At 62.7% G+C, this 99,145-nt stretch carries 101 protein-coding genes and 1 pseudogene; 61 read left to right on the top strand and 41 right to left on the bottom strand.

Annotated features, from left to right (window positions below; translation table 11 throughout):
* A partial coding sequence (locus NKH90_RS22570; RefSeq protein WP_352820955.1) for a helix-turn-helix domain-containing protein occupies positions 1–568 on the bottom strand: 568 nt, incomplete at its 3' end.
* A gap of 256 nt (positions 569–824) precedes the next feature.
* Here NKH90_RS22570 and NKH90_RS22565 point away from each other — a divergent pair.
* From NKH90_RS22565 to NKH90_RS22555, 3 genes are all read left to right on the top strand, one after another.
* Positions 825–1,067, top strand: coding sequence for a GIY-YIG nuclease family protein (locus NKH90_RS22565; RefSeq protein WP_352770761.1), 243 nt, complete (start codon positions 825–827; stop codon positions 1,065–1,067).
* Positions 1,068–1,202: 135 nt separating this feature from the next.
* Complete coding sequence (locus NKH90_RS22560) at positions 1,203–2,375, top strand: porin (RefSeq protein ID WP_352820952.1); 1,173 nt, start codon at positions 1,203–1,205, stop codon at positions 2,373–2,375.
* Positions 2,376–2,613: 238 nt separating this feature from the next.
* Positions 2,614–3,672 (top strand): tyrosine-type recombinase/integrase, encoded by a 1,059-nt coding sequence (locus tag NKH90_RS22555; protein WP_352775891.1) that lies wholly within the window; start codon positions 2,614–2,616, stop codon positions 3,670–3,672.
* 185 nt (positions 3,673–3,857) lie between these two features.
* On the opposite strand, the gene NKH90_RS22550 is transcribed toward NKH90_RS22555, so the two are convergent.
* The 3 genes from NKH90_RS22550 to NKH90_RS22540 all read right to left on the bottom strand — a co-directional run bounded on the left by NKH90_RS22550 (position 3,858) and on the right by NKH90_RS22540 (position 8,252).
* Entirely contained in the window at positions 3,858–4,787 is a 930-nt protein-coding gene (locus NKH90_RS22550; protein WP_352820950.1) for an IS110 family RNA-guided transposase, read from the bottom strand.
* 248 nt (positions 4,788–5,035) lie between these two features.
* Positions 5,036–5,986, bottom strand: a complete 951-nt coding sequence (locus NKH90_RS22545) for an alpha/beta fold hydrolase (RefSeq protein ID WP_352771006.1) — start codon at positions 5,984–5,986, stop codon at positions 5,036–5,038.
* 226 nt (positions 5,987–6,212) lie between these two features.
* Positions 6,213–8,252, bottom strand: coding sequence for a lytic transglycosylase domain-containing protein (locus tag NKH90_RS22540; protein ID WP_352820967.1), 2,040 nt, complete (start codon positions 8,250–8,252; stop codon positions 6,213–6,215).
* A gap of 326 nt (positions 8,253–8,578) precedes the next feature.
* Between NKH90_RS22540 and dapA the strand changes: the two genes are divergently transcribed.
* From dapA to NKH90_RS22520, 4 genes are all read left to right on the top strand, one after another.
* The gene (gene dapA, locus NKH90_RS22535; protein WP_352540767.1) at positions 8,579–9,460 is read left to right on the top strand and encodes a 4-hydroxy-tetrahydrodipicolinate synthase; all 882 of its coding nucleotides are present in this window, start codon (positions 8,579–8,581) and stop codon (positions 9,458–9,460) included.
* 25 nt (positions 9,461–9,485) lie between these two features.
* The gene (gene smpB, locus NKH90_RS22530) at positions 9,486–9,965 is read left to right on the top strand and encodes an SsrA-binding protein SmpB (protein WP_023768487.1); all 480 of its coding nucleotides are present in this window, start codon (positions 9,486–9,488) and stop codon (positions 9,963–9,965) included.
* Between the two features lie 106 nt (positions 9,966–10,071).
* Positions 10,072–10,800, top strand: a complete 729-nt coding sequence (locus NKH90_RS22525; RefSeq protein WP_352820948.1) for a GH25 family lysozyme — start codon at positions 10,072–10,074, stop codon at positions 10,798–10,800.
* 107 nt (positions 10,801–10,907) lie between these two features.
* Entirely contained in the window at positions 10,908–11,429 is a 522-nt protein-coding gene (locus tag NKH90_RS22520; protein ID WP_352471043.1) for a hypothetical protein, read from the top strand.
* A 30-nt stretch (positions 11,430–11,459) separates the two neighbouring features.
* Here NKH90_RS22520 and NKH90_RS22515 read toward each other — a convergent pair whose 3' ends face one another.
* The gene (locus NKH90_RS22515; RefSeq protein WP_245274739.1) at positions 11,460–12,137 is read right to left on the bottom strand and encodes a uracil-DNA glycosylase; all 678 of its coding nucleotides are present in this window, start codon (positions 12,135–12,137) and stop codon (positions 11,460–11,462) included.
* The gene (locus NKH90_RS22510) at positions 12,134–12,715 is read right to left on the bottom strand and encodes a LabA-like NYN domain-containing protein (protein ID WP_023677774.1); all 582 of its coding nucleotides are present in this window, start codon (positions 12,713–12,715) and stop codon (positions 12,134–12,136) included. Before NKH90_RS22510 ends, NKH90_RS22515 begins: the two co-directional genes overlap by 4 nt.
* Positions 12,716–12,993: 278 nt before the next feature.
* Between NKH90_RS22510 and rpoZ the strand changes: the two genes are divergently transcribed.
* The 19 genes from rpoZ (at position 12,994) to NKH90_RS22415 (ending at position 31,582) form a co-directional block, all read left to right on the top strand.
* Complete coding sequence (gene rpoZ, locus NKH90_RS22505; RefSeq protein ID WP_023677773.1) at positions 12,994–13,395, top strand: DNA-directed RNA polymerase subunit omega; 402 nt, start codon at positions 12,994–12,996, stop codon at positions 13,393–13,395.
* Between the two features lie 111 nt (positions 13,396–13,506).
* Entirely contained in the window at positions 13,507–15,735 is a 2,229-nt protein-coding gene (locus tag NKH90_RS22500; protein WP_352501814.1) for a RelA/SpoT family protein, read from the top strand.
* 63 nt (positions 15,736–15,798) lie between these two features.
* Positions 15,799–16,377 carry an orotate phosphoribosyltransferase gene (pyrE, locus tag NKH90_RS22495; protein WP_352471045.1) on the top strand — a complete coding sequence of 193 codons (579 nt, stop codon included), beginning with the start codon at positions 15,799–15,801 and terminating at the stop codon, positions 16,375–16,377.
* Between the two features lie 42 nt (positions 16,378–16,419).
* Entirely contained in the window at positions 16,420–16,830 is a 411-nt protein-coding gene (locus NKH90_RS22490; RefSeq protein WP_352820945.1) for a VOC family protein, read from the top strand.
* Between the two features lie 229 nt (positions 16,831–17,059).
* Positions 17,060–17,641, top strand: a complete 582-nt coding sequence (locus tag NKH90_RS22485) for a DUF2062 domain-containing protein (RefSeq protein WP_023677769.1) — start codon at positions 17,060–17,062, stop codon at positions 17,639–17,641.
* Positions 17,638–18,051, top strand: coding sequence for a holo-ACP synthase (acpS, locus tag NKH90_RS22480; protein WP_352467214.1), 414 nt, complete (start codon positions 17,638–17,640; stop codon positions 18,049–18,051). The genes NKH90_RS22485 and acpS overlap by 4 nt, the downstream gene beginning before the upstream one ends.
* 77 nt (positions 18,052–18,128) lie before the next feature.
* Complete coding sequence (gene lepB / locus NKH90_RS22475; protein ID WP_352471047.1) at positions 18,129–18,878, top strand: signal peptidase I; 750 nt, start codon at positions 18,129–18,131, stop codon at positions 18,876–18,878.
* A 4-nt stretch (positions 18,879–18,882) separates the two neighbouring features.
* The gene (gene rnc, locus NKH90_RS22470) at positions 18,883–19,608 is read left to right on the top strand and encodes a ribonuclease III (protein ID WP_352501816.1); all 726 of its coding nucleotides are present in this window, start codon (positions 18,883–18,885) and stop codon (positions 19,606–19,608) included.
* Positions 19,605–20,531 (top strand): GTPase Era, encoded by a 927-nt coding sequence (era, locus tag NKH90_RS22465; RefSeq protein WP_352530336.1) that lies wholly within the window; start codon positions 19,605–19,607, stop codon positions 20,529–20,531. The genes rnc and era overlap by 4 nt, the downstream gene beginning before the upstream one ends.
* Before the next feature lie 367 nt (positions 20,532–20,898).
* Entirely contained in the window at positions 20,899–21,603 is a 705-nt protein-coding gene (locus NKH90_RS22460; protein ID WP_352820943.1) for an antitoxin Xre/MbcA/ParS-like domain-containing protein, read from the top strand.
* A 361-nt stretch (positions 21,604–21,964) separates the two neighbouring features.
* Complete coding sequence (locus tag NKH90_RS22455) at positions 21,965–23,053, top strand: porin (protein ID WP_352820941.1); 1,089 nt, start codon at positions 21,965–21,967, stop codon at positions 23,051–23,053.
* A 116-nt stretch (positions 23,054–23,169) separates the two neighbouring features.
* Positions 23,170–23,958 (top strand): DNA repair protein RecO, encoded by a 789-nt coding sequence (gene recO, locus NKH90_RS22450; protein ID WP_352471051.1) that lies wholly within the window; start codon positions 23,170–23,172, stop codon positions 23,956–23,958.
* A 151-nt stretch (positions 23,959–24,109) separates the two neighbouring features.
* Complete coding sequence (locus NKH90_RS22445) at positions 24,110–24,247, top strand: hotdog fold domain-containing protein (protein ID WP_352490907.1); 138 nt, start codon at positions 24,110–24,112, stop codon at positions 24,245–24,247.
* Between the two features lie 84 nt (positions 24,248–24,331).
* On the top strand, positions 24,332–27,049 hold the full coding sequence (locus NKH90_RS22440; protein ID WP_352820938.1) for a DUF2339 domain-containing protein: 2,718 nt from the start codon (positions 24,332–24,334) through the stop codon (positions 27,047–27,049).
* Positions 27,050–27,204: 155 nt separating this feature from the next.
* Positions 27,205–27,723 (top strand): sigma-70 family RNA polymerase sigma factor, encoded by a 519-nt coding sequence (locus tag NKH90_RS22435; RefSeq protein ID WP_352820935.1) that lies wholly within the window; start codon positions 27,205–27,207, stop codon positions 27,721–27,723.
* Positions 27,720–28,511, top strand: coding sequence for an anti-sigma factor family protein (locus NKH90_RS22430; RefSeq protein ID WP_352471054.1), 792 nt, complete (start codon positions 27,720–27,722; stop codon positions 28,509–28,511). The genes NKH90_RS22435 and NKH90_RS22430 overlap by 4 nt, the downstream gene beginning before the upstream one ends.
* A gap of 209 nt (positions 28,512–28,720) precedes the next feature.
* Positions 28,721–29,827: a peptidase C39 family protein gene (locus NKH90_RS22425; protein ID WP_352471055.1), complete on the top strand. Its 1,107-nt coding sequence runs from the start codon at positions 28,721–28,723 to the stop codon at positions 29,825–29,827.
* On the top strand, positions 29,824–31,287 hold the full coding sequence (locus NKH90_RS22420) for a RimK family ATP-grasp domain-containing protein (protein WP_352471056.1): 1,464 nt from the start codon (positions 29,824–29,826) through the stop codon (positions 31,285–31,287). Before NKH90_RS22425 ends, NKH90_RS22420 begins: the two co-directional genes overlap by 4 nt.
* A gap of 22 nt (positions 31,288–31,309) precedes the next feature.
* The gene (locus tag NKH90_RS22415; RefSeq protein WP_023719871.1) at positions 31,310–31,582 is read left to right on the top strand and encodes a DUF3303 domain-containing protein; all 273 of its coding nucleotides are present in this window, start codon (positions 31,310–31,312) and stop codon (positions 31,580–31,582) included.
* A 129-nt stretch (positions 31,583–31,711) separates the two neighbouring features.
* Here NKH90_RS22415 and NKH90_RS22410 read toward each other — a convergent pair whose 3' ends face one another.
* The 3 genes from NKH90_RS22410 to ygfZ form a co-directional block, all read right to left on the bottom strand.
* Positions 31,712–33,850 carry a putative bifunctional diguanylate cyclase/phosphodiesterase gene (locus NKH90_RS22410; protein ID WP_352820931.1) on the bottom strand — a complete coding sequence of 713 codons (2,139 nt, stop codon included), beginning with the start codon at positions 33,848–33,850 and terminating at the stop codon, positions 31,712–31,714.
* A 64-nt stretch (positions 33,851–33,914) separates the two neighbouring features.
* Positions 33,915–34,547 carry a YfbR-like 5'-deoxynucleotidase gene (locus NKH90_RS22405; protein ID WP_352820928.1) on the bottom strand — a complete coding sequence of 211 codons (633 nt, stop codon included), beginning with the start codon at positions 34,545–34,547 and terminating at the stop codon, positions 33,915–33,917.
* Positions 34,547–35,407, bottom strand: coding sequence for a CAF17-like 4Fe-4S cluster assembly/insertion protein YgfZ (gene ygfZ, locus NKH90_RS22400; RefSeq protein ID WP_352820925.1), 861 nt, complete (start codon positions 35,405–35,407; stop codon positions 34,547–34,549). The genes NKH90_RS22405 and ygfZ overlap by 1 nt, the downstream gene beginning before the upstream one ends.
* 83 nt (positions 35,408–35,490) lie before the next feature.
* Here ygfZ and NKH90_RS22395 point away from each other — a divergent pair, with 83 nt between their 5' ends.
* Positions 35,491–36,822, top strand: coding sequence for a dihydroorotase (locus tag NKH90_RS22395; protein WP_352820922.1), 1,332 nt, complete (start codon positions 35,491–35,493; stop codon positions 36,820–36,822).
* 32 nt (positions 36,823–36,854) lie between these two features.
* On the opposite strand, the gene NKH90_RS22390 is transcribed toward NKH90_RS22395, so the two are convergent.
* From NKH90_RS22390 to NKH90_RS22375, 4 genes are all read right to left on the bottom strand, one after another.
* Positions 36,855–37,658: a hypothetical protein gene (locus NKH90_RS22390; protein ID WP_352820920.1), complete on the bottom strand. Its 804-nt coding sequence runs from the start codon at positions 37,656–37,658 to the stop codon at positions 36,855–36,857.
* A gap of 80 nt (positions 37,659–37,738) precedes the next feature.
* Entirely contained in the window at positions 37,739–37,996 is a 258-nt protein-coding gene (locus NKH90_RS22385; RefSeq protein ID WP_023677749.1) for a hypothetical protein, read from the bottom strand.
* A gap of 372 nt (positions 37,997–38,368) precedes the next feature.
* Positions 38,369–38,746, bottom strand: coding sequence for a TIGR02301 family protein (locus NKH90_RS22380; RefSeq protein ID WP_023677748.1), 378 nt, complete (start codon positions 38,744–38,746; stop codon positions 38,369–38,371).
* 48 nt (positions 38,747–38,794) lie between these two features.
* Complete coding sequence (locus NKH90_RS22375; protein WP_352540784.1) at positions 38,795–39,220, bottom strand: NUDIX hydrolase; 426 nt, start codon at positions 39,218–39,220, stop codon at positions 38,795–38,797.
* Between the two features lie 123 nt (positions 39,221–39,343).
* Between NKH90_RS22375 and NKH90_RS22370 the strand changes: the two genes are divergently transcribed.
* Positions 39,344–40,108 carry an SOS response-associated peptidase gene (locus tag NKH90_RS22370; RefSeq protein ID WP_352820964.1) on the top strand — a complete coding sequence of 255 codons (765 nt, stop codon included), beginning with the start codon at positions 39,344–39,346 and terminating at the stop codon, positions 40,106–40,108.
* 57 nt (positions 40,109–40,165) lie between these two features.
* On the opposite strand, the gene NKH90_RS22365 is transcribed toward NKH90_RS22370, so the two are convergent.
* The gene (locus tag NKH90_RS22365; protein WP_023677745.1) at positions 40,166–40,315 is read right to left on the bottom strand and encodes a hypothetical protein; all 150 of its coding nucleotides are present in this window, start codon (positions 40,313–40,315) and stop codon (positions 40,166–40,168) included.
* A 413-nt stretch (positions 40,316–40,728) separates the two neighbouring features.
* Between NKH90_RS22365 and cysS the strand changes: the two genes are divergently transcribed.
* The 8 genes from cysS (at position 40,729) to rarD (ending at position 47,750) form a co-directional block, all read left to right on the top strand.
* Positions 40,729–42,198, top strand: a complete 1,470-nt coding sequence (gene cysS / locus NKH90_RS22360; RefSeq protein WP_352820918.1) for a cysteine--tRNA ligase — start codon at positions 40,729–40,731, stop codon at positions 42,196–42,198.
* Positions 42,195–42,581, top strand: a complete 387-nt coding sequence (locus NKH90_RS22355) for a VOC family protein (protein WP_352471065.1) — start codon at positions 42,195–42,197, stop codon at positions 42,579–42,581. The genes cysS and NKH90_RS22355 overlap by 4 nt, the downstream gene beginning before the upstream one ends.
* Positions 42,582–42,587: 6 nt before the next feature.
* Positions 42,588–43,079, top strand: coding sequence for a GFA family protein (locus NKH90_RS22350; protein WP_023677742.1), 492 nt, complete (start codon positions 42,588–42,590; stop codon positions 43,077–43,079).
* Positions 43,076–43,552, top strand: coding sequence for a GFA family protein (locus tag NKH90_RS22345; RefSeq protein ID WP_352448982.1), 477 nt, complete (start codon positions 43,076–43,078; stop codon positions 43,550–43,552). The genes NKH90_RS22350 and NKH90_RS22345 overlap by 4 nt, the downstream gene beginning before the upstream one ends.
* Positions 43,549–44,505 (top strand): prolyl aminopeptidase, encoded by a 957-nt coding sequence (pip, locus tag NKH90_RS22340; protein ID WP_352743304.1) that lies wholly within the window; start codon positions 43,549–43,551, stop codon positions 44,503–44,505. The genes NKH90_RS22345 and pip overlap by 4 nt, the downstream gene beginning before the upstream one ends.
* Complete coding sequence (gene cimA, locus NKH90_RS22335) at positions 44,502–46,124, top strand: citramalate synthase (protein WP_352743306.1); 1,623 nt, start codon at positions 44,502–44,504, stop codon at positions 46,122–46,124. The genes pip and cimA overlap by 4 nt, the downstream gene beginning before the upstream one ends.
* A 3-nt stretch (positions 46,125–46,127) precedes the next feature.
* Positions 46,128–46,667 carry a hypothetical protein gene (locus tag NKH90_RS22330; RefSeq protein WP_352471069.1) on the top strand — a complete coding sequence of 180 codons (540 nt, stop codon included), beginning with the start codon at positions 46,128–46,130 and terminating at the stop codon, positions 46,665–46,667.
* 150 nt (positions 46,668–46,817) lie between these two features.
* Entirely contained in the window at positions 46,818–47,750 is a 933-nt protein-coding gene (gene rarD, locus NKH90_RS22325; RefSeq protein WP_352820916.1) for an EamA family transporter RarD, read from the top strand.
* A 55-nt stretch (positions 47,751–47,805) separates the two neighbouring features.
* Here the strand turns inward: rarD and NKH90_RS22320 are convergent, their stop codons facing one another.
* Positions 47,806–48,096: a muconolactone Delta-isomerase family protein gene (locus NKH90_RS22320; protein WP_352448978.1), complete on the bottom strand. Its 291-nt coding sequence runs from the start codon at positions 48,094–48,096 to the stop codon at positions 47,806–47,808.
* Between the two features lie 100 nt (positions 48,097–48,196).
* Here NKH90_RS22320 and NKH90_RS22315 point away from each other — a divergent pair, with 100 nt between their 5' ends.
* On the top strand, positions 48,197–49,102 hold the full coding sequence (locus NKH90_RS22315) for a LysR family transcriptional regulator (protein WP_352820913.1): 906 nt from the start codon (positions 48,197–48,199) through the stop codon (positions 49,100–49,102).
* A gap of 73 nt (positions 49,103–49,175) precedes the next feature.
* Here the strand turns inward: NKH90_RS22315 and NKH90_RS22310 are convergent, their stop codons facing one another.
* The gene (locus tag NKH90_RS22310) at positions 49,176–49,787 is read right to left on the bottom strand and encodes an LOG family protein (RefSeq protein ID WP_352471073.1); all 612 of its coding nucleotides are present in this window, start codon (positions 49,785–49,787) and stop codon (positions 49,176–49,178) included.
* A 114-nt stretch (positions 49,788–49,901) separates the two neighbouring features.
* Here NKH90_RS22310 and NKH90_RS22305 point away from each other — a divergent pair, with 114 nt between their 5' ends.
* The 4 genes from NKH90_RS22305 to NKH90_RS22290 all read left to right on the top strand — a co-directional run bounded on the left by NKH90_RS22305 (position 49,902) and on the right by NKH90_RS22290 (position 54,181).
* Complete coding sequence (locus NKH90_RS22305; RefSeq protein ID WP_352820910.1) at positions 49,902–51,404, top strand: LysM peptidoglycan-binding domain-containing protein; 1,503 nt, start codon at positions 49,902–49,904, stop codon at positions 51,402–51,404.
* A 59-nt stretch (positions 51,405–51,463) separates the two neighbouring features.
* Entirely contained in the window at positions 51,464–51,838 is a 375-nt protein-coding gene (locus NKH90_RS22300; RefSeq protein WP_352471075.1) for an ArsR/SmtB family transcription factor, read from the top strand.
* Between the two features lie 19 nt (positions 51,839–51,857).
* A complete protein-coding gene (locus NKH90_RS22295) occupies positions 51,858–53,744 on the top strand; it encodes an ABCB family ABC transporter ATP-binding protein/permease (protein WP_352501837.1) in 1,887 nt (628 codons plus the stop codon).
* An 89-nt stretch (positions 53,745–53,833) separates the two neighbouring features.
* A complete protein-coding gene (locus NKH90_RS22290; protein WP_352820961.1) occupies positions 53,834–54,181 on the top strand; it encodes an antibiotic biosynthesis monooxygenase in 348 nt (115 codons plus the stop codon).
* 5 nt (positions 54,182–54,186) lie between these two features.
* On the opposite strand, the gene NKH90_RS22285 is transcribed toward NKH90_RS22290, so the two are convergent.
* Positions 54,187–55,053: an SMP-30/gluconolactonase/LRE family protein gene (locus NKH90_RS22285; protein WP_352820906.1), complete on the bottom strand. Its 867-nt coding sequence runs from the start codon at positions 55,051–55,053 to the stop codon at positions 54,187–54,189.
* Between the two features lie 263 nt (positions 55,054–55,316).
* On the opposite strand from NKH90_RS22285, the gene NKH90_RS22280 reads away from it, so the two are divergent.
* The 3 genes from NKH90_RS22280 (at position 55,317) to NKH90_RS22270 (ending at position 57,322) form a co-directional block, all read left to right on the top strand.
* Positions 55,317–56,015, top strand: a complete 699-nt coding sequence (locus NKH90_RS22280; protein WP_352471078.1) for a phosphatidylserine decarboxylase — start codon at positions 55,317–55,319, stop codon at positions 56,013–56,015.
* A gap of 3 nt (positions 56,016–56,018) precedes the next feature.
* Positions 56,019–56,834, top strand: coding sequence for a CDP-alcohol phosphatidyltransferase family protein (locus tag NKH90_RS22275; protein WP_023677728.1), 816 nt, complete (start codon positions 56,019–56,021; stop codon positions 56,832–56,834).
* A 224-nt stretch (positions 56,835–57,058) separates the two neighbouring features.
* A complete protein-coding gene (locus NKH90_RS22270; protein ID WP_352471079.1) occupies positions 57,059–57,322 on the top strand; it encodes a hypothetical protein in 264 nt (87 codons plus the stop codon).
* A gap of 121 nt (positions 57,323–57,443) precedes the next feature.
* Here the strand turns inward: NKH90_RS22270 and NKH90_RS22265 are convergent, their stop codons facing one another.
* Together NKH90_RS22265 and NKH90_RS22260 are read right to left on the bottom strand one after the other, a co-directional pair.
* Positions 57,444–59,666, bottom strand: a complete 2,223-nt coding sequence (locus NKH90_RS22265; protein ID WP_352820903.1) for an AMP-binding protein — start codon at positions 59,664–59,666, stop codon at positions 57,444–57,446.
* Between the two features lie 156 nt (positions 59,667–59,822).
* The gene (locus tag NKH90_RS22260; RefSeq protein ID WP_352540794.1) at positions 59,823–60,230 is read right to left on the bottom strand and encodes a tautomerase family protein; all 408 of its coding nucleotides are present in this window, start codon (positions 60,228–60,230) and stop codon (positions 59,823–59,825) included.
* A gap of 114 nt (positions 60,231–60,344) precedes the next feature.
* On the opposite strand from NKH90_RS22260, the gene NKH90_RS22255 reads away from it, so the two are divergent.
* Positions 60,345–61,199: a LysR substrate-binding domain-containing protein gene (locus NKH90_RS22255; RefSeq protein WP_352501842.1), complete on the top strand. Its 855-nt coding sequence runs from the start codon at positions 60,345–60,347 to the stop codon at positions 61,197–61,199.
* Between the two features lie 196 nt (positions 61,200–61,395).
* Here the strand turns inward: NKH90_RS22255 and NKH90_RS22250 are convergent, their stop codons facing one another.
* Positions 61,396–62,304 carry a DMT family transporter gene (locus NKH90_RS22250; RefSeq protein WP_502896494.1) on the bottom strand — a complete coding sequence of 303 codons (909 nt, stop codon included), beginning with the start codon at positions 62,302–62,304 and terminating at the stop codon, positions 61,396–61,398.
* A gap of 322 nt (positions 62,305–62,626) precedes the next feature.
* On the opposite strand from NKH90_RS22250, the gene NKH90_RS22245 reads away from it, so the two are divergent.
* Complete coding sequence (locus tag NKH90_RS22245) at positions 62,627–63,133, top strand: OsmC family protein (protein WP_352820899.1); 507 nt, start codon at positions 62,627–62,629, stop codon at positions 63,131–63,133.
* 34 nt (positions 63,134–63,167) lie between these two features.
* On the opposite strand, the gene NKH90_RS22240 is transcribed toward NKH90_RS22245, so the two are convergent.
* The 13 genes from NKH90_RS22240 to rpsF form a co-directional block, all read right to left on the bottom strand.
* The gene (locus NKH90_RS22240) at positions 63,168–63,389 is read right to left on the bottom strand and encodes a hypothetical protein (protein WP_254820234.1); all 222 of its coding nucleotides are present in this window, start codon (positions 63,387–63,389) and stop codon (positions 63,168–63,170) included.
* A 130-nt stretch (positions 63,390–63,519) separates the two neighbouring features.
* A complete protein-coding gene (locus tag NKH90_RS22235) occupies positions 63,520–64,149 on the bottom strand; it encodes a hypothetical protein (protein WP_352820897.1) in 630 nt (209 codons plus the stop codon).
* A gap of 80 nt (positions 64,150–64,229) precedes the next feature.
* Positions 64,230–64,970 (bottom strand): SDR family NAD(P)-dependent oxidoreductase, encoded by a 741-nt coding sequence (locus NKH90_RS22230; protein WP_352615846.1) that lies wholly within the window; start codon positions 64,968–64,970, stop codon positions 64,230–64,232.
* Between the two features lie 74 nt (positions 64,971–65,044).
* Positions 65,045–66,514 carry an amidophosphoribosyltransferase gene (gene purF, locus NKH90_RS22225; protein ID WP_352820894.1) on the bottom strand — a complete coding sequence of 490 codons (1,470 nt, stop codon included), beginning with the start codon at positions 66,512–66,514 and terminating at the stop codon, positions 65,045–65,047.
* Positions 66,515–66,639: 125 nt separating this feature from the next.
* Positions 66,640–67,311, bottom strand: a complete 672-nt coding sequence (locus NKH90_RS22220; RefSeq protein ID WP_023677716.1) for a CvpA family protein — start codon at positions 67,309–67,311, stop codon at positions 66,640–66,642.
* A 47-nt stretch (positions 67,312–67,358) separates the two neighbouring features.
* Positions 67,359–68,777 carry a DNA repair protein RadA gene (gene radA, locus NKH90_RS22215; RefSeq protein ID WP_352615843.1) on the bottom strand — a complete coding sequence of 473 codons (1,419 nt, stop codon included), beginning with the start codon at positions 68,775–68,777 and terminating at the stop codon, positions 67,359–67,361.
* Positions 68,778–69,005: 228 nt separating this feature from the next.
* Positions 69,006–70,496 (bottom strand): replicative DNA helicase, encoded by a 1,491-nt coding sequence (locus tag NKH90_RS22210; protein WP_023677714.1) that lies wholly within the window; start codon positions 70,494–70,496, stop codon positions 69,006–69,008.
* Between the two features lie 206 nt (positions 70,497–70,702).
* Positions 70,703–71,671 (bottom strand): small ribosomal subunit Rsm22 family protein, encoded by a 969-nt coding sequence (locus tag NKH90_RS22205; RefSeq protein WP_352542732.1) that lies wholly within the window; start codon positions 71,669–71,671, stop codon positions 70,703–70,705.
* A 3-nt stretch (positions 71,672–71,674) separates the two neighbouring features.
* Positions 71,675–71,998 (bottom strand): YnfA family protein, encoded by a 324-nt coding sequence (locus NKH90_RS22200; protein ID WP_352615836.1) that lies wholly within the window; start codon positions 71,996–71,998, stop codon positions 71,675–71,677.
* A gap of 83 nt (positions 71,999–72,081) precedes the next feature.
* Positions 72,082–73,371, bottom strand: coding sequence for a cyclopropane fatty acid synthase (locus NKH90_RS22195; protein WP_352471088.1), 1,290 nt, complete (start codon positions 73,369–73,371; stop codon positions 72,082–72,084).
* A gap of 153 nt (positions 73,372–73,524) precedes the next feature.
* Positions 73,525–74,109: a 50S ribosomal protein L9 gene (gene rplI / locus NKH90_RS22190; protein WP_254820243.1), complete on the bottom strand. Its 585-nt coding sequence runs from the start codon at positions 74,107–74,109 to the stop codon at positions 73,525–73,527.
* 211 nt (positions 74,110–74,320) lie between these two features.
* Entirely contained in the window at positions 74,321–74,569 is a 249-nt protein-coding gene (gene rpsR, locus NKH90_RS22185; protein ID WP_006203718.1) for a 30S ribosomal protein S18, read from the bottom strand.
* The gene (gene rpsF / locus NKH90_RS22180; protein ID WP_292663863.1) at positions 74,569–75,069 is read right to left on the bottom strand and encodes a 30S ribosomal protein S6; all 501 of its coding nucleotides are present in this window, start codon (positions 75,067–75,069) and stop codon (positions 74,569–74,571) included. The genes rpsR and rpsF overlap by 1 nt, the downstream gene beginning before the upstream one ends.
* Positions 75,070–75,523: 454 nt before the next feature.
* On the opposite strand from rpsF, the gene NKH90_RS22175 reads away from it, so the two are divergent.
* Positions 75,524–77,068: a pilus assembly protein TadG-related protein gene (locus tag NKH90_RS22175; RefSeq protein ID WP_352820890.1), complete on the top strand. Its 1,545-nt coding sequence runs from the start codon at positions 75,524–75,526 to the stop codon at positions 77,066–77,068.
* Positions 77,069–77,099: 31 nt separating this feature from the next.
* Here NKH90_RS22175 and NKH90_RS22170 read toward each other — a convergent pair whose 3' ends face one another.
* Positions 77,100–79,025 carry an LTA synthase family protein gene (locus tag NKH90_RS22170; RefSeq protein WP_352820888.1) on the bottom strand — a complete coding sequence of 642 codons (1,926 nt, stop codon included), beginning with the start codon at positions 79,023–79,025 and terminating at the stop codon, positions 77,100–77,102.
* 247 nt (positions 79,026–79,272) lie between these two features.
* Between NKH90_RS22170 and fabD the strand changes: the two genes are divergently transcribed.
* The 9 genes from fabD to gmk all read left to right on the top strand — a co-directional run bounded on the left by fabD (position 79,273) and on the right by gmk (position 86,326).
* Complete coding sequence (fabD, locus tag NKH90_RS22165; protein ID WP_352471091.1) at positions 79,273–80,250, top strand: ACP S-malonyltransferase; 978 nt, start codon at positions 79,273–79,275, stop codon at positions 80,248–80,250.
* A gap of 52 nt (positions 80,251–80,302) precedes the next feature.
* Entirely contained in the window at positions 80,303–80,524 is a 222-nt protein-coding gene (gene relB, locus NKH90_RS22160; protein ID WP_352467166.1) for a type II toxin-antitoxin system RelB family antitoxin, read from the top strand.
* Complete coding sequence (locus tag NKH90_RS22155; RefSeq protein WP_352471092.1) at positions 80,508–80,774, top strand: type II toxin-antitoxin system RelE family toxin; 267 nt, start codon at positions 80,508–80,510, stop codon at positions 80,772–80,774. The genes relB and NKH90_RS22155 overlap by 17 nt, the downstream gene beginning before the upstream one ends.
* Before the next feature lie 54 nt (positions 80,775–80,828).
* On the top strand, positions 80,829–81,566 hold the full coding sequence (fabG, locus tag NKH90_RS22150; protein ID WP_352471093.1) for a 3-oxoacyl-[acyl-carrier-protein] reductase: 738 nt from the start codon (positions 80,829–80,831) through the stop codon (positions 81,564–81,566).
* 187 nt (positions 81,567–81,753) lie between these two features.
* The gene (locus NKH90_RS22145; protein ID WP_006203723.1) at positions 81,754–81,990 is read left to right on the top strand and encodes an acyl carrier protein; all 237 of its coding nucleotides are present in this window, start codon (positions 81,754–81,756) and stop codon (positions 81,988–81,990) included.
* Positions 81,991–82,024: 34 nt separating this feature from the next.
* Entirely contained in the window at positions 82,025–83,287 is a 1,263-nt protein-coding gene (gene fabF / locus NKH90_RS22140; RefSeq protein ID WP_352818231.1) for a beta-ketoacyl-ACP synthase II, read from the top strand.
* 93 nt (positions 83,288–83,380) lie between these two features.
* Positions 83,381–84,607, top strand: a complete 1,227-nt coding sequence (gene mltG, locus NKH90_RS22135) for an endolytic transglycosylase MltG (RefSeq protein ID WP_352471094.1) — start codon at positions 83,381–83,383, stop codon at positions 84,605–84,607.
* A 138-nt stretch (positions 84,608–84,745) separates the two neighbouring features.
* Positions 84,746–85,636: a YicC/YloC family endoribonuclease gene (locus tag NKH90_RS22130; protein WP_352471095.1), complete on the top strand. Its 891-nt coding sequence runs from the start codon at positions 84,746–84,748 to the stop codon at positions 85,634–85,636.
* Positions 85,637–85,669: 33 nt separating this feature from the next.
* Complete coding sequence (gene gmk, locus NKH90_RS22125; RefSeq protein ID WP_023677701.1) at positions 85,670–86,326, top strand: guanylate kinase; 657 nt, start codon at positions 85,670–85,672, stop codon at positions 86,324–86,326.
* Here gmk and NKH90_RS22120 read toward each other — a convergent pair whose 3' ends face one another.
* The 7 genes from NKH90_RS22120 to lptF form a co-directional block, all read right to left on the bottom strand.
* The gene (locus NKH90_RS22120) at positions 86,327–86,620 is read right to left on the bottom strand and encodes a DUF1330 domain-containing protein (RefSeq protein ID WP_352820884.1); all 294 of its coding nucleotides are present in this window, start codon (positions 86,618–86,620) and stop codon (positions 86,327–86,329) included.
* Positions 86,621–86,694: 74 nt separating this feature from the next.
* Positions 86,695–87,528: a 16S rRNA (adenine(1518)-N(6)/adenine(1519)-N(6))-dimethyltransferase RsmA gene (rsmA, locus tag NKH90_RS22115; RefSeq protein ID WP_352820881.1), complete on the bottom strand. Its 834-nt coding sequence runs from the start codon at positions 87,526–87,528 to the stop codon at positions 86,695–86,697.
* Positions 87,529–87,595: 67 nt separating this feature from the next.
* Entirely contained in the window at positions 87,596–88,615 is a 1,020-nt protein-coding gene (gene pdxA, locus NKH90_RS22110) for a 4-hydroxythreonine-4-phosphate dehydrogenase PdxA (RefSeq protein WP_352820878.1), read from the bottom strand.
* 12 nt (positions 88,616–88,627) lie between these two features.
* A complete protein-coding gene (locus NKH90_RS22105) occupies positions 88,628–89,554 on the bottom strand; it encodes a peptidylprolyl isomerase (protein ID WP_352820876.1) in 927 nt (308 codons plus the stop codon).
* 117 nt (positions 89,555–89,671) lie between these two features.
* On the bottom strand, positions 89,672–92,089 hold the full coding sequence (locus NKH90_RS22100) for an LPS-assembly protein LptD (protein WP_352820873.1): 2,418 nt from the start codon (positions 92,087–92,089) through the stop codon (positions 89,672–89,674).
* On the bottom strand, positions 92,089–93,174 hold the full coding sequence (gene lptG, locus NKH90_RS22095) for an LPS export ABC transporter permease LptG (protein WP_023677695.1): 1,086 nt from the start codon (positions 93,172–93,174) through the stop codon (positions 92,089–92,091). The genes NKH90_RS22100 and lptG overlap by 1 nt, the downstream gene beginning before the upstream one ends.
* A complete protein-coding gene (lptF, locus tag NKH90_RS22090) occupies positions 93,171–94,373 on the bottom strand; it encodes an LPS export ABC transporter permease LptF (protein WP_352471099.1) in 1,203 nt (400 codons plus the stop codon). Before lptF ends, lptG begins: the two co-directional genes overlap by 4 nt.
* Positions 94,374–94,728: 355 nt before the next feature.
* Here lptF and NKH90_RS22085 point away from each other — a divergent pair, with 355 nt between their 5' ends.
* The 5 genes and pseudogenes from NKH90_RS22085 to NKH90_RS22065 all read left to right on the top strand — a co-directional run.
* The gene (locus tag NKH90_RS22085; protein ID WP_352820957.1) at positions 94,729–95,895 is read left to right on the top strand and encodes a flavin-containing monooxygenase; all 1,167 of its coding nucleotides are present in this window, start codon (positions 94,729–94,731) and stop codon (positions 95,893–95,895) included.
* A gap of 72 nt (positions 95,896–95,967) precedes the next feature.
* Positions 95,968–96,351 (top strand): VOC family protein, encoded by a 384-nt coding sequence (locus NKH90_RS22080; RefSeq protein ID WP_352820870.1) that lies wholly within the window; start codon positions 95,968–95,970, stop codon positions 96,349–96,351.
* Between the two features lie 49 nt (positions 96,352–96,400).
* Positions 96,401–97,897, top strand: a complete 1,497-nt coding sequence (locus tag NKH90_RS22075) for a leucyl aminopeptidase (protein WP_352621266.1) — start codon at positions 96,401–96,403, stop codon at positions 97,895–97,897.
* Positions 97,898–97,935: 38 nt separating this feature from the next.
* On the top strand, positions 97,936–98,385 hold the full coding sequence (locus NKH90_RS22070) for a DNA polymerase III subunit chi (RefSeq protein ID WP_023719810.1): 450 nt from the start codon (positions 97,936–97,938) through the stop codon (positions 98,383–98,385).
* A 91-nt stretch (positions 98,386–98,476) separates the two neighbouring features.
* A pseudogene (locus tag NKH90_RS22065) lies at positions 98,477–99,067 on the top strand (phosphotransferase); the annotation flags it as partial.
* Positions 99,068–99,145: the final 78 nt, after the last annotated feature.

The following is a 99,145-nucleotide window of genomic DNA, read 5'->3' as shown; positions in this document are numbered from 1 at the left end:
GCGTCTCCTTTGTCGATTCAAGCGCTTCGCAGGCGAGCACATAGCGCGAGATCTGGTCGGTGACCGTCAGGGGGTAACAGTAGCTGCCGTTGCCGAGCCTGAACTCCCCCTTGAAGTCGGTGCACCACAGATCGTTAGGGGCGGCGGCTTGCGACAATGGCGTGCCCACGGCCTTGCTCGCCCGGTTCCTCTTGCGGGCCTGGCTCACAAGGCCGTGACGGTCGAGCACGGCATGCACGGTGCTTTTGGCCGGGATACGCACATCACCGGCGAGCTTCCTGACCAGCAACTCCCTGATCTTGCGAGCGCCCCAAAGCGGCTTCTCACGCTTGGTCTCGACGATCAGCCGCTCGATCTGCTCGGGCAACTGGTTGGCGTACCTCACCGGCCGCCGCGAGCGGTCGCAAAGCGCCTCCAGCCCTTCCTCCCTATAGCGGTTGAAGATCTTGTAGCCAGTCTTGCGCGAAATCCCGAAATCCCGGCACACATCGCTCATGCCTTCTCCCTCGAGAAGGCGGGCAACGAAACGTAGACGTTCCTCCATCACCGAACACTCTCTCCACGGCATCAACACCTCCGGCCAAAAGCCAAAAGTGTTACCCATGTGTCCGGTACAAAACGTCACCTATGTCTCAGGCCGCGCATCGCGCAGCGCGCTTCGCAGGACAAGTCCAGCGAAACCCTCTCCGCACGAAGCAGGATGCCCTCCGAAGGCGTAGCGAAGGAGGACTGCAACCTCTTGGAACGGTTGCAAAATCAGATTGGCATATCCTTCCTGGCGAAGGAGGATGTACTCCGATGCCTTGGCGAGGGAGGGCCGGTTCGTGTGGTATGTGTACCTGCTGGAAAGCAAGACTGCGGAAGGCGAGCGCTGTATCGGTGTGACCTCGGACCTGAAGCGACGGATCGCCGAGCACAACGCCGGAAAATCCAGCCATACGTCCAAATTCCGGCCGTGGCGGATCGTGACCTGTATCGCCTTCTCGAACCAAGCCAAGGCGACTTCATTCGAGCGTTATCTCAAATCCGGTTCCGGGCATGCTTTTGCCAGCAAGCGCCTCTGGTGAACATCTGCGGCTGCTCACATGATCGTGCAAAAATCAACGATTGTCCGAAATAATGTCGCAATCTCAGCTACTTACTGCAGAAACACACGGCGCCAACTCCGCTCTTTTTGTTCGATTCTGACTGGAGGTCAGAAAATGAACATCAAGAGCCTGCTTCTCGGCTCCGCTGCGGCACTGATCGCAGTTTCCGGTGCGCGCGCCGCCGACGCCGTCGTCGTCGCCGAGCCGGAACCCGCTGAATACGTCAAGATCTGCGACGTCTACGGCGCTGGCTACTACTACATCCCCGGCACCGAAATCTGCCTGCGCATCGGCGGCTATGTCCGCTATGATATCTCTGTCGGTGAGCGGGGCTCATTTGACGGCGCTAGGTACACCGACTATTTGGACGGCGATACCAATGACGGCTATTACAAGCAGGCGCGCTTCACGTTGAGGACCTATACCGGCCAGGAAACCGAGATGGGCACCTTGAAGACCTACACCGAAACCCGCTTCAACTGGGGAACAGGTCATGCCCCGGCCGAATTCGGTCCCGGTTATTCTGACTTTGGCAGCAGAGGCGTTTCGCTGAACTTCGCCTGGATCCAGCTCGGTGGTCTCCGCGTCGGTAAGGACGAAACAGCCTTCAACACGTTCACCGGCTACGCCGGCAATGTCATCCAGGATACGATCGTTCCCTACGGCGGCTTCGACACCAATGTCGTCCAGTACTACTTCGATGCCGGCAACGGCTTCTCGGCGGTGGCTTCATTGGAAACCGGTTCGGGCTTTCTTGACGCCGGCGGCTCCGGTGCCGACTTCGGCAATGACTCGATCGACAGCTATGTTCCCTATGTCGTCGGCGGCCTGAAGTACACGCAGGGCTGGGGCTCCATCAGCGGTGTTGCTGCCTATGACAGCACCATGGAAGAATGGGCTGCCAAGGTTCGCCTCGACGTAACCCCGATGCAGAACCTGACGCTGTTCCTGATGGCCGGCTACGGCTCCGACGACAACGTTCCGCGCAATTACTACAAGCAGTGGGGCGGCAACTGGGCAGTCTGGGGTGGTGGCACCTACACCATCAACGAGAAGACCTCGTTCAACCTTCAGGCGTCGTATGACGAAGCCAAGGAAGCTGGCGTCGCGGCCAACATCGCCTATGACATCGTTCCTGGCTTCACGATCACCGCCGAAGTCGATTATGCTCATAATAGTCACAAGACGACCGGTGACTTCGGTGGCTATGAATACAATTGGACTAACCTCCCGTCGGACAAGAAAAACGCCGTCGGCGGTTTCCTCCGCTTCCAGCGCTCGTTCTAAGGGCTGGACTTAAGGCAAGTGAAATCCAGCCCGGGCGCTTTAACGCCCGGGCTGTTTTTGTTTTCGCGACTGGTAGCAAACAGAAGGAAAAGGGGGTTCGGTAGCTGAACAGGGTTGTGGAACGATGTCGTTGGGATCCGCCGCTGGTGGATGAAATCGGCCGCAACGCTTAAAACTCTTGAAAGGGCACCGTCAAGCAGGTAGGTCTAGGCCTATCCACTCGGGGGTGTGGCGAATAATGACGAACGATGCGATTCAAGAGGGAGGAACCTCTGATCATTTTTCGATGTTTTCTTCTCAAACTGCAAAAATAAAATACAGTTACAACAAGATACGAGAAGTAAAGTCGCACAGGATCGGAGAACTTTTTTCAGCATACCGGGACATACTTTGGGATGACGGGCGGCATAAATACAATGTCAGCTCTTTCATCGGCGAGATAGACGAGATCCTCCTTGGGGAGCGTTTCAGCGCCTTTGACCAAAGCACCCTCGACAATCTTATCGGCACCTTGCGCCAGCGCGGCAACAGCAACGCAACCATCAACCGGAAGATGGCTGCCCTCAGCAAACTGCTGCGCAAGGCTCACAAGATGGGAGATATCCACAGCCTGCCCGAGTTCCGCCGCCAGAAAGAGCGGGCGGGACGGATTCGTTTCCTCGAAAGGGACGAGGAGGCCCGGCTGTTCGCCGCCATCAAGAGCCGCAGCGAGGACGCTTATCGGCTTTCCGTCTTTCTCGTCGACACCGGTTGCCGCCTCGGCGAAGCGCTGGGCTTGATTTGGAACGATATCCAGGAGCACCGCGTCAGTTTCTGGATCACCAAATCCGGCCGCAGCCGTACCATCCCGATGACCGAGCGGGTAAAAGAGGTGATCAAGCTGCCGGCGATCGAGGGCCGCCGGCCCAAAGGCCCGTTCACCAAGCTCAGCCAGGCGCAGTTTCGCGCCATCTGGAACGATGCCAAGGCCGAAGTCGGGCTTGGCGCCGACGATCAGGTCGTGCCGCATATATTGCGCCATACTTGTGCCTCGCGTCTCGTCCAGGGCGGCATCGATATCAGGCGTGTGCAGATGTGGCTCGGCCACCAGACGCTGTCGATGACCATGCGCTACGCGCATCTGGCCACCAACGACCTCGATGGCTGCGTCACTGTGCTGGAGACGCCGCGGTGCAGTGCCGCGGACAGTGGCGGCGCAAGCGCTTTGTCTGCTCCACCTCCGGCAAGGGGAGGGCCAAAAGGCGAGCCGGCCGCAAGCAAGGCTCCAAAGCCAGCGAAGAGAAGCGCCAAATCCTGACGGATCTGACGTGAGATATCAGCCAGCCGCTCAGGGTTGCGCTGCCCCTCATTGCCCTGCCGGGCATTTCTCCCCGTATAGCGACGGGGAGAAAGGCGCCCTTGCGAAAGATTTCGCTAATCCCCAGCGTTGCAGACACCTCCCTTCTCCCCGTCGCTATACGGGGAGAGCGACTGTCTTGGCTGTCAAGTTTTTTGCCACGGTTTTTGATCCCGGACGATAGCGTTGAGAATGGTGAGAAGCTTGCGCATTGTGGCGACGACGGCGACGATCTTCGGCTTGCCGGCCTCGACCAGGCGGTCGCGGAAAGCCTTGAGCACGGGGTTGTGCCTGATGGCGACGAGGGCGGCCATGAAGAGGGCGGCGCGCACGTGGCTCCTGCCACCGCCAATGAAGCTCTTGCCACGCCATTTGCCGGACTGCCTCGTCCATGGCGCAAGGCCGGCCAGCGCGGCGATCTGGCAGCGGTCGAGGCTGCCCAGTTCCGGCATTTCGGCGATCAGGCTGCGGGCAACGACAGGACCGACACCCGGCACGGAGGAAAGCAGCTTTTCGTTGACCCGCCAGACTGGGGACTTGCGGATATGATCGTCCATGCCCGCATCGAGGCTTGCCAGCTCACGCCGAAGCGCGACGAGCAGCCGGTGGATGCTCTTTTGCGCCTGTTTCGCGATGACCGTGCGAGCACGGTTCTCCTCCGCCACGATCATCTGCACGATCTGACGCCGGCGGGCGACGAGCTCGGCCAGGGCCTCGGTTTCGGCGTCGCGCAATGGCCGCAATTGCGGCTTGGTCGCAGCGATGAAAGCGGCGATGACGGCGGCATCGATCGGGTCGGTCTTGGCCCGCTTGCCGAGTGCATTGGCATAGGCGCGCACCTGCGCCGGATTGACCACGACAATCGCCAGGCCGGCGCCTGCCAAGGCGGCGACCGCCAGTCTCTCGAAGCTGCCTGTCGACTCCAATCCGACAACGGCCGGCGAAAGGGCTGCCAGCCGCCGAACCAGATCCTCCACCCCGGCGTGGTCATTCTCCACCGAGAACGCCTCGCCCGACGGCAAAACATGCACGTCGAGCCGATCCTTGGAAACGTCGATGCCAACAATGATTTCCATCCTGTCCCATCCTTGCCTAATCGGGCTTCGCTTGCGGCCCAGGCGACTGTTCGGGTTCGATGGAACGGCGGACGAAGACCCTTGCTCTCCCACGGGCTCGATCACCCAAAGATGCTCCGGTCTCCCGTCCGCCACCGCACCTGCCTTCATAGCAGAGTCGGCAAGAAACAAGTTACAAAGGTGCCGGCAGGCGGATGAGGGGCAGCGCCGACATTGATAAAATTATTTCACCGCTAATTCCGGAACTGTCAACGGCCGTCGGAATGCTTTGACCGACGCAAACCTGCGCGTGAATTACTGAGATTTACTTCAAGCCGCCCCGTCCGCTCGGCCCGGTCAAGAAAACCAGCGATCCTGCCCGGCAGGATCCCGGACTCCAAAAACGGTGCATGCCCCTGGCCGTCGGCGGTGATCGTCTCGATATCGGTATGGCGCGTCCGCATCTGCTCGAGCGTTTCGGCGGACAGCAGCTTCGAATTGGCGCCGCGTACGACGAGCATCGGGATGGCCGCCAGCGCGTCGAACTGTGGCCACAGATCTGGCAGCGGCCGGCTGGGATCGAGCTCCGCCAGCGTCTCGACCAGGTTCGGATCGAAATCGGGCAGAAATCCCTCCTCGGTCTCGCGGTAGAGGGCTGATGCCATCCGCTCCCAATCCGCATCGGTCAGCGCCGCAAAATCCGCGCCATGGGTACTGCGCAGGCCGCGGACCACCTCTGCGTACGCCTTCGGCCTGGGCGCGGGATCGAGATAGAAGCGGATATGGGCGAGACCTTGCGACTCGATCACCGGGCCGATGTCGTTGAAGACGATGGCCTTCAGCACGGGCGGCCGCATCGCCCCGAGCACATGGATGATCAGTCCGCCGCGCGACGTCCCAATGAAGGCTGCCTCCTCGATGCTCAGCGCCGCCAACCCGGCAAGGATATCGCCCGCCTCGATGCCGATATTGTAATGGCCGATATCGGCATCGTAGGCAGACTGCCCGCGCCCGCGATAGTCGAAGGCGACGACGTTGCGCTTCGCCCGCGTCGACAGGAAAAGCGCCAATTCGTGAAAGTCACGGCAATTGCGGGTCAGGCCGGGCAGGCAAACGACTGGCCAGCGGCCGGAATTCGCTTCGCCGTAGATGCGGGCGTGCAGGGACAGCCCGTCCGGCGCGGCGTAGAAGAAATCGGAGAAGCCTTCGTCGTTTGGCATGTACACTCGATTCCGTGCTGCTGTCAGATCGTTGCGACTGCTACAGGCGAGGGCAGGGGCGGTCAAATTGGGGCTCCTTCTCTGCTTGTGGGAGAAGGTGGATCGGCGCGTTAGCGCCGAGACGATTGGGGGTGTTGGACGGAGCGTTGTCGGAACCAAGCTGGAGCACCCCTCATCCGACCGAGCTTCGCTCGGCCACCGTCTCCCACAAGGAGAGAAGGAAAGGCTAACCCCGGCCGTTCACCAGATCTCCGACAATATCGTACTTGCCGGAGATACGCATCTTGTAGACCTCGTAATTCTCCATCACGCGCTGAACGTAACTTCTTGTTTCCGTATAGGGAATCCGCTCGATCCAGTCGACGACTGCGTCGACGTCCTTGCCGCGCGGGTCGCCGTATTTCGTCACCCACTGGGCGGCGCGGGCGGGGCCGGCATTATAGCCGGCGAAGGTCAGCACGTAGGAGCCGTCGAAGCGGCCGAGCTGCTCGCCGAGAAAGGCGGCGCCGAGCGTTGCATTGTAGCCGGCATCAGTGGTCAGCCGCGCCTGCGAGAAAGTCATGCCGGCCTTCTTCGCCAATTGCTTGGCCGTGCCTGGCATCAGCTGCAGCAGTCCGCGTGCGCCGGCGCTGGAGACGGCGCCGATGTTGAACTCGCTTTCCTGGCGGGCAATCGCATAGGCCAGCGCCTTGCCCGAGCCGGAAATGTTGGCGGTGTCGGGAATGACGCCGAGCGGATGCGACAGCGCGCCGACATCGATGCCACGTGCGCCGGCGATCTTGCCGACCTTCAGCGCCATGAAATGGTTGCCTTGTCTTTCCGCCAGCGCCGCAAGCAGCGCAAGTTCGCCGGGGCTGTTCAGCTGCCCGGCAAGGTCGCGGTAGAGCGTCTCGGCATAGCGGTCATAGCCGGCTTCCTGCAGCCGCTTGATGGCGCTGACCGCCTCGCGGGTGGCAAAATTCCGGCGGTCGGCGGCACTTGGCTGCGGGTAGACGATGTTGAGGATCTGCCGGCCGACGCGCTCGCCGGCGAGCTGGCCGTAAAAGGTCGTGCCGTAGCTGGCGGCGCGGCTGAAATAATCCTTGGCACTGCCGGGCCCGCCGACTTCGGCGGCACGGCCGAGCCAGTAATAGGCGCGCGACAGCGACATCGGCCCTTGGGCGAGCTCCGCGATTTGCGCAAAATGCTTGGCGGCGGTGCTCGGGTCGTTGAGGCCGCGCAGCGCGTACCAGCCCGCATGGAATTCCGCCTCGGCAGCATTGGCGGGACTTTCGGCGGCATGCGCGGCGACTATTCTGTAGGCGGTCTTCATGTCGCCCTGGTCGACCAGCTCGCGCGACAGCACCCGGCGTTCGACCCACCAGGCGTCCGGATCGACCAGAGCGTCGCGGTCGCCCAGCGCCTTCAGCACCAGCGCGGCGGCATCGGAAAATTTCTGTTGCTTGCGCAGATATTCGGCTTCGGCAAACAGATAGCCGGCCGCCCGCTGCGCTGCCGGCACCGCCTTCAGCAGCTTGGCCGCGTTCTTGTCGCCTTTGGTGACTGCCGCCCAGGCATCGGCCAATTGCTGGGCGCCGGCGAGACCGGCGACGCGCAGCGCCGAAGCGACCCGATCGGCATAAAACATGCGCTCCATGCGGAAGCGATGGTCGGCGGCCGGGATCAGCGCGCCGAACTCGCGGATGACCGCCGCCTCGTCCCCGGCTTCGAGCTTTTCGGTGCGCCAGAATGGCGACAGCACCGAGTGCGCCGCCTTGGTATTGCCTAGCGCTACATAGGAGCGCGCAAGGATCACCACGCCCTCGAAGGTCAGCGGCTGGCTGCCGTCGAACGCCCGCACCACGACCTGTGGCGCGGGGTTCTCGCGATAGAGCGCGCGCTCGCTGTTCTTGCGCAAGGCGATCGTGCCCGGCCAGTTCGGCAGCATCTTCGCGGCATCGGCGATGTCGCCGCTCGGCACCTGGTCGCCGCCATAGAGCGCAATCGCCCAGGCAAGGATGTGCCGATCGAGCGATTTGGCCGGCAGCGCTTCGCGCACCTGGCGCGCGCGCTGAATGTCGTTTGCCGCAAGCGCATCGAGACCGCTCTTCAGCGCCGCGACGCTGGCGGATGGCGAAGGGGACTGCTGCAGTGCATCGTTCTGCGGCTCCGTCATCGGGATCGCCGACGTGACCTGCCCATCGACGCTGCCGCCGATCGCCGCGCCGGGGACCAGCACAACGATCGCGCCGAGAAGCGCGAAAAGATGAGGCCGCCTGGTCGGCATGGATTTGGTCATTTCCTATTCTTCGATGCTACCACTGGCACAGATGAACTGCAGCCTATTCGTCTGTGATGAAGGGCCCGTAAAGAAAACCTTATCGAGGTCGTTCGAATTGCAATTGCTGGCGCAATGCTTGCCGCGCAACAATGTCGAGACTATGGTGCGCCGCTTCGCTTTCGGCTAGAAGGCGCGCACGACAAACACCTACAGCGCCGCGGGTCTTCTCAGACGCGCAAAGGACGTTGTAGCAATTTAAATTTGGCGCATAACCTTTCCGAAATCGACTGCGATTTTCGGGGTCATGCGCTAGTCCCAAGGAGTTGGACGACATGCTAAGAGGCTCGCTGACCGCGCTCGTCACACCGTTCGAAAAGAGCGGCCGTTTCGACGAGAAAGCCTTTCGCGCGTTCATCACCTGGCAGATCGCCGAAGGCACGACGGGCGTGGTCCCGGTCGGCACCACCGGCGAGTCGCCGACGCTGTCGCATGACGAGCACCGCCAAGTCGTCAAGGTTTGCATCGAGGTCGCCAAGGGCCGGGTTCCGGTCGTCGCCGGCGCCGGCTCCAACAACACCGAAGAGGCGGTCGGCCTGGTCCAGTATGCCGAGAAGGCGGGCGCCGACGCGGCTCTTGTCGTCACGCCCTATTACAACAGACCGACACAGCGCGGCCTCTATGCGCATTTCGCCGCCGTCGCCAAGGCAACCAGTCTGCCGATCATCATCTACAACATTCCGCCGCGCTCGGTGGTCGACATGAGCCCCGAGACGATGGGCCAGTTGGTGCATGACTTCAAGAACATCGTCGGCGTCAAGGATGCCACCGGAAAGGTCGAGCGGGTTTCGGAGCAGCGCGCCACCTGTGGCAAGGATTTCATCCAGCTCTCCGGCGAAGACGCCTCGGCGCTCGGCTTCAACGCGCATGGCGGCGTCGGTTGCATCTCGGTGACGGCAAATGTCGCGCCCAGGCTTTGCGCTGAATTCCAGGAGGCAACGCTTTCCGGCGACAGCGCCAAGGCGCTCGACCTGCAGGACCGTCTGTTGCCGCTGCACAAGGCGATTTTCATGGAGCCCGGCGTTTCCGGCGCGAAATATGCGCTGTCGAAGCTGGGCAAGGTCGAGAACGTGCTGCGCTCGCCGCTAATGACGGTCGAGCCGTCGACCGCCGAGAAGATCGATGCGGCGATGAAGCACGCCGGCTTGATAAACTAGGGATGAGGCGCCACCTCTCCGCATCATGAATCAAGTCAGAAAAGCCGATCCCAACAACAAGACCGTTGCGGAAAACCGCAAGGCGCGGTTTTCCTATGAGGTGCTCGACACGATCGAGGCCGGCCTGGTGCTGACCGGTACGGAAGTGAAATCGCTGCGCCAGGGCCAGGCCAATATCCAGGACAGCTACGCCTCGGTCGAGGGCGGCGAGATCTGGCTGATCAACTCCTATTTGCCGGAGTATCTGCAGGCCAACCGCTTCAACCATGAGCCGCGCCGCCGCCGCAAACTGCTGCTCAACAAGCGCGAGATGGCCAAGCTGGCGCAAAGCGTCGACCGCGAAGGCATGACGCTGGTGCCGCTGAAGATCTACTTCAACGACCAAGGCCGTGCCAAGCTGCTGCTCGCCGTTGGCCGCGGCAAGAAGCTGCACGACAAGCGCGAGACCGAAAAGCAGCGCGACTGGTCGCGCGAGAAGGGCCGGCTGCTGAAGGAGCGAGGGTGAGGAGCGGTCCGCGAAGCGGAGGAAAAGCCAGCGATTTGGCTTTTCGAGCGACGAACGCCCGGAGCCATAGCGGCGGGCAGGGCGGACCAAAAGGGATAGGTCTCGTTTGAAAAACCGGATCGTCTTGTGGGGCGCGGCCGGTCTGCTCGTGGCGGGCCTCGTTTTGGCCGGCGGCTATACCTACTTCCAGACGTTTTCTCCGGACCGCCGCAAATATCCGGTCAGGGGCATCGACGTCTCCCATCATCAGCGGCAGATCGACTGGCGCCGTGTTGCCGCCGACGATGTCGCCTTCGCCGTGATCAAGGCGACGGAAGGCGGCGATCATGCCGACGATGCCTTCGCCGCCAATTTGCGCGCGGCCCGCGCCGCCGGTCTTGCCGTCGGTGCCTATCATTTCTTCACCTTCTGCAGACCGGGTGCGGATCAGGCACGCAACTTCATCTCGGTGGTGCCGCACGATCAGCCTTTGCTGCCGCCGGTGGTAGACATCGAGTTCGGCGGCAATTGCCCGCAGCGGCCAACTCCCGAACAGCTGAGCGCCGAACTCTCCGCCTTCCTCGGCCCGGTCGAGGCGGCGTTCGGCAAGACGGCGATCCTCTATGTGACCGACGAGGCGGCGCAAGCCTATGCCGGGCAGCTAGCCAGCCGCCCGCGCTGGCTGCGTTCGCTGGCGCTGCGGCCGGGCCATGACAACTGGATCTACTGGCAGTATCACAACCGGGGCCGCGTCGACGGCATCAGCGGCGACGTCGACCTGAATGTTCTCCAGGGCGGACCTGCGACGCTGGCCGCATTGTTTGCCGCAGCGCCTGAAGCGACAGCGTCGGATTGATGCTATTCCTGTCCACCAAAACACGCTCGATGGCACGAGGACAGAGCGACGAGGCGTTCCCCATCTGGCTATTCATATCGCAGGCGGCGCCGTGCTAAGTACATTTGATGCCGGAGCGCCCTTCATCAACCAATGACAGCAACGCCCCGCCTGCTGCGACGGACGGCGGCGACCCCCGCCTGGCATTTGTCTATGCGGAGGCGGTGCGTGGCCTCCAGCACCAGCAGGGCGTGGTTGAAAGTCTCAATACGCGCGCCGGCAATCTGATCTTCGCAACCGCGTTCGCGAGTTCTCTCCTCGGAGGCAGGGCGCTCCTGGATGGCGTGGGGCCCTGGGACTGGCTGGCGCTGATATTGCTTTTTCTTATCGGGCTGCTGGTCGCGATTATGGTGTGGCCGTATTATAACTATACGTTCCGTTTCGATCCAGAGAAGCTGCTCCAGGACTTCGTTGATCAGCACCCTCCCGCAACCCTGGACGGGATGCACCGAGCGCTTGCGCTGCGCATCAAATCCGACATGGCCAGCAATTGGCGGATCATCCAACGCCTGCGCGTCGCGCTGCAGCTTGCACTGTTTCTGTGGTTGCTGGATCTCCTGGCCTGGTTGTTCGCGATCGCCCGAATCTAGGGCTCGTGCCCTGGCGGGCGTCGTCCGACTCTATGTCTTCAGAAAAGCTTCTATCTGACTGAAGACGTTGACGAACATCGCTTCCGTCAACACGCCGGTATTGGTGTTGTAGCGCGAGCAATGATAGCTGGAAAACAGCGTGATGCCATTGGCCTGCTGCTGCCCACCATGCCGGAACGGATAGGCGGCAACGCGTTGGCCGAGCGCCCGCACGGTCGACTGGTGCGCGATCGAGCCAAGCGCCAGCACAGCGCGCAGATTTGGAAATCGCGCGATCGTCGGCACCAGGAACGTCCGGCAGGTCGCTATCTCGGCGCCAACCGGCTTGTTGTCCGGCGGCACGCAGCGCACCGCATTGGTAATCGCCGTACCGACAAGCTCCAGCCCGTCATCCGGTCGCGCTTTGAATTCGCCGCGCGCAAAGCCGTGCGCGATCAGCGTGTTGTAGAGCAGGTCGCCGGCAAAATCGCCGGTGAAGGGGCGCCCCGTCCGGTTCGCCCCGCGCAGTCCAGGCGCCAGCCCGACGATCAGCAGACGCACTGCGTCCTCGCCTTCCGGCGGCAAAAAGGTCGGCACCGGCGCGTTGAACCAGGACGGCTCGCGCCGCCGCCACTCGGCGATGAAGTCGTGCAACCGCGGGCAGAGCGGGCAATCGCGATCGGGTTCGGGGGAGACGACCAGGGGAGCGGTCAAGGCAACGACCGTCAATAGTCTTCCTCGTCGACTTCGGCCGGTTCGGGCCGGCGCACCGGCCGCTCCGACGGGTCGCGGCCGACTTCATTCTTGAGCGTCATCAAGTCGATGAAATGGTCGGCCTGGCGGCGCAGATCGTCGGAGATCATCGGCGGCTGCGAAGCCATGGTCGAGACGATCGACACCTTGCGCCCGCGCCGCTGCAGCGCCTCGACCAGCGTGCGGAAATCGCCGTCGCCCGAAAAGATGACATAATGGTCGACGACATCGGCAAGTTCGAGCGCATCGACGGTCAGCTCGATATCCATATTGCCCTTGATCTTGCGCCGGCCGGTCGAGTCGGTGAATTCCTTGGCCGGTTTGGTCACCACCTTGAAGCCGTTATAGTCGAGCCAGTCGATCAGCGGCCGTATCGAGGAGTATTCCTGATCCTCGACCAGCGCGGTGTAGTAATAAGCGCGCAGCAGATAGCCGCGTTTCTGGAAGCTCGCCAGAAGTTTGCGGTAATCGATGTCAAAGCCCAGCGCGCGCGAGGTGGCGTAGAGATTGGCACCGTCGATAAAGAGAGCGATTTTTTCACGAGGATCGAACATGGAAAATGTCCTTTTTCGAAATAAGCGGTCGTCTAAATGCGTGGCGACTATCGGCCGGTCTGATAATAGACCTGTTGGCCTTCATCGTTCGAGATAACGCCAGTTTTACGGCAATCCAAGGCACCATGCCGCACCGCAAGCAATTGTGATCGGCGCTGTGTCGCCGCAGGCGGCCCGCGTCAGAGCTGCGCACCGCCATAAAAGCTTGTATTTTGGCGGCGTTCGGGTTATGGACCGCGCCTGTTTTCCATCAAATCCAGGCATGAAAGGGGCAACTCATGGCCCGCGTAACCGTTGAAGATTGCATCGACAAGGTCGACAACCGCTTCGAGCTGGTGCTCCTGGCCGGCCACCGCGCCCGTCAGATCAGCCAGGGCGCGCAGATCACCGTACCGCGCGACAACGACAAGAATCCGGTCGTTGCGCTCCGCGAAATCGCCGAAGAGACGCTGTCGCCGGACGACCTCAAGGAAGATCTCATCCATTCGCTGCAGAAGCATGTCGAGGTCGACGAGCCGGAAGCCGATGGCGAGGCGATTGCCGACCAGACCGGCAGCGCCGTTGCGGCCACCGATGCCGACGACGCCGAGGACAACGTCACCTTCGATCGCATGACCGAAGAAGACCTGTTGGCCGGCATCGAAGGCCTGGTGCCGCCGGAAAAAAGCGACGATTATTGATCTTAGCGACAACTGCCGACACTTTCGCGTCGGCAGTTTCGTGGCTATCTATGACATGCGCCGTACGCCAGTGCGGCGCATGATTCATTTCAGCATTGCGAGATCCCGCCCATGATGCGTCAGTATGAGCTTGTCGAGCGCGTGCAGCGCTACAAGCCTGACGTCAACGAGGCGCTGCTCAACAAGGCCTATGTTTACGCCATGCAGAAGCATGGCCACCAGAAACGCGCCTCCGGCGACCCGTATTTCTCGCATCCGCTCGAAGTCGCCGCCATCCTCACCGAAATGCACATGGACGAGGCGACGATCGCCGTTGCCTTGCTGCACGACACGATCGAGGACACCACGGCGACCAGGGCCGAGATCGACGAATTGTTCGGCCCGGAAATGGGCAAGCTGGTCGAGGGCCTGACCAAGCTGAAGAAGCTCGACCTCGTCTCGAAGAAGGCCGAGCAGGCGGAGAACCTGCGCAAGCTGTTGCTGGCGATCTCGGAAGACGTGCGCGTGCTTCTGGTCAAGCTCGCCGACCGCCTGCACAATATGCGCACGCTCGACCATGTGCCGGAAGCCAAGCGCCTGCGCATCGCCGAAGAGACGATGGACATCTACGCGCCGCTGGCCGGCCGCATGGGCATGCAAGGCATGCGCGAGGAGCTGGAGGAGATTGCCTTCCGCTTCATCAATCCGGAAGCCTACCGCGCCGTCACCGCACGGCTGGCCGAAATCTTCGAGCGCAACAAGGGCGTGCTGTCGGAGATCGAGAAGGCGCTCTCCGCGCTGTTCGACAAATATTCGATCAAGGCCGAGGTCAAGAGCCGGCAGAAGAAGCCGTGGTCGGTGTTCCGCAAGATGGAAGCCAAGGCGTTGTCCTTCGAGCAGCTGTCCGACATCTTCGGCTTTCGCGTCGTCGTCGATACCGTCGAGGACTGCTACCGGGCGCTCGGCGCCATCCACACCACCTGGTCGATGGTGCCCGGCCGCTTCAAGGACTACATCTCCACGCCGAAGCAGAACGACTACCGCTCGATCCACACCACCATCGTCGGCCCGTCGCGCCAGCGCGTCGAATTGCAGATCCGCACCTATCAAATGAACAAGATCGCCGAATACGGCGTCGCCGCTCATTCGATCTATAAGGATACCGGTGGCAAGATGAATGGTGCCGCCCATGCGATCTCGAAGGAAACCAATGCCTATGCCTGGCTGCGGCGCACCATCGAGCAGCTTGCCGAAGGCGACAATCCCGAGGACTTCCTCGAAAACACCAAGCTGGAACTGTTTCAGGACCAGGTATTCTGCTTCACGCCGAAGGGCATGCTGATCGCGCTGCCGCGCGGCGCCACGCCGATCGACTTTGCCTATGCCGTCCACACCGACGTCGGCGACACTTGCGTCGGCGCCAAGGTCAATGGCCGCATCATGCCGCTGATGACGGAGCTGAAGAACGGCGACGAGGTCGAGATCATCCGCTCGAAGGCGCAGGTCCCGCCGGCGGCGTGGGAATCGGTCGTCGTCACCGGCAAGGCACGCTCGGCCATCCGCCGCGCCACCAAGAACGCCATTCGCAAGCAATATTCGGGTCTCGGTATCCGCATTCTGGAGCGCGCCTTCGAACGGTCCGGCAAGACCTTCACCAAGGAAAGCCTGAAGCCGGTGCTGCACCGGCTGGCGCGCAAGGACATCGAGGATGTGCTGGCCGCGGTCGGCCGAGGCGAAGTTGCCTCCACCGATGTCATGAAGGCGGTGTTTCCCGACTACAAGGACGAGCGTGTCACGCTGGTCGCGCCCAAGCAGCGCGAGGAGGGCTGGTCGAAGATCCGCAACGCCGCCGGCATGCTGTTCCAGATTCCGGGCCGCGCCGCACGCAAGGACAAGAACCAGCCGCGCGACGACGCGGTGCCGATCCGCGGTGTGCGCGGCGATCTGCCGGTGCGCTTCGCGCCGGAAGGGGCGGTGCCTGGCGATCGCATCGTCGGCATCGTGCAGCCAGGAACCGGTATCACCATCTATCCGATCCAGTCGCCGGCGCTGCAGGCCTTTGACGACCAGCCCGAGCGCTGGATCGACGTGCGCTGGGACATTGACGAGCGCACCAAGGAGCGGTTCCCGGCGCGCGTCTCGGTCACCGCCATCAACGCGCCGGGTTCGCTGGCTGATATTGCACAGGTCGTCGCATCCAACGACGCCAATATCCACACTTTGTCGATGGTGCGCACCGCGCCCGATTTCACCGAAATGCTCATCGATCTCGAAGTGTGGGACCTCAAGCACTTGAACCGGCTGCTGTCGCAGCTAAAGGACAATTCGAGCGTCAGTGACGCAAGGCGCGTGAATGGGTGAATAGTGAATAGAAGAGGGTGCTCTCACTACCATTCACCATTCACCATGGACATGGAGTGAACGATGAACACCGATGAAGTGCTGGGTATTTTTCGCGAGGCCGGCGCCGTGCTCGAAGGGCATTTCATCCTGACGTCGGGCCTGCGCAGCCCGGTCTTTCTGCAGAAAGCGCGTGTTTTCATGCATGCCGACAAGACCGAGCGCTTGTGCAAGGCGCTCGCCGAAAAGATCCGCACTGACGTGCCCGGCAGGATCGACTACGTCGTCGGCCCGGCGATCGGCGGGCTGATCCCGGCCTATGAGACCTCGCGCCATCTTGGTGCGCCGGCGATCTGGGTCGAGCGGGAAGGGGGTGAATTCAGGCTGCGCCGCTTCGAGATCGCCAAGGGATCGCGCGTCGTCATTGTCGAGGACATCGTCACCACCGGCCTGTCGATCCGCGAGACCATCGACTGTCTGCGCGCACTTGGCGCCGATGTCGTTGCCGCTGCGTGCATCATCGACCGCTCGGCCGGCAAGACCGATGTCGGCGTGCCGCTGATCGCGCTCGCCGAATATGAAGTTCCGGCCTATCCGGCCGACAGGCTGCCGCCCGAGCTCGCCGCCATACCGGCGATCAAGCCGGGCAGCCGCAATATCTAATGCATGTCGCCCAAAAGTGTGCGGCGGTTTTGGGACAACGACATGCATAAAAACAAGTCAAGAGACGCTGCCGTGGTTGCTGGCATCGATCATTTCGTGCTGACAGTTCGTTCGGTGGACGATACCTGCGCCTTCTATCAGCGCGTGCTTGGCTTCGAGCGCCTCGACGAGCCGGATCGACCAACGGCGCTGCTGTTTGGAATGCAGAAGATCAATGTGCATCAGGTCGGGCGTACCTTCGAGCCGAAGGCCAAGGCGCCGACGCCGGGCTCCGGAGATTTCTGCTTGATTGCTGCCCGGCCGCTCGCCGAGATATGTGCCAACCTCGCCGCCAATGGTGTGGTGATAGAGATCGGCCCGGTCGAGCGTGTCGGCGCTCGGGGCGCGATGATGTCGGTCTATTTCCGCGATCCGGACGGCAACCTCGTCGAGGTCAGCGAATATCGATCCTAAGTGACGCTCCTTAAATTCGCCGCGATCATGCCCTGTTCAGAACGGCGATACCCAAGGCTGGCGCGACCGGCCACCGAGCGGATGCCCTCGGCCTCGTTGTTCTTCGGCCAGCGCATCGCTATATCAACGTCGTAGTTGCTTTTCGGCGACCGCAGAGCGCAGCATAGGCTGTCGCGCCTGGCTGGAAGGCCGGCGTGAAGCCATCGACGGAACTAGGAACAGGAACAGAGTGCTTTTTCGACGGCGCAAGCCTGATGGTTTTTTCGAGCGGGTGCGTACTTATTTGTGGCCGCGCCGCTCGTTCTCGCGCTCGCTGCGGTATTTCTCCAAACGCATCCTGCGGCTTAGGGCCACGCCGCATGCCGTGGCCGCCGGTGTTGCGGCGGGCGTATTCGCGTCGTTTTTCCCGCTTGGCTTTCACTTCATCATTGCTGCCATCCTGTGCTGGCTGATCGCCGGCAATCTGGTCGCGGCAGCACTCGGCACGGTCTTCGGCAACCCCCTGACCTTTCCACTGCTATGGGCCGCCTCCTGGGAGGTCGGCAAGCTGATCCTGCATGAACACCTGCCGGCGCATGGCCCGCCCGCGCATCTCGGCGACATGCTGCATAATCTTTCCTTTGCGCAATTGTGGGGACCGGTGCTGAAGCCGATGACGATCGGCGCAATACCGCTCGGCCTGGTTTTCGGCCTGCTGTTTTACGGCATCACCCGCTGGGGCATGGTCACTTTCCACGAGCAGCGCCGCAAGCGGCTGGCCGAAAGAGCGGCAAAGGCTGGAAAAACCGGGCCGGAAGTTCCTGCCGAATGATTATCGGTATTGGCAGCGACCTCATCGACATCAGACGCATCGAGAAGTCGCTGGAACGCCATGGCCAACGCTTCATCCAGCGCATCTACACCGAGATCGAACAGGCGCGGTCCGAAAACCGCGCGGCGCGTGCGGCCTCCTACGCCAAGCGTTTCGCTGCCAAGGAAGCTTGCGCCAAGGCATTGGGCACCGGTATGGCGCAGGGTGTGTTCTGGCGCGACATGGGGGTCGTCAACCTGGCCAGCGGCAAGCCGACCATGGCGCTGACCAATGGGGCGGCAGCGCGGCTGGACGAAATTCTGCCTGAAGGGCACCGCGCGGTGATCCACCTCACCATCACCGATGATTTTCCGCTCGCTCAAGCCTTTGTGATCATTGAAGCGTTGCCGGTCGAAGAAGCGCCACATTGATTGCATCTGACCACCGGCATGACGTTGCCCAGCGCGCGCCGAGACTCTATACCATCCAACGCACAATCGAGGACGACATGAGCGTGGCTGAAAAAACCCAGAAGAAATCCGGCGGACTTGGCGAAACCGTCAGCGTCATAGTCCAGGCCCTGCTGCTTGCGCTGGTCATCCGCACGCTCCTGTTCCAGCCGTTCTCGATCCCGTCCGGGTCGATGCGGCCGACTTTGCTCGAAGGCGACTATCTCTTCGTCACCAAGTGGTCCTACGGCTTCTCCCGCTATTCACTGCCGTTCGGGCCGAACATCTTTTCGGGCCGCATCTGGGGCTCAGAGCCGAAGCGCGGCGACGTGGTGGTGTTCAAGTTTCCGCCGGATCCTTCTGTCGATTATATCAAGCGCGTCGTCGGCCTGCCGGGCGACAAGATCCAGGTCAAGGATGGCCAGCTCTTCATCAATGACGTGGGCGTGCCGCGCGTCAAGGTCGGGCAGATCGACAACCGCGACATCACCGAGGAGAACGGGCCGGTCGATGTCTATCGCGAGACGCTGCCGAACGGCGTCAGCTACGACACGCTCGACCTGACGCAGGCTTCGATCGGCGACAATACCAAGGAGTTCAAGGTGCCGCCCGGTCACTATTTCATGATGGGCGACAATCGCGACAACTCGTCGGACAGCCGCTTCACCGTCGGCTTCGTGCCGGACGAGAATTTGGTCGGCCGCGCCAACCTCATTTTCTTCTCGATCGGCGGCAGCGCCAGCCCGCTCGAAATCTGGAAATGGCCGTCGCTGATGCGCGCCTCGCGCCTGTTCCATTTCGTCAATTAGGGCCATGGCGGCGACGAAACGGCTGACCGCCGATGCGCTCGCCGAGGCGCTCAGGGAGCGCACCGGCCACAGTTTTGGCGACCATCAGCGCCTGCAGCGGGCGCTGACCCATGCCAGCGCTCGCGGCAGTCACGCCGGCATCGACTACGAACGTTTCGAATTCCTGGGCGACCGCGTTCTCGGCCTTGTCGTTGCCGATATGCTGCTGGCGGCATTTCCCGACGCCGCCGAGGGTGAGCTGTCGCTGAGATTGAACGCTCTGGTCAACGCTGAAGCCTTGGCGGAAATTGCCGAGGAGATCGGCCTGCCGGAACTTATTCGCGCCGGTTCGGACGTACGCGGCCTCGACGGGCGCAAGCGCGTCAATCTGCGCGCCGATGCATTGGAATCGCTGATCGCCGTGCTCTATCTCGACGGAGGGTTGGAAGCGGCCCGTGCCTTCATCCACAAATACTGGCAGCCGCGCTCGCAAGCCATTGACGCCGCCCGTCGCGATGCGAAAACCGAACTCCAGGAATGGGCGCATCAGGCGGCAGGCGCAGTGCCGGTTTACATAATCGACAGCCGCGAGGGACCGGACCACGATCCGCTGTTCACCGTCAGTGTCAAGGTTGGCGCCTATCCGCCGGCGACCGGCAGCGGGCGCTCCAAGCGCGAGGCGGAGCAGGCTGCAGCCGCGGCACTTCTGCAGCGGGAAGGCGTCTGGCTCGATCAAGGGAGTGCCGCATGACCGCCACCGAAGCTCCGGCAACAGAAGCTCCCGCTACCCGCTCCGGCTTCGTCGCGCTGATCGGCGCGCCCAATGCGGGGAAATCGACGCTGGTCAACCAATTGGTCGGCGCCAAGGTGTCGATCGTGACGCACAAGGTGCAGACCACGCGCGCTATCGTGCGCGGCATTGCCACCCACAACAACGCGCAGATCGTCTTCGTCGACACGCCGGGCATATTCAAGCCGAAGCGCCGGCTGGACACGGCGATGGTGACGACCGCGTGGGGCGGCGCCAAGGACGCCGATATCGTGCTGCTCTTGATCGACGCCGAGCGCGGCATCCGGGGCGATGCCGACGCCATCCTCGAGCGGCTGAAGGATGTTCGGCAGCCGATGGTGTTGATCCTCAACAAGGTCGATCGGGTCAAGCACGAGACGCTGCTGGCATTGTCGGCTGCAGCCAACGAAAGGGTGCCGTTCAAGCGCACCTTCATGGTTTCGGCGCTGACTGGGTCCGGCTGCAAGGACCTGCTCGACTATCTCGCCGAGACCCTGCCGGCCGGACCCTGGTACTACCCGGAAGACCAGATCTCCGACCTGCCGATGCGCCAGCTCGCCGCCGAGATCACCCGCGAAAAGCTCTATCTCAGGCTGCATCAGGAACTGCCCTATTCCTCCCATGTCGAGACCGAGAAATGGGAAGAGAAGAAGGACGGCTCGGTGCGCATCGACCAGACCATCTATGTCGAGCGCGACAGCCAGAAGAAAATCGTGCTCGGCCATAAGGGCGAGACGATCCGCGCCATCGGTCAGGCCGCGCGAATGGAAATCGCAGGCATACTCGAGCAGAAGGTGCACCTCTTCCTGTTCGTCAAGGTGCGCGAGAACTGGGGCGACGATCCTGAGCGCTACCGCGAAATGGGGCTCGAATTTCCGCACTGAGCCTGTTTGGGCGATCCACCGAGCGGCCTGTTGGCCGCCTCAGGATTTTGAGAGGTCGCCGGGGTGCCCGATCGGTCGACTTGCGTATTGAACAGCCGCCGAATCATTCCGGAAGCCATGCGTCGACCACGTCGGTCGAGCCGTTTCTTATTGGCACCGGCGCGGCCCGAAATCCTGAGCGGGTTCTGAGAAATTTCCGATATTTCATGCAGAACCGGCCAGTTAGACCGGTTGGAGCACCTGCCGACACTGCGATCGTGCGTGGTTCCCGTTCGTCGTCTCTCCGTCACACACTCTGCCTATAGGCTGTGCGAAAGACCCGCTTCCGAGCAAACCGGAACCGGCGGGCAAACAGCCAGATCAGGACATGACCGGGACTTGGAATCGCATCGACCGCATCCGTCAGACCGAGTTTGCAGACGCCGTCGCTGTTGAGATCGAGCGCGTGCTGGCGCGGCAAGGCAACGTGACGAACAGCGATGCGGTCGTTGCAGCGGGCAGGGTCGCCGGCGCCGTTGCCGCCGCCGTCGCTTTGCTTGCGCCGACCGACATCAGTGCGATCGACACCATGCAGGAAAGATTACCCGGCATGGCGTCGCGTTTCGTGCGGATATTGGCAGCCGAAGCTGCGGAACGCCGTGCCAGGAGGCCTCTGTCGACGGCGCACGACGGCCAAGGGGCAGACATCCAACGCCTGGCCGGAACGGGCGACCTCGACTCGATGCGGGTCGAGGACTGGGCCGGTCGGGTCGCCGGGCCGACGTTCCTGCAGCACAATCTCGGCATATCGCGCTCGACTCTGCATCGCTGGCAGCGCAGCGGCACGGTCGTTGCGTTGCGCACCGGTGGCCGCAAACATGTATTTCCCCTGGCCCAGTTCATCGACGGCAGGCCGGCGCCGGGTATCAAGGAAGTGCTATCCGCGATGCCCGATCCACGGCATGCCTGGTCGTGGCTGATCGGCCCCGCGCCCGGCCTCGCCGGACGTATTCCCATTGAAATGCTCAAACGGGATCTGGTGGCGGAAGTCGTTCTTGCCGCACAGAACGCAGCGATGGCGAAGTCGACTTGATCTCGCTGCCAGCGTTAGAAGTCTATTCTAAAAAAAACACGCACAAGGAATGTATGTCGGATTCCGATCGGTTTGCCGGCTAATTGCATAAGTATATTTTTGTACAATTGTGACAGTGTCTCGTTTGTGCCGGGGACAAATGTGAAGAACATATGAAGTGATATTTGTGCAACATGGATTTATTCTGTTATGCAAACATTGATTATTTTTGGAATCGTCATTGAGACTGGAATGCGGATGAGTATGTTCGCCGCCTGAAGAGGGGGTGCGGTGCGCGCCTTTTTCCACGTGGGTGAGGCGTTCAGCCGTTCAACCCATGAATCCAAAAGCCATTTTTAACTTTGACTGGAGAGGTCAGAAAATGAATATCAAGAGCCTTCTTCTCGGCTCAGCCGCGGCATTCGTCGCGGTCTCCGGTGCGCGCGCCGCCGACGCTGTTGTCGTCGCCGAGCCGGAACCCGCCGAATACGTCAAGATTTGCGACGTCTACGGCGCCGGCTACTTCTACATTCCCGGCACCGAGACCTGCCTGCGCATCGGCGGCTATGTCCGCTATGACGCCAGCTTCGGCGACGCCGGCCGCGTTTTCGATGGCGCGACGACACACGACCTTATGGACGGTGACGAGCAGCAGACCTGGAACAAGAATGCCCGCTTCAATTTGAAGACGTGGACCGGCCAGGAAACCGAGCTCGGCACGTTGAAGACCTATACCGAGACGCGTTTCAACTTCGGCAATACCAAACGCACCGTGAGCGGTGTTGATTTCAGCGTGCAGGACAACAAGGCGGTTACCCTGAACTTCGCCTGGATTCAGCTTGGAGGTTTCCGCGTCGGTAAGGATGAGACTGTCTATGATTCGTTCATCGGCTACGCCGGCAACGTCGTCCAGGACACTGTCATTCCTTACGGCACCAAGGACACCAACCTGATCAGTTACTATTTCGACGGCGGTAATGGCTTTACGGCAGTCGCCTCGGTCGAAACGGGCTCCGGCGCTGACCAGTCGATCGACAGCTACGTTCCGTTTGTCGTCGGCGGCGTGAAATACAAGGGTGACTGGGGTGCGATCACCGCGGTCGGCGCCTATAACAGCACGTCGGAAGAATGGGCCGGCAAAGCTCGCCTCGACGTCAAGCCGATTACTGACCTGACCCTGTTCGTGATGGCGGGCTACGGCAGCGACGACAACGTCGCGAAGAACTTCTACAAGCGGTGGACTGGCAACTTTGCCGTCTGGGGCGGCGGCAGCTATGCCGTCAACAAGAAGACCTCTTTGAACGCCCAGGTCTCCTATACCGACGACCAAGACTTCGCCGTTGCAGCCAACGTCGCCTACACCATCGTTCCTGGTTACACGATCACCGCCGAAGTCGATTATTACGACAATTTCGATGCCGACGATGCCGACGCAATCGGCGGCATCTTCCGCTTCCAGCGCTCGTTCTGATCAAACGACGATCTCGCAAAAAACGGCCCGTAGCGTATCGCTACGGGCCGTTTTGGTTTGGCGGCGGATAGTCGCTCATCTTGATTTCGCCATTCAACCGGTGACAAGCTCTCGTCATGGAATGGCACGACGAGGGAATCATTCTCGGCACCCGCAAGCATGGCGAAACCAGCGCCATTCTCGAGGTAATGACGCGCGCGCATGGCCGCCATCTCGGCCTCGTGCGCGGCGGCCGTTCGCGCAAGCAGCAGCCGGTCTTGCAGCCCGGCAATCGCGTCGACCTGTTGTGGCGGGCGCGGCTCGACGAGCATCTCGGCACCTTCCAGGTCGAGGCTATCGAGATGAACGCCGCCCGGCTGATGGACAGCGCCGTTGCCGTCTACGGCTTGCAGACGATGGCCGCGCATTTGCGTCTTTTGCCCGAGCGTGACGCCCATGGCGGCCTTTACGAGACGCTTGCGGTGATGATCGCTCATCTCGACGATGCCGATGCCGCCGGCGAGTTGGTGGCCCGCTTCGAGCTGCTGGTACTCGACGAACTCGGTTTCGGCCTCGATCTCAGCCAGTGTGCGGCGACCGGCACCAGGCAGGACCTTGCCTATGTCTCGCCGAAATCCGGCCGCGCCGTGTCGCGGGCGGCGGGCGCGCCGTGGCGCGACAAGATGCTGGCGCTGCCTGCCTTCCTGCAGCGCGGCTCCGGGCTGCGCGCCGATCCGGCGGCGATCGAGGACGCCTTCCAGCTGACCGGCTTCTTTTTGACCCGCCATGTCTACGAACCGCGCGGCATCGAGCCTCCCGGCGCCCGCGCCGGGTTTCTCGCCGCTTTGCGCAGGCATCATTCACCCGGCCATGAATCCGGCAAGGCAAGCGCCGGGGAAACCGCCACCGGGGAAACCACCAGATGAGCGAAGTTGAACCTGATCCCGAAAACGTTTCGCCGCTCGGCCTTGGCACCATTTCGCAGGTGGGCGAGGCCATGCGACGGCCGAGTTCAAAGCGAATTTGACGCGGCCGATCACGCCCAGGACGGGCGAGGTGGTGTGCGAGGGCAAAGTAGTGCACAAGGGCAAAGTAGTGCACAAGGGCCGCACGCTGACGGTTTCGGAAGCGGCGCTGAACGACGCCAACGGCAAGCTGCTGGCTTTCGGCACCGAAACATGCTCGATCTTTCCGGCCAATCTGGCGGCACGTTGAATGGACCGGCCGTTTGGCCGCCGCATTTGAATGTCACTGAACATTGAATGTCAGTGACAACTGGCTTGGTTTGGGGGAACCGCCATGTTTGAAAGCCTGATTGGCCTCGTCGCCATCATCGCGCTGTTCGTCATCATTTCACGCCAGCAGAGCCGCATCGGCCTGATCGAGCGCGAGCTTGGCGCCTTGCGCAGCCTTGTGCTTTCGGGCACGCCCGCGCTGCCGCCGCAAGCCAAGGAACCGGCTGCAAACGACAGCAAACCGGCGGATGCCGCAATCCCGCTTGCGGTCACAGCCGACATGGCCGTATCGCCACGGCCCGCAGCGGTCGTGTCAGCTACAGAGGCCGATGCCGATACAACGGCGCCGTCCGCGCCGGAGTCGGCGCAACCGGCGGCAGCGGCGAAGGCAGCTCGCCAGTCCGACGTCGAAACGGCGCTCGGTACCCGCTGGGCGGTCTGGGTCGGCGGCATCGCGCTGGCGCTGGGTGGCTTGTTTCTGATCCGCTACACCATCGAGGCCGGCATTTTCGGGCCACGCGTGCGGCTTGTCATGGCGGCGGCACTCGGGCTGGTGCTGGTCGCCGGCGGCGAGTTCATCCGGCGCACCGGCTTCAGGGTGCCGGTGCAGGGTGCCGCCGGTGCCTATATCCCGGCGATCCTGACGGCGGCCGGCGCTTTCATCCTGTTCGGTACCGTCTACGCCGCGTACAGCATTTACGGCTTCATCGGCCCGACGCTCGCTTTCACGCTGCTCGGCGCCATCGGGGTGGCGACGATCGCGGCAAGCCTGGTCCACGGTCAGGCGCTGGCCGGCGTCGGCCTGCTCGGTGCCATGGTGACGCCGCTGCTGGTCGCCTCGCAGGCGCCCAATCCGTGGGCGCTGTTCGGCTATCTGGCGATCGTGCTCGCCGCCACCTGCGTCATTGCCCGCATCCGCGACTGGAGGCTTTTGATGGCCGCAGCCTTCGTCGCTACGGGGATCTGGACCATCTTCTACATGACCGATGCGCCGGGGGCGAACCTTGCCGTCATCCTCTTTATCGACGGGGTGACACTGGCCGTGCTCGCCTTCGTCTGGCTTGGCCGCCGCGACGAAGCGGTCGCCGGCAGCGGCTTCGACTGGCCGTCGATCGCGCCGGGCTTCTTCGTCGGCCTTTCGGCGCTGGCCCTGTTTGTCGATCCGGCCTTCGCCGCCATCCGCGGTGCATTGCCGGGGGCCGCCCTTGTCGCAGCCCTGGTGGCGGTGGCGCTCTACCGGCCGCAGGCGCTTGCACTGCTGCACGCCGCCGGGCTGGCGACGGTACTGGTCTATCTCGGCATCATTCCGCCGACCACGATCGCTTCCGATTTTTCGGGTGGCGCTCTCGGCGTCGACGGCATGCCGGTCGTGGCGTCCGATGCCTTGATGCTCAGGGTCGGCATCGCGCTCGGCCTGGTCTTCATCGGCGCCGGCTTTTGGGCGGCGCGCCGTTTTGCGGCCTCTGGCTGGCTGCGCGCCGCCGCATGGGCGGCGTGGAGCGTTGTCGCGCCACTGGTCATCCTGCTGGCGCTCTGGTCTACCTTCGGCAATCTCGACCGAGACCTTGCTTATGCGGCGGTCGCAGCCGTTTTGGTCGGAGTCTTCGTCGCCGGCGGCGAATGGATAGCGCGCGGCGAGGCGCCGCCGCTGACCGGCGGCGCTGCCGTCTCCTTCGCGCTCGGCGGCGCGGCAATCGCCGGCCTGTTGATGCTGCACATGGCCTTTGGTTCCGGCTGGACAACCATCCTGCTCGGAGCAGCCGCCGTCGTGCCGGCGCTGGCGACGCGCTGGCGCAGCTATCCGGTGCTTGGCTGGATTTCCGTTGGCGCGGTGATTGCAGTGCTCGGCCGCGCTGCCTTCGACCCGACCATCGTCGGTGCCGAGTTCCTGTCGAAGACGCCGGTGTTCAACTGGCTGCTGCTTGGATATGGCGTGCCGGCGCTCGCTTTCGGTTTTGCCGCCTGGCAGCTTGCCCGAACCACCAACGGCCGACCGCGCCTCGCCATGGAGGCAGGCGCCGCGCTGTTTGCCCTGCTCACCGTCGCCATGCTGGTGCGCCATGCCATGCATGGCGGCGTCATCGATACGGCTGCTGCGACGCTTGCCGAACAGGCGATCTACTCGCTGATCGCCATCGGTGCCGGTGCCATCCTGGTCGCCATCGACATGCGCTCGCCAAGTTCGGTGCTGCGCTACGGCTCGATTGCAGCGGGCGTGGTCTCGGTCGCGTTCATCGTCCTCCAGCATTTTCTGGCGCTGAACCCCTTGCTGACGGATGAATCGACCGGCAGCATTCCGGTGTTCAACCTTCTGTTGCTCGCCTACCTCTTGCCGGCGGTCGCGACAGGCGCACTGGCGCTCTATACCCGCGACAAGCGGCCGAAATGGTATGCGGCCATGCTGGCGGTTGTGGCGGCGGTGCTCGCCTTCGCCTATGCGACGCTGTCGGTCAGGAGGCTGTTCAAGGGTGAGTTCATCGGCCTGTGGAGCGGTCTCGGCCAGCTCGAGACCTATACTTATTCGGCACTGTGGCTGGTCATCGGCGTGGTGCTGCTCACCGCCGGTGTCTGGCTGAGGTCGCAGGTGCTGCGCATTGCGTCGGCGGCGCTGATCTCGGTCGCCGTGCTCAAGGTCTTCATTTTCGACATGTCCGAACTGGAAGGCGTGTTGCGGGCGCTGTCTTTCATCGGCCTCGGCGCGGTGCTCATCGGCATCGGCCTGTTCTATCAGCGGCTGCTGACAAGGGCGGCGAAAGCAAAGCTCGAGACGAGCAATAGCTGACGATTTCAATTTGGCCGGGAATAAACCTGCCACTGGCAGCGTTATTCATTTGCTTGGGTGACCGGGGCGGCGGACCGCTTCGCGCTGGCCGCTTGCGCCGCGCTGCAAAGGCGCGTTCAATCATCACGGACAGGGGCCCTCCAGAACCAGCGGTCATGGACGAAAAGAAGGCAGCAATCCTTGGTGAAATACCGCGTCTGCGCCGCTATGCACGCTCGCTGTTGCGCGACCGCGATTCCGCTGACGATCTCGTCCAGGATTGTCTCGAGCGGGCACTTGTGCGGCTCGACAATTGGCAGACAGGAGAAAGCCCCAGGAGGTGGCTGTTTACGATCATGCATCATTTGTTCATCGACCAGATGCGCAAGGTGAACCGGCGCGGCGAGGCAGCGATGCTGCCGCTCGAGGCGAGCGAGGCGCAGGCAGCACCCGCCAAGCAGGTCGAGAGCATCGCCTCGCGCGAGATCGTCGACGCGCTGCAGGCGATCAGCCCTGACCGGCGCGCGGCACTTGTGATGGTCGCCATCGAAGGGTTTTCCTACGCCGAAGCCGCCAACATCCTTGGGGTTCCCGCCGGCACCTTGATGTCGCGCATCGCGCGCGGGCGCGAGGAACTGCGCGCGCTGCTTGATGATACCGCGCGCCGCCGGTCGATAAGGATCGTCGAGAAATGAGCCGACGCGATTTCTCCGAACGCGACATCCACATGGCTCTCGATGGCGAGTTGCCGGGCGATGAGCGGACGGCCTATGAGGCATGGCTCGAGGCCAATGCCGAGATGAAGGCCAGGAGCGCACGCTACGCCGCCGACCGGGCAGCGTTGCGCGCAGCCTTTAACGGCGTGCTGGACGAGCCCGTCCCGGTGCGGCTGACCAAGGTGGTGCTTGGCGAGGCGCCGGTTGTCAGAGTGTCGCCGTCGCGCTCGCGTTGGTGGCTTGCGGCCGCCGCTGCCGCCATCCTGGTGATTGGCGGCGCTGGCGGCTACCTTGCCGGCATCGGCCGCCTCGGCCTGGAAAACACGGCCGAAGACCAGCTTGCCGAAGAGGCGATCGCCGCCCATGTCATCTATGCCGCCGAAAAGCGGCATGCGGTGGAAGTGCCGGCAAGCGACAAGGATCATTTGCAGAGCTGGTTGTCGAACCAGGTGGGTTTGAAGCTCGTCGCACCGGATCTGGCGGCGCAAGGTTTCCAACTGGTCGGTGGCCGGCTGCTGCCTGCCGGCCAGGGCAAGGCCGCGATGCTGCTTTACGAGGACGACAAGGGCGAGCGCATTTCGCTCTTCGTCATCGCCGAATCGGCAGCCAAGGCCAAGGGCACTTATGGGGAAGAAGATGGTCCTGAGGCCGTCTACTGGCTGGACAAGGGTTATGGCTGCGCCGTCGTCGGATCGCTGCCGCGCGAGCAGCTGGCCGCAGTGGCCAAGAGCGCCTATGGCCAGCTTCTGGCGGGCTTGAAAAGCTGAGCAGGATCTCGTTTTTCCGGAGCCGCGCCGATGCCGAAACACGAAGGTCGTTTCAAAGCCTTTGCGCGACCTGCCTGCCTTGAAAACTGTCACAATTCGGCCCTAATCGAGGTGCGATAGCGCTTGCTGAATGCTGGCACTTCGGCTGGTGTGACCGATGTTTAGACTAGGGCAGTTTCCACAACCCAATCGAGGTTTTCTGAGCCCGCATGCCTGCCGAGATTCGCAAGGCCCGCGCGTCCGACGTCGATGACCTCGCCGCCATCGAAAAAGCTGTTTTCTCGAGCGACCGCATTTCTCGCCGCTCTTTTCGCCAACTGATCGAACGCGACACCGCCGAACTGCTGGTTGGCGAGAACGATGGCCACGTCGCCGGCTATGCGGTCGTGCTGTTTCGCAAGGGCAGCGGCGTCGCGCGGCTTTATTCGATCGCCGTCGGTCCATTTTTCGGCGGCCGCGGCGTTGGCCGCCTGCTGCTGGAACAGGCTGAAGCCGCCGCTTTCGAGCATGGCCGCATGATGCTTCGTTTGGAAGTCCGCGAGGACAACCCGCGCGCCATCCAGATCTACGAGCAGAGCGGCTACCGCAAGATCGGTCGTGAACCGGACTACTACGAGGATGGCGCCACTGCGCTGCGCTATGAAAAGACCTTGCGCGGCGACATTCCGGTCGCCACCGAAGTGCCGTTTTATCAGCAGACTTGCGAATTCACCTGCGGACCATGCTGCCTGATGATGGCGATGGCTAACTTCGACCCCGGATTCGTGCCGGATCCGGTTATGGAAATCAGGCTGTGGCGTGAGGCGACGACCGTTTTCATGATGTCGGGGCCGGGCGGCTGCGAACCGTTCGGGCTGGCCGTCGCCGGCTATGAGAGCGGGCTTGCTGCTGAGATCTATGTCTCCTTCTACGGCGCGCTGTTCCTGCAGTCGGTGCGCAGCGAGGACAAGCGCCGGGTGATGGAGCTGGCGCAGGTCGACTTTCGCCGCCGCGCGGAACTTTACGGCATCCCGGTGAATTACCGTTCATTCGGGCTTGACGACATTCGCACCGCGATCGCAGAGGGAAAACTGGTACTGGTCCTGATCAGCGGCTTCCTGATGTTCGGCAAGAAGGTTCCGCACTGGGTATTGGCCATCGGTGACGACGGCGATCATATCCTGATCCACGACCCCTGGGTCGAGGACGAGCGGCAGGAGACGATCCTCGATGCTGCCAACATTCCCGTGCCTTACGGCATCTTCATGAACATGGCGCAATTCGGCCGCGACGGATTGCGCGCCGCCATCACTCTCGGAAAGCGCGACAGCCAATGACCTGGGTCATCCTTACCGGCCGGCAGAACGATCTCGACCAAGTGGCGACGCCGCACAAGATCATCACCAATCGCGACTACCTTGCCCATCCGGCACTGTTTCGCGGTCAGCGGCCGAAGGTCATCAACCTGTCGAACAATTACGGCTACCAGAGCCGCGGCTATTACGCGTCGCTGCTTGCCGGTTCGCGCGGCCATAAGGTCATCCCGACGGTCGAAACGATGATCGACCTGTCAGAACGCAAGCTCTATGAGCACGCGTTGCCGGAACTCGAACTCGCACTCAACAAGTGCCGCAAGGACCTGGGCGGCGCTTTTCCGCAGAAGGTCTGCATCTTCTTCGGCATCGGACCATCCAGGATCTGGGACCGCTTCGCAAAACTTCTGTTCGACTGGTTCCGTGCCCCGGCGCTCGAGGTTCACATCAGGGACAGCGCCGAATGGGCCTCGATCCGCAAGATCGGGTTCCATCCCCTGGCCAGGATGACCGAGGACGAGGAAACGCACTTTCTCCAGTGCCTGGAGACCTACACCAACCGCGAGTGGCGCGACACCAAGGGCCGCACGCCGGCGCGCTACACTTTCGCCACGCTGGTCGATCCGCATGAGGAACTGCCGCCGTCGGAGATTTCGTCGCTGCGCCACTGGGCCAAGATCGCTGAAAAGATGGGCGTCGAAATCGAGCCGATCACCAAGCGGGATCTGGCCAAGCTCGCCAACTACGACGCGCTGTTCATCCGCGAGACCACCTCGATCTCCAATCATACCTACCGCTTTGCCCGCCGCGCCCAGCAGGAAGGTATGCCGGTCATCGACGATCCGCTGTCGATGATCCGCTGCACCAACAAGGTCTATCTCAACGAGCTGATGACCTACAACAAGGTACCGGTGCCGCCGACGGTGATGATTGCTGGCACTTCGGACCTGGAAGTTGCGGCACAGACGCTGGGCTTCCCGCTGGTGCTGAAGATCCCGGACTCCTCGTTTTCGCGCGGCGTCAAGAAATGCGGCACCTTTGAAGAGTTGAAGACGCTCGCAACCGAATGGCTGGAGGATTCCGACCTCCTGATCGCGCAAAAATTCATTCCGACGGAATATGACTGGCGCGTCGGTGTCCTCGGCGGCCAGCCCTTGTTCGCCGTCCATTATCTGATGGCCAAGAAACATTGGCAGATCGTCAATCATAAGGCCAACGGCAAGCCCGACCAGGGCGGCATCAAGACGTTCACCCTGAAGGAAGCACCGGCCCATGTCGTCGAGACGGCGGTGAGCGCGGCGCGCTGCATTGGCGACGGCCTCTACGGCGTCGACCTCAAGGAAACCAGGGACGGCGTCTTCGTCATCGAGGTCAACGACAACCCCAACCTCGACCACGGCTGGGAAGACTCCGGCGAAAAAGACGAGGTCTGGGTGCGGCTGACGCAGTGGTTCCTGGAGCGGCTGGACCGGCCGGGGCGATAATATCCGAACTGAGGGGAAAAAGATGCTGTTCTTCGTAACCGAGGATTTTCGCGGCTGCGACCGCAAGGAGATCTACCGCCGTTTCCGCGACCAGGGCCGCCTGAAGCCGGACGCGCTTCTCGTGCACCACAGCTGGATCGCAGCGGATATGAGCCGCTGCTTCCTGCTTGTGGAGGCCGATGACGTCACGCTCCTGCAACGGTGGGTCATCGAATGGGCGGATCTGGTCGAATTCGAGATCGTTCCCGTGGCGACGAACAAGGATATGGTGGAGGCATTGAGCGGACATCTCTGACCCGTTGGGAACCTCCTGGTTCGCCACAGCTGAATGCCGCCTTCTCCTATCAAGGAATTAACACGCGGATCGAGCGCCATCTCAAGGAGATCTAAGCCGGTTGCCCGCGCTTCCGCGAGACTGTCGCACTTAGCCGGACTGCCGGATCGTCGCGCTCGACTTCAGCAGCCGATTAATGTCCGACGCCTTTGATGGCACCCCGATCAAATAGCCCTGGGCCTCGACACAACCCTCCTTTTGCAGGAATTCAAGCTGCGCTTCGGTCTCGACACCTTCGGCGGTGACGGTGATGCCCAGCTGTGCGCCAAGCCCGATGATGGCGCGCACGATCGCCCCGGTATCGCGACTGTCGATGTCACGGGTGAAAGAGCGATCGATCTTGATCTTGTCGACGGGAAAGCGCCTGAGGTAGCCCAGCGACGAATAGCCGGTGCCGAAATCGTCCAGCGCGATGCGGACGCCCAGATCGCGGAGCTGCCTGAGTGTCTTGAGCACCAGATCGCTCTCGTCCATCAGCACCGTTTCGGTGATTTCCAGTTCAAGCCGGTTGGCCGGCACGCCCGAGAACGCCAATGCCGAGATAACGCTGCGGGCAAAGGTACCGCTTTTGATCTGCACGGCGGAGACATTGACGGCGATGCGCCAAGCCGCCCAGCCTGCCGCGGTCGTGCAGGCTTTTCGCAGCGCCCATTCTCCAAGCGGCACGATCAGCCCGGTCTCCTCGGCGGCCGGGATGAAGTCGTCCGGCCGTACCAGGCCGCGCACCGGCGAACGCCAGCGCATCAAGGCTTCGGCACCGACGATTTCGCCGGAGGCGATGTTCATGATCGGCTGGAAATCCAGCTCGAATTCCCGTCGCGACAGCGCTGCCCTGAGATCGATTTCGAGCGCCCGGCGTGCCCGCACCATCGCGTCCATGGCTGGTTCGAAGAAGCGGTACAGGTTGCGCCCTTCGCTCTTTGCCCGATAGAGCGCCATATCGGCATTTTTCAGCAAAGTGTCGGCGTCCTTGCCGTCATTCGGAAACAGCGCAATGCCGAGACTGATGCCGACACGCATGTCGTGTCTTTTGTCGCGAAACGGCTTTCCGATGATCTCGACGATGCGTTTGGCCAGCTTTTCCGCGTCGCCCGGGCTTTTGAGATTGAACTGGATGATGACGAATTCGTCGCCGCCGAAGCGGGCGACAACGTCCGTTTCATTGCGCAGGCACCGTTGCAGCCGTTCGGCCACGCATTTCAGCAGCCAGTCGCCGGCGGGGTGGCCCCAGCTGTCGTTGACCGCCTTGAAATGATCGAGGTCGAGCGAGAATATCGCCAGCGATCCGTCTCTCGTCTCACTCAGGGCTTGGTCGAGCCGTTCGCGAAGCATCGAGCGATTGGGCAGGTTGGTCAGTGTGTCGTGGTGCGCAAGATGGGTCATGCGCTCTTCCACGCGCCTGCGCTCGGTGACGTCGTCGAACGTCGCGACCCAGCCGCCGCCGCTCATCGGCCGGCGCGCAACCAGCAGCGTCCTGCCGTCAGCGAGATGGCGATGCGTTATGTGTGTTTTCCCCGCCCGCAGGCAGGCTTCGATTTGCGAGATTTCGCTGTCGGGGTCGAGCTTTGTATAAATGCCCAGTTCCAGCAGCCGCTTGAACGCATCACGGTGGCTCATACCAAGCGGGAAGTCGGCCGGCCTGACATGATAAAGTTCCAGGAAACGTTCGTTGCGCACGATCAGCTTGCCATCCGCATCGTACATCAAAAGGCCTTGCGACATGTTGGCAAGTGCCGCGTCGAAACGGCGGTGCTGCTCCTTCAACTCCTGCTCGGCGCGCCGTTGCTCGGTGATGTCCTCGTAGATCGATACCCAACCGCCTGACGCCAGCGGCCGGTGCGAAATGTTGACGATACGCCCGTCTGCAAGCGTTTCCTCATAGGTGGAAGGTTTTGCCTGGTCGATATAGGGCTTGCGGATAGCATAGAGTTGCTCAGCGCTTTGCGAGGCGATGCCGATATCCACGCTGTGCTGGAGGATGTCGAAAAACCGGATGCCGGGCCGCACCACTTCGGCGTCGAGGCGAAAGATACTGATGTAGTTCCCGTTGCAGATGATCATCCGTTCATCGGCATCGAACATGCACAGGCCATGCGACATGTTCTCGACCGCTGCCGAAAAACGCTCGTTCTGTTCGCGCAGCTCGTCTTCAATAGGTTGCGGCTGACCAACGCCTTTGGCCCTCTGTCGGCGGACGGACGAACCAGCCTTGATACCGGCAACGGGCATGAGGCAAGCCTATGGACCATGGTTAACCATGGCACTGTTGTCCCTGCCGGTTAATTTACCGTTTTCAGCCGGCTGGAACGGCAGTCTGGCGTCGCGACTTTTCGATCGCCGCAAAGCGTTTGAGAAAGGCATTCTGCGCCCAAGTCACCGAGCGCGGCGTGACGTCGAAGTGCTCGGCATTGAAGCCGCGCGGCCGGCCGAAGAACTCCGTCGCCTCTGCCGTCGAAAAACCCGCAAGCAGCGTTGCTTCGAAATAAGCGGCGATCTGATCCGCTCGCTTGATCTCCTTGCGCAGTCCCGCGTCGAGTTCGGCCGGCAGTGAAAAGCGCAGATGGATGGCGCGCTGCAGCCTGATCTCGCAATCCCTGTAGCTGCCGCCCATCACGGATTTGAACGGCGAGATCATGTCGCCGATGACATATTCCGGCGCGTCGTGCAGCAGCGCCGCCAACCGCGCGTCGGCGTCGGCATCCGGCATCAGCTCGCCGACAAGCGTTTCGACCAGCAGCGAATGCTGGGCGACAGAAAAGGCGTGCTCGCCTCTGGTCTGGCCGTTCCAGCGTGCGACGCGGGCAAGGCCATGGGCAATATCGGAGATCTCGATGTCGAGCGGCGAGGGATCGAGCAGATCGAGCCGTCGGCCGGACAGCATGCGCTGCCAGGCGCGCGGCGGCGCCCCGGCGCGATCGGCAGCCATCAGGCGTCCTCCGCGCCGATGGCTTCCCGCGGAAAACTGAATTTCGCCCAGGACGGGATAGCGAGCGACACGGCGACGTCCTCCGCAAGGATCGGCAGGCCGGCGTCGAGCGCTGCCTTGACCCGGTCGATGCGGGCAATGGCAAGGCCTGTCCTGGCCGCGGTCGAGCCAAGCGTGCCGATCGGTCGCCCCTCCACGGTCAACTCTGCGCGCGAAGTGGGCAGGGTGCGTTCGGCCGAGACAATCAACACCCGACGCCTGGCAGTGCCGCGATGCTGCATGCGCGAGACGACCTCCTGGCCGACGTAGCAGCCTTTCTTGAAGCCGACACCGCCGATCTCGTCGAGCAACACGTCATGCGGAAAAGCGTCGCCGAGCTGGTAGTCCGCACCGCTTTCGGCAATGCCATGGGCGATGCGAAAGGCTTGCCATGCGGCAAGGTCGCCGCCATCTGCGGTGTCATCGTAGAAGCGCTTGACGGCAGTATCGACAAACCGCGCATCAGCAAACGGTGCTGATTCAAATTGCGAAGTGGTTGAATCGCTTCCCCATGCGACGGCCACAACCGGCTGATCCAGCTTGGCAATTTCGACTTTGGCGCGCAATTTGTAGAGCGTCAGCCGGCGCATGAAATCATCGGCGGTCTCGGTACGGCATTCAAGTCGGAAAGCATTTTCGCCGGCGCGCGAGATCAGGAAGTCGAAAAGGATCTTGCCTTGCGGCGTTAGCAGCGCGCCGGGCTTTGCTTCGCTGCTGCCGAGCACGTCGAGGTCGGTGGTCAGGATGTTCTGTAAAAAGTGCTCGGCATCCGGCCCGGACACGGAAACGAGTGCGCGATCTCTGAGCGGGGCAAAGGGCATGGTGGGAAAACGAGCCTGATCTTGCAAAACTATCGGCCATTACGTAAGCCGCTGGCACTTCCCCCGCAAGAGACCGGATCCGTATGGCCCCCATCTACGATCTCATCCTGACAGGCGGCACCGTGGTCAATCACGACGGCCAGGGTTTTCGCGACGTCGGTATCAATGGTGGGCGCATCGCTGCCATCGGCGACCTCCGCCAGGCGTCGGCCGGTGAGACGATCGACTGCCGTGGGCTGCACATCCTGCCGGGCGTCGTCGACAGCCAGGTGCATTTCCGCGAGCCGGGCCTGGAGCACAAGGAAGATCTGGAGACGGGCTCGCGGGCAGCGGTGCTCGGCGGCGTCACCGCCGTCTTCGAGATGCCGAACACCAATCCGCTGACCACCAGTGAGGCAACCCTTGCCGACAAGGTGCGGCGTGCCACCGGCCGCATGCATTGCGACTTTGCCTTCTGGGTCGGCGGGACCCGCGACAATGCAAAAGACGCTGGCGATCTCGAGCGGCTGCCTGGTGCGGCCGGCATAAAAGTTTTCATGGGCTCGTCCACCGGCGACCTGCTGGTCGAGGACGACGAAGGCGTTGCCTCGATCCTGAGGAACACACGCCGCCGCGCCGCCTTTCACTCCGAGGACGAGTTCCGGCTGCGCGAGCGGCTTGGCGAGCGCATCGCGGGCGATCCGTCCTCACATCCGGTGTGGCGCGACGAGATCGCTGCGTTGCGCTGCACGGAGCGCCTTGTGCGAATCGCGCGCCAGGTCCGCGCCCGGATCCATGTGCTGCACATCTCGACCGCCGAGGAGATAGGCTTCCTCGAACAGCACAAGGATGTCGCGACCTGCGAGGCGACGCCGCATCATCTGACGCTGAGCGCCGATGATTATGCGCAGTTGGGCACCCTGATCCAGATGAACCCGCCGGTGCGCGCCACGCGCCATCGCGACGGGGTCTGGTACGGCGTTGCGCAAGGCATCGTTGATGTGCTCGGCTCCGACCATGCGCCGCACACGCTGACCGAGAAGGCAAAGCCTTATCCGGCGTCGCCGTCCGGCATGACCGGGGTGCAGACTTTGGTGCCGATCATGTTGGATCATGTCAACGCCGGCCGGCTGACGTTGCAGCGCTTTGTCGACCTGACCAGCCACGGCCCGCAACGCATATTCGGCATCGCCAGGAAAGGCCGCATTGCCGCCGGCTACGATGCCGATCTGACCATCGTCGATCTGAAGCGCCGCGAGACCATCGCCAACGCCCAGCAAGGCTCCAAGGCCGGCTGGACGCCTTATGACGGCAGGCAGGTGACCGGCTGGCCGGTCGGCACCATCGTGCGCGGCCGGCGCGTGATGTGGGAAGGCGAGATCGTCACGCCGGGCCAGGGTAGGGCGGTGGAGTTTTCCGAGGCGTTGGCGGGCTAAGCTCCTGTCTCCAAGAGACCATGCTTAGCCACTCAATCGCCGGCGACGAAGAACGTCCATTGTCCGGTCGGCGTGATGCCGACGCGGTAGAAAATGTAGGCACCGAACTGCTTCATGTCGTCATAGTCGCTGGCGGTGACGATCTTGAACAGCTCGACCCGTTGTCTGGCGTCGAGCTTGTCCAGCGGCAGGGCGAAGAAATAGGGCCAGACATAGAGATCCTGCGGCGTGCCGGCATCGACATGGACAAAACCGGCACTGAGCACTTCTTCCAGGATGGCGAGGATCTCCTGGCCTTCCGTATCGCCCGAAAGGCCCTTCAGGAAGGCGATCGGGTCGCCCTCGATGTCGCCCAGCGACAATTGGGTCATCATGTCTCCCGTGCCGATCAGCGGCCGAAGTTTTTCGATGTCGCCGCTTTTGCACGCCTCGACTATCAGATCGTGCATGCGCCTGACCGGTTCCGGCAACTTTGCCAGGTCGTAGACGACTTCGGGCACGGGCGCGTCCGGATCGACATGCGGATTGGCCATGCCGCCATCGTTGGCCGGCCCTTTCGGTTCGGTTTGTTCCGGCTCGTCGGATGGCGTCGGCTGGCTGGCCGGTGGTGGCGTCGTGCCGAGCGGGCCGGGCATCGGCACGGTACTTCCGGGCGGCGACATGTCAGCGTCGGGCGGCGGCGTGACCGGTGAGGGAAGATCTTCGCGCTTGATCTCGCTGAGAGCTTGAGAGGGACTGCTCGCAAGAAACAGTGCAGAAGGAATCATCGCGCAGGAAGCGGTGAACCAAATGCTGAGGACCAGGCCGCGCGGCTTGCCTGATATCGAAAAATTCACCGCCTGCTACTCCCTGGTTCCAGCCCATCCATGTGCCCGGACATGATGTCCGGCGGCGCGCCGTCGTCAAAGAACCGGGGTCAGTGACGCAGTCTTTCGGGCTCGAAGGCCCCGGCAATCACCTTTTCACGCATGCGATCGAGCAGGGCAAGCGCCGAGGTCTCGCCATTGGTGCGCAGCATTTCGCCGAATGCCGTTTCGAGGGCCGCCTCGGCGATGATTTCCGGCTCGATCCCGGCCGACAATCCTTCTGCCCAGGCTTCGCTGTGGCTTTCCACGGCGGTCAGGCGCTTTTCTTCCCTGACCAGCGCGTCGATGTCGTTGACGCCATGTTCCATTGCGATGTCCACCCTTTCAAGCGGTGATCCGTTGGACAGGGATCAAGCTTGAGTTGTCCCTTTTACACGCAGGCGCAGTAAGTATTTGTAAATGCGACATTTTTTTGGTCGTCGTCTACAATTTCCGTCGCGTCCAGCAAACCTGCGTCCGATCCGTTTCAAACTTAGCCGATTAGGCAGGCCAAGGGGACGGAAACCTTCAGTTTGAGTTAATTTCACATCTGCGCGCTAACGTTTCGTTAACATAGTTGCAAAAGTGCAACATCAGGTTTGCACCAAGACCTCACTCGAGGCAAGCGGAGAAGCGTCGAACGCGTCCGCCGCAACGGCGCCGACCCTTGATGCGGCTTTTCCGCAAAGCGGCTGCCGCCGTCAGTTTCCGTAGCGCGAGGCGATGTCGCGAGACAGCGTCTCGCCTTCCTTCATGTAGCGGCTGATGGCTTCCGTCGCCGAGGCGGTGCATTGCGTATAAGTGCCGCCGAACGACCGGTAACCGCGGTTGAAGCTGGCGATGAAGCGGGCGCGCCGCTCCGGGTTCGGATTTTCCGATGCGATCAGTTTTTCCATCTCGGCTCGCCACCGATCGCCCTTCTCGCCACACAGATTACGCAGGAAATGCAGCGAGCCGAGCACTTCCGCCAGCCGCATCAGCCCGGGCTCGAACGGTGCTTCGGCGGCAATCGCCGGGCGCGCACCGACAACCACACTGACGGCGAGGCATGCGGCGAGAAACGAAGACGTGCGGCTCATGGGTCCTTGTGCTGAAACAATTTGTCGCCTGCAAGGCGATTCTCTGGCTCAGATCTCGCCGTCTTTGTCGGGACCGAGTAGATCGTCGGCAATTTCAAACACTGCATCGGCGAGCGGCATCGCTGTCATTTCGGCCAGCGTATAGAAAGCCGCGGTCTCGGCATCGTCGCTGGCCACCGCCTCGCCGCCAGCATACTCGGCCCCAAACACCGTCAGCCAGTAGTCGACCGGATGCCCGTCGCCGCTGCCGTCGATGTGGATTTCCCGCAGCGGCCGGTAGCTGCGCGCCTGCAATCCGGTCTCTTCCAGCAATTCGCGCCGTGCTGCCTGTTCCAGCGTCTCGCCGGCTTCGACCTTGCCGCCGGGAAAGGCATGGAGACCTTGCGAGGGCGGCCTGGCCCGCTTGACCAGCAGCACCGTGTTCTCGCGCACGACGCAGACCGAGACTGCCGGAATGATCTTGCGTGCTTCCATGGGCTTCGGATCGCTCGATTGGCATAGCCCGTTGTGGACCGGCCGCCGGCGAACAGCTTTAGCGGTTGCGAAAGGCGGATTCCATGGCCACTTTCACATGCCACCAATTCGAGAGCTGAATTCATGTGCGGACGCTTTGCTTTGACGGCCACTCCGGACCAGACCGCCGCCTTTCTCAGCCTAGCGGAACTTGAGGAGTTTCCGGCCCGCTACAACATCGCGCCGACGCAGCCGGTGCTGATGGCGTTCGCCGGATTGCCACAGGCGCCGGGCTCGAACCTGCCCGACCGCCGCTCGATGCTGGTGCGCTGGGGCCTGATCCCGGCCTGGGTCAAGGATACGCGTAACTTCCCGCTGCTGTTCAACGCGCGTTCTGAGGGGGCTTCGGAAAAGGCGTCGTTTCGCGCTGCCATGCGCCATCGCCGCGCCCTGGTACCGGCTTCGGGATTCTACGAATGGCACCAAACCGGTGGCAGAAGAGGGCAGCCCTATTGGGTGCGGCCAAGGCATGGCGGGCTTGTCGCCTTCGCCGGGCTGATTGAGACCTATGCTGAGCCGGGCGGCTCGGAAATGGACACCGGCGCTATTCTGACCGCCCACGCCAATGCCGATACTGCCCATATCCACGACCGCATGCCGGTAGTGATCCACCCCGAGGATTTCGCGCGCTGGTTGGATTGCCGCACGCTCGAGCCGCGCGACGTGGCCGATCTGCTGAGACCCGCCCAGCTCGATTTCTTCGAAGCGATCCCGATTTCCGACCTCGTCAACAAGGTCGCCAATACCGGGCCGGAGATTCAGGAGAAGGGCGTCGTCGAGCTTGAGCCCGACAAGGTCAAGCGCCAGAAGTCCGGCGCGAACGACAGTAGTCAGATGAGTTTATTTTAGCAAAAGCTACTATTACTGGTTCGCCGTGAGCGCCTCAAATCTTTCCCGACGGCATTCTCAGGCAGCGCGCGGCGAAACGATTTTTTGCGCCGGCTTCTTCTTCTTCGCGGTGTGCAGAAGAGCTGCGACGATTGCTGCCGGGCCGATCGCCCGGTAATGGCTGGCGAGCGCCGGTTGCTTGGCGCGGTTGGATTCTTGCTTAGGCATTGTTCTCTTCCCTGGTAACGTCTTCGTGTCTGCGTTTGCTGGCCGAATCCGACCAAATCGTGACGCTTGCTGATCTAGCCGGCGAATGTTTCATCACAGTGCCGACCTGTTTAATAAAATGTTTCAGTGGCTCAATTCCTGTGAGCCAACGATATTTTTGGCGAAGGTAGCGACTTGACGGCAACACCGGGCAAGGCGATAAAGCCGGCCATGAGAACGTCTTTCGCCATTTGTGGCATTTGCATTATTGGCTAGCCTCGCGCTGGTCCTGGACGTTTTCGCCTCATCTCCTCCCAGATTGGACAAACGCCCCGGCCAGCAGGCTGGAGCCGATTTGCGCCTCGGCGTAACCGACTCCATCCAGAGCACGATACCAGAAGGTCATGCCAAAGTAACGCACCGGGAACGCACGTATGTCTGACGCATCGAAGAGCCTGCGCCTCTACAACACGCTAACGCGGAGCAAGGAGGATTTCTTCCCGATCGATCCGCGCAACGTGCGCATGTATGTCTGCGGCCCGACGGTCTATGACTTCGCCCATATCGGCAATGCGCGGCCGGTGATCGTCTTCGACGTGCTGTTCCGCTTGCTGCGCCATCTCTACGGGCAAGCGCACGTCACTTACGTCCGCAACATTACGGACGTCGACGACAAGATCAACGCTCGCGCGCTGCGCGATTTCGGCGGCGAAATTGCATCGGGCAAGCTGTCGCTGAACGAAGCGATCAGGCGGGTCACCGAAAAGACCGCCGGTCAGTTCCACAAGGACGTCGCGGCGCTCGGTTGCCTGGAACCGACGGTCGAGCCGCGCGCCACCGAGTTCGTCGAGCCCAGGCCCGACGGCAAGGTCGACATGATCTTCTTGATTCAACGCTTGATCGAACGCGGCCATGCCTATGTCGCGGCTGGAGAAGTCTTGTTCGACACCGCTTCCATGCCGGATTATGGGCAGTTGTCGAAGCGCAATCTCGATGAGCAGCAGGCCGGCGCTCGCGTCGCCGTCGATGAGCACAAGAAGAACCCGCAGGATTTCGTGCTGTGGAAATTGTCTTCGCCCGAGGAGCCGGGCTGGGACAGCCCGTGGGGCAGGGGTCGGCCGGGCTGGCACATCGAGTGCTCGGCGATGTCGGCCGCCTATCTCGGCGAGGTGTTCGATATCCATGGCGGTGGTCTCGACCTGATCTTTCCGCACCACGAGAACGAGATCGCGCAATCGCGTTGCGCCCACGGAACCGAAACGATGGCCAAGATTTGGATGCACAACGGTTTCCTGCAGGTCGAGGGCCAGAAGATGTCCAAGAGCCTGGGCAATTTCTATTCGATCACCGAATTGCTGGAGACGGATACGTTTGGCGGCCGCAAATGGCCGGGCGAGGTGCTCAGGCTGGCGATGCTGATGACGCACTATCGCGAGCCGATCGACTTTTCCGTGCGCAAGCTGGAAGAGGCGGAGAATACGCTGCGCAAATGGAAGCGGGCGGCCGATCTGGCGCCGCCGACGGCAAAGCCGGTGCCGGCGGATGTGATCGAAGCGCTGTCGGATGACCTTGCCACCTACGCCGCATTCCAGTTGCTGACGCAGTTGGCTGGTGATGCTGTTGATTTCAACGCAGGTAGCGGCAACGCAGCCGCCGAAGACAACGATGCTGCCGCTTCACTGAAGGCATCGCTTCTGTTCCTCGGCTTCGACATCGCAACAGCCAAGGTGGATGAAGACGCCATTGCCAAGGCGATCGTCAAACGCCTCGCGCTGATCGCCGCAAAGAACTGGGCCGAGGCCGACCGCATCCGCGACGAGTTGCTGACGCAAGGCATCCAGTTGAAGGACGGCAAGGACCCCGTCACCGGCGAACGCATCACCACCTGGGAGGTAAAAAGATGATCGATCATCTCGGCATCACCGTTTCGGATTTCGACGCGTCGAAGGCTTTTTACGACAAGGCGATGGCGCCGCTCGGCGCCGCGCTGCTCTACATGGTGCCGCAGGAATATACCGGCGGCGCCAAGGTCGGCGGCTACGGCCGCGACCGGCCGGTGTTTTGGCTGCATGCCGGCAAGGACAAGCCGAAGGATCATCAGCATGTCGCGTTCACGGCTCGCAGCCGCGCCGAGGTCGATGCCTTTCACGCCGCGGCGATTGCCGCCGGCGGCAAGGACAATGGCCGGCCGGGCCTGCGCCCGCACTACCATCCGAACTATTATGGCGCTTTTGTTTTCGATCCCGACGGCAACAATGTCGAGGCGGTTTGCCATGCCCCGGAGTAGTGCGCGATGAGCCTCGACAACAGACCAGTCTATACAGGCGGCTGCCAGTGCGGCGCGGTGCGCTTCCGCGTCGAAGGAGCTCTCGGCGATGCTTCCGTATGCCATTGCCGCATGTGCCAGAAGGCGAGCGGCAATTTCTACCTGCCGCTGGTCTCGGTGCGCGGCGCAAGGCTGGACTGGACGCGCGGTGAGCCCAAACGCTTCCGCTCGTCCAACGCGGCTTTGCGCGGTTTCTGTGCCGAATGCGGCACGCCGCTGACCTTTGAAGCGCCCGACGGGGTGGCCCTCGCCATCGCCACATTCGACCACCCCGAGGAGATTGCGCCGACCATCCAATGGGGTGTCGAAGCCAAGCTCCCGTACGTGGATCACGTCCACGAATTGCCAGGTGAGGAAACGATGGCCGACGTCTCGTCGGCCTCCTATCTCGCCGATCTCGTCTCCTACCAACATCCCGACCACGACACCGAACAATGGCCGCCGGAGGAAAAATCATGACCGAAACCGTTCGTACCGGCGGCTGCCAGTGCGGCGCCGTGCGCTTTCGCATCCACGGGGCGCTCGGCCGCCCGTCCATTTGTCATTGCCGCATGTGCCAGAAACAGTTCGGGTCGTTTTTCGGCGCGCTGGTGACAGTGCCGAGCGACGGCGTCGAATGGGTGCGCGAGGAGCCGAGTTACTTTCAGTCGTCGGTCAACATCGATCGCGGCTTCTGCGCCCGCTGCGGCACACCGCTGACCTACCGCCAGCCCGGCGCGCTGGAGATCGCCATCGGCGCCTTCGACGACCGTTCCGATCTGGCGCCGCAGATCCAGGTTAACTACGCCGCCAGGCTGCCTTGGGTCGAGACGATCTTCGACGCGCCGATCCATGACGACCCGGATTTCTACGCGCGACAGGAATCCATCATCTCCTTCCAGCATCCCGATCACGAGACGGCCAACTGGCCGCAGCAGGGCCTGAAATTATGAGCAGCGAATTCCGTACCCTCTATCCCGAGATCGAGGCTTTCGAGTCCGGCATGCTCGACGTTGGCGATGGCCATCAGGTCTATTGGGAGCGCTCCGGCACCAGAGGGGCCAAGCCGGCTGTCTTCCTGCATGGCGGGCCGGGCGGCACCATTTCGCCAAAGCACCGGCGGCTGTTCGATCCGAAGCTGTACGATGTCATCCTGTTCGACCAGCGCGGCTGCGGAAAATCGACGCCTAATGCCTCGCTTGAAGCCAACACCACCTGGCACCTGGTCGCCGACATCGAGCGCCTGCGAAAAATGTGCGGCTTCGACAAATGGCTGGTGTTCGGCGGTTCGTGGGGTTCGACGCTGGCGCTGGCCTATGCCGAGACCCACTCCGAGCGGGTCAGCGAACTGGTCGTGCGCGGCATCTACACGCTGACCCGCGCCGAACTCGAATGGTACTACCAGTTCGGCGTGTCGGAGATGTTCCCCGACAAGTGGGAGCGGTTTCTGGCGCCGATCCCGGAGGCCGAGCGCGGCGACATGATGGCCGCCTACCGCAAACGGCTGGTCGGCAGCGATCCTGTGGCGCAGGTCGAGGCCGCCCGCGCCTGGAGCCTGTGGGAGGGCGAGACGATCACGCTGCTGCCGGAACCGGAAACCAGCGGTCCCTTCGGCCAGGATGATTATGCCCTGGCTTTCGCCCGCATCGAGAACCACTATTTCGTCCATGCCGGCTGGCTGGAAGAGGGACAGCTGCTGCGCGATGCATGGAAGCTTAAGGATATCCCGGGTACCATCGTTCACGGCCGCTACGACATGCCGTGCCCGGCGTGCTACGCCTGGGCGCTGCACAAGGCGTGGCCGAAAGCGGATTTCCATCTGATCGAAGGCGCCGGCCACGCTTATTCGGAGCCGGGTATCCTCGACAGGCTGATCCGCGCAACGGACATGTTTGCCGGGAAATGACCATGGCTCGCGAGCGCCTTTATCTGTTCGACACCACGCTGCGCGATGGTCAGCAGACGCCGGGTATCGACTTCTCCGTCGAGGACAAGATCGCGATCGCCAAGCTGCTCGACGAGTTCGGCATCGACTACGTCGAGGGTGGCTACCCCGGCGCCAATCCAACCGACACCGCCTTCTTTGCCGAGCGTCGCACGGCCGATGCCAAGTTCGTTGCCTTTGGCATGACCAAACGGGCAGGAGTGTCGATCTCGAACGATCCTGGGCTTGCCGCGCTGGTCCAGTCGAAGTCGGACGCCATCTGCTTCGTCGCCAAGAGTTGGGACTACCATGTCCGCGTCGCGCTCGGCTGCACCAATGAGGAGAACCTCGAGGCGATCAAGGCCTCGGTCGAGGCGGCGCTCACTGCCGGCAAGGAGGCGATGGTCGACTGCGAGCATTTCTTCGACGGCTTCAAGGCCAACCCCGATTATGCGCTGGCCTGCGCCAGGAGGGCCTACGATGCCGGCGCGCGCTGGGTGGTGCTGTGCGACACCAATGGCGGCACGCAGCCCTCCGAGGTGCGCGCCATCGTCGAAAAGGTGATCGCCGCTGGCATACCGGGCGACCATCTCGGCATCCACGCCCATGATGACACCGGCCAGGCGGTGGCGAATTCGCTTGCCGCCGTGGAGGCCGGCGTCCGCCAGATCCAGGGCACGCTGAATGGCATCGGCGAGCGCTGCGGCAACGCCAACCTGATTTCGATCGTGCCGACATTGGCGTTGAAGCCGGCCTTTTCGGGCCGCTTTGCTACAGGCATTTCGGCAGAGGCGTTGACCGGTATATCGCGCCTGTCCCGCGCCTTCGACGAGTTGCTGAACCGTGCGCCCGAAGCGCAGGCGCCCTATGTCGGCGCCTCCGCTTTTGCTACCAAGGCCGGCATCCATGCCTCGGCGCTGGCAAAGGAGCCGGCGACCTACGAGCATGTGCCGCCAGAGACCGTCGGCAACCGCCGCCGCGTCATGGTTTCGGACCAGGGCGGCAAGGCCAATTTCCTGGCTGAGCTGAAACGGCGTGGCATCGACATGCCCCGGGACGACCATCGCCTCGACGCGCTGATCGCCGTGGTCAAGGAGCGCGAGGCCGAGGGCTATGCCTACGAAGGTGCCGACGCCAGCTTTGAGCTTTTGGCGCGCAAGATGCTGCACGGCCTGCCGGAATTCTTCCGCGTCACTTCTTTCCGCTGCATGGTCGAGCGCCGGTTCGACGCCAACGGCCAGCTGAAGACGGTCTCGGAGGCGATCGTGAAAGTGCTGGTCGAGGGCGAGGAGAAGATGTCGGTGGCCGAAGGCCACGGCCCGGTCAACGCGCTCGACATTGCGCTGCGCAAGGATCTCGGCAAATTCCAGAGCGAGATCGCCGATCTCGAACTGGCCGACTTCAAGGTGCGTATCCTCAACGGCGGCACCGAGGCGATCACCCGCGTGCTGATTGAATCGCATGACGGCACCGGTGCGCGCTGGTGGACGGTCGGCGTCTCCGAAAACATCATCGATGCTTCCTTCCAGGCGCTGATGGATTCGATCGTCTATAAGCTGATGAAGAACCGCGACATGGCGGGCTTGGCGGCGGCGGAGTAAGAAATGGGCTTTTCGATAAGCTGGCTGGGCTTTCGCGGTTACGGGATAAAGGAAGCTGCGGCGTTGTTCGGGCGCGAGATTGGCGATCCATCGGAGATTTTCGAAGCGCCTGTGAACGCCTATGCCAGCGAAAAGAACTGGGCGATCATCATCCTCGATCCCTGCAGCTTTCCGAACCCGCCTCAGCAATATCTGGCCGCGATTTCGCAAGAGCGGGAAATCGTGATCGCGCACATAGACGAGCATGTAATGTTCGCGCGCGCCGAGCTCTGGCGCGACGGAAGGAACATCTGGAAAGTCTGGCACAGCGGCGACAAGACCGTGCGGGACTTGCATGTCACGGGTGATCTCCCCGCGTCTTTCGAAGCGCTGAAGCAACAGTGTTTTTCAAAGCAGGATGAAGAAGATAGCAAAGGTACAGAGGTCGATCTTGTTTTTGACCTTCCCCTCGATCTTGCGGCGGAACTGACGGGCTTTAGGCACGATGAAGGTTCGCCCGACAACGTCTTTTTCGAACTCAAGGAGAAGCCTGCTCCGCCTTGAGACCGTGTCGTGCCGGGCCTGCAATCACTCTCGCAGACAGCGGCAATTGTTCGACGTTTAGCGGTCGTGTTGAACCATCAGCAAGACTCCATTGATCCATCAGCAATTTGCGATGGTTTTGGGCAAGCCGCTGGCGCATAGCCTTGGGCCATGACTACCCAAGCACTTCACATCGAGGCCGACACCAAAGCTCGTCGCGGCTTCCTGCTGGCGCTCGGCGCCTACCTGCTTTGGGGGCTGCTGCCCTTCTACATGAAGGCTGTCGCGCGTCTGCCGCTGGCCGAAGTTATCGCCCACCGCATCGTCTGGTCGGTGCCGATCGCGGCCGCTGTCCTGGTCTGGGCCGGTCGCACTGCCGATTTCAAAGCGGCAGTTCGTTCGCCGCGCATCATTTCGATGGCGGTGCTGACGGCGGCGCTGATCTCGGTCAACTGGGGCATCTATGTCTGGGCGATCGCGGTCGACCGCACCATCGAGACCGCGCTCGGCTACTACATCAACCCGCTGGTCAGCGTCGTTGTCGGCGCGCTGCTCCTCGGCGAGCGGCTCGACCGCCTGCAGATCGCGGCGGTGGTGCTGGCGGCAATCGCGGTCGCGGTGCTGACCATCGACGCCGGCAAACTGCCCTGGGTGTCGCTGGTGCTGGCCTTTTCCTTTGCCGCCTATGGCTTCTTCCGCAAGACGCTGCCAATCGGCCCGAGCCAGGGCTTCCTGCTTGAAGTGCTGCTGCTGTCGGTGCCGGCACTCGGCTACATCATCTTCCTGATCGCCACAGGACAGGATCATTTCGTCTCCAGCTCGCTGAACGACACCGCCTTGCTGATCGGCTGCGGTCCGGTCACCGCCGTGCCTCTGCTGTTGTTTGCGTTCGGCGCCAGGCTGCTGCGCCTCTCCACCATCGGCATCATGCAATATATCGCGCCGACGATCGTCTTTTTGATCGCGGTGCTGATTTTCGGCGAACCCTTCGGCAGTGTTCAGGCCATAGCCTTCGGGCTGATCTGGGCGGCACTGGCGATGTACTCCTGGTCGATGTTTTCTTCGGCGCGCAAGACCGTTTCCGCATCAGCTCGCGCCGCGTAACGAAGAAAGGCGGCTGGCCGGTCTTAATGCCGGCAGCCGCGTCTTTCACGAGCGCTCAGCGCTTCGGCCCGAAGCCGGGATATGGCTGCAGCGGCACGACGGCGGCAATATCCATCATGCCGGCCTTGACCAGCGGCAAAGTTGCAAGATGGTGGCGCACGTCGGCATCGCTGCCGGCTTCGAACATCATGCCGCTGCCGGGAATGTCGCCCCGATTCCACACCTGACGCACGGCGCCTTCGGCATAGAGCGTGCGGCGCTGCTCGGCCTCGCCAGGCAGCAGCGGCGCGAAATCGGCGTCGGTGAACTTTTCGGTGTTGCGCGCTAGAAGGGCAAAGAACTGCATCGGAATCTCCTGATGTTGGCCGTTGGAATGGCGGAAATATTCGCTTCTGCTGGCCAGACAGTCCAAGACTGATTAGGCTAAATTTGAGACCTCACGGGACTTGAGCATCGAAGCAACAATGTTCGACCTGCGCCAGCTTCGCTATTTCATCACGGTGGCCGAAACCGGCAACGTCGGGCGTGCCGCCGAATTGCTGCACATCTCGCAGTCGCCGCTCAGCCGTCAGATCATTCAGCTGGAGGAGCAGCTGGGCGTCGCACTGTTCGAGAGGACGAGGCAGCGTGTTCATCTCAATGCCGAGGGCCGCGCTTTTCTTGCCGAGGCGCGTGCGCTGCTGGCTCATGCAAGACGGCTGGAGGAGCTCGGCCGCAATCTCGCCGGCGGTACGGTCGGCCGTCTCGCCATCGGTTATGTGGAAGGTGCGGTCCATGCCGGGCTTGTCGCTCGGATGCTGCGCCAGTTTCGCCGCGACCGGCCCGAATTTCATCTTCAACTTAAGGGTCAGCGTTCCGCCGCCCAGATCGAAGCGCTGCGCGAACGATCGCTCGATCTGGGCCTCGTCTACACGCCTCCTTCTGCCGACGATCCCGACATCGCCGCCATGCTCATCATGCGTGAGCCGCTGGTTCTGGCGATGCCGGAAGGCGATCCATTGGCCGATATCGTGGAGATACTGCCGCAGCAACTGGACGGACGCACCTGGATCACGGTGGTGCGCCAGCCTGACGACACCAACCGCAGCCAATTTCTCGCCGCCTGCGCGAAGGCGGGCTTCCTGCCCGACATTGCCTATGAGACGACCGATCCGTTGACGTCGTTGGGCCTGGTCAGCGCCGGGCTTGGGCTGGCGACGGTGCAGGCCAGCCTGCGGAGTGCCGCGCCGCCTCATACCGTGTTTCGCGATCTGCCGTGGTTCGAACGCACCGTCTCGATCCATCTCGCCTGGCGGCGTCAGGACAAGCGCGCGGTCATCGGAGACTTGAGGAAGGCAGTCGGGAAGGAGTGAATAGTGAATAGTGAATAGACAGGCGCCGGTTTGGAAAGTCTTCTACTTCGCCATTCACCATTCACCATTCACTTTACATCTTATCAATCACCGACTGCACGCCCTCCGTCGGTGCATCGACGGAGGATCCCGCCACCATGATAGCGGCGACGATTGCTTCCGGATCCTCGACCACCAGCGGCTTGACCCGTTGCGCCGTGTGGATGAAGCCCTCCGTTGCCATGTGGTCGAGCAACGCCAGCATCGGATCCCAGAACCCTCCGACGTTGCCGAAGACGATCGGCTTGCGGTGATGGCCGAGCTGCGCCCAAGTCATGATTTCGACGATCTCCTCGACCGTGCCGATGCCGCCGGGCAACGCCACAAAGGCGTCGGATTTCTCAAACATCCTGTGCTTGCGCTCGTGCATATTGTCGGTGATGACGAGCTCGTCGAGCCGGTTAAGCGCGGTTTCGGTCGCCTCCCGGTTGATCAGAAAGCGTGGAATTATGCCGGTTACCTTGCCACCGGCCTTTAATGCCCCTTCAGCGACGGCACCCATGATCCCTTTAGTGCCGCCGCCATAAATCAGACGCAGGCCGGACTTGCCGATCGAGCGGCCAAGCAGGTGTCCGGCCTTGATATAGGTCTCATCTCGGCCCGGGGACGAGCCGCAATAGACGCAGACAGATCGAATCGTGTTCATGTTATGATTGGTGATAGGGACTATAGGCATGGTCAAGCCCCGGGGCGGGCTTTTTCTTGTCGGCTTTGGCAAAACAGGCTAGACCGAAATTAGGTGGCTAAGGGGCAGGGAAACATGGCAATTAATCCATTGAAGGCGTTTTTGTTCGCGGCTGGCGGCTCTGTCGCAGCAGCGGGAACCGCCTATGTATCGGGCGCACTCGACCCGTATCTCAATTCTACCCGGCCTGCGGAGGTCGCGGCGCTGACGCCGCCGGCTTCGAAACCGGCCGCTCCGGCGACCGAGGACCGGCTGCCGCCTGCGTCTGCCGCGTCCACCGATGCGGCAGCGCCCGCCGCGCCGGCCACAGCAGGTGCAATCGTGCCGACCTTCGACATCGTGCGCGTCGAAAGCAACGGCTCGATCGTCGTCGCCGGCAATGCGGCGCCCAACGCCAAGGTCGAGATTCTCAACGGTTCGGCTGTGCTCGGCTCGACGGTCGCCGGTCCCGACGGCGCCTTTGCCATTATTCTCGACGATCCGCTGAAGCCCGGCGACTACACGATCACACTGCGCTCGACGGCTGGCAATGTCGTGACCGCCTCGGCGCAGACCGCCGTCGTTTCGATCCCCCAGAATTCCACCGGCCAGGTGCTGGCAATGGTCGAGGAGCCGGGCAAGCCGTCCGAACTGCTCACTGTTCCGGCCCCTCAGGCGAAATCTGACGCCTCGCCGCCTGTCGGCGAACAGGCGGCCGTTCAGCCACCCGCCACGGGCACCGAATTGCCGGCTGCCGCAGCGCCGGCGCCAGCCCCGGCGGCTGACGTTCCAGCAGCGTCTGCTCCTGCCGCGCCGGCCGCTGTTGAAGCCGCGCCGGCTCCGGCAGCGCCCGCCACACCGGCAGCGCCCGCTACTTCCGCGGCGGAGCGGAAGATCGTCGTCGAAGCTGTCGAAATCGACGGCAACAAGATTTTCGTTGCCGGCGTCGCCGATCCCGGCCGCAAGGTGCGTGCGTATGCCAACGATATCCTGCTCGGTGACGCGAAGACCTCGCCCGACCGCCACTTCCTGGTCGAAGCGACACGCGACATCCCGGTCGGCACCTACACCATCCACGTCGATGCGCTCGATGCCGACGGCGTGACGGTGGTTGCCCGTGCGGCTGTGCCGTTCGAGCGCGAGCCTGGTGAGGCGGTTGCGGCCGTGGCGCCGGCCGAGCAGAAGCCTGCCGGGATAAAACCAGCCGAGCCGAATGCTCCGGCGACCGAAGCCGCACCGGCAACGGCCGCCGAAACGCCCGCAACTGCCCCCGCTCCTACAACCGAGGCCCCGGCCGAAATGGCTGTCGCAACGCCTCCGGGCGAAACGCCCGAGACCGTGGCGCCAAAGCTCGAACATGCCGATGGTGCAGTCATCATCCGCCGCCATGACACGCTGTGGCGGATTTCGCGGCGGGTCTATGGCCAGGGCATGCGCTACTCGACCATCTATCTCGCCAACCAGGACCAGATCAGCAATCCGAACCGCATCTGGCCGGGGCAGGTGTTCAAGGTGCCGGAGAAATCGAAGGAAGGCGAGCCCGCCGATCTCAAGGCAATGGGCGACCAGATGACGACGGCGCCAGTCAAGGCCGAATAGCCTTCTGCCCATCAGGATAGCTTGCGGCAGGGCCAGTCATCGTTTATCGCCGATGGACGATGACCGAATCCCCCCTCGTAACGGACCGAAGCCGCGCGGCAGATGAACGCCCGCCGGCCAACTGCACGCCGGCCAACTGCATGCCGGATAGCCGCGCTGTCGCTGTCCGGCTCGCGGCCCTTTCGCATCCAGCGCGGATCGAAATTCTCAAACACCTTTCCGCAAGCCGTTCCTGCTGCTGTCGCGAGGTCGTCGAGCATCTCGACCTGGCGCAGTCCACCGTTTCCCAGCATTTGAAGATCCTGGTCGAGGCCGGGCTGATCCGCTTCGAGCCTGACCGCCAGCGCTCCCGCTATGAGCTCGACCGCGCCGCGCTCGCCGATGTTTCGGCATCGCTGGCCGCGCTGGTCGATTCCTGCTGCTCCGGCCGCTAAAATCATAAGGTAAACAAGAATGGCCGAGAAAACCGTTTCCGCAGATTCCGGCTCGACCTTCAGAACGTTGCGCAATCTCTGGCCCTATATGTGGCCGGCCGACCGCGCCGACCTGAGGGCCCGAGTGGTATGGGCCACCGTACTGCTGGTGGTCGCCAAGCTGACCCTGGTGGCCGGACCCTATTTCTTCAAATGGGCGACCGACGCACTGGCCGGCGATAGCAAATCGCCGCCGCCGCTGCCGGCCCTGCTGCTGGCGCCGGTCATGCTGGTCGTCGCCTACAATGCGGTGCGGCTGGTGCAGCTCGGCTTCAACCAGTTACGCGATGCCCTGTTTGCACGGGTCGGCCAGCATGCGGTCCGCCGGCTCGCCTTCCGCACCTTCGTGCACATGCACGAACTGTCGCTGCGCTTCCACCTCGAACGGCGCACCGGCGGACTGTCGCGCGTCATTGAGCGCGGCACCAAGGGCATCGAGACGATAGTCCGCTTCACCATGCTGGCGACGGCGCCGACAATCGTCGAATTCGCGCTCACCGCCGGCATCTTCGCCGTCACCTATGGCTGGCTATACGTCTTGGTGATCGCGGTCACGGTCTGGCTCTATGTCTGGTTCACCGTCAGGGCGAGCGATTGGCGTATTTCGATCCGCCGTGAGATGAACGAAAGCGACAATGAAGCCAGCACGAAGGCGATCGACTCGCTGCTCAACTACGAAACAGTCAAATATTTCAATAACGAAACCATGGAGGCCGAGCGGTTCGACCGGTCCACGGCGCGCTACGAGTTGGCGGCGACCAGGACCTGGACCTCGCTTGGCTGGCTGAACTTCGGCCAAGGTGTGATCTTCGGTATCGGCATGACCGTCGTCATGGTGATGTCGGCGCTCGAGGTGAAGGCGGGCACACAGAGCGTCGGCGATTTCGTCTTCGTCAACGCCATGCTCATGCAGCTTTCGGTGCCGCTGAATTTCATCGGCATGATCTACCGCGAAATTCGCCAGGGCCTGACCGACATCGAAAACATGTTCGATCTGCTCGACGTCAAGCGTGAGATCGTCGATCGGCCGGGCGCCAAGCCGCTGGTCGTCGATGCCGGCAGGGTCGAGTTCCGCGACGTACATTTTTCCTACGACCCCAACCGCAAGATCCTGAAGGGCATCAGCTTCGAGGTGCCAGCCGGCAAGACGGTGGCCATCGTCGGACCCTCCGGAGCCGGCAAGTCGACCATTTCGCGGCTTTTGTTTCGCTTCTACGACATCCAGCGCGGCAAGATTCTGATCGACGGCCAGGACATTCGCGACGTGACGCAGGAGAGCTTGCGCGCTGCCATCGGCATGGTGCCGCAGGACACGGTGCTGTTTAACGACACCATCGCCTACAACATCCGCTACGGCCGCGTCGGCGCCAGCGAGGAGGATGTGCGCAAGGCGGCAGAACTGGCCCAGATCGGACCGTTCATCGAGCGGCTGCCCGACGGCTATCGCTCAATGGTCGGCGAGCGCGGATTAAAACTGTCCGGCGGCGAGAAGCAGCGGGTGGCGATTGCCCGCACCATTTTGAAGGCGCCGCCGATCCTGATGCTCGACGAGGCGACCTCGGCGCTGGACAGCCACACCGAGCAGGAGATCCAGGCGGCACTCGACCTGGTCAGCCAGGGCCGCACCACCCTCGTCATCGCCCATCGGCTGTCCACAGTGATTTCGGCCGATGAGATCATCGTCCTGCAGGATGGCCAGATCGCCGAGCGCGGCACCCATGTCGCCTTGATAGCCAAGCGCGGCCTTTATGCATCGATGTGGGACCGCCAGCGCGAGGCAAGCGAGGCCGAGGAGCGGCTGCGCATTGCCCGCGAAAGCGACGAGTTCGGCGTCGTCGTCCGCCGCCGCACCTCGGAGGTGAGCTGAAAATTCGTGCTTGACCTCAACTTAAGTTGAGATCGTAGGCCGTTTTGGATCGCAGCAAAATGCGTCGTTCAAAAACGGAGACAATCGATATGAATGGGACAAATCAGGCAGGTACTGGCGGCAGCCTATTCCGGGTGGACAAGTTTGTCGTTCCGGCCAACGCCCGCGAGGAGATTCTTGCCAAGGTCCGGATGACGCATGAATTGCTGCGCCAGCAGCAAGGGTTCGTCCAGGATTTCCTGCTCGAGCAATTCTCGGGGCCGGGCGAGTTCAACCTCGTGACCATTGTCGAATGGGAAGGGCAGGCCGCCGTCGACAAGGTCGTGCCGATCATCAAGGCTGCGCATGAGCGCAGCGGCTTCAATCCTCAGGAGACCATTTCGCGACTTGGCGTCAAGGCCGATATTGCCAACTATCAGCGGATTCCCGGGATGTAAGCTCTCTACGGCCAGCCGGCGCCCGGCGCAGTAGCGTCGACGCTGAGCACTTGGCCGGTACGGGCATCGCTGATCATATGTTCGAAGCCGCGCCATTCGGCGGCGACGATGAACAGCGTTTTTCCCTCGCTGCCGCCGAGCATGCAGGCAAAGCAGCCGCGGTCGACATCGACGCTTTCGAGCATCGCGCCGCCCTCGCGCACCCGCACGCAATGCCGGTTCGGAACGTCGGCATACCAGGCCGCACCTTCGGCATCGAGGCAGATGCCGTCGGGAAAACCGTTGCCGAGATTGGCCCAGATCCTGCGGTTGGAAAGGCCACCATCGGCAGCGATGTCGAAGGCGGTCAGCCGGTTGGCGTGGGACTCGGCAACGACCAGCGTCTTGTTGTCGGGCGTCACCGCCATGCCATTGGCGAACGCGAGGTTCTCAGCCACCTGCTGAACCGAGCCATCCGGTGCAACTTGCACGATGGTGCCGGGACCGAAATGCTGGCCGAGGGCCGGAGCAGGCCCACCGCCATTGACGTATATGTTGCCGCGCCCATCGACCACCATCTCGTTCCAGGGGCTCTTTGATAGTTGTCTCAGATCGGCATGGGTGACCAATGTCCCGTCTGCCTCCTGCCTGAGGATCAGCCCTTCGCGGCCGGACACGACAAGCAGGCGCCCGTCCGGCAGCCAGTCAATGGAATAGGGCAGGATGGCCGGCACGGTGAGCACGATCTCGCTGTTGCCTAGGGCGTCAACGGCGATGATCTGGCCCGTGCCCCAGTTGCAGAGCCACAGCCGGCCGTCGTGCCAGCGCGGTGACTCGCCGAAGGCCAAGCCGTTCATCACCACTTGCACTTGCCTAGCTGCTGATTTCTGCATGGGCCGAGAACCTCCGGGTTTGCGCAAATCGTCATGGCCGAAAGGCCGATGAGAGGCGCCGTCTTGCCAAGGACGGGCGAGAGTGCTGCGTTCCGACAATCGCAATGAACATTTCCGGTTGATCACTTCGGCAGTCCGGATGCTGCTAACGGCATCCTGAAACGGCGGTGACCGCCACCCCCGAGCGCTCTCATTGTCGCGTTGCGACCGCGGGGTGTTTCCGCTATTGAGGCCGGACTTGGAACCAAGGTTGCCCTCATCCCATGAGCCTCGTTGACACGATCAAGAATGCGTTCGTTCCGATCCACCGCGAGGGTTATCCCTTTATCGCTGCGTTCGGCACGGCGACGCTCTTTCTTGGCTATTTCTCCTCGACCCTGTTCTGGATCGGTCTCATCCTGACGGCCTGGTGCGCCTATTTCTTCCGCGATCCCGAGCGCGTCACGCCGATCGACGACCGGCTGGTTGTCAGCCCGGCCGACGGCATCGTCTCGGCGGTTGGCCCGGCCGTGCCGCCGCGCGAGCTTGGCCTCGGCGGCGGCGAAATGACCCGCATCTCGGTATTCATGAACGTCTTTTCCTGCCACGTTAACCGCTCGCCGGTGCGTGGCCGCATTTCCAGGATCGAGCATCGACCAGGAAAATTCCTCAACGCCGAGCTCGACAAGGCAAGCACCGAGAACGAGCGCAACGGGCTGGTCATCGAAAGCCCCAATGGAACGGTCGCCGCGGTGCAGATTGCCGGCCTGGTGGCGCGGCGCATCGTCTGCTGGGCCGAGCCCGGCGGCGCCATCGGCACCGGCCAGCGCTTCGGGCTGATCCGCTTTGGCTCGCGCGTCGATGTATTCCTGCCCTCGACCGCGACGCCGCGTGTCGCCGTCGGCCAGACCGCGGTTGGCGGTGAGACGGTGCTGGCGGAATTCGGCGGCGTTGCCGCAACGCCGCTCGTGCGGGTCTCCTGACCGGTGGCGCCGCCGTTCAAGAAATTCGAGGCGCATGGCGGCGGTGGCCCGCGCATTCGCGAAATCCCGATGCGCATGGTGCTGCCCAATCTGGTCACGGTGCTTGCCATCTGCGCCGGCCTGTCCGGTATTCGCTTCGGCTTCGAGGGCCGCTTCGAGCCAGCGGTGGTGATGGTGCTGCTCGCCGCCTTCCTCGATGGTATCGACGGCCGTCTAGCGCGAATGCTGAAGGCGACTTCCAAATTCGGCGCCCAGATGGATTCGCTGGCCGATATCGTCAATTTCGGCGTGGCACCGGCGCTGGTGCTCTATGCCTTTCTGCTCGACAGGGCAGGTTCGCCGGGCTGGATCGCCGCGCTGCTGTTCACCATCGCCTGTGGGATGAGGCTTGCCCGTTTCAACGTGCTCGACGAAGAGCTCGACCGTCCGCAGTGGCAAACCGAATATTTCGTCGGCGTGCCGGCGCCGGCGGGTGCGGTGCTTGTAATGCTGCCGCTCTATCTGTTCTTCCTCAGGCTTGGGCTTGAACCCAGCCGCCTGGCAGCCTTCATTGCCACCGGCTTTACAATATTGGTGGCGTTCCTGCTGGTCAGCAGACTGCCCGTCTATTCCGGCAAGAGCGTCAGGATACCGGGCGACAGGGTGCTGCCGATCATCCTCGCAGTCGTCCTCTACGTCCTGCTTTTGATGACCTATCCCTGGTATACGCTGACGGCCTCGGTTGCCGGCTATCTGGTCTTCTTGCCGTTCAGCGTGCGGGCCTATTCGAGACGCGCCAAGCGCGAAGGCGAGAAGGTGCCGTCCTCGGATATTGGCTGACGGATTTGGTGCCAGTTCGCGTTGCGCCTGGCAGTGCATGATTCCAAAAAGGCTCGCAGAGCACGCGGCGCTGTGGAACGCACCTCAAAAACCCCGTTTTCGGAACTTGCTGGGCGGCTAGACCGTTTGTGTTGGTAGGTCCGCCTGAGCGGCTGCTCGTGATACGTCGTCAACGTAGCGCAAGCTGCCGCATCGGGCGCAGAACCATCGGAAAACGAGGAGAAATGGCTGTCATCCTCATCGGCGCGTTACTGACTGTCGCCGGCCTCGTGTATATGGCGATTGCGGCCATCATGCGCGGGCGGCTTAGTGAGCCGGCCGCTGTCTCCACCGCGCCGGACAGTCCGACGCCCAATCTCGCAACACCAGGTCCGACTCTGGAGCCGCGACGACGCGGGCTCCGTTTTCTCGGCCTGTCGCAGAACTGGCCGGGCCTGCTGATGATGGCCGTCGGCGTCATTCTGCTGTTGTCGGTGGTAGTCCTCTAATGCATTCGCGCAAAAGTGTGCAGCGGTTTTGCGATAACGACATGCATAAAAACAAGAATCTAAAGCGCGTCGCACAAGGCCGGTCGAACGCGACGCGCTTTAGAATTTTCGACAGCAAGCCTCAGGCGGCTGCGCTCAGTCCCAGCCTCTCGAGCGCCAGCTTTCTAGTCGAGACATAGTCGGTCTTGCCGGAGCCCAGTACCGGGATCTCCTCGACCTTGACGATGTCGTTCGGCACCATCAGTTCGGCCGCCCCGGCTTTTTTGCCGAATTCGCGCAATTCGTCGGGATCGGCATTGTCGGCCGTGGTGACCAGAACGAGGCGCTCGCCGCGCCGCTTGTCCGGCACTGCCACCACGGCGTGATGCTCTTCCGGCCACAGCGACTGCACCAGCATCTCGACCGCGCCAAGCGATACCATCTCGCCGGCTATCTTGGCGAAGCGCTTGGCGCGGCCGCGAATGGTGATGAAGCCTTCGCGATCGACCGAAACGATATCGCCGGTATCGTGCCAGCCTTCGAGCGGCTGCAACTCGCCCGGCCGGTCGCCGGTCATGTAGCCCATCATCAGGTTCGGCCCGTCGAGCCACAGCCGGCCGGCGTCGCTGATGCCTTCGACCGGTTCGAGTTTCATGCGCATGGCCGGCAGCAGCCGCCCGACCGTTCCGTCGCGGCCGTGGATGGCGGTGTTGACGGCAACCACTGGTGCGGCCTCGGTCAAGCCAAAACCTTCGATGATCTCGGCCTGGAAGCGCTCGCGGTAAACCCGGCGCGTCTCCGGCTTCACCGCCTCGGCACCGGCCACGACGAAGCGCAGGCTGGAAAAATCGCCGTCCTTGGCGGTGCGGGCATAGTTGGCGAGGAACGTGTCGGTGCCGAACATCACCGTCGGCCGGACCTTGCGCGCCACCTCCGGAATAAGTTTGTAGTGGAGCGGTGACGGGTAGAGGAACAGCTTTACTCCGGTGACCAGCGGCAGGATGGTGCCGCCGGTCAGCCCGAACGAGTGGAACACCGGCAGCACGTTGAGCAGGATATCGGCCGGCGAGATGGTGATGCGGGCTTCCGCCTGCATCGCATTGGCAAGAAGATTCCGGTGCGACAGCACCACGGCCTTGGGCGTGCCTTCCGAGCCGGAGGTGAACAGGATCACCGCCGGCTTGGCCGCATCCTGGCGCTGCAACGGCCGGCGCCACAGCAAGGCGGCTGCGGCCTTGTCCAGCACGGTCACGCTTGCGCGGACATCCTCCAGCCACAGCAGTTTCGCCCCGCCCTTTTCCACCGCCTCGACGATGTCGGCGAGGTTGGCCTTTTCGACAAAGCCGCGTGAGGAGACCACGGTGCGGATCATTGCCGTGCGGACGGCGGCGGTGACGCTGGCCGGGCCGGCGGTATAGTTGATCATTGCTGCCACCCGCGCAGCCGACAAAAGTCCGACGAACGACAGCACGACGCCATTGGCGTTGGGCAGGAGCAGCCCAACCGCTTCGCCCGGCGCCGTTATTGCCTCGAGCCGTCGGCCCAAAACCCTGGCGCCGATGAACACTTTCCGGTAGCTCAGGGCACCGCCAATGACGTCCTCGATTATTGGGTGCGAAGCGCCAACACGGTCGGCCGCATCGCGCATGGCGAGGAACAGCCCTCGGTCGAGATCACTGCCGAAAAGCCTGGCCTCGGCGAAGCGATCAAACAGCGCATTGGTGTTGGAGGCCTGATCTGGGTTCCGCGCCACCAGCTCGGCGATGGTCATCGGCTCCAGCGCGCTGATCGACAGCTGCGGAAACCAATGGCGCGGCGCCTTGTCCGCCGGCGTCAGCGAGGCCGGCAGGCTGCGTGCGCCGGCAACGAAGATCGGCACGATACGGGCGTCGGCCTGCATGGCGATACGGGTGATGGCGCGAAACAACCGAAACGACTTGACGTCTGGCTCGACCGCATCCGGCAGGTAAACGGCGAGCCGGCCCTTGCCCTTCAGCACCCGGACCAATCTGCGGCTGACGAAGACATGCTCGGCGTTGAAGGCGATGGTGCGGCCGAGCTCGCGCCACGGCTCCAGCCACGGCGACCTGGCCGAAGCCTGGTCGAGGATGTGCAGCGTGTCCTCCGGCAGCAGCGACAGCATCAGCGCCGGCTCGATGCGTGACTGATGCCAGATGACATAGATGACCGGGGCCACCGACCTGCGCGCAATCTTGATGCGCTCGTCGCTGATCCGGTAGGCGAGCTTGAACGGCACGTAGAGCAGCGCCTGGCTCAAACGCAGGCCGAGGCGGAACTTCTCCACCACGCCGATCAGCAGCCAGGCCGCGACAAGACCCGCAAGCAGCGCCAGTGTCAGGATCATCGCCGCATCTCCCAACGATCTCACGTCGCGGCTCTTCACCGGCCGCTTCGGGTGAGAACCTAGCCGAAGTTGGATCAACGTCAATGCGGCTCCATTTTTCCTTCTCTCCTATGTTTGATTCGCCTATGTTTGATTCGGCTCGGCTGCTTATCGCAGCTACGCCGCTTTCATCCTTCCGCTGATGAAGCGGAATTCCTGCGTCTTGCCGCCAAAGCCATAGGCGGCCGCAGGCACTTCATGCACGAGGGCGTAGCTTTCCTCATGCACCTTACCCAGCAGCCGGCCGAATGCCGCGAAAATTGCCTGCAGATACGCCTCCAGTTCGAGCTTGGTGTTGGTACCGTCGACAACCTTGATGTCGAGCCAGGCCGTGTTGGTGCCATGCTCGGCCAGCGACTTGCCGCCGGCGAACCAGTGCTCGGGGTCGTGATAGGAAATGGCAACAGCTGTGATCGTCGCGTCCTTGCGCAGATGCGTGGCTGTCAGTTCGGTCACTTCCCTGGCAATGGCGGCGGACAAAGCGGCATCGGGCTTGCCGGTAACGCTGACATTGATGATCGGCATGTTTCTTCTCCTCGGTTTCAAGCGGCGCCTCTTCGCCGTCGAGAAAATCATGCCATCGTCCTTTGATCAAAAAAATAGAATTGTTTTTGATAAACACTTTGATAGCATCGAATTATGCAGTTGTTCGATCCCGACCTCCTCAAGACTTTCCTCGCTTTCGTCGATGGCGGTTCCCTGGCGCGGGCCGCGTCGATCGTCGGTCGCTCGCCGTCCGCAGTGACCGCGCAGATGCAGCGGCTGGAGGATGTTGTCGGCGAACCGCTGCTGGTGCCGCAGGGGCGAGGGCGCGGCCTGACGCCGGCAGGCGAGGATCTGATCGTTCACGCGCGTCGCATCCTTGCCGCGCACCGCGAGGCGTGGCTGGCCCTCAAAGGCGCGCACGCCGACGGGCGCGTCGCCATCGGCACCACGCAGGATTTCGCCGACAGCGGCTTGCCGCAGCTTCTCAGGGCTTTTGCTGTCAGCCATCCGCGCGTCAGGATCGAACTGCGCGTCGGCCGTTCCGCCGAACTGGCGCAGGCTTTGCAGGCCGGCACCCTTGATCTGGCCATTGCCATGCGGCAGGTGCCGACACGGGACGAAGTCGGTGTGCTCAAGGAACCAATGATCTGGCTTTGCTCACAGAACGGGCTGGCCACCCGCCACGACGAACTGCCCCTGGCGCTGCTCGATCCCCATTGCGGGTTTCGCGAAGCGGCGACCAGTGCACTCGATGCGGCCGGCCGTCGCTACCGCATTGCTGCCGGCAGTGCCAGCCTTGCCGGCCTGCGTACGGCGGTGCACGCCGGCATCGCCTTGACGTTGAGGACGGCGCGCTTCGCTCATTCCGGCATCGTCGAGGCGCCGAGCGATCTTGATCTGCCGCCGGTGCCGGTCGCCGAATTCGCCGTCCGCTTGCGTGAGGATGCCGACCGGCCGGCGCAGGATCTGGCAGCGTTGTTCAGCGGCAACCTGGCCTTGGCCAATTGAGCCAGCAAAGAAAAAGCCGACCTTGCGGTCGGCTTCTGAGTAGGACGGGCCGAGGGGTTTGGGGGGACTTGGGGTGGCCCGTCGCAGCCATAATGCCTGAGCCCTATGATGGTTCCATGACTTTTCAAATTAATTTTCAGGACCGGATTTCTCGTGATCGGACCACCAACTCGCGCTCGGACGCGGCGAGGATTGGTCATGCATCCGCTGCGCGCTGCCTGGCCATCAGCCAGTCGCGGCCGGCGTGAGCGAACACCGCGCAAAGCACGATGGCGCCACCGACCATGCTGGCTGCCGGCGGGATCTCCGCCAGGAACAGGAAGGCAAACAGGATCGCGAATGGCACTTCAGCTGAACCCAGCAATCCGGACTCGGCCGCCGGAATAAGCCGGGTGCCCTCCGTCCACAGGATCGAAGCCAGCGCGAACGAGGCGCCGAAGGTGGCTAGAAGCACAGCGTCCCTGGCCGAGACAGCCAGCGGATCGGCGACGAACCAGCCGAGCACGAACAAAAGGAATGCCGACACCGCACCCGCCCACACCACCGGCGTGTCGCGGAAGGCGCGCACCATGATCATGTAGAGCGCGCTGCCGATCGTCATCAGCAGCGCCAGCCCGTCGCCGAACAAATGGCCGGTGCCGAAGCCGGACCAGACCATGATTGCCACACCGCATAATGACACAGCGGCGGCGGCAAGCGTCTGCAGCCGGAACGGCTCGCGGACCAACAGGAGGGCCAGCAGCGCGGTGACGAAGGGGGCGGTGGCATAGATGATCGCGACATTGGCGACAAAGGTGAACTTGAACGCCGAGATGAAGGCGATGCTGGCGAGCGCGCCCTCGATCGCCAGCAGCCAGCCGCGCCAGCCGAGCCGCAGGCTGTCGCGACCGCCGGAGCGCTGGTGGCGCCATAGCACATAGAGGCTGATCAGGATCGAGCCGACGAAGCCGCGCCAGCAGGTAATGGTCAGCGGGTCGGCATGGATCGATTTGGTCAGCACGCCGGTGAGGCCGAAGACGGCCGCCGATGCCGAGACCAGGATGATGCCGAGGGTACGTTCGCGGGCGCTTTCCACTGTGCATGGCATGTCCAGCGATCCCGTCATCTCACCAGCCTACGCTGCCCCTTCCTGACACCATAGTGTCAGCTTGAGGCGTCCTGCATCGAAAACAGCAGGTAGGCAGCCCCGCTGAACAGGATTCCGGCAAGAACCCGTTCGCGGGTTTTCACGATGGCGATATCGGCCATATGTCCGGCGGCCTTACGAATGTGTTGCGAGAGACGGTGTGATGGCGTTGGATGCTCCCCGTATCGTCAGGCTATACCGGCGAAACCCTGCCAAGCGCTACGCCAGCGCGGACTTGCGTTTGGGGCAGGCGGCATAGCCGTAAAGCAGCGAAGCCAGGGCAATTATGGGAGACGACAAAATGGATGCGATCGCATTGAAGGCCGTGCAGGCGCCGCTGAAGGTGGCCTATCGCGACGACGCCTCGCGCGCGCTGATTACTCTCCGCGCCAAAGGCTCGATCGACGACCAATCGATCGCCTGCAAGGTCGAGACAGGCAGGGCGATCGCCATTGCCGGGCTGCATCCGGCGACCGGCGGCACCGGGCTCGAACTCTGCTCCGGCGACATGCTGCTGGAGGCACTGGTGGCTTGCGCCGGCGTCACGCTGAAGGCGGTAGCGACGGCGCTGGAATTCAAGCTTGGGGCCGCCACGGTGGAAGCCGAAGGCGACCTGGACTTTCGCGGCACGCTTGGCGTGGCAAAGGATGCGCCGGTTGGCTTCCGCGCCATCCGGCTGACATTTGGCCTCGACACCGACGAGCCGCAGGAGCGCATCGATGCGCTGCTCAAGCTGACCGAGCGCTACTGCGTCGTGTTGCAGACCATCAGCCAGAAGCCGGAGCTGACGGTAAGCGCGCGACGCTGACGATCTCCCCCTCAAGTGGGGAGATCACGCTGTCCTACTGCGCCGACGGCTCCTCGGCGTCGCCCTCGTCGGCGAAGGGCGAGGCGCTCGGCACGCACTGCACCGACCAGCCGGCCGGCGTCGGTTGCTTCTGGTATTCGGTTATGGCGAAGGCGCACTGTTCGCGGGTGTCGAATGTGCTGGGCAGCACGACCATGCCGCCTTGCGGGCCAGCGATCACCAGATACCAGACTAACGCTACGCTCGGTGCCGCCATGAGTATTTCCTCGCTCTGCTTGTTTTGGGAGTCGCACGATCCTAGCAACTCCGGCCCAGCGGCGAAAGCTGGGCCAAAGCGCGGCGTTAAGCCACGGTATCACAGCCACGTGATGTCGGGTCGTTTTGGTTCAGTTCACCGCAAAACAATAGAACAGGCCGTCGCCGCCGGTGCCCTTCAGCGCTTCCTGGCTGCAGCCACCGCGTGACGCATGCGAGGAATTCCACGATTTGGCGGCTGCCGAGCCATCGAGGCCGGTACGATCGTGATGACCCATCATGGCCACACCTTCTGCTCCGCTCAGCGTCCAGTCGCCGCAGGTCTGGTCGGCAATTTTCGTGCCATCCGGCTTGGAGCCGGTCAACACGTCGTGCCGGTTGGGCGTGTCGCCGCGGCCGTTGACCATTTGGCCCTTTTCGTCGAGTGCCGTCTGTTTGGTGATGGCATTGGCATCGCTATGCAGGGAAGCGACATCATCGGCGATCTTGACGCCCTCGGCGTTGAACCACGGGCCTTTGCCGATACGGTCGCGTGCATCGGTATCGGTGGTCGAGAGATAGGCGCGCCATGTCTTGCCGGTAACGCCCGCGGCTTCGGCCAGTGAACTACAATGGGCGTCGGCGCCGGCGAGACCGCCGAGATCGGCGCCTTTGCCAGAGCCGACGCTGGTGACGAAAAAGCTCATCGTTGCCTCCTGCGACGACGCGGCGCCGATCACTGCAAGCAGCGCGGTGGCAGTCAAGAGAAGCAGTCTCCGCATTTGGTCCTCCGTTTCTCGAATTGTGGCACCCGAACAACGTTGGTGCCGGCGCAATTCTTCCGGCAAAATGCGATGTGTGGCTACTTCGGCTGCCGGTAGGCGACAAAGCGATTGTGCTTGGCCTGGAAGATCAGCCCGGTCTCCTTGAGCGTAGGGCTGGCCAGCGGCACGATTCGCTTGGCGATCTCCGAAGGGTGCGGCAGCGTTTCAGGATCCTCGCCGGGTACGGCCTGCGCCCGCATCGCGGTGCGCGTTGCCCCGGGATCGGCGGCATTGACCCTGAGCGGCAGGGTTTCGGTCTCATGCGCCCATGAACGCGTCATGGCCTCGACCGCCGCCTTCGACGCCGCATAAGGCGCCCAGAAGGCGCGTGCGGAGTGGGCAAGGCTGGAGCTCAGCACGATAGCACGGCCGGCATCGGAAAGCCTGAGCAGCGGGTCGACCGAGCGGATCAGCCGCCATGTTGCGGTGACGTTGATGGTCATCACCTTCTCGAAGGTCTTGGCCTCGACATGGCCGATCGGGGCGATGACGCCGAGCACGGCGGCGTTGGCGACCAGTATGTCGAGCTTGCCCCAGCGCTCGTGGATGGCGCCGCCCAGCCGGTCGATCCCCGCCATGTCGGCAAGATCGAGCGGTACCAGCGTCGCCTGTCCGCCACCTGCCTTGATCTGGTCGTCGAGTTCTTCCAACCCGCCGACGGTGCGGGCAACCGCAATCACATGCGCACCGGCGGCGGCAAGCTCCCTGGCGATGAAATAGCCGATGCCGCGCGAGGCGCCGGTGACGACCGCAACGCGGCCGGAGAGGTCAAGGCTCATACGATGGATTCCGACAGGCAAGGTGAAACCGCCGTGAGGGGCTAAGGGGAGGGAGACAAACGGACCGGCAAGGCCTACGACCCGCCTGCCGCCAAGAGCGACAGCGTGCGCACATTGTCGGAGCCTTCGAAGTCGGCAAGCCGGGTCGGATACTGGCCGGTGAAGCAGGCGTCGCAGAATTGCGGCTGCTCGTTGTCGCGGCCGGCCTCGCCGACGGCGCGGTAGAGCCCGTCGATCGACAGGAAGCCGAGCGAATCGACGCGGATGAACTCGGCCATCTCCTCCACCGACATGCGCGACGCCAGCAGCTTCGACTTTTCCGGTGTGTCGACGCCGTAAAAGCAGGAGGCGCGCGTCGGCGCCGAAGCGATGCGCATATGCACTTCCTTGGCGCCGGCATCGCGCACCATCTGGACGATCTTCTGGCTGGTGGTGCCGCGCACGATCGAATCATCCACCAGCACCACGCGCTTGCCTTCGATCATGCGGCGGTTGGCGTTGTGCTTGAGCTTGACACCCATGTGGCGGATCGAATCGCCGGGCTGGATGAAGGTGCGGCCAACATAGTGATTGCGGATGATGCCGAGCTCGAACGGAATGCCCGCGGCCTGCGAAAAGCCGATCGCCGCCGGCGTGCCCGAATCCGGCACCGGCACGACGATGTCGGCCTCGACCGGACTTTCCTGCGCCAGCTCGGCGCCGATGCGCTTGCGCACTTCATAGACGTTGCGGCCTTCGACCGACGAATCCGGCCGCGCGAAATAGACATATTCGAAGATGCAGAAGCGGGTCTTCTGCGGCTCGAACGGGAACAGGCTTTCGATGCCCTTGCTGGTGACGACGACCATTTCGCCGGGCTTCAGGTCGCGTACGAAACGCGCACCGATAATATCGAGCGCGCAGGTCTCGGAGGCGAGAATCCAGGCGCCGTCGAGATCGCCGAGCACCAGCGGGCGGATGCCGAGCGGGTCGCGGCACCCGATCATCTTCTTGGACGTCATCGCCACCAGCGAGAAGGCGCCTTCGACTTGGCGCACCGCATCGATGAAGCGCGAATTCAGGTCGCGCTCCTTGCTGGTGGCAACCAGGTGCAGGAGCGTTTCGGTGTCGGAGGTGGAAGAGAAGATGGCGCCTTGCTTCTGCAGGGCGCGCTGAACGGTCATGGCGTTGGTGAGATTGCCGTTATGGGCGACGGCAAAGCCGCCATCGGCAAGTTCGGCGAAGAAAGGCTGGATATTGCGCAGACCGGCGCCGCCGGTGGTGGCATAGCGTGTGTGGCCGATAGCACGGTTGCCTTGCAGGCTGTCGATGACACGCTGCTTAGTAAAGGTGTCGCCGATCAGGCCGACATGGCGTTCGACATGGAATTGGGTGCCGTCATAGGAAACGATGCCGGCCGCTTCCTGGCCTCGATGCTGCAACGCATGCAGACCGAGCGTTACGATGGCTGCGGCGTCCTGCCGGCCGAAAATGCCGAACACGCCGCATTCGTCGTGGAAATGGTCATCGGCTTCGGCGGAAAGCACGTCGTCTGCGTCTGCCACTGAGGCTGCCATTGGGGCTCAAGCTCCGCTAAAGCCGCCATATAAGGTCATAGCGCATCGAAAGCAACGCACGTCGTGCGGCGTTCACATGATCGACAGTCTTGAGCCTCGCAAGTCTGTCGAAATCAGTTTGCCGGCGCCGGGTTTGCAGGTGCCGGCGTCGCGGGCGCATTGTCGGCCGGCGGCGCATCGCTGTCGTCGGGTGCCGGAGCAGTGGCGTCGTCGCCGGCGGCAGGGGCTTCCGCTGCAGGCGCATCGGGGGCCAGAGGCGTCTCGGTGGCCGGCTGATTCGGATTGAGCTTGTTGAGGATGGCGTTTTCCGGATCCTCGGGCAGCAGGCTTTCGAGCTTGGCGCCGATCGATTCGAGCAATGGCTTTGACTTGGCGTTGGCAATCCAGCCTGGAGCCTTGGCGCCGGCCAGCCAATTGAAGAAAAGCAGCGCGACAGCGACGACCAGGATGCCGCGCGCCGCGCCATAGAGGAAGCCAAGTGTACGATCGAGCGCGCCGATCCTGGAATCGATGATCCAGTCGGCGAGCTTCATGGTGATGACCGAAACGACGATCAGCGCGACAATGAAGACGATACCGGCGGCCGCCGCCATGGCGGCCTTTTCGTTGTCGACATAGGGCTGAATGTAAGGCAGCACCGGCTTGTAGAAGAAGAAGGCGGCGGCCGCGGCGGCTGCCCAGGAGATGATCGACAGGATCTCGCGCGAAAAGCCGCGAACCATAGCGAGCATCGCCGAGACCAGGGTGAAGCCGACGAGAATTCCGTCAAGCAGCGTAATCGGCATGTTTTTCGCCCCACTCCGATCTCTTTTTCACGGCCCGACGAGCCGCATCACTCTTGCTCGTCGGCGCGGCTGCGCCGAGAGCCGGCTATTCGCGCCACGAGATCGGCAAGCTCGGTGGGCTGGAAAGCGCTGGCTCCGATCCCCCCGACCGCATTACCACCAACAAGTTCCTCGCTGCCCAAGGGCAGAACCGCGCGTCCGAAACCCAGCTTTTCGGCTTCCTTGAGGCGCTGCTGCGCATGCGCAACCGGCCTCACCGCACCCGAAAGGCTGATTTCGCCGAAATAGACGCAATCGGCGGGAAGGGCAAGACCGGTGAGCGAGGAAACCAGTGCCGCCGCCACTGCCAGGTCGGCCGCCGGCTCCGAAATGCGGTAGCCGCCGGCAACGTTGAGATAGACGTCGTGCGTGCCGAAGCGGACGCCGCAATGGGCTTCCAGAACCGCCAGGATCATCGACAGCCGGGCACCGTCCCAGCCGACGACGGCGCGGCGCGGTGTGCCCAGCGTCGATGGCGCCACCAGCGCCTGGATCTCGACCAGCACCGGCCGTGTGCCTTCCATGCCGGCGAAAACCGCGGCACCCGGCGACTTCGCATGGCGCTCACCGAGGAAAAGCTCGGACGGGTTGGCGACTTCCCGCAAGCCCTTGTCCGACATTTCGAAGACACCGATCTCATCGGTCGGCCCGAAGCGATTCTTGACCGTGCGCAGGATGCGGTAGTGGTGGCCGCCTTCGCCCTCGAAATAGAGCACCGCGTCGACCATGTGCTCGACGACGCGCGGTCCGGCGATCTGGCCCTCCTTGGTGACGTGGCCGACCAGAACGATCGCCGCCCCTGTGGATTTTGCGTAGCGGATCATCGCCTGGGCGGCGGCACGCACCTGGGTCACCGTGCCGGGCGCCGAATCGGCCATATCGGTCCACAGCGTCTGGATCGAATCGAGAATGACCAGATCCGGCCGCTTACCATCGGCGATGGTGGCGAGGATGTCCTCGACATTGGTTTCGGCGGCGAGCTCGACCGGGGTGTCGGCGACGCCGAGCCGCTGGGCGCGCAGCCTGATCTGCGCGACCGCCTCTTCGCCCGAGACATAGACGATGCGGTGGCCCTTTGCCGCCAGCGCGGCCGCGGCCTGGGTGAGCAGCGTCGACTTGCCGATGCCGGGATCGCCGCCGACCAGCAGCGCCGAGCCGCGCACGAAGCCGCCGCCGGTGGCGCGGTCGAGCTCGCCGATGCCGGAGACGATGCGCGGCGCGTCCTCGATATCGCCGGAGAGGCTGGTCAGCACCACCGCGCGGCCCTTGCGGGCGTTGCGCATGTTGGCCGGGCCCGAGCCGATGCCGCCTGCCGTGCCTTCTTCGACCAGCGTGTTCCACTCGCCGCAGGCATCGCATTTGCCGGCCCAGCGCTGATGCACGGAGCCGCAATTCTGGCAGATGAACTGGACGCGGGATTTGGCCATCAGGCGCGGCCTGCGACAATTGAAAGACAGGTCGGCGGGACAGCGCCCCCCTCTGTCCTGCCGGACATCTGCCCCCCAAGGGGGGAGATTGGCAGCTCCGATATTGCCGTACATCTAGCAGCATTGACGATTGCCGAAAGCCGAAACGACATCCGATCTCCCCCCTTGAGGGGGAGATGTCCGGCAGGACAGAGGGGGGTGCGAAGGAATGAGACCTGTATCAAGAGGTCACTCGAACCGATCCGGCAAATGATGCTCTTCCGCAAGGTCCGAGAAGCGGGTGAACTCGCCCTGGAAGGCGAGGCTGACCGATCCCGTTGGGCCGTGGCGCTGTTTGGCGACGATGACCTCGGCCTTGCCGCGCATCTCGTTCATCTCGTGTTCCCATTTGATGTATTCGTCGGTGCCCGGCTTCGGCTCGCGGTTCTTCAGATAATATTCCTCGCGGTAGACGAACAGCACCACGTCGGCGTCCTGCTCGATGGAGCCCGATTCGCGCAGATCCGAAAGCTGCGGGCGCTTGTCGTCGCGGCTCTCGACCTGGCGCGACAGCTGCGACAGCGCGATGATCGGCACCGCCAGCTCCTTGGCTAGTGCCTTGAGGCCGGTGGTGATCTCGGTGATTTCCTGGACGCGGTTTTGCGAGGATTTCGCGCTCGATCCCTGCATCAGCTGGATATAGTCGATAACGATGACGTCGAGGCCGCGCTGGCGCTTCAGGCGACGCGCGCGGGCCGACAGCTGAGCGATGGAAATGCCGCCGGTCTGGTCGATGAACAGCGGGATTTTCTGCATTGTCTGCGAGCAGGCGACCAGCTTTTCGAAATCCATCTCGCTGATCTCGCCGCGCCGGATTTTCGACGACGGGATTTCCGTCTGTTCGGAAATAATGCGGGTGGCCAGCTGTTCGGATGACATTTCGAGCGAAAAGAAGCCGACGACGCCGCCATTGGCCGCCTTGAACGAGCCGTCCGCCTGTTGCGCCGGGACATAGGCCTCGGCGATGTTGAAAGCGATATTGGTGGCGAGCGAGGTCTTGCCCATGCCGGGGCGGCCGGCAATGATGATCAGGTCGGACGACTGCAGGCCGCCCATGCGGCGGTCGAGATCGCGCAAGCCGGTAGCAACGCCCGACAAATGCCCGTCGCGCATATAAGCCGCATTGGCCATGTCGACGGCGGTCTTGACGGCATCGGTGAAGCTCTCGAAGCCGCCATCGTAGCGGCCGGTTTCGGCCAATTCGAACAGGCGCCGCTCGGCATCCTCGATCTGGTCGGAGGGCGACATGTCGACCGGCGCGTCATAGGCGATGTTGACCATGTCCTCGCCGACAGTGATTAGCGCGCGCCGCGTCGCCAGATCGTAGATGGCGCGGCCATAGTCGGTGGCGTTGACGACGGTGACGGCCTCGACCGCCAACCGCACGACATATTGCGCCACCGTCATGTCGCCGACCTTCTCGTCGGCCGGCAGGAAGGTCTTCAGCGTGATCGGCGTCGCGATCTTGCCCATGCGGATGAGCTCGGCCGCGACCTCGAAGATCTTTCTATGCAGCGGCTCGTAGAAATGGCCGGGCTTCAGGAAGTCGGAGACGCGGTAGAAGGCATCGTTGTTGACCAGTATGGCGCCGAGCAGCGCCTGCTCGGCCTCGATATTGTTCGGCGCCTCGCGATAGAGCGGTGTTTCCGCCACGCCGAATTTTCGTGCTGCCTCTGCCATGATGTCCCCGGTCCTGATCCCCGTCTCTCGATATCAGAACGAGACAAGTCGGTGATGACTTATCTGCATCAGTCCCCAACCAACCAACTTTGATGCCCGCGATTCACAGCCAGGATCTTTCGGTGGAAAGAATCTCGATTGACTCGAATCAAGATGGCGAGCCTAGCCGTTCTCGGGCGAGAACAAAACAGGAAAATAGCTGCCGGTCATTCCGGCAAGGCATCACCCCAATCCAGTCGCCGCGCGGCCTTGAACGTCTCGCCGTCGCGCTTGGTGAACAGTCGCTCGGCAGCACCCCCATCCTGTTCGCAAAGCTTCAGCAAGACCTTGCCGGACCCCGACTTCGGCGGTGCGATCACTCGCGCTCGAGGCGGAGCGGCCGGATGGCGGGAGGCCGCGACAAAGATGAATTTCTCGTCCTCCCACGGCACCTCGGCATCCTTGGCCAGACGGTGTAGGCGCGAGCGGGCGACGCGGCGGGCGAAATGGCACCAGTCGGGGGCAACGAGCGGGCAGGGCGCCTCATGCGGGCAGGGCGCAAGCACGTGCGCGCCGGCCTCGATCAACTGCCGCCGCACGGCAAGAATACGCTGCCAGCCGGCCGGCGTGCCCGGCTCGACCACCAGCAGCGTGTCTGCGGTCAGCTGCCAGAGCCGGTCGACGAGTTTTGCCAGCGATGCCGGCGCGATCTCATCCAGCACATAGGCTGAAGTCACCAGCTCGGCCGGCTCCAGATCGACCAGGTCGATGGTGATGTCGCCGGTCCGCCAGGCGGTCCTGGCCGTGATCGCATCCGCGGCAAGTGCTTCGCCGACCCTTCGTACCGCGGCGCCGGCCTCGAGTAGCACCGCCTGTTCGAGATCCGGCCAGAGATTGATTGTGGCCCAAAGCACCGTGCCAGGGCCGGCGCCGACATCGAGCAAGGTCTTCGGAGCATAGTCGGGCCGAGACTCGCCCACCGCATCGAGGCTGGCGCGAACGGCCGCATAGGTCGCCGGTAGCCGCGTTGCCAGATAGGCCTTCACCGCCATGTCTTCGGCCATGTGCAGGCGACCGTCGCGCAACTCTGCGCGGTAGCGGTCCGACAGCGTCTTTGCCGCTTGCTTAAGCATCGGCAAAGGCACCTGTTCGAGAAGGCGGTCGACGCCCTGTCTAAGCGGGACGGGCAGTTCCATCGCTTAGGCAGTCCGAGGTGCGAGCAGAATGACCGAGGCGCCAACGATGCAGATCGCGGCACCGGCAAGATCCCAGCGGTCGGGGTGCACGCCTTCCGCCAGCCACAGCCAGGCCAGCGAGGGGGCAATGTAGATGCCGCCATAGGCGGCGTAGGCCCGGCCCGCCGCGCTGGTGTCGACCAGCGCCAGCAGCCACGCGAATAGCACGAGCGAGACGAGACCGGGCGCCAACCACAGCGGCGACTTGTCCAGCCGCCGCCACGCCCAGAACGAAAAGCAGCCGGCGATCTCGGCAAGTGCGGCGGCGACGTAGAGGAGGTAGGTCATGAAAAAAGGGTCCCGCGTTTGACGGGACCCTTTTCAGCGTGCCGGCCGGCAATGGCAAGTGGCGATGGCGTGATGCCGGCAGTCTACTCCGGATCCGCCACCTTGCGGCGGCGAGTGGGCTTGGCAACCGGAGCCTTTTCGCGACGTCCAAGATCGCGCATCTCCAGCGCCTTCTCGCAACTGGCCATGTAGTCGCGCGTCATCGGCAGCGTGTCGTTCTTCTTGGCAATCTGGATCTGGAAGATCACCAGATCCTGCCAGCGGAAGGCAGCTTCCGAGGCGGCAAGATAGAACTCCCACATGCGGCAGAAGCGCTCGTCATAAATCGCCCTGGCCTTGTCGCGGTTGGCCGCGAAGCGCTCGCCCCAATGCTTCAGCGTCTCGGCATAATGCAGCCGCAGAACCTCGATGTCGGTGACGACGAGCCCCGATTTTTCGATGGCCGGCATCACTTCGGATAGCGACGGGATGTAGCCGCCCGGGAAGATGTACTTGCGGATGAAGGCGCTGGTTGCCCACGGCACGCCGGAGCGGCCGATCGTGTGCAGCAGCATGACGCCGTCCGGCTTCAGCAGCGTCGCCGATTTGTCGAAGAAGGTGCGGAAATGATTGACCCCGACATGCTCGAACATGCCGACGGAGACGATGCGGTCGAAACGTTCATTGAGTTCGCGATAGTCCTTGATGTCGAAATGCACCCGGTTTTGCAGGCCTTGCGCATGGGCGCGGTCGGTGGCGACGCCGTGCTGCTCGGTCGACAGCGTCACGCCCTGTACGTCGACGTCGAACGCCTTGGCTAGATAGAGCCCAAGCCCACCCCAGCCGGAGCCGATATCAAGAACCGTCTGGCCCGCCTTCAGCCTGAGCTTGGCGGCGATATGGCGCTTCTTGGCTGCTTGGGCCTCGTCGAGCGTCATGTCCGGCTGCTCGAAATAGGCGCAGGAATATTGCATGTCCTCATCGAGGAAGAGGCGGTAGAGGTCGCCCGACAGATCGTAATGGCGCTGCACGTTGCGGCGCGCCCGCGACGCCGTGTTGATCTGCTGCAGGCGCCGGAAGGCGTGGCGCAGACCTTCGATCGCCTTCGACCAGGTGGCATCGATACCGCCGCTGCCCATGTTCTGGAAGGCAATCCGCATCACCCCCAGCACGCCGCCCTCGAGAATGTCGAGTTCACCGTCCATGTAGGCTTCCGGCACCGCCAGCATCGGATCGAAGGTTATTGCGCGCTCGGCATGCCTTGTCTTGATGTGCATGTGCACCGGCTCGCCGCTGCCGTCACCGAAAGTCACCATCGAGCCTTGCGGCCCTGTCACCTTGAGATTGCCTGTGCGGACCAGGCGGTCGAGAACGCGTTTCAGCAGAATATTCATGACCAATTGTCCCCTCTCGGCCAGACATGCTGTCCTATTCTGCATCAAGATATAGGGGTTCGAAAAGTTCCATTTGGCATAAAAATGCCCGGGTACGAGGCCCGGGCATTGGTCCAGAATAGCGATTAGCCGGCGAATGCCGACGAATGACGATCAGCCGTTGTCTTCGCCGCCTTCGAACTCCGCATTCGGATCGAAGAAGTTTTCCGGCCGCGCATTATCGTTGATGTCCTCGCCGTAGATGGCTTCGGCGGTGGTCAGCGTTTCGCCCTTGGCCTGGCGCTCGGCTTCGTCGGCCGTGCGGGCAATGTTGAGCGTGATGGTAACCTCGACTTCCGGGTGCAGCGCGATCGCCACATTGGTGACGCCGATGGTCTTGATTGGCTGGTTGAGCAGGATCTGGTTGCGGTTGACCGAAAAACCTTCCGCCGTCACCAGCTCGGCGATGTCGCGCGTCGAGACCGAACCATAAAGCTGACCGGTTTCGCCGGCCGAGCGCACGGCGATGAAGCTCTTGCCGTCGAGCTTTTCTGCAATCTGCGCGGCTTCGGACTTGCGCTCCAGGTTGCGGGCTTCAAGCTGGGCCCTCTGTCCCTCGAACTTCTTCTTGTTAGCTTCGTTGGCGCGCAGCGCCTTGCCTTGCGGCAGCAGGAAATTGCGGGCGAACCCGTCCTTGACCTTGACGGTATCGCCCATCTGGCCGAGGCGGGAAACGCGTTCGAGAAGAATGACTTCCATGGTTTTGTTCCTTCGCTTGGGCGCTATCCTCAGGATCGGCGCCGAGTTGTCTGGAACAGGTCAGGAAGCTGGGGCGTCGCCGCCTGTGTCGCTGTCCTGCCTGTCGCGGCAGTTAGGATCTCTTGTCGAAATCCAACCCGGGATTTTGATGGCAAACCCTGCGGCGCCCGTCGCCGTGGGAAAAGCGGGCGGCGAACCGCCCGCGTAGATTTTAGCGGACCACGTAGGGCAGCAGGCCGAGGAAGCGGGCGCGCTTGATCGCCTTGGCGAGTTCGCGCTGCTTCTTCTGGCTGACGGCGGTGATACGCGATGGCACGATCTTGCCGCGCTCGGAGATGTAGCGCTGCAGAAGCCGCACGTCCTTGTAGTCGATCTTCGGCGCGTTGGCGCCGGAGAACGGGCAAGTCTTGCGGCGACGGTGGAAGGGGCGCCGGGTTGGGATCTGGTTGATGTCGACCATTATTCTGCGGCTCCTTCAAAGCCTTCGCGCGGACGGCGCGGGCCACGATCGGCACCGCCATCGCCGAAGCTGCGCGGCGGACGATCACCACGGTCACCGCGATCGCGGTCGCCGAATGAGCGCGGGCCACGATCGCCACGGTCGCGGTCGCCGAAGCCGCCGCGTTCCGAGCGCTCTTCGCGCTTCTGCATCATTGCCGACGGACCTTCCTCATGCGCATCGACCTTGATGGTCAGGAAACGCAGCACGTCCTCGGACAGGCCCATCTGGCGCTCCATTTCATTGAGCGCGGCCGGCGGGCAGGTGATGTCCATGAGTGTATAATATGCCTTCCGGTTCTTGTTGACCCGGTAGGTGAGGGACTTCAGTCCCCAGTTCTCGACCCGGCCGACGGACCCGCCATTCGCGGTGATGACGCCCTTGTACTGTTCGACAAGCGCATCGACCTGCTGCTGCGAGAGGTCCTGCCGGGCAAGAAACACATGTTCGTATAGAGCCATAGTGTTTGTGCCTTTCTTCGTTTCTCTCCCGGTTCCCGGCGGCAAAAGCCTCTGCAACTTCTCTGACCCGCAATCCTTGCGAAGGCGGGGAAGAAAGGAGCATGACGAGACGGTCGAGAGCGGAGACACGGGAGGCGGAAGCGCTTCTGGCTTCACGCGAAGGTTTCGAAAAACCTCCGGCCCTCCGTTCAGCCCCCAGCAAGGACCGGCAGATTGCGGGCGTCTATACAGGAATTTGACCGCAAAGCAAGGCCAAACGACGGAGCAAACGGCCCTAACGTCCCAGAGCGCCACGGGCCTCGACGGCAAGGCTTACGGATCTCCTGAAACCGGACCTTAACCACCATGCGAAGTTCCAGCATCGGCGGGCGTGGCGGCAACCCGTCGTTCATCATGCGGATGCAAAAGCAAACAGTCTGCGCGAGTTCGGCACCAAGGCGGTTTGGGGACAAAAATGCTTTTCGACAAATTCTGCCGTTCGAAGAGCGGCAACTTTGCCCTGATGCTGGCGTTCGGGCTGCCTGCGGTTCTGACCGCCGTCGCCTTTGCCGTGGACGTGTCCACCTTGATGAGGGCCAAGGTCAGCTTGCAGAATGCGCTCGATTCCGCGAACCTTGCATCTTCGCATCTCGGCGACATCGAGGCTTCGCGCAAGGACGTCTTCGACCGCTACTTCCAGACCAATGTCGCCGGCCACAGCGAGTTGAGGAACGCCGAAGCGACGCTTACCGTGGAAAGGGGCCTCAATTACATCCAGACCAAGGCTGTCGCCACGGCGGACGTCAATTTGAACTTCGCCTTCCTGTTCGGCAACGACAAGCGCATCACCGTCGATGCCGGCGCCGTCGAATCGACCAATCAGCTCGAAGTCGTGCTGGTGCTCGACAATACCGGGTCGATGGCCAGCAACGATCGCATCGGCGCATTGCGGACGGCGGCGACGGCCCTGATCGATATGCTCGAAGCGGCGAAGTCGCCGACGCGCAGCGTACGTGTCGCGGTGGTGCCGTTCGTCACCGCGGTCAACGTCAAGGGCGAGGACTACGATCCGGCCTGGATCGACATGGCCGGCAAATCGCCGAACAATGGCGCCAATTTCCCCTTGGTCGGCGGCAAGCGCGTCAACCATATGGACCTGTTCAAGCAATTGGGCGTCGAATGGAGAGGCTGCGTCGAAGCGCGGCCCGGAACCAACAATGTTTCCGACATTTCGCCCGACCAAAACAAACCGGACACCCTGTTCGTACCCTATTTCGCGCCGGACGATCCAGGTAACGCTAAAAATCCAACCAGCTCCTACGGCAATTCAGCGACCGGCTACAACAATTCCTATCTCGACGATACCGTTGTCACCGTGCTTCCCGGCCTCACCAGCGACATGGCGAAGTACAGTGTTTCGACGATGAAGCTGATCAACGACAAGAGAGGCCCACTGACTATCGGCCCAAACCGGGCCTGTCCGACGCCGATAGTGCCGCTGACCGATGATTTCGACAAATTGCGGAAAGCCGTCGGTGAGATGATCGAATGGAACGGCTCGGGGACCAATGTTTCGGAAGGCTTGTCATGGGGGATGCGGGTGCTCTCGCCGGAACCGCCTTACAGCGACGGCGCGCCGTTCAGGGCGTCAGGCACGACCAAAACGGTGCTGCTGCTCACCGACGGCGAGAATGTTGTCTATGGCGCGAAGGATACGCCACAGAAGTCGGACTATGGCTCCTACGGATTCCTGGCCTCGGGTCGGTTTGGATCCAGCGACCAGACCGCGGCTGCGCGCAATGTCGACGATTGGACAACCAATGTATGCAACACATTGAAGAAGCAGGACGTGCAGATCTTCACAGTGCTGCTGCAGGCCGACACCGCAGCCAACCGCAAGCTCTACGAGGCCTGCGCATCGTCGCCGTCGGATTATTACCCGACCAACGACGTCAGTCAGCTCGAAAGCGTCTTCCTTAAAATCGGAAGCTCGATTTCGCAGCTGCACTTGACGAACTGAACGACGTCGGCCGCTCTCCCGCCGCCGCTGCTCAACTCGTGTGTGCAGCCACTTTGCCCGTGGTTTCGGGGAAGAAATCGGGCGCCGCATGGCGCTTGCCGAACATCATGTCGTATTGCAGCAGACGGAAGTCGCGGATTGCCGGATCGATCTCTTTCTGACGCGACCAATCGGGGGTGGCGTCGCCCCCCGGTGCCAAAAGCAAATTGCGGTCGATAACGCGGTAGCGCTCTCGCAACTGTCCGAGGAAGCCGGTGTAATAGGGATGGCTGATGCCGGCTGTCTTCAGGATATGGTAGGGCAGGAAGGACGGGCTGACGGCGCCTAGATCCTCGGCCGGGCCGCTGCGATTCGACCAGACGATCAGCGGCGTCTGGTGGTGCAGCAGCATCTGGTCGGCTGCCTCCTTGCGCGGCGCAACATTGTCCTTCAGGAAGCCGGTCTCGACGTAGACCGGCCCAAGCGGCGGCAGATGGTCGCCGAAGAACGCGATGACGGTCGGCCGCTCGCGTTTCTTCGCCCATTCGATCAGCCGCTCGAGGCCGCGGTCCGCGTCGGAAGAGCCTTCGGCATAGCTCAACAGCGATTCACGGGCCCATTGGCTGATCGGCGCCTGCACCTTGTGGGTCGGATTGTTATAGCGATACGGCTCATACGGCCCGTGGTTCTGCAGGCTGACGGCGAAAAAGAACACCGGCTCGGCGCTGGTATCGGCTTCGTGGATGATCTCGTCGGTCATCGCAGCGTCCGACGCGAGCGGTCCGCGCTTCTGCATGGGCGGCAACGTCTCCTCGGACTTGAAGTCGTTGAAGCCGAAATCGGCATAGACGGCCCCCCGGTTCCAGAACCAATTGGTGCCGGGATGGATGGCGCGCGCCCGGTAGCCCTGACTTTTCAGGAAGGTCGCCAGCGAGGGAGTCGGTGTCCGCACATATTGCTGGTAGGGAATGCTGCCCGCCGGCAGGAAGGCGTTGGAAAAGCCGGTCAGGGCCTCGAACTCGATGTTGGCCGTCATGCCGCCGAACTCGGGCGAGAACATGTAACCCGTGCGCAGTGCCCGCACACTGGGGATAGGGTCGGGTGTGATGGTGACGCCAGGCAGCTTGGTCGGATCCCAGAAGGATTCGCTCATGACGACGATGATGTCGGGCTTCTCGGCAGGTACCGAGGCGGTCACCTGCGGTTTGCCGATCGCTTCGATCGCCTTGTCGGAATAGCCGGGCGGCGCCGAGACATGCGCCATCGGAACGTTAAGCGCGAAGGCGAGCGCAAAACCGTTTGAGGCATAGTTTTCCTTCTGGTCCCACATGATCGGGATGATCTGCAGCCGGTCGCGCGTCCACGAGAAAGTGGCATAGTCCATGATGGAAACGAAGAAGGCGATCAGCGGTACTGTCAGCGTCAGCCGGGCAAGGCGGCCCTTGTGGCTGAGCGCCGGAACGCGGCGGCGCCATAGCCGCCAGCCATAGACGAGCAGCGACAGCCCGCCGACGATGCCGATCGCCAGGGCAATGGCGGTTCCCGGGCGATCGCGTACCAGAAGCGGCATCAGTGCCACGATCTGCCGGGAATAAAGGAAATCGGTCGGATAGAGCGGATCGCCGAGATACAGCGACTTCTGGTGGCCGACGAACGCCAGCGACAATGTCAGCGGCGCGACGATCATCAGGCTCTGATGACTGCGGCCGAGCACGGCGTCGAGGCCGATGAGGATCAGCGCAAAAATGATGATCGTGGTCCAGCCGGGTTTGAAAGGCTGCAGAAAGAAATCAATGGTGCCGGCAAAGTTGCCGCGCACGATCAGTTCGATGGCAAACACAAGGATGGCCGCAGCCAGCAAGCTGATAAGGCCATAGCGGATGACAGGCCATTTGCGCGCCGGCAGATAGCCGGTCGACGGATCGCCTTCAAGAAACTGGGGCGCCGCCTCGGCTGCGCTCTGCTTGGTCTTTGCCACTTCAATAGTTCCCCGGCCCGCAACAAAAGCGTCACTCGATTGTCATCGAACTGTCACGCAAAGCCTAGCGCCTGTGGCGGAAATAAGAAGAGCCAGCAAACAAATCGTGAGCGGTTTTCATCATGAGTGATCGCCAAAAAGCCTGCCGAAACAGGCACTCGGCCGATATTACTCGATCAAGGTTGGACTTGACTTGGCCGCACGCCTTGCGTCACAGGCAACGTGAACCAGCAGCTGGGAGCCGCCGATGGCCATCGCATTCACCTTTCCGGGGCAGGGCAGCCAGGCTGTCGGCATGGGCAAGGACCTCGCCGATACCTTTGTGGAATCGCGGCGGATCTTCGAGGAAGTTGACGACGCGCTCGGCGAAAACCTATCGAAGCTGATCTGGGAAGGCCCGGAAGAGACGCTGACGCTGACCGCCAACGCCCAGCCGGCGCTGATGGCGGTGTCGCTTGCCGCAATCCGGGCGCTGGAGGCGCGCGGCTTCTCCCTGAACGGCAAGGTCACCTATGTCGCCGGCCACTCGCTCGGCGAATATTCGGCACTTGCGGCCGCAGGTTTCGTTTCGGTCGCCGACGCCGCCCGGCTGTTGCGCATCCGCGGCAATGCCATGCAGGCGGCTGTGCCGGCCGGCGAGGGCGCCATGGCGGCGATCATCGGGCTGGAACAGGCCGACGTCGAAGCCGCTTGCGCAGAGGCCGCCCAGGGCGCCGCCAAAGATCCCGCACAAGCCTTGGTTTGCCAGATCGCCAATGACAATGGCGGCGGCCAGCTGGTGATCTCCGGCGCCAGGCCAGCGGTCGAACTGGCGGCGAGGCTATGCACGGAGAAGGGCGCCAAGCGGGCGCTGATGCTGCAGGTCTCGGCGCCCTTCCATTCGGCATTGATGAAGCCTGCGGCCGAGATCATGCGGGAGGCGCTGGCCGCCGTGACGAAGAGTGCGCCGGTCGTGCCGCTGGTCTCCAATGTTACGGTGACCCCGACGAGCGATCCCGACGAGATCGCCCGCCGACTCGTCGAACAGGTGATCGGGCGCGTGCGCTGGCGCGAAACGGTGGAGTGGTTCGGCAGCAACGGCGTTGTGACGCTTTACGAAGTGGGCGCCGGCAAGGTGCTGTCGGGGCTGGCCCGCCGCATCAACCGCGACATTGCCACCAGCAGCATCGGATCGGCGGCGGAGGTCGAGACGGCACTTGCCGCCTTGGGTGACCACGTAGCTTGAATTCATCAGTGCTTGCCGCTACATGAATACATGTATCGCAACAAGGTGCGGCATGCCCACATCGATCCGCCTTTCTCCTGAAGTCGAGCAGCGCCTGGATTTTCTCGCGGCCAAGACTGGTCGCAGCAAGGCCTACTATCTGCGCGAGCTCATTGAACGTGGTCTGGAGGACTTGGAGGATTACTACCTGGCTGCCGAAGTCGTTGAGCGGATCAGGCGTGGTGAAGAAGACGTCATGAGAGCCGAGGACTTCTGGCGTGGCCTGGACGCTTGAATACGCCCACTCGGCGCGAAAATTTGTCGAAAAACTGGATCCGCAGACACGTCACCGTATCCGTGATTTTATTGAAAACCGCATTGCCGTTCTCGACAACCCGCGTGAACTCGGCAAACCGCTGAAGGGCCCGCTCGCAACCTTTTGGAGATATCGCGTCGGGGATTATCGCATCATTTGCGATGTGCAGGATAACCGGCTCGTCATTCTGGTGGTAACCATAGGCCACCGCGGCAACGTTTACAGATAGCCGAACTCACCGGCCCGTATGATTGGCCAGTACGATTTGGGAAGAGGATAAAGCATGTTCGAATTGACCGGCCGCAAGGCGCTCGTCACCGGCGCATCGGGAGGTATAGGCGAGGCGATCGCCCGCGTGCTGCACGGCCAGGGCGCCATCGTCGGCCTGCATGGCACACGTATCGAGAAATTGGAGGCGCTGGCCGCCGAACTGGGCGACCGGGTCAAGCTTTTCCCGGCCAATCTTTCCAACCGCGACGACGTCAAGGCGCTCGGCCAGAAGGCGGAAGCTGACCTCGAAGGCGTCGACATCCTCGTCAACAATGCCGGCATCACCAAGGACGGGTTGTTCGTGCGCATGGCTGACGCCGACTGGGATAGCGTGCTCGAGGTCAACCTGACCGCCGTGTTCCGGCTGACCCGCGAGCTTACCCATCCGATGATGCGGCGCCGCCATGGCCGCATCATCAACATCACTTCAGTGGTTGGCGTCATGGGTAATCCCGGCCAGACCAACTATTGCGCCTCCAAAGCCGGTATGATCGGCTTTTCCAAATCGCTGGCGCAGGAGATCGCCACCCGCAATATCACCGTCAACTGCGTCGCCCCGGGCTTCATCGAATCGGCGATGACCGCCAAGCTCAACGACAAGCAGAAAGAGGCGATCATGGCGGCGATCCCGACCCGGCGCATGGGCACGGGCGCCGAAGTCGCCTCAGCCGTCGCCTACCTCGCTTCCAACGAGGCAGCCTACGTCACCGGCCAGACCATTCATGTGAATGGCGGCATGGCAATGATCTAACACTTGGGAAAACGCTTCATTCCGTCTTGGATGCACGGGATTTTTCGTGTAATGCCGCCCGCAACCCGGCGGTTCGGGCAAAAACCGGTCCTGTTCCGCTGCGTTTCCGGCAGGACCATCTTTCAGCTTGATTAGCGGCATTCTGCCCGCTAACGAAGACAGACAACCAAAAGACGAGGATGCCCAAATGAGTGACACCGCAGAGCGCGTCAAGAAGATCGTCATCGAGCACCTTGGCGTCGATGCCGACAAGGTGACGGAGCAGGCGAGCTTCATCGATGATCTGGGCGCGGACAGCCTCGACACGGTCGAACTTGTCATGGCGTTCGAAGAAGAGTTCGGTGTCGAAATCCCGGACGACGCCGCCGAGACCATCCTGACTGTTGGCGATGCGGTGAAATACATCGACAAGGCCTCCGCCTGACGCTATTTGCAGTCATCACCGGGGAGGACCTGCGATGAGGCGTGTCGTCGTCACGGGCCTTGGGCTGCTTTCGCCGTTCGGCATGGGCTTCGAGCACAGCTGGAAGGAGCTTCTGACCGGCCGCAGCGCAGCCAAGCGCATCACCGAATTCGAGGTGGAAGATCTTGCCTGCAAGGTCGCCCACGTCATTCCGCGCGGTGACGGCTCCAATGCCACTTTCAATCCTGAAGCCGTTCTCGAGCCGAAGGAACTGCGCAAGATCGGCGACTTCATTCTGTACGGGATCGCGGCCGCCGACGAGGCACTCAAGGATTCCGGCTGGCAGCCGAAGACGCATGAGGAACAGTGCGCCAGCGGCGTGCTGATCGGTTCGGGCATCGGCGGCATCGAAGGCATCGCCGAGAATGCGATGATCCTCAAGGAACGCGGTCCGCGCCGCATCAGCCCATTCTTCATCCCTGGCCAGATCATCAACCTCGTCTCCGGTCAGGTCTCGATCCGGCATGGGCTGAAAGGCCCCAACCATGCCGTCGTCACCGCTTGCTCGACCGGTGCGCACGCCATCGGCGATGCCGCCCGGCTGATCATCTGGGGCGATGCCGACGTGATGGTCGCAGGCGGCGCCGAAGCGCCGGTGACGAGACTGTCGGTCGCCGGGTTCGCCGCTTGCCGCGCGCTCTCCACCGAGCGCAACGATGCGCCACAAACGGCCTCACGCCCCTATGATCGCGATCGCGACGGCTTCGTCATGGGCGAGGGCGCCGGTGTTGTCGTGCTCGAGGAGCTCGAACACGCCAAGGCCCGCGGCGCCAAGATCTATGCCGAGGTCACCGGCTACGGTCTGACCGGTGACGCCTATCACATCACCGCGCCTGCCGAGGACGGCGACGGCGCTTTCCGTTGCATGACCGCGGCGCTGAACCGGGCGAAGCTGACGCCGGCCGATGTCGACTACATCAACGCGCACGGCACCTCGACCATGGCCGATACGATCGAACTCGGCGCCGTCGAGCGGCTGGTCGGCAACGCCGCCTCGAAGATATCGATGTCGTCGACCAAATCGTCGATTGGCCACCTGCTGGGCGCGGCTGGTGCTGCCGAGGCGATCTTTTCGATCCTCGCCATTCGCGACAACATCGCGCCGCCGACCATCAATCTTGACAATCCGGAGCGCGAAACGGCGATCGACCTGGTGCCGCACAAGCCGCGGGCCCGGCAGATAGACGTGGCGCTGTCCAACTCCTTCGGCTTCGGTGGCACCAACGCCTCGCTCGTCTTCCAGCGCTACAATGGCTGACCGCTCTGCCGGTTTCCGTCTGCCGTCAATTTTGCCATATTCGCCCCTACTCTGCCCGAGGGGATTCGTCGCAAGATCAAATGGTAGGGCGCTATGAACACAAATCCGGCCGATAACGGGGAATTCGGGCAACGGCCAGCAACGCCCACGCCCGGCCCGATCGTGCCGAAGACGGCCAGCGAGGCGTTGCGGCCCGAGGCCGGCACGCCGCCGCCGAAGCGCTCGCGTGCCTCGCGCAGCCAGTTCGTCGTGTTCATGAACTTCGTCATCTCTTCGGTGATGCTGATGGTGCTGGCGGCAGGCGTTGCGCTGTATTTCGGCAAGCAGGAGTTCAACGAGCCCGGCCCGTCGGCCAATGGCGACACTTTCCTGGTCAAGCCGAATAGCGGCGTCCAGGAGATCGCCGACCAGCTTGAGCGGCGAGGGCTGATCAGCGACGCCCGCATTTTCCGCCTTGGCGTGCGCGCCTTCGGCAATGATTCCGCCCTGAAGGCCGGCGAATACGAGATCAAGCCGCAGGCGTCGATGCACGATATCATGGAACTGCTGAAGAGCGGCAAGTCGGTGATGTATTCGCTGACCATCCCCGAGGGGCTGACGGTCGAGCAGGCGCTGCAACGGATCGCCGAGCAGGACGCGCTGACCGGCGATATGCCGTCGACCACTCCACCTGAGGGCAGCCTCGCCACCGACACGCTGCGTTTCACCCGCGGCGCAACACGCCAGCAGATGGTCGACAAGCTTCTGGCCGACCAGAAGAAGCTGGTCGACGAGGTCTGGCAACGCCGAGCGCCGGATCTGCCGATCGCCAACGTTGAGGATTTTGTCACCCTGGCCTCTATCGTCGAGAAGGAGACCGGCAAGGGCGATGAACGCTCGCGCGTAGCCGCCGTCTTCCTCAACCGGCTGGCCAAGGGTATGCGGCTGCAGTCGGACCCGACCATCATCTACGGCCTGTTCGGCGGCAAAGGCAAACCCATCGACCGCCCGATCTATCAGTCGGACATCCAGAAGCCGACGCCCTACAACACCTATCTGATCAACGGGTTACCGCCGACGCCGATCGCCAATCCCGGCCGTGCGGCGCTGGAGGCTGTCGCCAATCCGTCGAAGACCAGCGATCTCTACTTCGTCGCCGACGGCAGCGGCGGGCACGTCTTTGCCTCGACGCTCGATGAGCATAACGAGAATGTCGCTCGCTACCGGGCACTGCTGAAAAAGCAGGCGCAGGACGCCGCCAAGGCCGGAGCAACCAATACCGGAGCCGACACGCCGGCGGGAGCCATCGTTGACGATGCAGGCCCCACCGCCGCCCAGTAGGGCCGGACGCCATCAGTTTGGCCCTGTGCATATCCGGGTGGATGTGCAAGGGCTGCCATGGCATTGAAATTCACATGGTCCTGTCCGGAGAAAATCGCTCCGGCTTGAGGGGCATTCGGCAAAGGGACGCACGGCTACATGAACTTGCAGAGCATGACCGGTTTTGCGCGCAGTGTCGCCGAACACGACGGCACTTCGATTGCCTGGGAAGCCAAGTCCGTCAACGGCAAAAGCGTCGAGGTCAGGCTGCGGCTGCCGCAAGGTTTCGACCGGTTGGAGCCGGCCGTCCGGCAGACGGTGCAGAAGCGTTTTGCGCGCGGCAATTTCCAGATGACGCTGACCATTGGCCGCGCCGCCGGCGCGCAAGCGCAACCCGTGGTCAACGAGGCTTTCCTGAAGGATCTGGCGGGCTTGGCCAAGCGGCTGCAGGAGCAGTTCGGAGTAGCCCCTGCGGCGGCCGACGGCCTGCTTGCGCTGCGCGGCGTCCTCGACATTCCCGAAACCATCGAAACCGAAGAGGCGCGCAGTGCGCTCGATACCGCAATACTGTCGGCGCTGGAAGCAGCACTGAACGGGCTGCACCAGGCGCGCCAGGGCGAAGGTGCGGCACTTCGTTCCCTGCTGTCCGGCCATATCGATGCCATCGAGGCGCTGACGCTGCGGGCCGAGGCCGATCCATCACGCGAACCGGCCACGATCCGCGAAAGGCTCGCCGAGCAGATCCGCCTGTTGATGGACGCGTCTGCCAACCTGGACGCCAGCCGGCTGCATATGGAAGCGGCGTTCCTGGCCACCAAGGCCGACATACGCGAGGAGATCGACCGGCTGAAGACACATGTGGCGTCAGGCCGGGCGCTGCTCGGCGGCGGCGGCGCCATCGGCCGCAAGCTCGATTTCCTGGCACAGGAATTCAACCGCGAATCGAATACGCTGTGTTCCAAGTCGAATGCTGCCGCGGTCACCGCCATCGGGCTGGAACTGAAGGCGGTCGTCGACCAGTTTCGCGAACAGGTCCAGAATCTGGAATGATCCCGATGCCAAGCCACATGACTGCCAAGCCCCATGACCGCTAGGGATGTGGGTTCCCGCATTCGGCGCCGCGGGCTGATGCTGGTCTTGTCGTCGCCGTCAGGCGCCGGCAAGTCGACGATTGCGCGCAATCTGCTGGAGAGCGATTCCAGCCTGGAATTGTCGGTCTCGGTCACCACGCGGCCACGCCGCGGCAGCGAGATCGAGGGCGTCCATTACCATTTCCGTACCATGCGCGAGTTCGAGCGGCTGCGCGATTCCGATGCGCTGCTCGAATGGGCGGAGGTGCACGGCAATTGCTACGCGACGCCGCGCGAGCCGGCTGAACAGGCGCTGGCCGAAGGCCGCGACATGCTGTTCGACATCGACTGGCAAGGCGCTCAGCAGCTCAAGGAGAAGATGCGCGCCGACATCGTCTCGATATTCATCCTGCCGCCATCGATGAAGGAATTGAAGGCGCGGCTGAAGCGTCGCGCCGAGGACCAGGAAGCGGTGATCGAGACGCGGCTCAAGAACGCCCGCAACGAGATCGAGCACTGGAAGGAATATGATTTCGTCATCGTCAACGACGATCTCGACCGCGCTTTCGCCGAGGTGCGCGGCATCGTCACCGCCGAACGGCTCAGACGCGATCGCCGGCCCGGCCTGTTCGATTTCGTCTCGGGGCTGCTCGACGAGAAGACGGATTGATCAACGCGCTATCCCCTCGACCAGGATCAGATTGCGGCTGAGCGCGGCGTCGCGCAGCTCCAATGCAGCGGCGTATTCGGCCGAGCGATACCAGCGCCCCGCCGTGTCCATGTCGGGGAATTCGACGATGATCAGCGGCCCGGGAGACCAGTCGCCTTCCAACATTTCCACCTTGCCACCGCGTACCAGATAGCGCCCGCCGTGCTGGGCGATGGAGGCAGCCGCGCGGGTGCGATAAGCTTCGATCGCCTCTGCGTCGCGGATCGTGACGTCGGAAATGACATAGGCGGCCATTGTTTGTCTCCGGGCAGGTTTGTCCGGCTATCTATGCCGTGAGAGCGGAAATTCTACGCAGACGCGTCCCGGCATCACACCGCGTTGGTCAGGCGAACGAACTCCTCGACGCTCAGCGTCTCGGCGCGCCTGGTCGGATCGATGCCGGCACGGGCAAGCAGCGCCTCGCCGCCGAGGCTTTTCACGCTCTGCCGCAGCATTTTCCGGCGCTGGCCAAACGCCGCTTCGGTGACGCGGCTGAGCCGTTTCACCTCTGCCGGCAAGGGGCTGGCGCGCGGCACCAGATGCACCACCGAGGACGTCACCTTGGGTGGCGGCGTGAACGCCTGCGGCGGCACGTCGAAGGCAATCCTCGCCTCCGTCCGCCAGCCTGCCAGCACGCCGAGCCGACCATAGGCATCGCTGCCGGGGCTGGCTGCAATGCGTTCGGCGACCTCGCGCTGGAACATCAGTGTCATCGATGTGTAGAAGGGCGGCCACTCGGTGACGGTCAGCCAGCGGATCAGCAATTCGGTGCCGATATTGTAGGGCAGGTTGGCGACGATTTTCGCCGGCCCGCCGCTTTCCCCTTTAGCAAGCGCTGCAAAATCGGTTTTCAGCGCATCGCCGGCTATGATCTCTAGCCGGCCCGGATAGTGGTTCGCGATCTCGGCCAAGGCCGCCAGGCAGCGCTCGTCGCGCTCGATGGCGACGACCCGCCGGGCGCCGTTGAGGAGCAGGGCCCGGGTCAGCCCGCCCGGACCGGGACCGACCTCGATAACCGTAACGTCGCTCAGGTCGCCGGCGGTTCGCGCAATCTTGCTTGTCAGGTTAAGGTCGAGCAGAAAATTCTGGCCCAGCGCCTTTTTCGCCTGCAGCCCATGGCGCTCGATAACCTCGCGCAGTGGCGGCAGGCCGTCTATGCTCATCGGGCTGGGCTCATCAGGCGGGCTCATCGGGTTAAGGCCATCGAATATGGCTGATTGGGCTCAGGGCCTACGGCCTTTTCCCGGTATCGGCAAGAACGCGAGCGAGTTTCAGCGCTGCAATCAGGCTGCCGGCACGGGCGATGCCCTTGCCGGCGATATCGAAGGCGGTGCCGTGGTCGGGCGAGGTGCGGACGAAGGGCAGGCCGAGCGTGACGTTGACCGCCTCGTCAAACGCCAGCGCCTTGGCCGGGATCAGCGCCTGGTCGTGATACATACAGAGCGCCACGTCGTAGCCGGCGCGGGCGCGAGCATGAAACAGCGTGTCGGCCGGCAACGGCCCGAAGGCGTCGATCCCTTCCTGCCTCAGCCGGTCGACCGCCGGGCGCACGATCCGCTCGTCTTCGGTGCCCATGGTGCCGCCTTCGCCGGCATGCGGGTTGAGGCCGGCAATGGCGAGCCGCGGCTTGGCAATTCCGAAGCGGTTCGCAAGGTCGGCGGCGGTGATGCGGCCGGTGGCGACGATAAGGTCCGTGGTCAGCGCTTTCGGCACCTCGGCCAGCGCGATGTGGATGGTGACCGGCACGGTGCGCAGGTCCGGACCGGCAAGCAGCATCACAGGCGTCACTTCGATGCCGGTGTGAAGCGATGCCAGATGCGCCAGATATTCGGTGTGGCCGGGAAAGCGAAAGCCGGCGTCGTAGAGCGGCTTCTTGGCAATGGGGCAGGTGACGACTGCGGCGGCGCGGCCGGCCAGGCAGTCGGCAACTGCGCGGTCGATCGCCTCGATGATGCCGGCGGCGTTGGCTGGATCCGGGCGGCCGGGACTGTCGACGAAACGGGCAGCAAGCGCCACCAACGGCAGCGCGCGCGAAAACACCCCCGGCGCTAACGCCGGCGTCGTCTCGGCAATCGCGATATCGGTGCCGAGCCTGTGCGCCCGCGCGGCAATCAGTGCCGGATCGGCAAGGAGATAAAATGACGGAACGCCAGCGCTTTCGCGGGCCTGCCAAGCAGCGATGGCGATGTCCGGCCCCACGCCGGACGGATCGCCGACGCTCAACGCCAGCGGAAGCTCTGCGTCAGCCACGGCGCGTCGACTTCAGCGCTCGATTATGCGGGCTTTCTTCCGCAACTCCTCGACATATTTCTTCGAGAGTTCGTCGGCGTTCTTGTCGCTCGAACCTTCACTCTGGAACACCATCTGCGCGGCTTTGTCGTCTGACACTTCGCGCGACGAGCAGATGCCGATGAATTCGACACCGCGGTCGGTTTCGCGCGTCGTGGTGGCGCCGCCGACCTTTGTAGCCTTTATCTGCTCGGCCCAGTCCGCCGGCAATTGCGGCGCCAGCACCCGGCCGAGATCGCGAACGGTGACATCGATCAGGCCCTTGGCGAATTCGCGCGTGGTGTTGCAGCCGTTGAAGCGGGCGCGCATAGCGTCGGCTTCGCGTTTGCGCTTGGCCAGCGTCGCGCTGCGCTCGGCCGCCGGCACCACGAAGATGACCTGCTGCAGCATGTATTCTGTGGCGCTCGGTTTGCTGCCGCCTTTTTCGAGCATGCGCTTGACGAGGTCCTGCTCGCTCATGGCGCCGCCGCCGTCGCTAGAACGGTGACGCGCCGTCAGCGCCTGGTTCCAGGCCATCTGCGCCCGGATAAAGTCCTTGAAATGCTCCTTGGTGACGCCGGATTGCGCCATCGCGCCGTCAAGCTGCTTGAGCGGCATCTTGTTGCTGGTGGCGAAACGCTGATAAGCGGCATCGACCTGCTCGTCGCTGATGCGGATGCCGAGCCGCCGGGCTTCGGCCAGGCGCAGCGTCTGGTCGATCATTTCCTGGCTGGCATCGCCCTTTCTGTGCTGCAGGCGCAGGAAAGCGGCCCGATGCTGGATGTCGCCGGTGGTGATCGGTATATTGTTGACGACGTATTTGATCTCGGTGGCGAAAACTGGCCGTGTCACCGCGGTGGTCGAGAACGCCACCAGCAGCGCGAACCCTGCCGAAAAGAGGTATTTCCTCATCGAAAGCATCCCAATTCCATCCCGATTCAGCCGAACCTATCCCAGTTCAGGCCGTCAAAATTCGTGCCTGCTCTATGCGGCGAAACAATGTCGTCCGCCAGCCGCCCCGTTGCCGACCGCTGCCCGTTATTGAATGGTGTCGATGGAGCGTTGCGACGAGCCGAAATCGCCGAGCGTGCGGAACGACAGGTTGAAGCCGACGTTCTGCGATACTTCCTTGGTGTTCAGGTCACGTCTTTCCGAAAACGTCATCAAATAGGTAAAGCACGAATCACTATAGGCAAAGCCGACCCCGTCCTTGACCAGAACGCTCTGCTCCAGATCATATGTGCCGGTGCCAAAGACGCGCCAATTCTCGGCAAGATGTGTCGAGGCGCCGAGCGTAACCTCATGGCGATCGGTTGAGAAGCCATAGAGTGGCTGCGCCTGGATGAAGGCGTATTTGGCGCTCAGCGATACCGGCAGGCCTGAAAAGGCGGCCTTTACCTCAGCGCGGCGGATCTCGAAGCTTTGCTCGTCGAAACGGCCGCTGACCGAGCCGGAAAACCCGCTGGGGCTGTTGAAGCCGACAAGGCCGACATAGTCGGAGGTTGCAGTTTCAAGGCCTGAATAGGCGCCGACATTGACCAGGTCCGGCGTGCCGAACGAGTTCTGGCCGCCCAGCTGGTAGGATTGGCCGAACACCGCATTGGTGCCCCAGCCATTGTCATATGCGCCGGAATAGCGCAGCCCGACATTGGCGCGTGTGCCGCCTTCCATGCGGTCATAGCCCGAGAATTTGTCGCGCTCGAACAGCGTCGTGGCGTCGAAGACGAAGCTCTGGGCGTCCTCGTTGGGGACCGCCAGCCCGCCGACATATTGCTCGTTCGGACGCATGAATACCTGCGCCATCGGTTCGAAGACATGGCTGGAACTGGTCATCGAAAACAGCACCGGCCAGCGCATCTCAAGGCCGGCGGTCGCCATGTAGCGGGCAAGCGATGAACGCATATCGTCCTCGACGCCGAGATTGGTCGCCATCTGGTTGACGGCGTCGAGCGAGGCCGAGGAGGCGTTGACGTAGCCGGCGTCGCCCCGCAGCGCCAGGAGCGGTGTCAGCAGCAGCCCGCCATCGGTGGTGAAGGTGCGCTTCCATTCGGCTTCCGCGGTAAGGCGCCCGGATTGACCGTCGATGCCGCGAACGTTGTTGACGGACGAAGGGATGCCCGAATTTGCAAGAGCCGTATCGAGCCTGTCGCGGTCAATGACCCGCGCGTTGACGTCGAACGACAGCTGCCCGCCGGCCACCGGCATGTCGGGGATATAGGCGTAGTCGAGCGAGGGTAGCACCCAGGGCTGCTTGGCGGCGCGTGCAGTCGGATCGCTGGCGAGCGTGTCTTCCTGAACCTCGAAGTGCATGGCGCGCACGTCGAAGTAATTGCGATCGTTGAGCCCCGTCAGGTACACCTCGGAGCGGTGCACGCTATCGTTGAAGCCATCGATGTCGTAGGTGCGCGCGAAATTCTTGTCGCTCTGCAGCAGGATGTCCCAGCCGAAGTCCCAGCGCGGGTTGATGGCGAACTGGCCCTTGGTGCCCATCATGCCGCGGAACCTGTTCGGGTCGCCTTCGGTACCCGAATTCACGTTGTGGCCATTGTCGTCGATGAAGGCGTCGGGATTCTCCTGCCGGATGCCCGCAATCTTCAGGCTGTACTGACCGTTGTTGAAGCGCTGCCTCCACTCGGCCTCACCGAGGAAACCTTGCTTGGTATAGCCGCTGCCAGTGACAGTGAGATCGTAGGTCGGCGAGAGCGCGAAATAATAGGGGACTTTAACACCGACGCCGAGATCGCTCTTGTAGGCGACGCCGGGGATCAGGAAGCCGCTCTTGCGCTTGACCGTTGGGTCGGCGATCTCGAAAGCCGGCAGATAGGCCAGCGGAAAGCCGAAGAACTCGAAATTCGAGTTCTCGAAGCGAACCGTCTTCTTCTCGCCGTTCCAGATGATCTTCCTGGCCTTGATACGCCAGGTCGGCGCTTTGTCGGGCTTGTCCTCGCACGGCTCGCAGGCGGTGTAGACGCCATTGTGGAACGTCGTCAGCACGCCGCCCATGCGCTCCGCGCTTTCGGCGGCGAAATACGCCTTGTCTATGGTCTCGACCCGCAGCGCGTTGACGAAGCCGTCGGCGAAATCGTCAGTGATGTCGGCATGTTGCGAATAGATTTTGGTGCCGTCGCTATTGACGAGTTCGACATTGCCGCTGGCGACGAGGCGTTTGGTGTTGCGGTTGTATTCGACCCGCTGGGCGACGAGACGGTTGCCGCCGTAGTCGATCTGGACGCCACCGACGGCCGTCACTGTCTGCTTGTCGTTGTCGTAGACCAGCGTATCGGCTGCCAACAGCATCTGCGTGCCGCTCGGAACCTTCGTTGCCAGCTCACTGACGTCCTGGGCGAAAGCCGGAGCAACCGGGGCGGCGCTGGCAAGCAGGCATGCCAAGGCGCTCGCCGCAGAGAGGCGTGCCAAACCGGCGTGCCTATGGCTGCGCAAAACCGCCTCCCTCACTAGCCGTCTTCCTTGTATAGCAGGAATGTCACCCCGAAGAACATAGCCACGACAACCGGGACCCAAGCCGCTACGGCCGTGGGTACGAATCCCGCTACGCCGAATGCCTTGACCAGCACCGAAACGACATAAAGCAGAAACCCGGCCACGATGCCACCCAGAATCATCGTTGCCGACTGCCCCATCCTCGCAAATCGCATTGATACCGTTGCCGCAATCAGCGTCATCGCGACAAGCAGGAACGGCAGCGCAATCAGGGAATTGAACTGCATGGCGAAGGCATTTGCCTTGAGGCCGAAGGAGCGGGCCACTTCGATCTTGCCGGGCAGATCGTAGAAGGGAATGGTCTCAGGGCGCGCCAACCGCTCTTGCACGAATTCCGGCTTGAGATTGGTCGGCAGCCGATCGCTGGGTAACGACTGGATGGTACCGTCCCGGAACACCTTGACGTCCTGCAATTCCCAGTAGCCGTCCCGCAAAAAGGCGCGCGCCGCATCCTTGCGCTCGATGATGTCGCCTTGCGGGCTGAAGCTGAAGAAGACCGCGTCGGCCATCTCCAGGCCTTGATTAAGAATGGCGCGCGCGCCGATGATGGTATCGCCGGCGTTGGTTTTCTGCCTGATCCAGGGCGCAGCATCGGCCGAGACGCTGTTCGACTTGCCCGAACGGAGCTGGGTCTCGATCTCCTCGGACCAGGAATAGGCGTGCGCGGCTACCGGATTGATGACGCCGACCGACAAGGCTCCAAACAGCAGCGCCCCGATGCAGCACGGCAGCAGGAATTGCCATGCGGAAACCCCGGCGGAACGGGCAATGACCAATTCGTATTTGCGGTTGAGCGACACCAACGTCGCCATCGCCGAGAACAGGCCGACGAACGGCACCGTCTGCAGCATGATCATCGGCATCCTGAGCCCCGAAATGGCGAACGCAGTTGCGTAGGTGAAGCCCGGCACGCCAGTCGTGCGGCCGGAAAGCTCGGTGAAATCGATCAGGAACACCAGCGCCAAGAGGCCGATGAAGAACCAGATGGTGATTGTCACATAGCGAAAGAAGAAGTACCGACCCAGAGTCCAGCCCATCAGCCGGCTCCCTGTCCGGATGCGCCACGCCCGGCAAAACGGAGCTTGATGGCGCTCCAGCCGTCACTGAAGCGGCCGGCAAGATTGGTTATCCAATCGGCCCAGGCAACCGGCAGTTCCATGGTCCGGTTGGAAACAATGAACCAGATGGCGATCGCCGATGCCACGATCGGGACGCCGTAGACCATATAGGCATATTGCGGCACCTTGTCGGCCTTGCCGGCGGCAAAGAACCCGAGCCAGCGCACGAACAGCGCGATCGCGATTGCCGTGATCAGCGGGTGCACACGCGCCTCGCGATGCGAGCGCGCATCTCCGGCAACGGCGAGCGCGATCAGCGCGAAGACGAGCGAATAGGACCACTCGGAAAAACGCTGGTTGAGCTCGGCCAGGTACCTGTTCGGCTTTTGCTGGTACATCTTGTCGTTCGGACTGGGATTGAGCAGATACTGGGTCGTCCGGTCCTTCGGCAAAAGCAGGATGTCAGATGATGCCGACATGAAAGCGGACAAGTCGAAGGCGTAGGAGGTGAACCGGATCACCGAGAGGTCGCCGGTCATGGTTTTGCGATGGATGACCCCGTCATTCATCATCAGCACCTTCTCGTCGCCGCGTTCGATGATGCTGCCGGTCTTGGCGTAGTAGATGAGATTGACGCCTTCTTCGCGCGAATCGGCGACGAAGATGCCGCCGAGACGGTTGTCGGGAAGCCGTTCGCCAACCTGCAGGAACAGGCCGTCATCGATCTTGCGGAAGGTGCCTTCCTGGATGATCAACGACAACAGATCGGCACGCGACGACGCAATCAACTCGCGGTTCTTCTGGCGTGCATAAGGGTCGACGCCATTGTCGACGGCGAAGGAAAAAACGCTGGCTGCAAGTGCCAGAAGCATGATCGGCCTGACGATGGTCCAGCGTGAAGCGCCGGCGGCATTGATGACGGCCAGCTCCGAATCCGAATTCATCACGCTGAGGATCTGGGCGACCGCGACCACCAGGGCGAACGGCACGACGATCGGAACGATCGTCGGGATGATCAGCGCTGCGACTTCGAAGAAGGTGAGGGCCGACTGACCGCTATCGGTGACGAGGTCGATGCGGGCGAGCACCTGAGTCGTCCAGACGATCGCCAGCGTCCAGACGAGCGCCAGCGCGAATACCGCGAAAGCACGGCGCATGATGTAACGTTCAACGACCTTCATGAAGGCTTTTCTCGGCGGTTTCGAACGGCATCATGCCTTGGAACAAGGTAGTCGTCCGGCGCCGGCTGCACAACTGGCTCAGTTTGGCGGTTCGATCTGGGTTCTGTCCCGTATCGCAAATTCCGCTGGGCCGGAGTGTCGGCGGCAATGGATAAGAAAGGGCGAACATTGTTGGTTAACAACAGGTTGCGGCGGGAAGCGGGGCCGTGCCGCGACGAATCGTGGATGGTTCGATATCGCATATGGGGAGCGATTTCGGCCAAAGTCTTGTCAAATGCGGCAAAACGACCAAATGTCGCGCCGGTCGCGACCGCCGCGGCGTGATAAGACGGGTCAGGATCTGTTGAGCCCCAGCATGGAAGCGGAAAAATTGCGCGGTCAAACGGGTCGGGAAGCGGTCTTTGACGGCGCGATCGTGGTCGGGGCCGGCGCGGCCGGCCTTGCCGCCGCCCACGCCTTGATGAAGGCCGGCGTACCGACGCTCGTCCTGGAAAAGGAGAGCCGGCTTGCCGAACCCTGGCATCGGCGGCACCAGCGGCTGCACCTCAATACGCATCGCGATCTCTCGACGCTGCCCGGCGTCGGCTATCCCGCAGGCACCCCGGCTTTTCCGCATAAATCGGCCGTCATTCGCCATCTGAACGATTTCAGCCAGGCGCATGGTCTGCCCGTCGCATTCGGCGTTGCCGTTGAAGAGATCACGTTCGACGGCGATCACTGGACCGTGCGGACGAACTCCGGACGTCGTCTGGCGCGCCATGTCGTCGTCGCCACCGGGCGCGACCGGCAGCCGTTTATTCCCGCGTGGAAAGGCATGAAGGATTTTGCAGGCCGGATTATCCATTCGGCCGATTTTGGCGAGGCGAAGGACTACGTCGGCAAAAAGGTGCTGGTCGTCGGAGCCGGCAATTCGGGGTTCGACGCACTCAACCATCTTTCGAATGCAGATGCCCAAAGCATCTGGCTGTCGGCCCGCAACGGCCCGTCGCTGCTGCCGAAACGCATCGGCAAGGTCGCCGTCCACAGGCTTTCACCGTTGATTGCGAGCTTGCCGGTGCGGCTGGCCGATGCGGTGATGGCGACAACCCAGCGCCTGGTTTTCGGCGACCTGACGAAATTTGGGCTTCCGCCGGCTCCCATAGGCGGTGCGAGCCGTCTGAGCGCCGACTACACCGCGATCGCAGCCGATGACGGCGCGGTTCGCGCCATAAAGGCAGGCACGATCGTGGTGGTGCCACCATTGCGGGAATTTACCCACGACGGCATCGTATTGAATGACGGCAGGTTGATCACGCCCGATATCGTCATTGCGGCGACCGGCTATCGCACCGGTCTGGACCAGATGTTCGGCAAGCTCGGCGTTCTCGACGGCAAGGGCGCTCCGCTTTTCAACGGCGGCGATGCCGATCCGAAATTGCCCGGTCTGTGGTTTACCGGCATGCGGCCGAGCATTCGCGGTTGTTTCGCCAACGCCCGCATTCAGGCCAGGGCGATAGCGGCGCGGATTGTCAAGCAGCGATGATGAGCCGGACTATGCCGATTGTTCCGCCCGCAATAGACACGCCTTGTTGAGCGTGCTCGAACCGAAAGGTCAATGATCATGACGCCAGTCAGCATTCGCTACATGGTCGATGATGTCGCCGCCTCGATCGACTTCTACTGTGGACATCTGGGCTTCGCTGTTGAACAGGACGCGCGACCGGCTTTTGCTTCCGTCACACGCGGCGCTTTACGGCTCCTTCTAAGCGGACCCGGCAGTTCGGGTGCACGGGCGATGCCGGATGGCCGGCAGCCGGTGCCGGGAGGTTGGAATCGCATCCTGTTGGTGGTGCCGGACCTGAAAGAAGAGGTTGCGCGCCTCAAGAGTGCTGGACTTGTCTTTCGCAACCATATCATAACGGGCGTCGGCGGTTCGCAGACGCTGCTCGAAGACCCATCGGGCAATGTCATCGAGCTGTTTCAACCCGCCGCTCACTGACGAACGTTTCTCGCGATAATCCAACTCACTTCCCCGAAAGCAGGACATGATGAATTCGAGACCCTCGATCGCCTTTGCCAAATTCGCCGCGCCCAAAAAAGGCAGCGTTTTCGTTCTGGTGGCCGACGAGGGCGGCCTCAGCGATGCCGCCAGGGCTTGCGATCCGGCAAAGACCCTCGAGCGGGCTTTTCCGGTCGCCGACTTCACCGGCAAATTCGCCAGCCTGGTCGAAGTACTGGCACCGGAAGGGACTTCGCTCGAGCGGCTGGTGGCGGTCGGTGCCGGCAAGGGCTCCAATCTCGATGATTACGCCTGGCTGAAGCTTGGCGGCACGATTGCCGCGTCCTTTCGCAAGGCAACCGAAGTGGCCGTCGTGCTCGATCTTCCCGGTGCGGCCGTCAGCGGCAGGCAAGCCGTTCAGCTTGCAGCGGGCATCCTGCTGCGCAGCTATTCCTTCGACAAGTACAAGACCAAAAAGAACAATGGTGACGACAAGCGCGAGCCAAAAAAGCCGGTCAAGGTGACTATTCACACCGCCGATCCGGCAGCTGCAAAGAAGGCCTTCGCCGATGAAGCGGCGGTGATCGACGGCGTCTTGCTGGCGCGCGACTTGGTCAATGAACCGGCCAATGTTTTGGGACCGGTTGAATTCGCCGCCCGCATCGCCGAACTGGAGGCGCTCGGCGTCACGGTCGAGATCCTGGCCGAGAAGGAGATGAAGAAGCTCGGCATGGGTTCGCTGCTGGGCGTAGCGCAGGGCTCGCCGCGTGGCGCCCGCATCGCGGTCATGCGGTGGGACGGCGGCAAGGCCAAGGAAAGCCCGGTCGCCTTCGTCGGCAAGGGCGTCACCTTCGACACCGGCGGCAATTCGATCAAGCCGGCGTCGGGCATGGAGGACATGAAGGGCGACATGGGCGGCGCTGCTGCCGTCACCGGCCTGATGCACGCGCTGGCCGCGCGCAAGGCGAAGGTCAATGTCGTCGGCATTGTCGGGCTGGTTGAAAACGCCGTCGACGGCCACGCTCAGCGACCGGGCGACATTGTCACCTCGATGTCGGGTCAGACTATCGAAGTGCTCAATACCGACGCCGAGGGCCGCCTGGTGCTGGCCGATGCGCTCTGGTACTGCAACGACCGCTTCCAGCCGAAATTCATGATCAATCTGGCGACGCTGACCGGCGCCATCATGGTCGCGCTCGGCCAGCATTATGCCGGCCTGTTCTCCAACAATGACGAGTTGGCGGACCGGTTGACGGCGGCCGGACAGGCGACGCAGGAGCGGGTGTGGCGCATGCCGCTCGGTGCCGAATACGACAAGCTGATCGATTCCAAGAATGCTGACATGAAGAACATCGGCGGCCGCCATGGCGGCGCCATTATCGCCGCGCAGTTCCTGCAGCGCTTCGTCAAGGACACGCCCTGGGCGCATCTCGACATCGCCGGCACCGCGATGGGCGCGCCTTCCAACGAGATCAACCAGTCATGGGCTTCCGGCTTCGGCGTCAGGCTGCTCGACCGGCTGGTGCGCGATCATTACGAGCAATGAGCGGCTGGGGCGGGACTCCGACAATGTAGACTGAACGCATGGCCGAGATTCTGTTTTATCACCTGACCGAATCGACGCTGGAGGATGCGTTGCCCGGCCTCCTGGAGCGCAGTATCGATCGCGGCTGGCGTGCCGTGGTGCAGACCGGCACCGAGGAACGGCGCGACGCGCTGGACCAGCATCTGTGGACTTTCCGGGACGATTCATTCCTGGCCCACGCAACGGATCGCGAAGCCCATCCCGCCGAGCAGCCGGTGCTTCTGACCGTCGGCCCTGACAATCCGAACCAGGCGCAGATACGCTTCCTGGTCGATGGGGCGGTGCCGCCGGAGCTTGGCGGCTACCAGCGCGCCGTGTTCCTGTTCGACGGTCACGATGCAGCCCAGCTAGAGGCGGCACGCACGCACTGGAAGACAATGAAGGAGGCCGGCCACACCGTGACCTACTGGCAGCAAACGCCTGACCGGCGCTGGGAACGCAAGGCTTAGAGAATTTGCCGGCAAGGGAATCACTGGCGCCGCAATAGTGCGACGACAAAAAGATGGACCGCCGGCTATTCAGAAGACCGGAGCAAGCCCGATGCCGCCCGATGAACGAACGCCAGGCATGCCGATAGATGCCGCACTTGTTCGCCGGCTGATTGCCGCGCAGTTCCCCAAATGGGCGGACCTGCCGGTAGAGACGGTCGAGCCTGGCGGCTGGGACAACCGCACGTTCCGGCTGGGCGACAGCATGTCGGTGCGGCTGCCGAGCGCTGCCGCCTATGTCGCCCAGGTCGAGAAGGAGCATCGCTGGCTGCCCCGCTTGGCGCCTCACCTGCCTCTGCCGATACCCGTGCCGCTGGCCAAAGGCGCGCCCGGGGAAGGCTATCCATGGCCTTGGTCCGTCTATCGCTGGCTTGGCGGCAGACCGGCGGCTGGTGGACTGATTGCCGATCTTACTGAGTTCGCCCGTTCGCTGGCCGGCTTTCTGGTTGCGCTCTACCGGATCGACGCTGCCGACGGGCCACCGGCAGGGCAGCATAATTTCCACCGCGGTGGCCGGCTTTCGGTCTACGACGCCGAGACCCGAGCCGCGCTCTCGGCGCTCGGCGGCCGCATCGACAAGGCCGCCGCCGAGGCCGTGTGGGCGACGGCGCCCTTCACCGCCTGTGGAAAGGCCCCCCGGTGGGGGGCGAAGGCCCTAGAGCCGGGCGGCTAGCCACCGACAACTCTGCAAAAGAGAAGACGGGCGGCCGAGAGTAATGTT

The organism is Mesorhizobium sp. M0898 (assembly GCF_040319695.1).
Classification (GTDB): Bacteria; Pseudomonadota; Alphaproteobacteria; order Rhizobiales; family Rhizobiaceae; genus Mesorhizobium.
This window is presented reverse-complemented; position numbering and strand designations above follow the sequence as displayed.

Excerpts from the sequence above, each read along its gene's own strand:
- NKH90_RS22560 (WP_352820952.1), top strand. The coding sequence starts at position 1,203 with ATGAACATCAAGAGCCTGCTTCTCGGCTCCGCTGCGGCACTGATCGCA.
- NKH90_RS22555 (WP_352775891.1), top strand. The coding sequence starts at position 2,614 with ATGACGAACGATGCGATTCAAGAGGGAGGAACCTCTGATCATTTTTCG.
- NKH90_RS22550 (WP_352820950.1), bottom strand. The coding sequence starts at position 4,787 with ATGGAAATCATTGTTGGCATCGACGTTTCCAAGGATCGGCTCGACGTG.
- NKH90_RS22545 (WP_352771006.1), bottom strand. The coding sequence starts at position 5,986 with ATGCCAAACGACGAAGGCTTCTCCGATTTCTTCTACGCCGCGCCGGAC.
- NKH90_RS22540 (WP_352820967.1), bottom strand. The coding sequence starts at position 8,252 with ATGCCGACCAGGCGGCCTCATCTTTTCGCGCTTCTCGGCGCGATCGTT.
- dapA (WP_352540767.1), top strand. The coding sequence starts at position 8,579 with ATGCTAAGAGGCTCGCTGACCGCGCTCGTCACACCGTTCGAAAAGAGC.
- smpB (WP_023768487.1), top strand. The coding sequence starts at position 9,486 with ATGAATCAAGTCAGAAAAGCCGATCCCAACAACAAGACCGTTGCGGAA.
- NKH90_RS22520 (WP_352471043.1), top strand. The coding sequence starts at position 10,908 with ATGCCGGAGCGCCCTTCATCAACCAATGACAGCAACGCCCCGCCTGCT.
- NKH90_RS22510 (WP_023677774.1), bottom strand. The coding sequence starts at position 12,715 with ATGTTCGATCCTCGTGAAAAAATCGCTCTCTTTATCGACGGTGCCAAT.
- rpoZ (WP_023677773.1), top strand. The coding sequence starts at position 12,994 with ATGGCCCGCGTAACCGTTGAAGATTGCATCGACAAGGTCGACAACCGC.
- NKH90_RS22500 (WP_352501814.1), top strand. The coding sequence starts at position 13,507 with ATGATGCGTCAGTATGAGCTTGTCGAGCGCGTGCAGCGCTACAAGCCT.
- pyrE (WP_352471045.1), top strand. The coding sequence starts at position 15,799 with ATGAACACCGATGAAGTGCTGGGTATTTTTCGCGAGGCCGGCGCCGTG.
- NKH90_RS22490 (WP_352820945.1), top strand. The coding sequence starts at position 16,420 with ATGCATAAAAACAAGTCAAGAGACGCTGCCGTGGTTGCTGGCATCGAT.
- acpS (WP_352467214.1), top strand. The coding sequence starts at position 17,638 with ATGATTATCGGTATTGGCAGCGACCTCATCGACATCAGACGCATCGAG.
- lepB (WP_352471047.1), top strand. The coding sequence starts at position 18,129 with ATGAGCGTGGCTGAAAAAACCCAGAAGAAATCCGGCGGACTTGGCGAA.
- rnc (WP_352501816.1), top strand. The coding sequence starts at position 18,883 with ATGGCGGCGACGAAACGGCTGACCGCCGATGCGCTCGCCGAGGCGCTC.
- era (WP_352530336.1), top strand. The coding sequence starts at position 19,605 with ATGACCGCCACCGAAGCTCCGGCAACAGAAGCTCCCGCTACCCGCTCC.
- NKH90_RS22460 (WP_352820943.1), top strand. The coding sequence starts at position 20,899 with ATGACCGGGACTTGGAATCGCATCGACCGCATCCGTCAGACCGAGTTT.
- NKH90_RS22455 (WP_352820941.1), top strand. The coding sequence starts at position 21,965 with ATGAATATCAAGAGCCTTCTTCTCGGCTCAGCCGCGGCATTCGTCGCG.
- recO (WP_352471051.1), top strand. The coding sequence starts at position 23,170 with ATGGAATGGCACGACGAGGGAATCATTCTCGGCACCCGCAAGCATGGC.
- NKH90_RS22440 (WP_352820938.1), top strand. The coding sequence starts at position 24,332 with ATGTTTGAAAGCCTGATTGGCCTCGTCGCCATCATCGCGCTGTTCGTC.
- NKH90_RS22435 (WP_352820935.1), top strand. The coding sequence starts at position 27,205 with ATGGACGAAAAGAAGGCAGCAATCCTTGGTGAAATACCGCGTCTGCGC.
- NKH90_RS22430 (WP_352471054.1), top strand. The coding sequence starts at position 27,720 with ATGAGCCGACGCGATTTCTCCGAACGCGACATCCACATGGCTCTCGAT.
- NKH90_RS22425 (WP_352471055.1), top strand. The coding sequence starts at position 28,721 with ATGCCTGCCGAGATTCGCAAGGCCCGCGCGTCCGACGTCGATGACCTC.
- NKH90_RS22420 (WP_352471056.1), top strand. The coding sequence starts at position 29,824 with ATGACCTGGGTCATCCTTACCGGCCGGCAGAACGATCTCGACCAAGTG.
- NKH90_RS22415 (WP_023719871.1), top strand. The coding sequence starts at position 31,310 with ATGCTGTTCTTCGTAACCGAGGATTTTCGCGGCTGCGACCGCAAGGAG.
- NKH90_RS22410 (WP_352820931.1), bottom strand. The coding sequence starts at position 33,850 with ATGCCCGTTGCCGGTATCAAGGCTGGTTCGTCCGTCCGCCGACAGAGG.
- NKH90_RS22405 (WP_352820928.1), bottom strand. The coding sequence starts at position 34,547 with ATGGCTGCCGATCGCGCCGGGGCGCCGCCGCGCGCCTGGCAGCGCATG.
- ygfZ (WP_352820925.1), bottom strand. The coding sequence starts at position 35,407 with ATGCCCTTTGCCCCGCTCAGAGATCGCGCACTCGTTTCCGTGTCCGGG.
- NKH90_RS22395 (WP_352820922.1), top strand. The coding sequence starts at position 35,491 with ATGGCCCCCATCTACGATCTCATCCTGACAGGCGGCACCGTGGTCAAT.
- NKH90_RS22385 (WP_023677749.1), bottom strand. The coding sequence starts at position 37,996 with ATGGAACATGGCGTCAACGACATCGACGCGCTGGTCAGGGAAGAAAAG.
- NKH90_RS22380 (WP_023677748.1), bottom strand. The coding sequence starts at position 38,746 with ATGAGCCGCACGTCTTCGTTTCTCGCCGCATGCCTCGCCGTCAGTGTG.
- NKH90_RS22375 (WP_352540784.1), bottom strand. The coding sequence starts at position 39,220 with ATGGAAGCACGCAAGATCATTCCGGCAGTCTCGGTCTGCGTCGTGCGC.
- NKH90_RS22370 (WP_352820964.1), top strand. The coding sequence starts at position 39,344 with ATGTGCGGACGCTTTGCTTTGACGGCCACTCCGGACCAGACCGCCGCC.
- NKH90_RS22365 (WP_023677745.1), bottom strand. The coding sequence starts at position 40,315 with ATGCCTAAGCAAGAATCCAACCGCGCCAAGCAACCGGCGCTCGCCAGC.
- cysS (WP_352820918.1), top strand. The coding sequence starts at position 40,729 with ATGTCTGACGCATCGAAGAGCCTGCGCCTCTACAACACGCTAACGCGG.
- NKH90_RS22355 (WP_352471065.1), top strand. The coding sequence starts at position 42,195 with ATGATCGATCATCTCGGCATCACCGTTTCGGATTTCGACGCGTCGAAG.
- NKH90_RS22350 (WP_023677742.1), top strand. The coding sequence starts at position 42,588 with ATGAGCCTCGACAACAGACCAGTCTATACAGGCGGCTGCCAGTGCGGC.
- NKH90_RS22345 (WP_352448982.1), top strand. The coding sequence starts at position 43,076 with ATGACCGAAACCGTTCGTACCGGCGGCTGCCAGTGCGGCGCCGTGCGC.
- pip (WP_352743304.1), top strand. The coding sequence starts at position 43,549 with ATGAGCAGCGAATTCCGTACCCTCTATCCCGAGATCGAGGCTTTCGAG.
- cimA (WP_352743306.1), top strand. The coding sequence starts at position 44,502 with ATGACCATGGCTCGCGAGCGCCTTTATCTGTTCGACACCACGCTGCGC.
- NKH90_RS22330 (WP_352471069.1), top strand. The coding sequence starts at position 46,128 with ATGGGCTTTTCGATAAGCTGGCTGGGCTTTCGCGGTTACGGGATAAAG.
- rarD (WP_352820916.1), top strand. The coding sequence starts at position 46,818 with ATGACTACCCAAGCACTTCACATCGAGGCCGACACCAAAGCTCGTCGC.
- NKH90_RS22320 (WP_352448978.1), bottom strand. The coding sequence starts at position 48,096 with ATGCAGTTCTTTGCCCTTCTAGCGCGCAACACCGAAAAGTTCACCGAC.
- NKH90_RS22310 (WP_352471073.1), bottom strand. The coding sequence starts at position 49,787 with ATGAACACGATTCGATCTGTCTGCGTCTATTGCGGCTCGTCCCCGGGC.
- NKH90_RS22305 (WP_352820910.1), top strand. The coding sequence starts at position 49,902 with ATGGCAATTAATCCATTGAAGGCGTTTTTGTTCGCGGCTGGCGGCTCT.
- NKH90_RS22300 (WP_352471075.1), top strand. The coding sequence starts at position 51,464 with ATGACCGAATCCCCCCTCGTAACGGACCGAAGCCGCGCGGCAGATGAA.
- NKH90_RS22295 (WP_352501837.1), top strand. The coding sequence starts at position 51,858 with ATGGCCGAGAAAACCGTTTCCGCAGATTCCGGCTCGACCTTCAGAACG.
- NKH90_RS22290 (WP_352820961.1), top strand. The coding sequence starts at position 53,834 with ATGAATGGGACAAATCAGGCAGGTACTGGCGGCAGCCTATTCCGGGTG.
- NKH90_RS22285 (WP_352820906.1), bottom strand. The coding sequence starts at position 55,053 with ATGCAGAAATCAGCAGCTAGGCAAGTGCAAGTGGTGATGAACGGCTTG.
- NKH90_RS22280 (WP_352471078.1), top strand. The coding sequence starts at position 55,317 with ATGAGCCTCGTTGACACGATCAAGAATGCGTTCGTTCCGATCCACCGC.
- NKH90_RS22270 (WP_352471079.1), top strand. The coding sequence starts at position 57,059 with ATGGCTGTCATCCTCATCGGCGCGTTACTGACTGTCGCCGGCCTCGTG.
- NKH90_RS22265 (WP_352820903.1), bottom strand. The coding sequence starts at position 59,666 with ATGATCCTGACACTGGCGCTGCTTGCGGGTCTTGTCGCGGCCTGGCTG.
- NKH90_RS22260 (WP_352540794.1), bottom strand. The coding sequence starts at position 60,230 with ATGCCGATCATCAATGTCAGCGTTACCGGCAAGCCCGATGCCGCTTTG.
- NKH90_RS22255 (WP_352501842.1), top strand. The coding sequence starts at position 60,345 with ATGCAGTTGTTCGATCCCGACCTCCTCAAGACTTTCCTCGCTTTCGTC.
- NKH90_RS22250 (WP_502896494.1), bottom strand. The coding sequence starts at position 62,304 with ATGACGGGATCGCTGGACATGCCATGCACAGTGGAAAGCGCCCGCGAA.
- NKH90_RS22245 (WP_352820899.1), top strand. The coding sequence starts at position 62,627 with ATGGATGCGATCGCATTGAAGGCCGTGCAGGCGCCGCTGAAGGTGGCC.
- NKH90_RS22240 (WP_254820234.1), bottom strand. The coding sequence starts at position 63,389 with ATGGCGGCACCGAGCGTAGCGTTAGTCTGGTATCTGGTGATCGCTGGC.
- NKH90_RS22235 (WP_352820897.1), bottom strand. The coding sequence starts at position 64,149 with ATGCGGAGACTGCTTCTCTTGACTGCCACCGCGCTGCTTGCAGTGATC.
- NKH90_RS22230 (WP_352615846.1), bottom strand. The coding sequence starts at position 64,970 with ATGAGCCTTGACCTCTCCGGCCGCGTTGCGGTCGTCACCGGCGCCTCG.
- NKH90_RS22220 (WP_023677716.1), bottom strand. The coding sequence starts at position 67,311 with ATGCCGATTACGCTGCTTGACGGAATTCTCGTCGGCTTCACCCTGGTC.
- radA (WP_352615843.1), bottom strand. The coding sequence starts at position 68,777 with ATGGCCAAATCCCGCGTCCAGTTCATCTGCCAGAATTGCGGCTCCGTG.
- NKH90_RS22210 (WP_023677714.1), bottom strand. The coding sequence starts at position 70,496 with ATGGCAGAGGCAGCACGAAAATTCGGCGTGGCGGAAACACCGCTCTAT.
- NKH90_RS22205 (WP_352542732.1), bottom strand. The coding sequence starts at position 71,671 with ATGGAACTGCCCGTCCCGCTTAGACAGGGCGTCGACCGCCTTCTCGAA.
- NKH90_RS22200 (WP_352615836.1), bottom strand. The coding sequence starts at position 71,998 with ATGACCTACCTCCTCTACGTCGCCGCCGCACTTGCCGAGATCGCCGGC.
- NKH90_RS22195 (WP_352471088.1), bottom strand. The coding sequence starts at position 73,371 with ATGAATATTCTGCTGAAACGCGTTCTCGACCGCCTGGTCCGCACAGGC.
- rplI (WP_254820243.1), bottom strand. The coding sequence starts at position 74,109 with ATGGAAGTCATTCTTCTCGAACGCGTTTCCCGCCTCGGCCAGATGGGC.
- rpsR (WP_006203718.1), bottom strand. The coding sequence starts at position 74,569 with ATGGTCGACATCAACCAGATCCCAACCCGGCGCCCCTTCCACCGTCGC.
- rpsF (WP_292663863.1), bottom strand. The coding sequence starts at position 75,069 with ATGGCTCTATACGAACATGTGTTTCTTGCCCGGCAGGACCTCTCGCAG.
- NKH90_RS22175 (WP_352820890.1), top strand. The coding sequence starts at position 75,524 with ATGCTTTTCGACAAATTCTGCCGTTCGAAGAGCGGCAACTTTGCCCTG.
- fabD (WP_352471091.1), top strand. The coding sequence starts at position 79,273 with ATGGCCATCGCATTCACCTTTCCGGGGCAGGGCAGCCAGGCTGTCGGC.
- relB (WP_352467166.1), top strand. The coding sequence starts at position 80,303 with ATGCCCACATCGATCCGCCTTTCTCCTGAAGTCGAGCAGCGCCTGGAT.
- fabG (WP_352471093.1), top strand. The coding sequence starts at position 80,829 with ATGTTCGAATTGACCGGCCGCAAGGCGCTCGTCACCGGCGCATCGGGA.
- NKH90_RS22145 (WP_006203723.1), top strand. The coding sequence starts at position 81,754 with ATGAGTGACACCGCAGAGCGCGTCAAGAAGATCGTCATCGAGCACCTT.
- fabF (WP_352818231.1), top strand. The coding sequence starts at position 82,025 with ATGAGGCGTGTCGTCGTCACGGGCCTTGGGCTGCTTTCGCCGTTCGGC.
- mltG (WP_352471094.1), top strand. The coding sequence starts at position 83,381 with ATGAACACAAATCCGGCCGATAACGGGGAATTCGGGCAACGGCCAGCA.
- NKH90_RS22130 (WP_352471095.1), top strand. The coding sequence starts at position 84,746 with ATGAACTTGCAGAGCATGACCGGTTTTGCGCGCAGTGTCGCCGAACAC.
- gmk (WP_023677701.1), top strand. The coding sequence starts at position 85,670 with ATGACCGCTAGGGATGTGGGTTCCCGCATTCGGCGCCGCGGGCTGATG.
- NKH90_RS22120 (WP_352820884.1), bottom strand. The coding sequence starts at position 86,620 with ATGGCCGCCTATGTCATTTCCGACGTCACGATCCGCGACGCAGAGGCG.
- rsmA (WP_352820881.1), bottom strand. The coding sequence starts at position 87,528 with ATGAGCATAGACGGCCTGCCGCCACTGCGCGAGGTTATCGAGCGCCAT.
- NKH90_RS22105 (WP_352820876.1), bottom strand. The coding sequence starts at position 89,554 with ATGCTTTCGATGAGGAAATACCTCTTTTCGGCAGGGTTCGCGCTGCTG.
- lptF (WP_352471099.1), bottom strand. The coding sequence starts at position 94,373 with ATGAAGGTCGTTGAACGTTACATCATGCGCCGTGCTTTCGCGGTATTC.
- NKH90_RS22085 (WP_352820957.1), top strand. The coding sequence starts at position 94,729 with ATGGAAGCGGAAAAATTGCGCGGTCAAACGGGTCGGGAAGCGGTCTTT.
- NKH90_RS22080 (WP_352820870.1), top strand. The coding sequence starts at position 95,968 with ATGATCATGACGCCAGTCAGCATTCGCTACATGGTCGATGATGTCGCC.
- NKH90_RS22075 (WP_352621266.1), top strand. The coding sequence starts at position 96,401 with ATGAATTCGAGACCCTCGATCGCCTTTGCCAAATTCGCCGCGCCCAAA.
- NKH90_RS22070 (WP_023719810.1), top strand. The coding sequence starts at position 97,936 with ATGGCCGAGATTCTGTTTTATCACCTGACCGAATCGACGCTGGAGGAT.